A 115,343-nucleotide genomic window follows, 5' to 3' on the forward strand; every position below is an offset into this window, starting at 1 on the left:
AATCAGATCACCACCTTCAGGATAGCAATAAACATGCAGCCGATTCGTTTCAATACGGAAAGGCTGTGTCCAGGTATCGGTGCCCATCGAGTTGGTAAATCGGAATGACAGTGTTCCTTGACCCTGAGTTACTTTTTCAGGCAAGGTGAATACGAAACGCACTTTACCGAACGCATCGGTCTTTCCTGTGTTTCGATCAGCAGATTTTTTGCCTTGCAGATTATACTGTTCACCATCAATGGTTATCTGGCTTTCCATGATGGAGTCTTTTAGTGGTTGATTGCCAGTGGTATTGACCTGGCCGGTAACAATCACCTGTTCGCCAGGTGAATAAGAAACCCGATCAAACTGAAATGACTTGTTGTACAGAGGTGGTGCAAAGGAGTTTACCAGGAAGGTGGTAACTTGTGGCGGAAAGCGATCATTCTTTTCAGTCAAGATAAGTTGCGATTCACCAAGAGGCATATTTTCAGGCAGAACGAATGATCCACTGGCAACGCCCTGCAAGGGTTTGCCCTGGAAATCACGAACTAACTGCTGCTGATTCGAATCGAACAACTGAGCAGTCTTGTTCCAAGTTGAAAGCACTTTCTGATCTGGCCCGATGAGTTTTACCAGAAACTGCAACTGTTCCCGACAAGCAGCAAAGTTTGTCTTGTCGAGGGCGACGGCACGGAAGAAGAGTTCCTCGCCTGGTTGATACAACGGCTTATCGAGACACAGATGGGCAGCGTATTCCGCCTTCAGTATCTCCAGCGGGTGCGTGATCTTCTGCAAGCTGTTGAGAGGCTGAGTATCCTGAAGAACTTCGTTGCTGATCACTTTGCCGGCATACTGCTGGTAAGCGAGTGAGGGAACCGAAAAATTCAACTTGTTGGAAGCAGCACTTTGACGATTCTGATATTGATAGTTCTGTGCAGACTGTCCGCTTTCGGTGCCGCGCATGCCAAGTTGAAGTGATGACATTGGGGCTGGCTGGCCGTTGAGAAGATTGTTCAAAACAACCACTGGGGCATCGGTATTGGCTTGAACCGAAGTAGGGACCAATACCTGTTGATAAGCAGTCTTGGCCATTAAATCTTGTTGCGTTTTGCTTTCCAGATTTGCCAGATTCTTGCTGAGTTCCGCAATGTTTTTTTCTTGATCCTTGATTTGCTGTATCAGAAGGAGGCTTTTGTCGGCCACAGGCATGGGTCGGTTGAGTTCATCGAATCGCTCACGAGCCATGGCTAGCGCCTGACCCTTGGTTGCCTGGCCCCACCAATAGACTCCGCCCATACCGACGAGCAACGCAAATACCAGGCTGGCAATGGATACATACCAGGCTGTAGCCTGGGATCGAGTGCGCAGAGTTACTGGTTTTGATATTTCGACTTTTGGTGCTGCAAACTGGATGGCGGTTTCAAAACGACTTGCCTGTGCCAGCATCTTCTGCTGTTGTAGAACCTTCTGGTAAGACTGTTCGCAACTGGCGCACTGAGCCATGTGCTTTTGGATTGCAACAGCCATCTCAGGTCCATCGAGCAGCCCGTAGACGTACTCGAAAAGCCGTTCTTGACAGCCTTGGCACGTCGTCATGATAATCCTCCCGTGCAGTCTTCCAGCACCTTTCGCAATTTAAGCAGTGCAGTTCGCATTTGTGTTTTGACAGTTCCCACTGGCACGTTTCTGATCTCGGCAATTTGTTCGTAAGTTAATTCACCATTCTGCCTGAGCAGAAAAATCTCCTGCTCTTCCTGACGCAGCGTTTTGATGGCATGGCGAAGACGCTCTACCTGTTCATGCTGTTCCATGCGTTCCAGCGATGAGTTGGCAGGAGCGGCGTACATGTCTTCCTCACCCATGGGTTTGGCTTTTCGCCGCCATGCACTGCGTCGCATGTCCGTTGCAGTGTTCATGGCAACACGGAATATGAAAGCTCGCAGATTCTGCACCTGGCCAAGTTCTGCCAGGTTACGCCAACACTTCATGAAGGCTTCCTGGGCGGCATCATGGGCATCTTCCTGGTTGCCCAGAAGATACACCAGGGTTCCTACCAATTCGCCTCGAGCTTCGTTGAAGGCGCGAACCAGTGCATCCCCCATGCTGCATTCCGGCGGCGCCGGATCAGGCGTGGTGGCAGTCTGAACCAACCCCAGATCTGCCTGCATGGCTGATACACTCATATCCGTCTAACAGAAAAGACGACAAACTACTTCGCATAGTTTGATCGAGGATGTAACTATTTGCAAGTCTTGGAGATGAGATAATTGACAGGATTGTTAGAATCCCGGGATTCTTAATACTGGAAAATCTTCTCCTTCTTTGAGGCCGTCATCGAAATAGTTCCAGACAGCCAGGCCATCTTCTGAACTTGGCTCAAGCAGAAAACTAGCCAAATTGCCCAGTGGATGGCTGGTTCGCACCAGAATGGAGCCTGCTGGTATTTTTCTTGTATCTTTTCGAGCAGGTTCCACTTCGAGTGTAACCAGCCGATGTTTCTGATACTCGCTCTGGCTTTTGGTGACTTTGGTGACACGGTAGACTTCAACTGGTAATTCCTTCTCGGTCGAGGTAGTTTCAAAGGCGATGCCATGCCGTTTTAGGTTATCGACAACATTGCCGTAACTGGCCGGAATGCAATAAGCAGCGGGGCGGGCTACTTTGACCGTTGCTTCCACGCCGCCTACATAACTGACGGTATACTCAGCAGGTAAAGTGGTTCGAACCCGTTTGCCATTCTCCTCTTTTTCTGCAAAGCCCAAAACCGTGTAGCGACCAGGCATGGGTATCAGCTTGGCCCGAAGAGCAACCTCTTGAGTGGCTTCTGCTTGCCGTTTGGCTGCTTCTGAAAGTGTTTTTATGATCTCCTGGTGATGAGCAGCAGCGTAATCGACAATGACATTCACAAAATCCTTGCTGGCCAAAACTCGGTCACGGTAGGAAGCATAGGAGTAAGATTCGCTCAAAATGCCGATACGCTGGCGGAGAGCACAATACTGTACGCTGAAGCGAGGTTGATGGCCGTAGGTTTCCCAAACGGTTTTGTCTCGATTGAAGTTGCCATAGAAGAAGCCTTTCCATCCACCTTTTTTGTCGAGCCTTTCGTTCAGTTCGGGAATCATCTTCTCGTTGGCCAGCTTGATGATGGCTGCATCACATGCAGGATGCTTGCTGGTATCATGCGTGATCGTATGCCGGTGTTGGGAACCGTTCGTAGTATGCAAATCAATAATGATGTGGGGATTCCAGGTATCGAACAGCTTTACCAGACTGCTGATTTCGGGTGAATCGAGCTTGACGAAATCACGATTGAGATCGAGTCCATTGGCGTTAGCTCGGATACCCATTCCTTGAGCAGGGCCCTGCTGGCCGGGTCGATTGGTCAACTTGAATCGGTCGTTGCCATCAGCGTTCAGGTTGGGGTAAACGAGGAAGATGACGTTTTTCAAAGCTGGATGATGTTCTGCCAGGCCAATTTCCCGGGCCAGCATCAGTACGCCTTCTTTGCCATCGCATTCTCCAGCATGAATGTTGGCGAATGCCATCACGATGACCTTCCCCGATTTCACTGCTACTTCTGGAGAGGAAAGGGGTGGGTCGGCAATCACCAGCAAAGGCAACTTTTTGCCTTCTACCGTGGTGCCTGAATCGACCAGCAACTTGATGTTGGGTGAAGCTTTTGCAAGCCGTTCGCATAAACCAATAACTTCATCGTGCTTGGAGGTGGCTTCGAAATTGGAAGATTCGGCAACGGTCAGCAGTTCCCTTGGAATATCGATTGCTGAAGCGAACGAGCCGATAAACACAAACGAGATGAGAAGCGAATAAACCTTCATGTGTGAGGCCTTGTGCATAAGTTGATTACTTGGCTTTTGTACGAAGTTCCAGAGTGGCTCTCCAGTGATAAGATGAACTCGCCCCGTTCACAGTCACGGAAGATGAAACAGCATGATGAAGACGAATTCAACATTATTAATCCTCGACCTGGATGGTACTATCGTCAACAGTCTGGACTTTATCATCAAGTGCTTTCAGGATGCGGTTGCCCCATTGTTAAAACAGATGCCAACAGGCAAGTCTATAGTTGCATCGTTTGGGCCGAGTGAAAATGAGTGCATTGCCAGAGTTCTGAGAGCATCTGAAAAGGAGAATACGACACTCAATCCAATTGCTGAGCAGGATATAGAGTCTGCAGCGAAACGATTCCACTCCCAGTATCGGCAAGGAGTTGAAAACGGAGCCGTTCATCTGTTTAAGGGGATGAAAGAAGTCATGGAAGATGCTCAACAGCGTGATTGGCCAATGGCTATCTTTACCGGAAAGGGTAGGGCATCAGCCATCGAGACATTGGAGCAGTTCGATCTGCTCAATGCATTTGGCATCATTACGACCAGCGAAGATGTGCCCGCTAGTAAGCCTGCGCCAGATGGAATCATTCAAACCATGAAGCAAATGAATGCTCAGCCATCGCAAACGATCATGGTGGGAGATCATCCTGCAGATATCCAGGCAGCCCACTGTGCCGGCGTAACGAGCATTGCCGCACTGTGGGGAGCATTTGATAAAAGCGCTACGCTTGCAGCCAGGCCGGATCACGCCTTGGAAACGCCAAACGACTTGCGTTTGTTTCTGCAACAGTGGAAGATGGGCTGAATCATCAGGAGAGAATCATGCCTGATACGTTCATGGCAGTGTTTAAGGTCGATGTCACCTGTCCGCTGGAACATCCGTTATGTGGTGGCTGGATCAAACCAGCCAGCAAAATTGGCACACCGCTTTACTGCATCGGTTGTGTGCTGCAAGGCCCCGAAGCGCCGGTGGTATTGGCCTGTCTCGATTGGACAGGAGTATTGAACCAGGCACATGTCGATTTTACGAAGGTAATTGCCAAGGCTGCTCACACCACTCCGGAGCGGGTTGCATTGCACTGTGTCCATCAGCACAATGCTCCATTTGTCGATACCGTGGCCCAGCAATGGGTCGCTGAGCAGAAAAACCTGCCAGCGAGTGTCGATGTCAAATGGTTCGAACAGATTCAGCAAAAGGTTGCCAAGACAATCGAAGAAAGTTTGACCAGACTGCAGAAGGTGACTCACATTCAGCATGGCAGCGCCAAAGTGACAAAAGTAGCGAGCAACCGTCGGCTCATTGGACCGGATGGAAAGATCAGTGGCTGGCGTGCGAGTTCCTGCAAGGATGAAAAGTTACGCGATGCACCGGAGGGAGAGATTGACCCCTGGCTGCGAACTGTCAGCTTCTGGAACGAAGATTCCAAGCTGATTTCGATTCATTATTATGCCGTCCATCCGATGAGCTACTATGGCGATGGCGTGGTGAATGCAGACTTTGTCGGGCTGGCACGGGAAAAATGTGCTGAAGATGAAGGGGTGCCACACCTCTATTTCACGGGTTGTTCAGGAAATATTGCAGCTGGCAAGTACAACGATGGCCAGCCTGAGCGACGAGCAGAACTGGCAGAGCGCATACACAAAACCATGGTCGAATCAGATCATGAGCTGAATCGTGAAGTGTTGACTCACTGGGAATGGCGAAGCAAACCGGTTCATTTGCCGCCTCGTGCTGACTTGAACGAAGCGGACATTCGCAAGGTGATCGAGAATGCTAAGGAATCAAACGCCAACCGTATCCGTGCTGCGATGCAGTTGTCCTATCTGAAACAACACCAGGCACGGGTTCCGATTTTTCTGAACGGAATGCTGATCAATCGGCACATTCGGTTGATTCATCTGCCTGGCGAGTGCTTTATCGAGTACCAGATTTATGCAAGGTATCAACTCGCGGAAGCGATCATCTGCTGTGCAGCCTACGGTGATGGTGGGCCTTGGTATATTCCCACTGCAGCAGCATATCCACAGGGTGGATATGAAGTGACTGCAAGCTGGGTATCGCCTGAAAGTGAAGTGATACTGCAGGAAGGGATTAAGCATTTTTTGAGGAGGTGATGTTTCTTCAATCGAAGATAGCTATCTACCTGTCACTGTTTCACGATTACGTGAAGCAGTTACACGGCACATAGCTGATGGATAGCAATGCCACCCAGCCTATGGGCGGTGGCCAGTTGCCGCACGTCCACAGCCGGGAGGAAGAAGGCTTCTACGTTCTCGAAGACGAGATCACCGTCAACGGCGAGCGAGTCGTCGCCACTGCGAGGACGTTCGCCAGCATGCCGGTCGGGACGCTGCACAGCTTCAGTAACGAGAGCGACAGCCCGGCCAAGATCCTGATTTCGGTTGTCCCTGCCGGCCTGAAACACATTTTCTTCGAGGTCGGGGTACCGCTGGCCGAGGGAGCGACGACTGCCTTACCGTCAACGCATGATGATATCGAGCAGTTGCGGGCGGTTGCCCCGAGCTACGGGGGCCAGATCAGAGTGCCGGGACACACCTGAGCCGGAACGCCCTCTACGGCCTTTAATGAGGAACGGCATTTTTCTGTCGGGCGTGGATCGCCCGCAACTCCCGCTGGTGCCGAACCGCCCAGTCCGCCAGTGCCCCGATGGGCTGGAGAATACTCTTGCCCACCGCCGTCAGCCGGTATTCTGTCTTCGGCGGCACGACGGCGTACACCTTCCGACTCACCAGCCCGCCCCGTTCGAGGTTGCGGAGCGTCTGGGTCAGCATCTTCTTGCTCACGCCGGGGATCTGCCGCTGGAGGTCACTATACCGCTTCACCCCATCCCCGATGACGAACAGTACGCTCGAAGTCCAGCGGTCGCCCACCAGATCGAACATCATCCACAGCGGACAATCTTCATCGAGAACACAGAGTGGGGTGTGCTCTTCATCGGGCATCGCTCAGTCTCCAAATGATATCTAGGGCACCAAAAGGTGCCTACTTGATCAATATAATCCTACGGCTAGGATGTGCTTAGTGGAAGGGCCATCGCCCGTCGTCCGACAGAAATCCGGGGAAAGGTAATGTCAACTGAAGCGTTCACCGCAGAAAACTCGGCCTTGCTGCTGATCGACCACCAGACCGGCACGATGAAGCTCATCAAGAACCTGCCGCTGGAGGTGGCGAAGCGGAACACCTTAGCCCTTGCGAAGACGGCCAAGATACTCAAGATTCCGGTCGTGCTTACGAGTTCACAGGAGGAGAACTTGCAAGGCCCGCTCCTGCCGGAACTAGCGGACTTGCTGCCCGAAGCGTTCGCCTCACGGGTCCGGCGGGCCGGGATCGTCAACGCATGGGCCGACCCGAACTTCAAGGCGGCGGTCGAGCGGACGGGCCGCAAGCACCTCATCATGGCCGGGGTGACGACCGACGTGTGCCTGCTGGCTGGGGCCGGGATGCTGACCGGGGCGACCGTCGCCCCGTCGCCGGTCGGTGCCGACGAGCCGAAGCCGAAAACCTCGAAGCCGAAGGTCGTAGCGGACGGCGAAGGCGAAAAGGTGTGGGCGTTGGGGGTCAAGGTGACGGTCAAGGTAAAAGCCGAGGACACCGGCGGGGCGTACTCGGTCTTCGAGGACGTGATTCCGCCCGGTGGCGGCCCGCCGCCGCACACTCATTCCAAGGAAGACGAGACGATCTACGTCGTGGAGGGCGAACTGGTGGCTTTCCTCGACGGCAAGAAGTACGAAGTAAAGGCCGGGGCGTGGGTTCACATGCCTCGGGGAGTTGAGCACTACTTCAAGAACGTCAGCGACAAGCCGACGAGAATGATCCTGACCTACACGCCTGGTGGCTTCGAGAAGTGGTTTCTGGAGGTGGGGACGCCGGTGAAGGATGGCGACTCGGGACCGCCGCTTTCCACCGCGGAGGACATCAAGAAGGCGGTTAATTCGGCAGCAAAGTACGGCGTCGAGTTCCGCAAGAAATAAACGTTTTGTGAGGGTTGAGTGGTACTGCTTTAGGTACTATGTCCGGTCCGAACAGTACTACACAAGCAGTGCCATGGCGCAAAGTTGTTGGATAGGCAGTGCCACCCGGACAGTTTCGCATCAAAACGAAGATAGCCGACCACGCACATGGTCGGCTATCTCGGGGAACAAGGAGGCAGTCTTGGGGGAGAGACTGCTGACAGGACTAATGAAGCGTTAGAGGGGGAGCTAACCTTCGTTCCTGCCTTGGGTGCCACTTGCTTTCGGGTTGTGCATCGTGTTGCAATGTTCTCATCGGCACTTGATTCCTGTCGCAGTGTAACAACTCATCAAATATTTGAATGTGTACCGTCAATGGGCTGTCTCATCGGCATGGTCGATACGGTTGGTCTACCCGGATAACTTGAACATGGCTTTTTGATGCTTTTCCTGTGTTTCGTTGCTAGATTAGAGGAATAGTGGATGGAGTGACGTAACAAACGTTCTTTTGCCAACAGGCAGCGACATGGCTTCAGAGAGCGATAAAATCCTGGTGCAGGACATCCGAAAAGGCGATGCGGAAGCCTGGCAACGACTGATTGATCGATACGAAGGTCGATTGCTGGCATTTGCCAGGCGCAGACTCAGTGATCGTTCGCAGGCTGAGGATATAGTTCAGGAAACGTTTGTGGGATTCTTGAACAGTTTGCCCAATTTTGATGAACAACGCGATTTGCAGACTTATCTCTTTACGATTGCTGCGCACAAATTAACAGATTACCTGCGAAAGCTGGGCAGGCATCCGCTGCAACATATCCCGGATGGGCAGGAATTCTTTGAAGGAAAGACCGATCATCGTCCTCGTGTTTCCAGCATGGCACGTAGCAGGGAGCGAGTGGCTCTTGAGGAGATTGCGTTAACCGAAGCATTGAATGAAATGCTTCTCGATTGGCGCAAGCAGGGAGATTTCTTGAGGATAAAAGTGCTGGAACTGCTTTTTGTTGCAGGCTGGAGCAATAAAGACGTTGCAGAATTCCTGGACATCAAAGACCAGCAGGTTGCCAACATTCGCTTCGCTGCAGTGAGAAAAATTACCGAAAAGATTCAAGAAGCCGGTCTGCCCATCGAAGTGTTCCCCGGATTGAAGCAAGAGCAGGAACAGGTGTAATCATGGCAAACCAATCAGTGCAGAAAATAACTCTGGAAGATTTGCATGGTTTCCTTGATGAAGCATTGTCCGAGGAAATGTCATCCAAAGTGGAAAAGGCCCTTCGCGAATCGATGCCGTTACGCAATGCGCTCATGCGTTTGATGGAAGACCGTGAACGGGGTGAACACAGCCTGGGCGCCATCTGGCGACGACAGAGGCTTACCTGTCCGACACGGGAAGACTTGGGCAATCTGGTGATGGGTATTCTGGACAGCGATTACACCGACTACATCCACTTTCACATCAAAAGCATTGGCTGTGGATATTGCCAATCCAATCTTGCTGATCTGCAGGAACTGAGCAAGGAATCCAAAACGCACGTGAAACTGCGCAGGCAGAAGATGTTTGCATCGAGTGCTGGTTTGCTGCCTGGCAAAAAGCGATAGATCGTGCGCAAGAATAAACCCTCGTCACCCTGACGAGGGTTTTGTTGATGCAGGGTTTTTCTATTCAACAATCTGATTGATTTTCACAGCAGTATAGTGCTGACGATGGCCTTTGTTGCGGCGATAGCGTTTGCGGCGTTTGAACTTGACCACGCGAAGTTTCTCAGAAGTATGGTCGATGATTTCCCCAACGATCTTGGCGCCGGTCACATAAGGACGGCCAATCTTGGTGCCTGCATTGCTTTGTACCAGCAGGACATGGTCAAAAATCACTTCTTGTCCCGGTTCAGCACCATCGCGGAAATCGACTTGAACCATTTCGCCTTCGCTGACCCGGTATTGGTGAGAACCGTTCTCAAACACAGCGTACATTGCAGAATCTCAAAGGTAAAAACAGGCAAAAACCAGAAAGAATAATTTACTATTAAGCTTGAGATTGGCTAGGGGAAGCATGGATTAGTCTGCCAAAAGCCTCACCTACAGGCTGTTTTTGATGCATTTCAGCAGCAAAGTTGCCACATCTATGCCTGTGGCCTGTGTAAAGCCTTTCCATCCTGGAACGCCGTTGATTTCGAGCAGATAACTCGAATGAGTGCATTGGAAATGCAGAATATCCACTCCCGCAATAATGGTTCCGACACACGAAGTGGCTTGCAGTGCAAGAGATTCATCTTCCGGGGATAAAGTTACAACATCTGGTTTGGCTCCGCGTGCTAGGTTAGTCCGCCAATCATATGCATGGCTTCGCCTGATAGCACCTAGAATCTGTCCATCGAGTACCAGAACACGCAGATCGTAGCCGCCATGCTCTATGTACTGTTGGAGGTACATGACAGCACCCATTTGATGAAGCATGGAGAAAGCCCGCCAGGCTGCATCTTCATCAGTGACTCGAAAGATGCCTTTGCCCTCGGAGCCGAACAGGGGCTTGATGACAATATCTTTTCCTAACTCCTGAAATGCCTTCATGGCTGAATCGATGGTTTGACAGCAGATGGTCTTCGGCACTGGCAGCCCAGCAGACTGCAGTCGGGCCGTGGTTGCGTATTTATCGATGCAGGCTTCAAACGAGGCAGGGGAGTTGATGATTCGCTGGCCAGATCGTTTAGCGTGGTAAAGCAGTGACAGGCGAAACAGCGTCTGTTCAAAACTGCCAGCAGGGAAACTGCGGATGAGCAAAGCATCATAGCTGTGCAAGTTATCATTCGAACCAAGCTGGCTGATATCAAGCCAGGTTGCCTTGATGTCGAGTTCAGCTGCAGCACGTAATAAATCCTGCACATGCCAGCCGGGTTGTCCAGATAAAATGCCAATGCGCATGGGCAACGTGATTCCTACAGGAAACGGCGAACAGAATAGGGGGCTGGATCGACATGTGGCTGTTCCTGGAGGATCATCTCCGTGACCAGTTTGCCTGTACCTGTAGCCAGGCTGAGGCCGAGCATGCTGTGGCCTGTTGCTAGGATGACATTCTGAAAGGCAGGCAGCGGACCGATGATGGGCACGCTATCGTATGTCATTGGTCTCCAGCCCCACCATTGTTCCAGAACGGTTTCACCCGTGGGGTTCTGCAGGTAATGACTGGCACCTTGTCGTAACAGTTCCACTCGGCGTGGATTCATGCTGGCATCATAGCCTGCAAATTCCATGATGGAGCCTAGACGTAAGCCATCACTGAAGGGTGTTACTGCTACGCGATGTTCTTCAAAGATCAATGGAATTTCCGGGCAGATGGCAGGGCGAGACATGGTCAAGGAATATCCTTTACCCGGCTGAATGGGAACTTTGCACTGGAGCATTTCATTAAGCATTGGTGTCCAGGCCCCGGTAGCGACTACAACATGTGTTCCCTCAAGTTCACCATGATCTGTCTTGACCCCACGGACGGTGTTCCCCTCAGAGAGCAAGCCGGTCAACTTGCGGTGTTCAAGAACGTCCACCTTATTTTGCAGCAGCCAATGCTTCCAGGCTTGCATGAGCTTGTCTGGCCTGAGGTGTGCATCATTTTCGTAATGCCAGCCGCCGGCTAAGCCTGGCTTCAGCGCAGGTTCCAGTCGCTGAACTTCATCGCCATCGTAGCGCTTTGCTGAAACATGGAATTCTTTGCTCAGCAGATCATTGATTTCCTCGTAGTGTTCATGTGCTTTTTTGGTCTGAAATGCAAAAAGAATGCCTTTGGTCTGCCAGTTGGCGTCAAATGTTTCCTGTGCAAATAGGTCGGCATAGAGTTTTCTGGACGATTGCAGCAATGCGTGGATGGCTGTTGCAGACTTCATCATCTGCTTGGCATTGCACCGTCTGGCAAACTGTAGCAGCCAGCCCCAAAGGGCAAAGTTGACAGCTGGGCGAACGCTGAATGGCGAATCCGGGGCGAGCATGGCTTTCATAGTCGATTTGACTGCCCCCGGTACTGCCAGCGGCAAAACATGGCTGGGGCAGACGTAGCCGCAATTGCCGTGTGAGGCGCCGCAAGCAAAGGTGCCCTGGTCGATCAGGGTGACTTTACAGCCTGCTTTGGTCAAAAAATAGGCAGTGGTTGCCCCTATGACACCACTACCAATAATGAGAATATGCATCATAGTATTGTATGTAATGAGCTGAAAATTCAGGGGATTTGTCTCACGCAAGAAATATCGCCAAATTGCTTGACGAAGTCACTAATGCCCCTAAATTGATAGTCGAAACAAAACTCTGAACGAGATATTCTCGCAGGGCGAGTGGAACTCACTCGCCCTCTGATTTTCGATGGATTTTGCACATGAAATGCTATCTGGCCAAGCCAGCCGACTTGAACAAGAAATGGCATCACATCAATGCCGAGAACCAGGTTGTTGGTCGCCTGGCAGTTAAAATTGCCCGCATACTTTGTGGCAAGCACCGTCCAGAATACACGCCGCATGTCGATACAGGCGATTTTGTCGTGGTGACGAACTGCGAAAAAGTCGTGCTGACTGGCAATAAGTTGGATCAGAAGGTCTACCAGCACTTCACCGGCTATCCCGGTGGTCGCAAGGTACGACCTGTACGCGAAATCCTTGAGAAGAAGCCAGAACTGGTGCTTCGCGAAGCAGTGAGACGCATGCTTCCCAAGACCAATCTGGCTAGAAACATGCTAACCAAACTGAAAATATACTCAGGTCCCAAGCATCCGCATCAGGCGCAGGAACCTGTTGATCTTAAACCCGAAGCAACCTGGTAACTCCAGGAATTTTGAAGGATCTGGATTAGTATGGCGACGATTCCCAATAACTTCGTCTGGTCGACAGGTCGACGCAAAACATCGGTAGCCCGTGTCCGCATCACCGATGGTAAAGGCAAATTCACGGTCAATGATCGTGCTATCGATGATTTCTTCCGTATTCCCAAAGACCGCAGCCGTGCTGAACTGCCACTGCGTGTTGCTGAAATGTTTAAAAAGCTCGACGTTCACTGCAATGTACACGGTGGTGGAACTACCGGACAGGCAGGAGCGATTGCACAGGGTCTGGCTCGTGCCATTACCAAGATGAAGAAACCAACCGAAGGTGATGCTGAGGCAACACCTCCGGCTGAAGGTGAAGCATCACCTGAAAAATTGCCAGTGAGCCGAAGGCTCCGCAAAGCTGGCCTCTTGACCCGCGATGCCCGTATGAAGGAACGTAAGAAGTATGGCCGCAAGGGTGCTCGCCGCAGCTTCCAGTTCTCCAAGCGATAAGCCACCACCATTGGATTTGCACCTTACAGCCACGAGTAACACTCGTGGCTGTTGCTTTTCGACTCACATTAACCGACTCCTGAATAATCAGCTGTATTCCATAGTCTGACAGAAGAAGTTCAAGAAGTGTAACGAAACATGTCATTGCCGAAAGTAGCTATCGTTGGTCGCCCGAATGTGGGCAAATCCTCGCTGTTTAACTGGCTTGCGGGCATCAGAATCAGCATCGTGGAGCCTACGCCCGGCGTTACCCGCGACCGCTTGTGTACGCCCATTGAACTCGATGAGAACTGTTGGGTGGAACTGATCGATACAGGTGGCATGGGGGTAATAGATCGTGATAACCTGACCGAAGATGTCGAAAAGCAGATTGCAGTAGCCATCCGGGAAGCTGCCATCATCTTGTTTGTGACAGATGCAAGGGATGGCATCATGCCGCTGGATGAACTGGTTGCCAAGAAACTGCGGCTTGTGAATAAGCCGGTATTGATGGTTGTCAACAAATGCGATGTGGACAAGTACGAAAGCAACGCACAGGAATTCAGAAGTTTTGGTTACGAACCATTCATCATGGTCAGTGCACACCAGGGCAGGGGAAGGTCAGACCTGCTTGAAGCCATCAAGGAAGCGTTGCCCAAAGATTGGGATGACCTGGCGGCGCCTACTGAAGCAGAACTGAAAATAGCTATCGTTGGTCGCAGGAATGTTGGCAAAAGCACGTTTATCAATGCGCTGGCCAATGAAGAGCGGGTTATTGTCAGTGAAGTCGCTGGTACCACACGCGACAGTATTGATGTCCGTTTTGAACGTGATGGCAAATCGTTTGTCGCCATTGATACCGCGGGCGTTCGCCGGAAATCAAGCGTGGCAGACAGCATTGAATTCTACAGCCTGGCACGCGCGGAGCGGTCCATTCGCCGTGCTGATGTGGTACTCTTGTTCTTCGATGCTGAAAACACTACCAGCGTGGTAGACAAGCAACTGGTGGCTTACATTGCTGAGAATCACAAGCCTGCCATCTTTGTGGTTAACAAATGGGACCTTCTCAAGAAGCAGGGTAAGCTCACAGGTGAGTGGGGAGAATATCTGCGTAAGACATTCCCGGCACTGGAACATGTGCCGATTGCTTTTACCACAGCGATGCACCAGAAGAATGTGCAGATGGTGCTGAACCTGGCCCAATCATTATTCAAGCAGGCACAAACACGTGTCAGCACAGCGAAACTAAATGACGTGTTGCGACGGGCCATCGAACGCAGACCACCCTCCATGCGGCACGGCAAGATTCCAAAATTGTATTACGCGACGCAGACAGATATCTGTCCGCCAACGATAATTTTGTTCACCAATGTACATGATGTGTTTGCTGAGCCTTATCAGCGGTATCTACTCAAATGCATGCGTGATGAATTGCCGTTCACCGAGGTTCCCATCCGATTTATGTGGCGAGTGAAAGGCGATAATGCACTCCCCGATGTCAGTGAGGACCTTCCCGCCAAGCCTCGCCGAATTCACAGTCCTCCACAAAAGAAGGTTAAAGCCCCCAATAAGGTGCGTTCATTGAAGAAACTGGAAACCGAGGAGGAAATGAAGAAAAAGGCGGTTAGGCGATCCAGTAAGCCTGCTAAATGGAAACAGGAAGAAAAGCGAGAAGACATTTGGCGTGATATTTAACGATTGCAGACAGCCAGCAACTTCCCTCTTGCACTTTGTCTCTATTTTCGCTATTTCCCTCAAACTCGCTGAGAATATGCGCTGACCTTGCAGGCAACAGCATGGTTGGCTCGGTTAGCCTTTGCTGTTGCAGGCACTGCAGAGTTGACCTTCTTACGCTCGGCGAGAATACTTCAGGTGGTAGTTAGTAATTTCGAGGTTCTCGTGCGTACCTGGTGGCTTTACATAACATTGGCTGGTGCAACTACCATCATGGGATGTGGGCTTTTTCCCAAGAACGACTCTGCATCATCGCAGGGAATGTCTGGCACCAGGCCGCCACCACCCAGTGACAACAGTAATGTAACAAGCCGGCAGGCAGTGATTGCGGGGCAAGTCGTTGACACGTTCAACCAACGGCGGGGTGGCATCAATCTGACTTTACAACCGGTGGATGGTGGCGAATCGATCAATGCCATCTCCAACGATCAAGGCTATTTCACAGTCAGCAGCCTGGTATCAGGCAAGCGGTATCGCATCCAGGCGAAATCTCAGAATGGTGGTGTTGTCAGCACCGGTAGTACTGAAGCTACTGCTCCCAATGTTGTGGTTTTGGTGAAGCTGAACGATTCGAGAACTGAGACTGATGCTAAAGCAACCGGCATGAGTGGTTCTGTTGGAGGTAAGCACAGCAGCATTGCTGGTGCAGATGATAATCAAAACTGGTCGAGGGGGAACCCAGCTGCAACGGGGCAGGGAGATCGACTTGGTGCAGCGCCTGAATTGAAACAGCCTCCGAAGAACACTCCTTCTTCAACGCTGAGTCCACGCTTGGGTAATCCTGTTACGACTGAACCAACCAGTCCTGCATCGTCAACTCCTGTCAAACAGGAATACATTACGCAGGAATCAAAAGTAACTCCGCCGATCATGAACATTCGCGGGCCGGGCAACAGCATACCTGGTGAGCCGAGAAGCAAATCAGAATTTGGAAGCGTGAACTACTTTGACTTCCCGTTCTACGATCTGGATGGCAAACCAACAGCGCTTTCTCGGTACCGAGGCAGTTTGACCCTGGTCGAATTGTGGAATACCGATTGCATTCCCTGTATTGATGCCATGCCGGAATTGATGAAAATTCAACGAGCTTATAGTAGCAAAGGCTTGGTGGTGGTGGGTATTGCTGTCGATGAAAAAGGTAAAATGGAAGATGCTGCAGCAAAAATTCGATGGCGCACAGGTCAAAAGGGAGTCGATTATCCCTTGTTGATGGAACAGCCTGGACAGCCTGCCATGCAGGTTTTCAAATGCGAGCAATATCCCACGCTGATATTGTTTGACGAAAACGGTCGCGAATTGTGGAGGCGGGCAGGTTTCAATCCTGACACCAAGCTTGCATTAGAGCAGGAATTAAAAAGGCATCTCCGCTAACGGTAAATTGCTTTCACACTTCAGCATTCTTGAATAGAGTAAAGCTGTTGCTTTATCTGCTGGAGTCTAGTTATGAATCGTCGTGATTTCCTGGCTGCTACCTCTGCATCTCTACTTGGCGCGAAAATAGCTAGTGCGGCTCCTGTCGAAAATGAACGGGAAAAGCTGTTGTATGTGGTTGCTCTATATGCTGGAACTAAAATCAATGCCCCCGATTACCTGGCAACCATAGACGCCGACCCCGCTTCTCCCACTTATGCAAAGATCATTCATCGTTTGCCGATGCCCAACGTGGGAGATGAACTGCATCATTTTGGATGGTCAGCCTGCGGATCGTGCGATGATCCTGCAGCGCGTCACAAGTACATGATTGTTCCAGGTTTCCAATCAAGCCGGATTCATGTTCTGGATATGGCCAACCCCCGCGAGCCAAAAATACATAAAGTGATTGAGCCGGAAGAGGTAAAGAAGAAAGCAAACCTCTCGGCACCACATACGATTCATTGCCTGGCTGATGGTCACATCATGATTTCCATGCTGGGCGATGCCGATGGAAATGGGCCTGGCGGCTTCCTGTTGATGAGCAAGAATTTCGAAGTGCTGGGCCGCTGGGAAACTGACAGCACCGGCATGAAATACAACTATGACTTCTGGTATCAGCCTCGACATAATGTCATGGTCAGCAGTGAATGGTCGGCACCCAATACCTTTAAGCCGGGTTTCAAGTTGGAGGATGTTCCTGCAGGAAAGTATGGCCAGCAGATTCACTTCTGGGATTGGAAGGCCAGGAAGATCATTCAGACGATCAATCTGGGTAATGAAGGATTGATTCCACTCGAAGTGAGATTCCATCATAATCCAGATAGCGCACAAGGGTACGTCGGTGCAGCATTATCCAGCACCATGTGGCACTGGAACAAAACCGCTGAGGGCAAATGGAAGGCGGACAAGGTGATTGTCGTGGAACCAGCCAAGGATGTGCCTGGCTGGAGCTTCCCTGTGCCAGGCCTGATTACCGATTTGCTGATCTCGCTGGATGATCGCTTCCTCTATTTTTCCAATTGGTTGCACGGCGATATACGACAGTATGATATTTCCGATCCCGCCAAGCCTAAACTCGTCGGTCAGGTCTGGCTGGGTGGTGTGATTGGGAAAACGCCTGCGATTCCAGGCATTGGTGGTGGCCCGCAGATGATTCAGCTCAGCAAGGATGGCAAGAGATTGTATGTCACCAATTCACTGTTCAGCTCCTGGGATAACATGTTTTATCCCAAGATGGCAAGCGAAGGCTCTTGGCTCATCCAAGTCGACTGCAACACTGAGGCTGGCGGCTTAAAAGTGAATGAAAAGTTCGTGATTGATTTTGGCAAAGAGCCACAAGGTCCTGCACGGGCTCATGAAATGCGTTATCCGGGTGGTGATTGTACTTCTGACATCTCTGCTTAATACTACAAACATCAACAAACCCCTGATCGCCTCATGGACATCAGGGGTTTTTCTATTTATGCCAACGACAATTCAATGCGACGGGTAGGTGTAGATATAAGTGAGACAGGCGGAATAGTATCGCCTGTTACTGTAACCTGCTCAGCAGTCATAACAGAACCGAACAATGTCCAGGGCGTGGCTTCGTCAACTTGCACTGAAACAGTCTGCCCAATCAGCCGAGGGTGTCCATCAAACACCACGATATGATCGGTCATGGTTCGACCAGTCAATTGGGTCATCTCGGAATATGCAGCTTGTCCCTGCTCCTTGAGTGCAGCCTTGCTAGGGCCTTCAACCAGGACTTGCACTTTGGTTCCTAATTGTCGCTGATGATCAGCAGCGCTGATTTCAGCCTGGACAGCTAACAACTCATTATTGCGACGCTTTTTGATCTCTTCTGGAATATCGTCTTCAAACAGTTCATCAGCCTTAGTGCCTCGACGCGGGCTGTATTTGAAGATGTAGCTGTTCTTGAATTTAGCAAATCGGATCAATTCGCCACACGTTAGAAACTGCTCTTCAGTCTCGCCACAGAAGCCGACAATAAAGTCGCTGCTGATGGCGACATCGGGGATGGCTTCCCGGCAGCGAAGTACCATGTCCTTGTAAAATTCAACGGAATACAGTCTTTTCATTTTCTTCAGCATGATATTGTCGCCATGCTGTGCCGGTACATGCAGATACTTGCAGGCTTTGGGTAGATCACGAACCGCCTGGATGAGGTCATCGGTCATGTCTTTGGGGAAGCTGGTGACAAACTTGATACGCTCGATGCCTGCGATTTCCTGAATCTGGTACATGAGGTCAGAAAGTCTGACTTTTCTGCCGTCACCGTGAGTATATCGGTAGCTGTTGACCGTTTGACCCAGGAGAGTCACTTCTTTGCAACCTTCGCTGGCCAGTTGTCTAACTTCAGCCAGGATGTGGTCAGGGTGTCGTCCCTGTTCAGGACCACGGACGCTAGGCACTATGCAATACGTGCAGAACTTGTCACATCCCAACTGTATACGGACATATGCCTGAAATGGCGTCGGCCGCATGGTGGGATCGCGATTGGGATCATAGCTTTCAAAGCTTTGAGTAACTTCGAGTTTGCCTGCAGCAGTCCTGCCTAAGGAAAAGGCATATTGCTTTTTGCGTGTTTTGTGCACTTCTTGAATCAATTCAGGAACACGCGCCAACTGTCCTGGGCCACACACGATATCAACATACGGTGCCCGTTTCGTGACAATGGCCTGATCTTTCTGGGCCATGCACCCCAAAACGCCAATGATTTTTTCCGGATGAGCTTCCTTGTGACCTTTGAGCGTACCGAGGGCAGAATAGATCTTCTCTTCCGCGTGTTCACGGACTGAGCAGGTATTAAACAGAATGACATCAGCAGAACGTGGATCGGAAGTGAGTTCATACCCTTGTCGTCGCAGGCTGCCCACGACAAGCTCACTGTCCAGCACATTCATCTGACAGCCAACGGTATCGATAAAGAGTTTCGGCATAAGGTGTATTGTATGATGGATTAGTTCATTTCCGGCAGATCAGTATCAGCGAAAAGGACCTATTTTTTCTGATCTACAGTCTTTTCCATAATGATGATGTGTTGTCGGGGTAGAATACGCAGTGTCCCTTTATGTTTCAAAGGGAAAGGCTCCATTTCGATTAATACCTGCCGTTCGGTCATCTTGTGCAGCGGCTTGATAGGCACCCAGGCATCTTCGCCACGATATTCGACAAAGACAATTTTGCCACCGGGCTTTAATGCTTTGACCATAGCCTCAATCATCTCATATGGATAATTGAACTCATGATAGACATCGACCATGAGAATCAGGTCAATTGCAGCAGCGGGGAGTTTCGGATCTTTTTCTGTGCCTAACACCGTTTCAACGTTCGTGATCTTGAGTTGCTTAGCTCGTTTATCAAGAACTTCACACATTTCGGGCTGGATATCGACAGCATAAACTTTGCCTGTATTTCCAACCTGTTTGGACAATCGAAAAGTGAAATAACCTGAACCGGCACCGAGATCGCAGACTACCATGCCCGGTTTGAGGTTTAGCGCTTTCATCAATTTAGTAGGTGCTTCTTCCTGCTCGCGTTCAGGCCGTTCCAACCAACCGATACCGAGATGTCCCATTACCTGGGCAATCTCCCGGTTCATGTAGAATTTGCCGATGCCATCAGGGTCATGGTTTTGCTTGAATTCGTATCGTGGTTTTTCGGTTTTAGCTGTTCCTTGAGGCTGCTCGGCAGTAGCACAGCAGAAAAGAATGAAGGAAATAAGGATGCTCATGCTGTGTCCTTATAAAGGTATCAGTCGCCCTGAAACAGGGAATTTCTATCTTTTAGCATATAAAACGACACATTTCACGGTCATTCGAGGTATCGAATGTGTTAACTAAACATTCGTTTTGTGAAGGAGTTTCCATGCACTGGTTGAACCCTCGAAGCTGGGGATACACCCTGGCAATATGCTTGTTGATGGTCAGTTTGCAGCCTGCTCATGCTCAGTTGGTTTCCGTTTCCGTTGCAGGGGTAGACACCCTGATGGATACCGTGAAATACGGGCTGAAAATGGCAGGCAAGGAAGACATGGCTCAGCAGATCGATAGTCTGCTTGATGCATTTCTGCAAAACGAAGGCTTTAAGGGACTGAACACTAAACGAGGCATGGGGCTTTACCTGAACAAGTTCCCATCTAATCCTACACAGCCTTCTTTTGTTGCTTATGTTCCCATCAGCAATGTTGATGAGTTTCTAGCGCTCTTGGGGAAATTGAATGTTACACCCAGCAAGGAAGAAAATGGCGTCCGCAGCATTCAATTGCCAACCGGCCAAAGCCTCTATCTGAAATTCAAGAGTGATTATGCATTTATCAGCCTGGATGAGGATGAACTGAAAAATACATCTGAGCCAGCTCGATTAACCAGTTCCGTGCCTGCCAATGCCTTGATTCATGTACACGTGAAGTTGAATGAAATACCACAGGAACTGAAAGACAAATTCCTCATTGAGGTAGCCAAGGGAATCGAAAAGGAAAAAAACAAAAAAGCAGGTGAAAGCGATGTTGAGTATCAGGCACGTCTCGTCGCGATGAATATGCCAAAGCAAGCCATTGAGCAACTGGTCAATGGCGCGGAAACATTTTCATTTTCAGCATCTCTCGATACCACCAAGCATGTCTTCATGATCGATTCGATTCTGAAAGCCAAAGATGGTTCTCCCCTGCATCAGGAAATGCAGGCGATGAACCAATCCAAGAGCAGATTCACCAGCCTGCTGGCATCAGCTCCTGTTTCGTTCGTCTACCATGGCGTGTTGAATGAAACGGTACGCAAGGACTTCGACAAATTGCTCGATAACCTGGTAACCAAAGCCATCCAGGAAGAAAAAAGTGTAGTGAAAAAAGCTATTGCTGAAAAAGTGTACCAGGTCATTGAACCAACATTGAAATCAAAGAACTACGAGTTTGCATTCAGTATGAAAAGCCATGGCGAATCAGAACCCATGACCGGGCTGGCTGCACTACGAGTCAAAAACGGCAAGCAGATTGAGGAATTGATCAAGGGATTGATTGTGGAAATGAAAGAAAAGGAAAAGCAAGCCATCAAGCTGGATGTTGAAAAAGTAGATGGCGTCAATCTGCATGTGGTAACAATCCCGACTGATGATAAAGGTGCCAAGGAGATGACAGAGGTATTCGGTGAAGGAAAGCTGACCCTGGCATTCCATGATGAAGCAATACTCCTGGGTATTGGCAAGCAGAGCACCGAAGAAGTTAAGCGATTGCTTGGTTCATTCAACCAGGCTGGTGCAACTAATCCTGCTTCCATGGAATTCAACCTGCATGCCAGGGCCTTCGCACGGTTCATCAAGGAAATGCCAGTACGCAAGGCATTTGAATCAGCGTTCACCACGCCGGATAGTGATCTGATCAAGTCATCGATTTCTGGTGGTGATCAATTACGTTTTCAATTGCAGGTCAGCACTCACTTCATTAAGCTGGCAGAAGCAATGAACAAAGGACGTGACGAGTAACAGGTGAAGCAAAATGGCAGGCTCCTGGTTAACTCCAGGAGTCTGTTTCGTTTAAGCAGCCAGTTTATCTGAACTCGTTGATTGCTTTTCGAACAACAAGCCTTCGTAGGGTGGTAAATCGGTGGCGCCCAGGAATTGGCTGTTGCCTTCCCAGTCGTGTGCGGAGATATTTGCCAGGATTGAATGAGCTACAGTTACTGCAGCCAGGCCATCTTCACCGGTAACTTTAGGCTCCTCGCCAGTGCGTACACAATGGATGAAATCAGACAATTCTGCGGTTAATTGATCCAGTTTGGATTCATCCGTAACGTATGTTTGCAGGTAGTCGCTGAACATCGTTTCCTTGAATCGCTGCATGCTTTGTGGATCAAGATTGCGAACATCTGGCACGCCATGGCGGAAAGACATGGTAGGTTGAACCAGAGTGCAGTTCTTTTTGCCGAAATCAATTCCTGCAAACCCTTCCGATCCGAAAAGCATCATGGAGCGGACTGCGTGAGTATGCACACGGCTGGCGGTGAGAGTTGCTACTGTACCGTTAGCAAAATGAATCCGAGCATTGGCAATGTCCTCATGCTGACCCACGACACTGACACCAATGGCATCAACAGATACGACAGGAGATCGCACTAACGAAAGAACCAAATCGAGATCGTGGATCATCAGATCCATGACGACACCCACATCCAGGCCTCGGCCTGAAAATGGGGCCAGCCGGTGGGCTTCGATATATTTGGGTCGCAGGCATGATTGTTCAACAGTGGTAAACCCAGGATTGAACCGTTCAATATGTCCCACTTGAAGCAAGGTATTGGCTCGCTTAGCGGCATTGACGATCAGCTTGGCTTCCGGAATCGTGCCAGCCAGCGGTTTCTCCACCATGCAGGGAATGCCTGCAGCGAGTAGTTCAACTGCGGTACTGCAATGGAAGCGTGTTGGCGTGACTATGGAAACTGCATCAACCTGGCCTTTAAGCTCTTTGACACTGGTAAACACTTTGCACTGGTATTTTTCAGCGATGCTGGCGGCTTGTGTTACATTAGGCTCAACAATACCAACAAGGGTAACATTCGACATGCCAGCCAGGATACGAGCATGGTGCTGACCAAGGCTTCCCACTCCTGCTACCGCCACTCGAATTGGTTTCATGGTGCAATCCTTTGTCAACGCTTCCATGGTTGACTGTTGGGACGTAGACGATCTCTTCATGCAACCCGCAGCAGTGGCCGCATGGAAACCGTCGGTGTTGCCTGTGGCATGGCCAGTTCCTGGGTCAGTCGGCGTACCATCACAGCATTGAGTGCATGGCCAGATTTGTAACCGACAATGTGCCCTTCCAGATCACCGGCGAAGAGGGCCATGTCGCCGAGAATATCTAATGCCTTATGTCGGGCTGGTTCATTGGCATATCGAACGATGTTGCCACCAATGGGGCCACGTTCGCCATAAACCAGCAGATCGGCAGCAGTGGTGTTCACACCGATGCCCAGTTGCTGCATAGTGGAGGCTTCTGCGGTCGTCAGGAACGTTCGGCACATGGCCAGTTCATTAACAAATCGATCAGATGTAATTCGTTGGGTATGTCGATGACAGCCGATAGGGCTTTGATGGCCGTAATCGAGTATGTAGCTGATAGTCAGCCCAGGTTCGTTACTGGGGTGAAGCGTCAGTGTAGCACGACCATCAGTAACCGTAATAGGTTCGGATACACCGTAGATGGGTTGCCTCTCACGCTGGATGTGAATTCCACCTTCTTCTGTGAGTGCTTCAACAAAACAGAGAGATGATCCATCCAGTCCCGGAGGTTCAGCAGCAGTTAATTCAACAATACAGTTATCTATCTTCAGACCAGACAGGGCAGCCATCACATGTTCAATGAGTTCAACCTGGGCAGGAGCATGGCCGATAATAGTACGACGGTTTGCACCAGTGACATACTCGATCTTGGCTGGCACAATGGGTGCGTCGCGAAGATCAATGCGCTGAAAAAGAATGCCAGTACCAGGTCGGCCAGGTCGAAACCGGACGCGAGACCATTGCCCGGTGATATAGCCAAAACCTTCAACAACAACAGGTTGTTCAATCGTTCGCTGCCAACGCCAGCCTACCTGATGCAACATGCCTGTAACTCCCCTAGGCAAACACCCGTCCGGCAACGTGGCCAGACGGGTGCCTTCTCTTCGGCAGTGATCGGCCAAAAGTACCTTCCGACTTTACTTCTGAGCACCACCAGCAGCGGGAGTTACACCACCGGCTGGTACTGTGCCACCCGTCTGGGTGACAGGAGCAGGGTACTTTTGCGAAAGATAATTCACGACACGATAGGTGATGTCGTAACGATCACGATCGTAATACATCGGGAAAATGGGGTTGGCTGCCATGCGACGTACGATATTCGCAGGCTTGTTGTACTCTTCCTTGTTCCAATCTTCAGTGTAGCGCCACACAATGTCAAAGCCGTGTGCTTTGGCTACTTCCTGTACTGCACCATAAAACTCGATATAAATCTTGGCTACTTCTTCATCGAAGTATTTGCCAAGAGTCTTCTTGGCATCGGCAGCGATGGTATCCACTTCCATCTTGATTCCGCGCAACTCCAGTTCGATAGCGTCTTTACGCTTCTGATCGGTGCTGGCGGTGTATTCTTTCTGCAGGGCGTCAGCACGTTCCTGCTTCTTTTTCACCAAACCCATGAATTCTTCGTCTTTTTTCTTCAGCTCATCCTGAAGTGCCTTGTATCGTGGATAAAGCTTCAATGTTTCCTGCATATTAACGAAACCGACACGCACTGGTGTAACGGGAGCAGGTTGTGCAGTATTGTTTTGTGCCAGGGTATAGGCAGGTGTCAAGCCGAGCAGTGCCAGGCCACAGGCCAAGACAAACATACGTCTCACGTTCAATCCTCCCTGAATCCCACTGGCCAGTCACATCAGGAAAAAACCTGACGATGAAGGAAAATACAGGATCCTCATGATCCAGCACTACCCCCGACACCGACCCGCGGTGCATTGTTTCGGCTGGTAGCTATACCCCAGTTGGCAAAAGGGGTCAAGTCGAGTCGTACAGGCTGGAAAATCAAGGCCAATTGAATAGTTTTCTCATATTTCATGAGAATCAAAGCACTTTGAATCTATTGACGTTTTAACTGGTCAACTTCACAATGCTTAAGAACAACATTTCTATCAAACCTTCGACTATGAAGCAGCGTAGAAAACAAAGGACAGGAAGGCATTGAACTCGTGAAGCATTCCCGTCCTATTCTGGATACTTCACCCGACGATAGCGATGAGGCTCTGTTAGCTCGTTTCTGTCAGGGTGAGACTTCTGCATACGGAGAACTGCTCAAACGATTTCAGCGGGAAATCTATGCTTACCTGCGACGCTACCTGGGGCAGGATGCACTGGCTGAGGATGTATTTCAAAATACCTTCATTCAGGTGTATCAGAAAGCCAGGCAGTTTGAGGCAGGTCGCAAAGTAAGACCTTGGCTCTATGCCATTGCAACGCACCAAGCTATTGACATGCTTCGCCGAATCAATCGGCGATCGGCTCTCAGTCTGGAGCAGATGGCATCTAGTTCGGAAGGTGATAATCAGACTTGGGCGGATACTCTGGTATCTGCTGAAACTGACCCCTACGCTGGATTGGAATTAGCCGAGCAAAGGATGCGAGTAACGCAGGCGCTTGAGCAGTTGCCGGAACATTTGAAGCTTACCGTAATCCTGGCTTATTACCAGGGGCTGAAGTACCGGGTTATTGCAGACATCATGAAGATTCCCGTGGGCACCGTGAAATCGCGATTGCATGCCGCCATGAGCAAACTTCATGATGCTCTATTGGTAGTGGAATCACCTGCTTGATCCATTCGAGGCTTTCCAACACTATGAAACCTGACTTGACTGGGTATGTCTTGAAAACGCTGGACGCACCGGAATTGCGTGAAGTGGAAGAATATCTCGAATCCCATCCTGCAGCACGCCAGGAACTCATGCGTTTAAAACCATTACTGGCAGCAATGGATACCCTGGAAGTACCTGAGCCGCCCGCTGACCTGATGTACCGCACACTACGTGCAGTGGCCAGTGAAAGCACACAGAACACCGCTCCGAATGAGGCTTCTACGAAAACGATTACTCTTGGATCAGCCAGACTGCCTAAGCTGGAACCCTGGAAGGTTACAGAATACGAACATAGTGCATCTCACTGGCGCAAGGCCGATGCATGGGCGCTGATTGCAGTAGTGATGCTGATCTGCTTGGCGATCCCACCGGTCATCCAATACGTTCGCGACCGGGCCATGCAGATTGAATGCAGTGATAATCTTCGGCAGATATATGCTTCCTTCAGAGGTTATGCGGAAAATAAAGGTTCAATTCCCTCTCTAAAGATTTCGGGGCCAACTTCGCATGCTGGTGCCTTTGCATCGATCTTGCGCGAGGCCGGGATGTGGGGGGAAGGCTTGAGACTGGATTGCACTTCGAAGCAAGCCGTGCTACCACAAACGCTGGTTGAACTGCAAGAGCATGGTGATGATGAGTTGGCATACTGGAAGAAAGTAGGGGGTACCTATGCTTTCCACATGGGTTACCTTCAGAACCAGGCAGGGCAATTGCAAATTCAACCAGTTCGATTGGGGGATGGAGACAATATCCCCATTCTAGCAGATCGTGCGCCTCGTTGTGGAGAGTGCAGCAGTTGGACCATTGCCAACAGCCCCAACCATGGAAATCGGGGGCAGAACGTGCTGACACTGGGCGGACAAGTAGTATTCCAAAAGACTCGAAATGCCCTCAATGGTGAAGACAACGATATTTATCGTAATAAGAGGAATCAGGAGAATGCAGGGTTGGATGCCAAGGATTACGTTCTCGGGCCTTCGGAAGCCAGACCTTATCTGCCAGTTACTCCTGTTAACGGCGATTGATTAATTCATGACACAACTGGTCATAGGTACTCGAAACAAGAAAAAGATTCTTGAAATAAAGCCACTGCTTGCTGATCTGCCATTGGAGTTAGTTCCAGTTGCTGATCTCAACAATGTGCCGGAAATTGCTGAGGAAGGTAGAACCTTTCTTGCGAATGCGTCCTTGAAGGCGAGAGGAGTCGCAACTGCCGCCCATGCATGGACATTAGCCGAAGACAGTGGCCTGGTAGTACCTGCTCTGAACAATGAACCTGGTGTCGATTCAGCCATCTATGCAGGTGTTCATGGGGACGATGCCGCTAACAATGCCAAGCTGCTCAGCAAAATTGCTGCCATCCCAGAGTCTGAACGACAGGCCTATTACATTTGTGTAGCGGTTTTGTGTGATCCACAAGGCGAAATCAGGGCAGTAACAGAAGCGAGATGCCACGGTGTTATTGTTGAATCTGCATCAGGAAGTCAGGGATTTGGCTATGATCCATTATTTTTGATTCCTGAGTATCACAAGACATTTGGTGAACTTGCTCCCATTGTGAAGTCTGCATTAAGTCATCGTGCCAAAGCCATGAACAGTATGAGATCTGCAATCATTCAGCACCTTTGCCGTTAGTATCTGGGAATAACCAGCAGTGATACCTCCAGAAGGCGTAAATGCGGATCGAGTGATGCCAGCTTCAACATCATAATCTGACGGTATCAAGATGAGGAATGTCATTCTTAAAGTTGACGATACGATTCTACACGGTTCAGAAAAGTATTCAGCATAAACTGCCAGTCGCAAAGTTGGCGACATGGTGCAGAAAATTCTGAAATGCAATGAAAAAGAGATGCAGGTATCGCTGAAAACAAGTATGAAGAAGAATAATCGCTGGCAAATTAAACGATCGGCTGAACATTCAACCCGTTTGTTTACACGACCTGTTCGAGTATTTTTAGTTGGCAGACAATCAAGCAGTAAAACCGATGTAGCTTGCTACATCGGTTTGTTTTTAAGCAGAGTTGATATCAAACTAACGCACGGACTTGCCCATTTTTTCAAGGAACTCGGCGTTAGTTTTGGTTTTCTGTAGTTTATCGACCAGCATCATCATGGCATCAACCGATTTCATGCTGGCAACGGTTCGTCTGAGCATGGTTACCTGCTTGTACATTTCAGCAGGAAGAATTCGTTCTTCCTTGCGTGTACCAGAGGCGGCAATGTCGAAAGCAGGGAAGATGCGTCGCTCGGCCAACTTGCGGTCGAGAACCACTTCCATGTTGCCTGTGCCTTTGAACTCCTGGAAGATCACATCATCCTGTTTGGAGCCTGTTTCAATCAAGGCAGTTCCCATGATAGTCAGTGAGCCACCTTCTTCAAAAGCCCTGGCAGAACCAAACAGGCGTTTGGGTATTTCCAGAGCTTTGATGTCAACGCCGCCGGTCATCGTGCGGCCTGAATTACTTTCCTTGTTGTAGGCACGAGCCAGTCGAGTCAGGCTGTCGAGCAGAACGAAAACGTCCTTGCCTTGTGTCGCCAGGAATTTGGCTCGGTTGAGGGCAGTTTCAGCCATCCGAATGTGCTGAATAGTTTCCCGGTCAGAACTGCTGGCACAGACTTCGCCACGAATCGAGCGACTCATATCGGTCACTTCTTCAGGGCGTTCGTCTACCAGAACCACCATGATGTGCATTTCAGGGAAGTTGGTGGCAACTGCCTGGGCAATATGCTGCAACAGAATGGTTTTGCCCGAGCGTGGCGGGGCTACAATCAAACCACGCTGGCCTTTGCCAATCGGGGCGAGCATATCCAGTATGCGCGTCGTAATAGGTTCGGTATTGGTTTCCAGTCGAATCCACTGTTCAGGATCGATAGGTGTCAGCGTTTCAAAGTCCCGATGTTGAATGGGAGCAGCCGGCTGGCCTTCAATCTTTTCTATGCTTCGAAGACGTGGGCCCATGGAGCCTGGTGGACCGGGTTCCAGCGTGCCTTCGATCAGCACACCGGCAGGTAGATGGAATCGCTCAACCAGATGATTGCCCACATAGGGGTCTCCCATTTGAGCCATCATGTGGCGCTTGAGTTGGCGGAGAAAGCCGTAACCCTTGGGGTGCAGTTCCAGGATGCCGGTAAAAGTTGTTAGCGGAACAACGGATGGTGTAGCAGGAGCAAGTAGCTGCTCTTCTCCGGGGACGTCTACTCCTGGCATAGGTGGAGCGGCAAGGTCTGCAGCAGAGCGGGGGATGTTGCCCGGGTTCTGATGATAGCGGCGCTGATTGTGTCCCTGGTGGCCGTATCGACCGTTGCCACCCTGGCCCTGGCCGTAGCCGCCCTGTTGCTGGTAGCGACCACCGCCGCCCTGGCGACGTTGTCCCTGACCGTAGCCCTGGCCACCCTGACCACCTTGGCCACGACCGTGTCCATACCCTTGACCACCTTGTCCTCGGCGTCCGTAATGACCACCGCCACCGCCGCCTTGGCGTGGGGGGTAACCATCAGACCTTTCGGTATGGTGTGCTGGCCTCATGTGTTCCGTCCGGTAATGTAGTGAGTTCATAATCCCCAAACAAATTTGGTGCTTCGCGCTGCATGACTTTCAGAACTGCAATGGCGAGCTTGCGTATCTCGACATCAGCATGCCTGCTCCCGCGCATTTCGATGAAATGCCGTAAGGCTCGGGTGTTGGCAGTCACGAAGATCTTGGTTTCGGTTGCATTCGGTAGCACAGATCGTGCCGCCTGTCGTGCTAATTTGCGACGAAGTGTTTTATCAGGTTCGCTGGCAAATCGTGCTGTCAGCTTCTCAGCCAGTTCCACATACGCTGCATGTGTTGTTTTAATCGTCTTAACCCAGAGTTCATGCAACTCCGGATCGTTGGCAATACAGTCGGGTTCAACGTATTCTGCGATGGATTCATCGACATAGCGCTGGCTCAATTGTGAATAAGCCCAGCCTGCACGGTGGCGGATCAGTTCATGCGTAACCGCACGATTAATGCCTGTGAAGATAAAATTCCATGTACCATGCTCCAGGACAGAACCATGCCCCACCTCAAGGATGTGTTTCAAGTATGCCTGGTTTCCACCTGGTCGTGGCTTGGCAAAGCTCATGTAGCAGACACGGCCAGCAACTTCGCAGAGTTTTTCACCAGCGATGCTGGAATCAGTGCTCCAGGTATTCACCTCATGGTCTGCCAGGAATCGTTCCATCTCATCCGACGAAATCGATTGCCTGCCAACGAGGTATACGACTGGATCACGAATTATGCGAAAAGAATCAGTACTCAGATAACACCTGCATCAAATACATTGCAACCTTTTGCACATAAAGTAATCAATCAGGTTGCAACAAAAAACTAAGACTTGCGATTAATACAATCGCAGGATAAGAATCTGCTGTTTGAGCAAGATTCAATCGATTCAAATCAACTCATCGTTCTCTTTCAAGCAATACGCAACTGCATACCGCTAACGGTTAATTCAGTCGCAGAATGTAGAGCAAAGGGACTCAAGAACCATTGTTTCCAGTTAGTCGCAAGGGTTGGTACTCCTTGCATGTGGAAATGATGCTGCAGTTACTGTAAGCAGGCTTACTGTCAACATCCTTTACCCGTGTGACAAACAAATACCCTTTTCAATTCATTTGTCGTTTCAGCTTGGTAAGTGTGGCTAGTTCGACAAATCTAAGGGGCAGGCAACTACACGGGAACTGGTCATGAAAGCAATATTCATATGACCTATGTGAACAGTAAGGTTCAAAGCCTGTTCCGTCAAGAGATGTTCCTGGAAGTTTGGTGAAAATCATCTGAATTATTTCGATACTTCTTCCAGGTTCGATCAAACTACCTTGATTTTACAGGTTTCAATCACGTTCCTTAAATAGCCTGCACGGTTCCAACCTGCTGTCATCGGTTGCGTTTCACCAGCCTGACTCGTGGCTTTGACCATAAAGGTATGATCGCCGGTATTGGAAGCTTGCCAATCGAGGCTCCAACGACGGAAGGAGTAGCTACCCAGATCAGGCCCTAAAGTTGCTGATTTCCATGATTTGCCACCGTCATCAGAGACATCGACTTGTTTGATTCCAGACCCACCGTCAAACGCAATGCCTTCCAACTTGACTGACTGCCCTTTCTTAATTTCATTGAGATTGGCAGGCATGACAAAAAATGAACGAACCACCATTTTGTGAATGGGTATGGTTTCCTTGGCCAGGTCACCCGGTTTATCAACCAGGCCAGCCTTGGGGATGCGATAAGCCTTCTGCATCCAGTACCCATCATAAGGCTTATAAAGGACTTTGATTTCTCCCAGGCATTTCACCCAGTATGTCGCAAACCAGCCTGGAACAATTAGGCGTAGTGGGAAGCCATTCAATGCAGGCAAGGGGCTGTTATTCATGTCATAGGCAAGAATCACGTGATCTTTGTTAGCTTCGGTAAGAGGAATCGATTTGATGTAATCGGGTACGGTTTCCGGTCCACCTTTGTCCAATCCTGCGAAAGATACCTCAACTGCATTCGCTTTGATTCCCGCCAATTTGAGTACTTCCGACAGCTTAGCTCCAGTCCATTTGGCGTTTCCCATGGCACCATTAATCCACTGGGCGCCAGGAATGCGTGGTTCAAATAACCCGCGGGAATTGCCAGAACACTGATTCACCGCGACAACACTGTGAGATGGCAGTTTGCGAATTTCTGCCAGAGATAACTCAAGTGGCTTATCGACATGTCCATTTACTTTCAATTTCCATGACTGTTCGTTGATCGTTGGAATAGTCTGCAGATGCCAACGAACATAGAACGCATTGTTCGGTGTGATATCGTGCTTGAAGTATTCCCAAGGAGTTTCCAGGCAAGGCGGCCTGTCGTTAATGGCCCGCATGGGTACTTTGCCTGGGAATTGCAGCATTTGATCGTAAGGTGCATCTACTCTGGTCCGGGTGTTGCTGGGTGAGACAGCAGCCTGCTTTTGAGCACAGCCAGCCAGGAATGCAATTCCACCCATGGATGAAGTAACGAGCCAATCGCGTCGGGTAACAGATTGCGGAGAGGAGGGTTCCATGCTGATGCAGGCTCCAGATCTTCGGAGTGTTCTTACCAGTATGTTGTCTCATCTCTGCAAGAAATTTCAACACCGCATTTCAACAAAATGCATTTGAACCTTGCTGCGCAAAACAAAATGCCGAGGTAAGAACCTCGGCAGTAATCCAGTACGAGGTCAGTGCCTGCTTAATAGACGAATGGAAGCAGCGAGTAAGTCTTCTTCAGATAAACACGATATGGTTCGCCCAGTGCACGTTTCAAAACGCGTTCTTCGTGTCGGATGCGACGAAGCATGATGTACGTGCTTGGAACCATGATGATCATCAGGCTGATAAGATTCTGGTAAGCGAGTGCCAGTGCGAGAAATTCCAGAAGAAGGCCAGTGTATGATGGGTGCCGGAGCAGCATGTAAGGGCCTGTATTGATCACTTTATGGTTGGAATGAACTGCAACATTGACAGTGAAAAAGCGGCCCAGGCAATGAATGGCCCACCAGCGCAAACTGATGCCTGCAATCAACACTCCAAATACAGCTATCACACCATTGCGGCTGAGTGGAAATGCCAGAGTTTCCATCTGTTCACGCAGGAATGGAAAAGGGCTGGCGACGAACAGGCTAAGAAGAATCGTGATCCAGATGGATGACAGCGTAGACCGGTCAGCTCGTTTGACAGTATTCATCTGTGTGAATTTCGTGATCAACAACGAGCCTTCGCGCAGAAGCACAAAAAAGCCGACGATGCAAGGCAGAACTGCGGGATGACTAGTGTCGATATTCATGGGTGCTTCCCTGCAATGATGTGAACCGGAAACTCAACATTCGAAGGGAAGGCCAAGAATGGTTCATTAACGGTTATCGGTTCACATCACAGAATTGATAACTCAAAGCAGAAAACTCGAGATACGATGGAAAACCTGTTTGCCTTGCTATCCGTTTCATCGTTAAGAATGATTTAATCAGTCGTTGTTGAATGGTTTTGAAGCATCACCCTTGTGAGAGCGGATGAAATCCAATAACGATCATGGACTGAATTGCAACAATCGCCTACAATCGAAAAAGTCCGTAAATAAGCCAGTTATTATGTATTTTTGGAAGCAGGGGAGCGTGTGTGCCGCTGGTGCGGGCCCTGGTCTTCAAAACCAGAGGGTGTCTTGAAGAAAGTCATCGGTGGGTTCGATTCCCATACGCTCCCGCCAGAAATCACTTGACCCGCTTAAAGATGTGGTTATCTGTCGATATAACTAACTGAAAGAAGGCCGGAAAGCCTTGAATTTCTTAGTCTCTATCTCTCGTACGAGGAGTACCAGAATGAAGCGAGCATTTGGTGCCTCGCTGATAACCTTGGCAGTGTATGCCACGATAGTTATCGCAGGCGATGTGAAGTCAGGCCCTCAGCCAGGCAAGGGGGTATCTTCGTTCTTCCCACTGAATATTTCCAACGTTGATACGCCTGCCAAGAATGGCAAGGAAAGCTGTTTTGTCTGACAGCTGGGTGGCAAACCCGTCGCACTCGTCTTCGCACGCGAGACGAACGATGCCGTGGCCGGTCTGGCCCGGAAGTTGGATGCGGAAGTTGCAAAAGCAGGTAAAGGTAAGTTGAATGCCGTGGTAATCTTCACTTCAGATGAAGATGACATGAAAGATAAGATCGAGAAGTTCAAGACGGACAACAAACTGAAGAATATCCATCTGGGGTTGGATGGCAGTAAGGGACCTGAAGGCTATAACCTTTCCAAAGATGCTTCAGTAACAGCCCTGCTTTATGTAAAGCGAAAAGTCCAGAAGAATCATGCCTTTGAGAAGTTCGCCACATCCGACATTGACGCGGTTGTGAAAGATTTCAGCAATCTGAACGCTGCACCTGAAAAGAAATAACCTTTCTTTTCCTTAATAGCCCCATTGCACACCACTGAGAAATCTCAGTGGTGTCAGTGTTTGATGATTGTATATCCATGATTGCCTGTTAAGATGTAGCCATCCGGTTCCCCAATTCTTCGGGAGGAGAGCAACAGATGAGAAACAACCTGCCAGGAACAGCCTTGGTGTTGTTCTTGGGCTGGGCAACTGCAATCGCCTGGGCGGATGATCCGCCCCAAAAGGATCCGCCCGCTCAAGACAGCAAGGCTGCTCAATCCCCAGCTGCGGCATTTACTGCAGCCAAAAAAGCTCATGAAGAAGCCAGCAAAGCCATGGATAAGGTAGTTACTGAGCTGCAGAAAAAAAAAGAACGCCTGTCATTACAGAACAAAGAGCTGAATGACGTGTACCAGGCCCGTAACAAGGCATCACAGGAATTACTCAAATCAGCTGAGGTACTGGCCAAGGCAGAACCAACCACACCATTGGGATTTGAAGCAATCCTGGCCATTATTAACAATGGCCCACCCATGTTAAAACCTGACATTATTAAAGTGCTGGTAGAACACCATGCCACGAATCCCAAGATTGGCGATATCGTTATTCGATTGAGCAGAGCACCAGCGTCAAAAGATATGGAGGCATTGCTGAATGCCATCATAGAAAAAAATCCCAACCGCGACGCCAAAGGCAATGCAACCTTTACGCTAGCCAGCATGAAGATGCGCAACAATCCGCAGGAAGCGGAAAAGCTGTTCGAAAAAGTCGTGAGTGATTACAAGGATGTGAAATACTTTCGGGGTACTCTTGGCGAGCGAGCCGAGGCAAATCTCTTCGAAGTGCGTCATCTGCAGATAGGTAAGGAAGTTCCTGAAATTGAAGGCGTAGACACCGACGGTAACAAGTTCAAACTGAGCGATTACCGTGGCAAGGTGGTCATGCTCGATTTCTGGGGGCATTGGTGAGGCCCTTGCGTAGCCATGTTCCCACACGAGCGGTCGCTCGTGAAGCGGATGGAAGGCAAGCCTTTTGCCTTGATTGGAGTGAACAGCGATACTGACAAGGAATTCCTCAAAAAGGAAAACGAACGGCAGCAGATTACCTGGCGTTCTTTCTGGTGTGGGGAAAAAGGAACCAGTGGTGAAATTCCCAGCAAGTGGAATGTTACCGGCTGGCCTACCTTGTACTACATCGATCACAAGGGAATCATCAGGCAGAAGAATCTGCGTAGCGAAAAGCAGATTGATGAATTCCTCGATAAGCTGGTAGCCGAGGCCGAGAAAGATGCCAAAGGCGAAAGCAAGTGATCGAAAGCGGTAGATAAGCAATCATTGCAGGTTACCGGTTATCTCCGGTAACCTGTTTGTGTTGGTAGTCAGATGAAGGAATGTTGCCATGAAGATTGTGCCTTCTGTATTGGCTATCTGCCTGATTGTCCTGATCAGTTGGACAATTGCTGAATCACCGGATCAATTACCACTCGAGGTGGTAACGCCAACTCCCATCGCAGCTGAAGGCATTGGAAAAGGCAAATTGATCATTCAGGGTGGAGGTTCTACTCCCCAAGCACTGACAGATTTGTTTCTGAAGTGGTCAGGTGGAGAGAATACCAAGCTGGTCATTATCCCCACCGCCAGTGCAGTCGCCGAGAAGCCGACAGGATGGATGGAGCGATGGAAGGATCTGAACATCAACGATATTACCATGCTGCACACTCGCAATCGCAGCCGGGCCAACGAAGTAGCGTTTGTCGAGCCGCTGCGCCGAGCAACTGCAGTCTGGATCAGTGGTGGCGACCAGCGCCGCTTGTCGGAAACCTACTCCGGAACACTGGTAGAGAAGGAACTGAAGGCATTGTTAAACCGGGGTGGGGTGATTTGGGGAACGTCCGCCGGTGCAGTCATCATGAGCAAACTGATGATTGCAGGGGGCACCGCACAGCAAGCAGAATTGGCCAGTGGCATGGATTTGCTGCCAGGTGTGGTCATCGACCAGCATTTCATAGCGAGAAAACGTGAGCCACGATTATTGGGTGTGTTGAAGAGGTATCCTTCGCATGTGGGAATCGGGATTGATGAAGCAACTGCTCTGGTAGTGCAGGGGAGAGCGCTGAGTGTGCTGGGCAATTCAACCGCCACTTTTTTGGTTTCTGGGAATACGGAACGCCCGTTGAAACGAACTGTTCTGAAGAATCAGGATGTCAGTGATTTAACCACATGGCGGCGAATCGTATTCCAGCGTCAGGAACCAGCCAGGATTCATCCTGTCGTGAAGAAGCCAGACGTACCATCTGGTTCATTGGTGATAGTTGGTGGAGGCGGCATGCCCGTCGATATCGTGGAACGATTCATCCAGCTTGCTGGGGGTAAGGATAAGACTTTTGTCGTGTTACCTATATCCATGCCTGATCCCATTCCGGCTGGTTCGGGACAGTTTCTGAAACGGGCTGGAGTTAAGGATGTGCACATTCTGCCGGGACGCAGCAGGGATGCTGTCAATGATCCCAAAGCACTGGCTTTACTCGATGAAGCCCATGCAGTCTGGTTCGATGGAGGCAGGCAGTGGCGTTTTGTGGATGCCTATGAAGGTACACCATTCCTGGACAAACTTCATGGCGTACTGAAACGGGGTGGCGTGATTGGTGGCAGTTCTGCTGGTGCTACCATTCAAGGCGAATATCTTTGCCGAGGCAATCCACTCGGGCCACAGGACATGATGTGCGAGGGATATGAAAAGGGGTTCGCATTTCTTCCGGGAGTTGGCATCGATCAACATTTCACGCAACGCAACCGCTTCAAAGATATGTTTCAATTCAAGAAGACTTATCCGCAATACTTGGGCATCGGTATTGATGAAGGGACAGCACTCGTTGTTCAAGGCCACAAGGCAGAGATTATCGGTCGAAATCGAGTCTGCTTCTATCCGCATATACCTCAAGACGATAAGGACTTCATTTCAGTACGTTCCGGAGAATCGTTTGACTTGCAATCCGGGCAGAAGATAACGCAACCATAATGAAAAAACCTCAACAGGTTTTAACGCCTGTTGAGGCTGGGCGATTCCGGAAATGCAGATTACTTACCGGTGGGAGCGTTGATGGCTTCGCTGGGTCCCGTCGGGGTAATGACAATCTGTGCTCTCTGTCGCAATTGAGGTACCATCACTAACTTCAGTCGCTCGCCATACACTTCCTTGACCTGTTCCTTCTGATCAGCAAATTTCACATCCTGCCCGGCTTTGCGTTCAACGCACAGAATGACGTGGTAGCCAAACTGTGTTTCAATTACTTCACTGATGGTGCCCGGTTCCAGTGAAAAAGCGGTGGCGGAAAAACCTTCGACCATCACGCCGATGCGAGGGAAGAAGCCCAGATCGCCGCCATTCTTCTTGGATGGGCATTCGGAAACTCTGGTGGCCACTTCAGCAAAAGCATTTTCCGTAGCGTCAATTGTCGCTTTCGATTTAGTGACAGTATCAGCATTAGAATCGATCTTGGCTGCCAATTCATTGGCCCGTTTTACGATTTCAGCTTTGTATTCTTTCAGCTTGGCTGCAGCAGCCTGCTTTTCGGTTGCAGGTGCATCAGCTTTTACTGCCAACAGAATATGTCGGCCATGCACTTCGGTGCCATCGAACATCACTTTGTTGCCATTGAAGAATTGTTCCAGCTTAGCATCGTCAGCCTGTGCTTTGACAAAGTTCTCCCAGCGAAGGTCTGCGGTAAGCATGGTGCGAAGCTCAACTTCTGTGACCCCCAGCTTTTCCAGAAGCTGCTTCAAGTCCATCTGCCCTTCTTTTTTGGCTTCTTCCTGCATTTTCTGGAAACGAGCTTCGATTTCAGTGGGGCTTGCTTCCACTTTGGTGGCACGCAAATATTGATCAATCAACGTCATATCGATGAGATTGTTCAATATCGAAGCACGCAGCTTGGATGCATCCTGCGGGGCAGCGAATTTGAGTTCTCGCTGAAGTGCTGCCTCGGTAATGATCTCGCCATTGACGGTTGCTGCTGTACCTGTGGTCGATGCCTGGATGATGGGTGGCGGATTGCTGCCAGTATCCTGTGCCAGCAGCCAGGTCGGAACCCAGCCGACAATGCCTAGTGTCATAATGGTGAATGTACGTAACCCGAACATGATTCTGCCTCCTTGCGAACGCTCGAATCTATAGCAGATATGCAATGTTAGGGAAAGCCGAAGTGATTCCGGTAATCTAGCGGACTTCCAATTTATGAGAACAATTCCACTATTGTTTGAGGACAGCTTCCAGAACTTCATCTCGATCTGCGAAATATCCTTTGACGGTCGGTGTTATCAAGCGATCTGGATTGAGCGTATGTGCATTCTCGTTGGTCATTTTGAAGTACTTAGTTGAATACTGAACGATGCATTGAGAATGGGGCAGGATAAAGCTCTTCACTTCTCCAAAGTGGTTGGGAGAGCCACCGGTAGGTTGTCCAGCCAAGGTGGCTTTGGTGCGAGAATGAAAATGATAGGCATTCATCAATGCAGAAGAGAAAGTAGCAGGCCCAATCAAAACGAAGAGGGATTCCTTGTTATTAATGGGAAGTTTAGCCAGGCTGTTAATGAGCGGTTCCAGCAACGAGGAACTGCCACCACCATTGCGTCGTAAATCAATGATGACCCGGTCTGGTTTCTTGTCATTGATCTGCGTGAGAATATCCTGTGTCCATTTCTTGATGGGGTAGTTAGGGAATTCGGCACATCGGTCATACCAGATGTAAAGATTGTTATCGAGCCAGGTGAAACCATGTTGTGGACGACGTTCCTTCAAGTGGTCAGGCCAGGTTTGCGGTTTGATAGCGTATACCCATTTCGCAGGGCCTTTCGTAATCGGTGCAAGAGTAACTGTTTCTTCCTGATTGTCAGTTGTCAACAGCGTGAAATTAGCTGCTTCAGGTTTTTCCACCAGTCCTGAAAAGTGAAGCGGTTCTGTCATCTGCAAAAGTCGTTTCAACTGATTCTCTGTCTGCGAGGGGTTCTCGCTGGCGATGAGTGTGCTGAGTTTACTGCAGGCATCCTCAACAGGTGTATTGCCTATTCTGAGTAATTTTGACTGCAGAATGCGGGTATAGGCTTGATCCACCGCAAATACATACCAACCATCGGTGAGGTAAATAAAAGCAATAGGGTACTGGGTAAAAGGGATCTTACGCGAAGGATTTACTCGCGAATGGCTGTCGCCAATCTGGCTCATGATCTGCCAGAGTTTCATGACAATCTGCTGATCGGTCAGCCTGGCTGGGTCAATGTCCTGCACTGCACGATCAAACTCTGCTTCTGTCATTTTGGTGAAAGGCTTGATATGCTTGCTCTTCAACTGGCTGCTGAAGGTGGCTAAATCTTCCTTCCAGTGTGCTGCCCGGTCGGGTTGTTGCTGGGTAAATGTCAGAAAAATGGTAAGCAGATACAGGAACATGTTTGTACTCTCATGATGATTTTTCAGTTATCGTTTGATACCCTCTCCATGTCAATGACCGATTCATAGAATGCTTGCACACTGGTGGCTACTGTCTGTTCAAGCAGGAAGTCATGCGAGTTGGGTGCCACGGTTTGCATGAACTTACGCTAACCGTGCCAGCTCACCGCATAGTTATTTTTGCTGACTTACTCAGGCTGCTCAACAAATCTCATTCTCCTTTCTCTCTATGGAGTCATGTCATGATGCGATTGCTGTGTACCGGTTTGATGGTATTGTTCTGTTGCTGTCTGGTTTCTGCAGATGACAAGAAACCTCTCGATGCCAAGCAATTGGAAGGTAAATGGACCTTTGTTTCAGGCATGAAGAACGGCGCTGAAGCTGGCGACGATATGAAGAAGGCCGAGTTTGAAATTGTCAAGGACGTCATGACCCTGAACAACATGGGACAGACTTTCAAATTCAAGTTTACCGTTGATGGCAAGACCAGCCCGGCTTCGATTGATCTGGAAATGACCGAAAGCCCCTTTGGAGCTGGTATGAAAGCCAAGGGTATCGTCAGCTTGGAAGGCGATGAATTCAAACTCTGCTACCACCCGATGGGCGACGATCGTCCCAAGAAATTCGATGGCAAGGAAGCATTCCTGTTTGTGCTCAAGAAAAAGAAGTAATTCGAAACCTTATACGATGGATAGTCTGTTGACTATCCATCGTATGTATTGGAATGGTATCGCTTAATTTACAGTGGGAGCTGGGCATGAAAACAACTGGTTCAATCGTGGCTGGCGTGGTGATCTCACTGGCGATAGCATTCGGATTTGGCATGTGGATGAACAGTCTGATACCACCAGGTGAACCGCGTGCGCAGGCAGTTGAACCCTTTAATGATCCCAATGACCTCACGCCCCGTGAGCCAGTATTGCCAGTGAAGGCATATCGTGATGAGTTTGTATTCAACTGTAATGCTTGTCACTCGCCTCGCTTGACGATGACGCAGCCCGATTTGCCTGAATCGAAATGGAAAGAAGTAGTCAAGAAAATGGTGACAGTCTATGGCGCCAAAATCGATGAACCCTTGCAGGATCAGATCGTTAAATATCTGGTTGCAGTGAAAGGCGTTAAGTAAGAGTTCTCACAAAGTACCCGCACTTTGTAATTCAAGCGGATCGGATACCATGGTTTGGGTGTCTAGAAGATTGATGAGCATTTCGTGCCACGAGTTATGCCCTCAACTCATCGAAATTCGACGTGCAAATACTCTCCTCCATTGCAATGTATAGGTTTGGTCAATTCACAGTTTTTGTGAAATTTTCCTCTCGACACATCTTTTTTTGCTGTTGAAATAGTTGAACGTTTCAAAGGACTGTTTCCATGAACGATCAGCCCCACCCGAATGCCGAGCTGCCACGCACAGAAGCTTTCGTATCGGCATTTGAATCGGCGGGGACCATTGTTGCGGGAAAATACAAGCTGCTCGAACAGGTAGGTGAAGGCGGCATGGGCAGCGTCTGGATGGCTGAGCAGCGTGAACCTGTCAAGCGGCTTGTTGCGATCAAGCTCATCAAGTCCGGCATGGATACGCGATCCGTACTGGCCCGTTTCGAAGCTGAGCGACAGGCGCTGGCGGTCATGGATCATCCCAACGTCGCCCGCATTCTCGACGGCGGGACAACGGAACAAGGCCGACCGTTCTTCGTCATGGAACTCGTCAAGGGGCTTCCCCTCACCGAGTATTGCGACAGCCGGCGACTGAGCGTGCCCGAACGGCTGAAACTCTTTGCCGACATTTGCCAGGCCGTGCAACACGCCCATCAAAAGGGGATCATTCACCGCGACCTGAAGCCGGGAAACATCCTTGTTACCGAACATGATGGGAAGCCTGTGCCCAAGGTCATCGACTTTGGCCTGGCGAAAGCGCTGCACGGCGCCGCGGCGTTGACAGACATGACGCTGCACACCGCTTTCGGCACGATGGTCGGCACGCCTCTCTACATGGCTCCAGAACAGGTCGGCATCAACGCTCTCGACGTCGATACCCGCACCGACATCTATTCGCTCGGCGTGATTCTGTATGAACTGCTGACGGGCACCACGCCTCTGGAACGTCGGCAACTGAAACAAGCTGCCTGGGACGAGATGAAGCGGCTCATTCGCGAATCAGATGCCCCCAGGCCCAGCCAGCGGCTCAGTTCATCCGATGCTTTGCCAAGCGTTGCCGCCAACCGTGGCACGGAACCAAAACGCCTGACCGGTCAGGTTCGCGGCGAACTTGATTGGATCGTGCTGAAGTCGCTGGAGAAGGATCGCAACCGCCGGTATGAAACCGCGAACGGTTTCGCCATGGATGTGCAGCGGCATCTGGCGGGAGAACCGGTACTGGCCGTTCCGCCCAGCACGGGCTATCGGCTGAAGAAGTTCCTTCGTCGTTATCGCTGGCCGGTGCTTGCTGCCGGTGCGCTGGCTGTCACGTTGCTTGCCGGTATCGCAGGAACGACGATTGGCCTGCTGGAGGCGAAGAAGCAGGAAGAACTTGCGAAAGCGGAAACTAAGGCGAAGGATGAAGCACTCAAGTCTGAAAATGCTGCGAAAAACCAGGCGGAAGCCCGACGAATCGAAGCGGAAACGAATCTTGACTATGCCATGAAGGGCAACGAAATCCTCGGTTCGGTGTTCGCCCATCTCAATCCGGAAGTGAACTACGAAACGGTTGCCGAGTTGAGAATTGCCTTGAAAACGTACTTGCTGGATGCCGCGAAGAAACTGGACGAATCCGGCATCAATGATCCTCTCGCGCTGGCTGAGATGCAAAACACGCTCGGTGTGTCGTTTCTGGGATTGGGTGAGGCGGAAATAGCTATCTCGTTATTTCGACGATCAATGGAAGTGCGAAAGGCGAATCTCGGCCCTGATCATCCCATTACCCTCACCACCATGAACAATCTGGCACAAGGATATCGGGATGTCGGAAAACTTGATCTCGCACTGCCAACCTGCGAAGAAATACTGAGGTTAAGAAAAGTGAAACTCGGTCCCGATCACCCCGATACCTTCCATACTATGCTCTTTATGGCAGTAGTTTACGGAGCAGCAGGAAAACATGATCTAGCACTGCCGCTCTACGAGGAAACACTAAAGCTACATAAAGCGAAACATGGGCCAGATCACCCCGCTACCTTCAATATCATGAGCTATCTGGCAGGGGGTTACCAAGCAGCTGGAAAACTTGATCTCGCTCTACCAATCTTTGAGGAAATACTGAAGCTAAGAAAAGCGAATCTTGGGAATGATCATATCGACATCGCTCACGGCATGAACAATCTAGCAGGGGTATATCGAGCAGTCGGAAAACTTGATCTCGCTCTGCCTCTCTACGAAGATTCACTGAAGCTAATGAAAGCGAAACTCGGTCCGACTCATCACTATACCCTCACCACTATGAACAATCTTGCAGCGGGCTATTTGACTGCCGGAAAAAATGATCTTGCTCAACCACTCTACGAAGAAACGCTAAAGTTAAGGAAAACGAAACTTGGTGATGATCACCTTGACACTCTGTGGGCTACACTTCATCTTGCAGAATGCTACGAGACAGTCGGAAAGATGACTGACGCGGTGGTGTTGTTTGAGAACACGATGAAATCAGGTATGTCGAAACATGGCGCAGAGCATGTCATAACCTCTTCATCGCGGAGCAAACTTGCATGGACAACACGCAAGTCTGACTGCCCACCGCCGACACCTCAGACCATTCTTCTTTGCGAGCAAAACCGTGACGCTATCGGAAAGAAGCTCGGTCTGGAGCACTCACTTTATCTTGCTACATTGCATGACTTGGCCTTTGTATACGAAGCAGCCAAGCGTTATGACGATGCCTTGCCGCTTTGGGAGCACATGCTGAAAGTTCATTTGAAATCGAAGGACGCCAAGCTCACCGATGCCATTTACACTCTGCAATATCTGACGGCTGCCTGCGAAAAGGCTGGTAAGAAGGAGATTGCTGCTAAGTGGCAAGCAGAATTCGATGCGATAAAGAAACAATAATCGTGTTCTGAACCACCGTTCGAGTACTGCGAATTCACTGAAGTAAAGCCCGGTGATGCCAAGAATACCGATGGCGTATGAGTAATCATCATTCCATCGTTTTCAGTTCATCATCCGTTAATTCACGAATGAAATTGCAGCCTAGGTTAAAGTCGCCTTCGGGATTCAAGTGTCGATAGACAATGCATGCCAGGATATCGAAGAGCTTCTTTCCGTTATCTCCCACCAACTGCAGATCGAGCAGGGTGCCTGGTTTCAGTGATTCCTTCGCACGCAGACCAATACCCATGGGTGAAACATTGATCACCTCGCCAGCAAGGAGTGGCGCATTGGCAGTATTCAAATCGCGGTAATGCACCTGGGCTTTGATAGGAATTCGCGGATGCTGTCGTTGATCTGACTTCACGGGAGCCATGGAGAGCCGGCGGCGTACGCCCAGTTCCACCAGATCATCTTCATCCAGCTCGGTACAAAACTGGCAGCCTGTTGTCCAAAGCCCATCTTTCTGCTGTTGAGCATGCATGACACATGCCAGCACAGTAGTTACCGGCCCCAGTTCGGCATTGGGAAGATCAATGCGAATCGTATTACCTTCCTGATAACGATGGCGGAGGTTGAACCGCATGCCCAGTTCCGAAACTTCCACAATTTGAGCAGTGAACCGTGCAGTTTCACCCTCGGTAGCTTCAACCAGGGCTGTTAACTGAGTTTGAAGTCGGGGCTGTTTGCGACGTTCCTGTGAAGGGGGAACCGGCGATGAACTCGAATGGGCCATGAACGGAAACCTGTTGCTGAATCAAAATAACATTACACTGTAGCATAATTTCCATGCCATCTGCTGAAATTTCAATGCAAATCAAAGGCGTAAAATCATCATTTTAACCCATATAAAGGCGAAAACCTGCTGCGGAGGTAGTTAATTAATGCATGGTGTGATAATGGCTTGCCTGTGATGTTCAGGCACAGTTCACTGGCAGAGTAGCGTTGGCCATGTCGATGAATCTTTTCCACCAGCCAGTTTTTCATTGGCCTAAACTGATTTTTTTCAATCTGTTGATACAGTTCAGGCATGTCTTTCTCGGCCTGCACCAGGAACTGGGCTGCATATAAATTGCCCAGTGTGTAAGTAGGGAAATAGCCAATCAAGCCTGCGCTCCAATGGACATCCTGCAGGCAGCCCATGCTGTCGCTCGGAACAGTCAATCCGAACATCGTCTTGAAGCGATCATTCCAAGTGGCAGGCAAATCCTGCACTTTCAAGTCGCCGGTCAGCAGCGCCTGTTCCAGTTCAAACCGCAAGATGATGTGCAGATTATAGGTCGCCTCATCCGCTTCAATGCGGATGAAGGAAGGGCGGACATCATTGATGGCGGCATAGAACTGTTCCAGCGTGACATCTTTCAGGGTGGATTGGAAAGTGTTCTGGACTTTGCTCCAGTTGGCATTCCAGAAAGGCAGACTGCGGCCTACAAAATTCTCCCACCAGCGCGATTGGCTTTCATGAATACCCAGCGAGCAGGCGGTGCCCAGCGCTGTGCCGAAGTGCTCCGCAGGCAGATTCTGTTCGTAAATGCCATGCCCGGTTTCGTGCAAGGTGCCGAAGAATGCTTCGTTGAAAGCATGTTCATTGAAGCGAGTGGTAATGCGAACGTCCCCTGGTCCAATACCGGAACAGAATGGATGTACAGTCACATCGAGGCGACCGGCCTGGCGATCAAAGCCTAATTGTTCAGCAATCTGTTCAGACAATTCCCGCTGTTTCTCGACAGGGTAACTCCGTTCCAGGATTTCGGACGGTGCCTGAATGCCACTGCTGGCGATGGCAGCAATGAGTGGAACGAGTTGTTCCTGAAGTTGCTGAAAGAGTTGCTTTAGATCACTGGTGCGTGCGCCAGGTTCGAACTCATCGACCAGAGCATCATAAGGGTGATCTGCATAGCCAACTGTCTGGGCTTCTTCCCTTTTAAGATGGATAATGGTTTCCAGATATGGCTTGAAGCTGGCAAAATCATTCTGATGTTTTGCCGGTTCCCAGGCATTCTGGCCGGCTGAAGTTGCTTTCGCGAGTGCTACCACCAGGTCGGTAGGCATTTTGATGGCACGATCATACAGTCGGCGAATGCCTTTGACGTTGGCACGTTCTGCGTCGTTCAGGTTCTCAGCTTCTGCCTGCTCAAGTAAATCACCAGTCTGCTTGTTGATCAATTGCTCGTGACACAGCTTGGCAATGAGTGCCAGTTGATCGCCCCGAAACGCTTGCCCTTTAGGTGGAAGGTAAGTACGCTCATCCCAACCCAGTAAACTGCCTGCTGATGCCAGGGTGGCTCGTTCACGTTCTCGCTGACAGAGCTTTTGATATGCAGTCATATTCAACTCGCTAGATGAATTCAGTTCCGGGTGGAATGGTTCTGTTTCGATCAATCGACTGGATCGCTTTGTCTACTCTTTTTAGTACTGCAAATGGGTGATATTGCCATAAGTCGTTTATTTTTAATAACATCGGCCACCTGCAGCGCCCCGTGCGCGCGGTGTGTACAGTAGTGAACAAATTCGTTGTTCTTCAACCCTATACTCCACTTCAAAGATAATCAATTGGTATGTTCAAATGCAATGATCAATAATTTTTGAGACTATCTGAGACAGTTATCAGCAACCAAGCCCGTTGACATTTCCTTCGGTATTCGCTTCTTCATTGTGTAAACTACGACTGAACTTGTGGAGCTTGAGGCATGGTGATTCGCTGTTTGGTTGTGCTGTTGTTGATATTGGTGCCTGACGTCTTGTTGGCACAGACCAAGTCAGTGAACATCGTCTTCATACTGGCAGATGACCTGGGTATCAACGATTTACATTGCTATGGCCGAAAGGAACACGCTACGCCGAACCTGGATAAGCTGGCTGCAGAGGGTATGCGATTCACCAGTGCTTATGCGGCACAGTCGGTCTGTTCGCCTACGCGGGCCGCGATCCTGACTGGCTACACACCGGCTAGATTGAACATTACTACCTTCCTTCCCGGTCGAGGCGACGCTTCATCGCAGATGTTACTCCATCCCGTTATCAACCAGCAAATTCCCAATTCATACAAAACGCTGGCAAACACCCTGAAAGGCATCGGTTACACTTCCGCCTGCATCGGCAAATGGCACCTTGTCCGCAATCCTGTTGAACAAGGCTTCGACGTCTACTATCCCGGCCAGGCGACGACAACGCCATCGAATAACGAGGGTGGCAAAGGTGAGTTTGATTTAACACAAGCTGCTGAGCACTTTCTCGAACAGCATCAGGCGAAACCTTTTTTTCTTTACATGTGCCACAACAATCCTCACATACCGTTGGGAGCGCAGCCTGATCGGGTCAAGAAGTTTGCAGATACATTCAATCCGACGTATGCAGCCATGATTGAAACACTGGATGAAAGCATTGGTCGCATCATGGAGAAGCTGGATGCACTGGGACTCAGCAAGAACACCATCGTTATCTTTACTTCCGATAATGGCGGCTTGCATGTACTGGAAGGTGGGCAGACGCCAACGCACAACACGCCGTTCCGGGCTGGCAAAGGATTTCTCTATGAAGGGGGCATTCGCGTGCCTTTGATTGTTCGCTGGCCTGGGATGGTGAAGGCAGGCAGTGTCAGCGATGTGCCGGTGATCAGCACTGATTGGACTCCGACGCTGATGGAGATAGTTGGCGAACCTGATGTAAAAAGAGTTCTTGATGGCATCAACTTATATGAACTGCTCACCCAGAACAAAGCACCGGCAGCCCGTCCACTCTATTGGCATCAGCCTCACTACATGAATCAAGGCAGCCGACCTTGTGGAGCGATTCGCGAAGGCAATTGGAAACTGATCGAGCACTACGAGAATGGTCAACTGGAGCTCTTCAATCTGGAAATGGACATTGGTGAGACAACCGATGTGAGCGACAAGGAGCCAGGCCGGGTTGCAGAGATGCGAGGCAAACTTGAGAAGTGGCGGCGCGAGGTGGGAGCACAGCCGAATCTACCCAATCCCGACTTCAACCACTCTGCCTGGAGGCAACTCTATGAAGTGACTGATGTCAGCTTGTTGAAACCAGCAGCCAAATCGGGCGAGACCAGCAGGCAACTCGAAAGCTGGCGGCAGGCCTTGAACGCTGCTCTGAAAAAAGATGCGATCAAGGGAGCTGGCGTCGTCATGCTTCACCCGAAAGATGCGATCATTCATGGCGAGAAACTGCGACATGAGCCGGAGCCTCACAAGGACACGATTGGTTACTGGGCGAATATGAACGATTGGGTGGAATGGAAGACTAGTATTGGTAAACCTGGCGTATTCGCTGTTGAACTGTTGCAGGCAGCAGGCAAGGGCAGTGGCGGAGCAATGATCGAAGTTCAAATAAACGGCCATACGCTGACACACACCGTGAAAGAGACGGGACATTTTCAGCGGTTTGTACCCATCACGATAGGCACAGTAAAGCTGGATGCTGGAAGTCACGTTCTGACGATACGAGCGAAGACCAAGCCCGGCTTCGGCGTAATGGACTTGCGGCGAGTAACGCTCAAGGGCATGAAAGAGAAGCAATAGCCTTTCTTGTGCATAGCGTTGTTTACCCAGATGAGAACACTTGCAATTTGTGGGCATGGGGCAGAGCTATACACAAAACCCAGCCCATTAGCCAAAAACAATGCAAGCAAACCACCCCATTGCATCCCCGCGCCTATCGTTTACACTAATCCCATCTTACACCACCAACCAGAATGATCATGACCAAACTCATCTCGCTTGCTGCACTACTTTTGCTCGCCACCGCCAGCTATGCCCAGAACCTCAAGCTCCTCTACCTGGGTGATAACGGGCATCATCAGCCTCGAGTGCGGTTTCACCAGTTGGCACCGGTGATGAAGGCGCGGGGCATTGAACTGGTCTACACAGATCAGATGAAAGACCTGAACCCAGCGACACTCAAGGAGTATGCCGGGCTGGTGGTCTATGCGAACATTGATGCGATCAGCAAGGAACAGGCGGAGGCTTTGCTGTCGTATGTTGCTGAGGGTAAGGGTTTCATTCCACTTCACTGTGCCAGCTACTGCTTCCGCAACAACGATGAGATTGTCAAACTGATCGGTGCTCAGTTCAAGTCACATGGCACTGGCACATTCCGTACTGTTCAGGCCAAGGTTGATCATCCTATCCTCCAAGGTTTCACTTCGTTTGAGAGTTGGGATGAGACGTATGTGCATAGCAAGCATAACGAGGCCAACCGCACGGTGCTGGAGTATCGACCCCTCACCCCTAACCCCTCTCCCCGGGGGGGAGAGGGGAACCAGATGGAACCTTGGACGTGGGTGCGGACGCATGGCAAGGGTCGTGTTTTCTACACAGCATGGGGGCATGATGAACGCACCTGGGGCCATCCTGGGTTTCACAACCTTGTCGAACGAGGCATCCGCTGGGCTTGTGGCAGCAATGACCTTTCCAATGTCATCAGCTATGCTGATGCTCCGAAGATGACAGCCAAGCGAACCGATGTTGCTCCCTTTGAATATGTCCCGGCCAAGGTGCCTTTCTATCCGCCGAGCAAGACGTGGGGCGTGACGACCGAGCCGTTGCCGAAGATGCAGAAGCCGCTGTCACCCGAAGAATCGCTTAAGCATTACGTTCATCCCGTTGGCTTCGAGATGAAGCTCTTCGCCAGTGAGCCGCTGATTCAGGGCAAGCCGATCTGCATGAATTGGGACGAGCAAGGTCGGCTCTGGCTTGCCGAGACCATTGATTACCCCAATGAGAAGAAACCCGAAGGGCAGGGTCGCGACCGCCTTGTTATTTTTGAAGATACCGATGGCGATGGCGTTGCGGACAAACGCACGGTCTTTGTTGAAGGCCTCAGCATTCCCACCAGCATTGCTTTCGCACACGGGGGTGTCATCGTGCATCAGGCTCCGCACACGCTCTTCTTCAAGAACAACAACGACAAAGCGGGACCGAAGCAGATTCTCTTCACCGGCTGGGGCGTGCAGGATACGCACGCCGGGCCAAGCAATTTGCAGTATGGCCTGGATGGCTGGTTCTACGGCTCTGTTGGCTACAGCGGCTTTCGCGGCGAAGTGAACGGGGAACAACTCCGCTTCGGCCAGGGCTATTATCGCTTCAAACTCGATCCGGTTCCCCTCTCCGGAGGGACAGGGGCTAGGGGTGATGGGGAAGCTATGGTGAAATGCACCAAACTCGAATTCCTCGCCAGCACCAACAACAACACCTGGGGCCTGGGTTTCAGCGAGGAAGGGATCCTCTTTGGCTCTACCGCTAACGGCAACCCCAGCGTCTGCATGCCCATCCCCAATCGCTATTACGAGAAGGTCAAGGGCTGGTCAGCGAGCGTGTTGCCTTCAATTTCGGGCGATGCAGCCATGCACCCGATCACCGATCAAGTTCGACAGGTCGATTACCACGGCAGGTTTACCGCAGCAGCAGGGCATGCTTTGTACACGGCCCGGTTTTACCCGAAAGAATACTGGAACCGCACCGCGTTTGTGTGCGAACCGACCGGGCACCTGGTGGCGTGTTTTGAACTGACGCCCGATGGGGCCAGCTTCCGCAGCCGCAATGCCTGGAACCTGGTGGCCAGCGACGACGAGTGGGCTTCGCCAATTATGGCCGAGGTTGGCCCCGATAGCTGTGTGTGGATTCTCGACTGGTACAACTACATCGTCCAGCACAACCCAACTCCCGCCGGCTTCAAGACAGGCAAAGGGGCTGCGTATGAAACGGAACTCCGCGACAAGAAGCATGGCCGAGTTTACCGATTAGTTCCCAAGGACAAGCCGCTACCTGCGAAAGTAAATTTGAAGGGAGCGAAGCCGGAGATGTTGGTGGAGACGTTGAAGAATGAGAATTTCTTTTGGAGACGGCAGGCTCAGCGCTTGTTGGTGGAAAACGACACTTTACAAAACCGAGAAGCTGTTCTTAAATTAAGCCATCAGAAGGATCTTGACTCCATTGCAGCAAGGCATGTATTCGCGGTCATGGGTATCCTAATTAAAGGGCCTGCAGAACATCCCAGCATTAAAGGCAATGATGCGATGAATGCTGTTGCCAATATTCTTGGTTTTATCGACAAGTGCGAACGCCCTGATTTCTTCAAGGGAATAGCTGGACTTCAAGCCATCCAATACATGCAAAGGTTTGAACTGATTCAACAACCTGTCGTTCGAGATGCCATAACTATCTTGGCTGCTCAGGAAAGCAATTCGTTTTTGTCGTTACTTTGTGTCGATTCCGACCAACCATCCCCTGCATCTTCAAAAATAATATCAATCGTTGCTACCCACTACGCACGTTCTAGCGAATTCTCCAAACTAAAAGATATCATTAAATTCCTCCATTCGGCTGACCGATCTGTCTCCATCCCGATTATTCAAGCCTGGGCTGCCAACTGGCCCAACAAGCCTTTACAGCTTGACGAAGAAGGCAAGCAATATCTCACCACCCTCATCACCAAAGCCCCCAATGAAGTCCGCAGCCAGGTCATCAAACTCGGCATGATCTGGGATGCTGAAGTTACTGAGAAGTATGCACAGCAGATGAAGGGGGAGTTGTTTGAACAATTGGCGGATGCCAAAGTAACTGACGAGAATCGGCTGACCATCGCTCGCGATTTGATTGCGCTCATGCCCAGCGATGACAGTGTGGTGGAGAAGATTGTCGCAAGCATCACGCCACGCATGTCCAGTCAGACAGCTGTCACTATGATCAAGTCGCTGGAAAACAGTCTGTCGGCAAAGCTGAGTACCATTCTTCTAGGCCGGATGAAAGAGTTTACGCCCACCACACGAACGGAAGCGATCAGGCTGCTGCTTGGCCGTGCAGCATTTACGAAAGCCCTGCTGGCAGCTATCGAGAAGAATGACATACCACTGACAGAACTGAGCCTGGATCAGCGGCAATCGCTGCTGTTGCACCCCGATGAGGCTATTGCCAGCCAGGCCAAGGCACTTCTCGCCCGTGGTGGCGGCTTGCCCAGTGCTGATCGACAGAAAGTCATTGATAGCTGGCTGCCTCTGACCAAGAAGATTGGCGATGCCCCCAAGGGCAAGCTCATCTTCACCCAGCATTGTGCCAAATGCCATCAGTATGCCGGGGAAGGCAAGCACATAGGCCCCGATCTCACCGGCATGGCTGTCCATCCCAAAGAAGAACTCGTGATCCACATTCTCGATCCGCATCGATCGGTCGAAGGCAACTATCGCAGCTACACGGTAGTGCTGAACGATGGCAAGGTGCTCAATGGCATGATGGCTGCGGAGAGCAAGACCAGCGTTGAGATTATCGATACCGAAGGCAAGACCACTGCCATCCAGCGGGATGATATTGATCAACTGGTTGTCACCAACAAGTCGCTGATGCCTGAAGGCTTCGAAAAGCAGATGAACGAAGCTGAGTTCACGAACCTGATGGAGTTCCTGACCCAGAAGGGCAAGTACGTTCCGCTGCCTCTCGACAAGGTAGCGACTATCACCACGGCCAAGGGAATGTTCTTTGGCGACGAAGGTACCTTTGAACGGCTGATTTTCCCGGATTGGAAGCCCAAGACCTTTAACAGTGTGCCGTTCCTGTTGATTGATCCGCAGGAAGGGAAGATCAACAACGCCGTGCTGCTCTACGGCCCGCAGGGGCAGAAGGCGCCGAAGATGCCCCGGACGGTTTCCATCCCGTGTGCTGCCCCGGTGAAAACATTGCACTTCCTCAGTGGTATCAGCGGTTGGGGCTACCCTGCCACCAATCGGCAAAGCACTTCGATGATAGTTCGTCTGAAGTATGCCGACGGACAGACTGAAGATCATCCGCTTCGGAATGGTGTTCACTTTGCCGACTATGCCGGCAAGACCGATGTGCCTGAATCGAAGTTTGCTTTTGATCTTCAGGGACGACAGTTGCGCTATCTGTCGGTGTCGCCGAAACGCAGCGAGCCACTGGCGAGCGTGGAATTGGTGAAAGGCAACGACCCGACAGCGCCAGTGGTGATGGCGATTACGGCGGAGCTGAGATAAGTCTGTGGGACACGATTATATCGTGTCATGACTATCGGTTGTCGTAAGCACTGTCACGATACAATTGTGACCCACGAAAGAGTGAGACATGATTATATCGTGTCATAATTATCGGTTGTAGTTTGCATTGTCACGATACAATCGTGACCCACGGAAGGTGGGATACGATTTCATCGTGTCATGGAATTTCGCTGTCGCAAGTGTTGTCACGATACAATCGTGACCCACGGGACACTTTTACTTTTGGTTAAATATTGGGCATCCAAATGGAATATTGAGACGCGTTCGAATGCAGGCAGAAGAGAAAGGCCATTGGTCAGGCTGTGATGCCAAGCCTGCTTTGACAGGATTGGCTTCGATGTAGTGAATTATCCTCTCTAACTCGTCTTCATCACGTACCCAATGGTCATAAGACTCTTTCTGCCAGAATGTGCCTTCTCTCTGAAGGAGTATGTTGCACTCACGTGCAGTGTAACGATTGATGGAGTGTTGAATGCGCTCACGGGGTGTGCGTTCGTTATCGTGAGTCAATGTAGCAATCCAATCATCACGAGGAGTAAAAAGCCAATGCATATGACTTGGCATGATTACATAAGCCAGCAAGTCGTATCGTTCACCGGCATGGAACTGCAATGCGTTGACAATCAATTGGGCCAGGGCAGGGTTTTCGAGGTCGCGACGGGCAGGTGTAGAATCCAGCCACTGTTCCATGTCCTTGAAATCCCACTTCCAGTGAAGGAGTTGCCAGTCCCTGGCACTTAGATGAGCAGGTTTTGCACGACGTTTTCTTTCCATTCGAGCTTGCTGAAGTGAGAGCAATCCCTGAGCAGGGATACTTCCATCCAGACAGGTTGTCAGGAAATAGGTAGCATTCGGAACGTCCCAGTGTGGCAGGTTGCGTCGTCGGATGCGTTCCTGGTTCATGAGGCAGTCTCGCGAGAGTTTCTATCATTCGTGGGAAACGATTTTCTCGTGTCATGATTATTGGTTGTAGTAAGTGCTCTCACGATACAATCGTGACCCACAGGAGTGTGGGATACGATTATATCGTGTCATGATTTTCAGTAGTTGCAAGCGCTGTCACGATACAATCGTGACCCACGGATCAAGTCCTGAATTTCGTCGAAGGTGGGCGGCGGGCGAATTGTTCTAGTTCGTCGCCTATCATGCGGAAGGTATCGATGCCGACGAAACGCTGGCTGATGGCGTGGGCATTCTTATGCAGGATGCGTTCATCGTAGATTTTGTTGAGCGCCTTCGCCAGGTTTTTGCCGGTGAGCCTGGCTCCGGGAATGGTGACACTGACACCGAGCGCCTCGCCTCGTGCAGCATTGTCGAACTGGTCGTGGGCTAGCGGAGTAATCACCTGTGGCACGCCCCAGCGCAAGCCCTGCGACATGGTGCCGATCCCACCATGATGAATCAGCGTGGCGGCATAGGGGAGTATCTGCGAGAGAGACAGAAACGGACAGTGCAGAATCGTTTCTGGTAAGGGTTGTGGAATCTGCTCTGCAAAGGGAGTCAGCAGGATCGCACGGCAGGGCAGTTGCTGACAGGCTTCCACCGCAGCCTGGAACAGTTTGGCACCCACCCGCATGGCGCTGCCGAAGGTGACGACGATGGGTGGTGGGCCGGATTGAATGAACTCCAGCACTTCCAGGGGCAGGCCATCCGGATTGGCATTATCGTAAAAGGGGAAGTCCATTAATTTGATGCTGGCTGGCCAATCGGCTGCTGGTGGCGCGAACCAGGATGGGAAGAGTCCCAGTGTCAGTTCCCGGCTGTGAATCCAGTCGCGGAAGTAGTTCTTCACTTTGGGCAGTACGAGTTCCTTGCGGTATGCACCAACGACCTTGTTCATGGTGGGGGTGATGAACATTTTGTCAGCAAGCCAGTAGAATCCACGCACCCAGGAACGGGGCCACCAGGCTGGGATCGCCATGGTGGGCAGGTGGGGAGGACGATCCACGCTGAGAATGACTGTCGGGGAAAGATGCACACTGGCCATTTTCAGGCCGTGCGTTTCCCTGGCGATGCGGGCGCCGAAGGCCAGGGTGCCTGCAACTACCACGATGTTTGGATTGCGGTTGAATTGTTCAATGATGTATTGATGCTGCTCTTCCACCATGCGGGCCATGAGTGGATGGCCGACCACGGCATTAAAGCTCTTGACGGGATGCCAGAGATCCGGGTTCTCCATCGTGTTCAGGTATTCCTGTTTGTTCCAGAACTCATCCATGATCAGGTCAGCACTTTCGACGGCTGACCTGAAATAGCCATTGCAGAGCAGACGGACATGGTGGCCACGGTCTTTAAGATGTCTGCCCAGACCGATGAAGGGGAAGGTGTCTCCAGCGCTGCCGAAAGGTAGGAGCAGGAACTCAGCCATGGGTCAGGCCGACTGTATAGAATGTGGATGGAGTAGCGAACATACCATACCGTATGAATGACGAGAAGAAAAATACGAAGATATGTTACGAAAGTAACAATTCATTGATGGCAAGGAAGAGTGCATGCTTCCCATAGGATCGGATGATTCAGACCTGAGGCAGCCACCCTGGCTGACTTACAGCCTGATTGGGCTGAATGTCATTGTCTTTGTGCTGCTCCAGGGTATGGGGACCAATGAAGCATTTACCTATTCGTATTCGCTGGTTCCTTACGAGTTTCTGAGCGGGCATGATCTGGTGACCCAGGGAGATTACCTGTGGGATACGGTCAAACGTGAACCAGTAGCAGAAATTCCACATGGCATCATTCGGCTGCGGCCTTCGCCGGAACCAGTTTACATCACGTTGCTTACCAGTCTGTTCATGCATGGTTCATTCATGCATTTGCTGGGAAACATGCTGTTTTTATGGATATTTGGCAAGCATCTCGAAGATGCCTTGGGGAGTTTCCGATTCCTGGCGTTTTACCTGGTTGCAGGTGTTTCCGCGTCGCTGATCCACATACTTTTCAACCAGGAATTTCCTGAGTGCATCATCCCTACGCTCGGTGCATCGGGGGCGATCTCGGGAGTGCTGGCTGGTTATGTCATGTTGTTCCCGCACAAGTTGATCGCGGTGATTGTCTGGTTTTTTGCGGTGGAACTGCCTGCCTGGGTGTTTATCGGTGTCTGGTTCGGGTTTCAAATCCTAAACGGACTGGCAAATCCAAACGGTGGTGGCGTGGCGTATGGAGCCCATATTGGTGGCTTTGTCGTAGGGCTGGCACTCATCGTGCCATTCAGCACCGGACGTGAATTGGAAGAAAGTTATTGGAGATATCATTAGATTTTTCGTGCTTCCTCTCAAAAGGACGTTATTCTAAGCTAGGTTTGATTGGTGCCTTTCCGCCACGCAACAGTTGCTGCCTATGAGTTCCACATTGTATCCTGCTTTGCAATCGATCCTCGTGGCCCTACTAGCTGCATTTGGGCTGATCACGGTAGGCCGCTGGCTGAAGACCGATGAGTACAAGATGTGGACGTGGGGCTGGCTGGTCTTTGCCGGCGGCATTGCAGTGCTTTGCCTGGCCCCGGTTTTCCCTGAGATAGATGAACGTATCATCCTGATGCTGCAGACGGCATCTGTTGTAGTTTTCAGCGTCCAACTGGCACGTGGCACCTTGCTTGCCATCAAGGCAGAGGATGTCCGGTTGTATCGCATTCGCCGGGCCATTATTTCGCTGATGATTCTGCTGACCGTTTTGACGCTGCTGATGGCCATCTGGCGCTGGCCTTTTGTGGTCAGGCATACCTTGTGGGATGAACATTATCTGTGGAACGGACACTGGATCATCAGTTTTTCGGTACTGTGCAGTTGGATGGTTTTACGCAATCAGCCCCGATGGTACCTGCGGAAGTCGAACGTTCTATTTGTCTCAGCGTTGGGCCTCTTGGCGGTGTTGGAGATATTCATCATCGGATTGATCCTGGCATACGATGATGTGGTGCCGGCGACTGTACAGGAATTGTTGCGAATTCTAACTCTGGCAGAGCCGATTGTGCTACTGCTGGTAGCTTTGGCGATGCACACCATGATTCTGGATGGTCTCATTCACCAGTTGGAACGTACGCTGGTGCATGTGTCCAAGAATTCAGCCAGGCTGAAACAGATGGCAGAGCGCGATCCGTTGACTGCGGTGCTCAATCGCCATGCCTTCTACTCGATGGTGGGTTCCAAGCGGGATGATGACAGCAGACCTCTGGGTGGGAGCGTAGCGGTGCTGGATATTGATAATCTTAAACCACTGAACGATAAGCATGGCCATCAGGCTGGCGATGCAGCCATTCGAGCGGTCGCCAAGGCAATCCGCAGTGTAGTGCGGGCGGAGGATTTGCTGTTCCGGTGGGGTGGCGATGAATTCATGGTGATCCTGCCTCATGTCACGATAGAAGAATCCCGCTGGCGTTTTGAGAAACTCAACATGCTGCTGGCGAAAACGACTATTCCAGGGATTGATCATCCGATTGATATTACTCTGTCAATTGGCATCTCGCCGTTTTCATCGACCAACAGTCTGGAGAAAGCCATCGAAGAAGCTGATGAACGGATGTATGCCCGCAAGAGCGAAAGAAAACGGGAACGCGCCAAGACAGCCGCGAGTTAAGATTGAAACTCATTTCGCGAGATAGGAACGAACTGCACCTTGTCTCCCACTGCCAATCTGAAATAGTTTTCTGCCAGATCAACCAGTTTGAGATTAGTTCTGCCGATTAGCGCCCAACCGCCTGGTGTGGCTTGTGGATAGATGGCGGATTGTTTCCCCACTATGGCGACGCTGCCCGGTGGCACACGCAGTCGGGGTGTTTCACGGCGGCTGATGCCATGCAGCGGTTCAGGTAGCCAGCCCAAGTAGGGAAAACCCGGCGAGAAACCGATGGCATAGACCGTGAAAGTTGTCTGGCTATGCAGTTGGATGACTTCACTAGTCGTTAGCTTCAACTTTCGGGCGACGGCTTCCAAGTCTTCGCCTAACTCGTAACAGCAGTGAATGGTATGCTGGGTGACTGCAGACTTCACTTTGCTGAACTTGAGTTGCTGCAATTGGCTGATGCAGTCCTGCATTGACCAGATGAACGGATCGAAATGAACAGCCAATTCGTGATAAGCGAGTACGACATCCTGCACGGCAGGCCAGTTTTGCTGGCGTATGGTTTGGTACAGTGCCTGGGCAGAATCGATACCGTGGCAGGTGACAAGAACTGCCTGGTCGCCCAGGTGCTGGATTTGCTCAATTCCAGTTGTTTTTCTGCCTCTAGCCATAAGTGTGGAAGATAACAGGCTATTGAGTTGGCAACGACCCCGTGAACCTTTAATATATCCATATGATGGCAGTCGCTATCGGTTTATGACAGTTTCAAGGTTTACGGAACCGGGTTACTACATGAGGATTGCAATCGCAGGTGATCATCGAGGCTTTGAACTCAAAAAGCGGTTGATCGCCATGCTGGAAAAATTGGGGCATACGGTTGAACACCTCGGTTGTCATGGCCCAGAAGCTTGTGATTACCCTGATTTGGCTATTGCCGTTGGTGAATCGGTTGGAATGGGGCAGGCAGATCGAGGTATTTTGATCTGCGGCACAGGCATCGGCATGTGCATGACCGCCAACAAAGTGGTGGGTGTCCGTGCTGCCAACTGTCACGATATCATCACCGCTGAGTTATGCCGTCGGCACAACGATGCCAATGTTTTGTGTCTTTCAGGCGATTTACTCGGTGAAGACCTGGTGGAACGTCTGGTAAAGACCTGGTTGACGACCGATTTTGAAGGCAACTCCCGACATTCACGCCGGGTTGACAAGATCGTTCAATACGAAAACAGCCATATCTCCCGTTGAGCAACTTTCGAACACACGATGCTACTGCAGTGGCAAGGATGAGTGATGAGCAACTCTCAGAAGAATGTTGTTACCCCATTGAAAAAAGAACCGGTACAACTGTTTGGCACATCCATTCCCGGCAAAGTGATTGCGAAGGAAAAACCGCCAACACCTGCACCGCCGCCGGTAGCAACTCCAGTAAAGGTGGCTGAACCGGTTGCGCCACCACCAGCCATTGCGGAAACGCCGAAGCCGGTTGTGGCTGCCAAGCCTTCGGTGAGTGCCAAGCCTATCAGGGTGGTTGATAATACCATTCGCAAGTTTGCCGATCTCAACCGTCGGCAGCAGATACTCGACGATGAAGTGGAAGCTGAACTGGCTCAGGCTCTGGGCGAGATGTCAGCCGATGGCCTGTATGCTGCGGATTCTGTTTCCACACGCACTTCCGGGCCTGGTGGCAACAAGAAAGGCAAAGTGCTCAGCATTCATGGCGACGATGTTTTTGTCGACATCGGTGGTCGCAGCCAGGGTGTGGTGCCTTTTGAAAGTTTCGCCACCGAACCCAAAGTGGGCGATGAAATTGAAGTAGTGATCAAAGGCTTTGATGGTGCCAACGGTTGTATGCTGCTGGCATTGCCTGGTGCCGCGGAGCGCGTAGTCGATTGGTCCAGCGTGGCACGAGGTATGATTGTGGAAGCTCGCGTGACGGGAACCAATAAAGGTGGCCTAAGCGTTGAAGTGAATCAGATTCGAGGCTTTCTCCCGATCAGCCAGTTGGAAATGTTCCGTGTGGATGACACCACGCCTTATGTCAATCAGCGTTTGCGTTGCATGGTCACCGAGGTAGACCCTGCCGAAAAGAACCTGGTGGTGAGCCGGAGGGCCTTGCTGGAGCAGGAACGTGCCGAGGCACAGCAAAAGCTGTGGGAAGAACTGGCCGAGGGCCAGAAACGAACCGCGATTGTTGGCAACATCAAGGAGTTCGGTGCATTTGTCGATCTGGGTGGCTGCGATGCCCTGTTGCCCACGCCGGAAATGAGCTGGCAGCGGGTGGATGATCCTGCGAAGTTTGTCACGCCCGGTCAGCGACTGGAAGTGAAAGTCATTCGGCTCGACAAGGAACGCCGCAAGGTGACGGTGAGCCTGCGGGAATGCATGAGCAGTCCATGGGATGAAATGGAGAACAACTTCCCGGTAGGTAGCATTGTGAACGGCAAAGTGGTCAAGATCATGGACTTCGGTGCTTTCGTAGAATTGGCGCCGGGCATTGAAGGACTGCTGCATATTTCCGAACTCGCCAGCAAGCGTGTTTATCGCGTGACGGATGCAGTCAAGCAGGATCAGCACGTGGAAGTGAAGGTTATCAAGTATGATCCGGCAACCAGGAGACTCAGCCTCTCTCTAAAAGCTGTGCAGAAAGAGCGTGAGGATGCCGCCCAGGCAACAGCAGAAGAGAGTGCAGCCCAGTCGGAAGCCGAAGCAGATGCAGCACCACGCAAGCCCATTCATCGCCGGACTGATCTCAAGGGCGGGCTGAAGTAACATTTTTCCGGGATGCATCACGATGCAGGAATCGGTCAAGGCAGGGTATCTGATCTTCGACATCGAGACCATTCCCGATGGACAACTAATTGCTGAAACAAAGTACCCCGATCTGAAGTTGACGGCACACGAGGCCATCGTTCGAGCCCAGGATGAGGCTCGAGCCAGTTCATCGTCCGGTTCTGATTTTCTGCCATTAACCTTCCATGTTCCGGTGGCCATTTGCGTTCTGAAAGTGGGAGTTGATTATCGACTGCAATCGCTCGGTTGCCTGGATGAGCCTCTCTATCGTCCGGAAGTGATGGTGGCACAATTCTGGAAAGGGGCCACCCATTACAATGCAAAACTGGTCAGTTTCAACGGCAGGCAGTTTGATATCCCCGTTCTGGAACTCGCAGCGTTTCGCTATGGCCTGCAAATTCCCTGGCACTTCAAAGGGGATAATTCAAACAGAGGCTTCAAGGATAAAGGTCCACGAAACCGCTATAGCGAACTGCATCTCGATCTGATGGAGTTTTTCTCCAATTACAATGCTTACCGCATGACAGGTGGGCTGAACCTGCTGTCTAAGCTCATTGGCATTCCCGGCAAGTTTGAAATGAATGGTTCGAGTGTTTACTCGATGATACTCACCGGCAACCATGCCGCAGTGAATGAATACTGTTCCTTTGATGTGCTGGATACCTATTTTGTATTTCTCCGGTCAATGGTCCTGACAGGCAGTCTGACTCTGAGTGAAGAGCAGCAACTTCGCACCGAGGCACATGCCTGGTTGCACACTGAATCAGAAAAGCAGCAGCATTTGAAACGGTATCTCGAACGCTGGCCAGTGCCTGATAATCATGCAATACTAGCGACGCATGCCTGAGAGTTTGATAAATAACCGTGGCAGGGTTATTCGGTGCTCCGAATGACCCTGCTAGATGTGCAAAAACACCGTATTCTTGCAGGGTCATGCATGACTACATGCATAACCCTGCCACAACAAACAAATTCTTTGACAGGTTCCTCAGTACATTTCCATCGAGTGATGCATGTCTACTCCATCTGATCAACTGGCACACTGGCTTGCTCAGGAGAAGGAGCAGCGCGAACGGTTACAGAATGGAGTTGGGCCGGGTGTCAATCATCGCGATCAGGTGATCGGTATGAATGGCATGCAGATCATGCAGGCAATTCTTTCCGGCAAGCTGCACTATCCGCCGATTGCCCAGACGCTTGACTTTATGCTGATGGAAGTGAGCGACGGTCATGCCGTGTTTCAGGGCACGCCTGGCGTGGCACATTTGAACCCGATGGGCACGGTGCATGGCGGCTGGTTTGCCACTCTGCTCGATTCAGCAGTAGCCTGTGCGATTCAGACGATGATTCCGGCGGGCAGAGCATACACTACTACCGAACTGAGCATGAATATCGTCCGGGCGCTGACACCCAAAGTGCAGCGAGTTCGGGCAGAAGGCAACGTTTTACACTGTGGCAGACAACTGGCAACCGCAGAGGGAAAACTCTATGGGCCGGATGGTGTGCTGTATGCACATGCGACTACGACTTGTTTTATCTTCGAAATTCCATCCTGAAAATGAAATCGTTTCTCAAGCAGTTCTCATTGCTTTGAATTGTGCAGATTACCCGTTCTGACAGGGATCAGAAGTTCTTTCCGACACCCCCTTGCGTTGCACTTGTTGTGCCGTCTATAATAGCCTCACACCGCTTGATGATCCCACCTAGAACCTACAGGAAGGAAAGTGCAGTGAACTATCTGCGACGTGCTATTTTAGCTTTCACCGTAATGATGACACTGGCTCTGTGCGTTGGTGTGCAGGCTGATTCCAAGCTGGATATTTCCAACTGGAAAGAGATTCTGCCAGATGCTGTTTATACCAGGTTGGTGGAGGAATCAGGCAAAAAGCTGACCAGTTATACTGCCAGTGCTTCGCAGTTCAATCAGAATGGCAAGCGCATCCAGGCTGAAGCGACGAACGTGATTGTTTATGCGGAGATTGCACAACGTGCGGGGCAGGCCAATGCCGGCGCACTTCGCAAAGTCGCTGAGGATTTGCTCGAAGCAGCCAAGGCCAAGAAGGGTGATGAGTGCAAGGCACTTGCAGCCAAGGTTAACGAATACAAATCGCTATCAGGCAGCAAGTCGGCTGACCTTGATCTGGCCAAGGCGACCAGCCTGGCTGTCATTATGGATGTCTCTGTCAAGGATGTTGATCGCAACCTGACACAATACAAACGGCTGACTTCAGCTTCATTCGGTGCCAAGGGTAAGGCAGAAGAAATTGAAAACGCGATGTACAAGCTGGCAGCGCTGAGCGTCGCTACCACCGCCCATGTGCCTACGGCTGATCTGCCCAAGGGAAAGACAGCGAAAGATTGGCTCGCATCTGCTGAAGAGATGCGAAAACATGCCCTGGCTGCTGCCGGAGCCGCCAAAGGTAAAAAGCTGACTGAACTCAAGAAGGCGGTGAACGATCTCAATGCTGCCTGTGCGAAATGTCATGAAGACTTCCGCGTTGAAACGAATTAGTTTCCGGCAGCGTGGTTTGAGGATAGAGTCTGTAGCATGCTAAAAACAGCGGGATGGACCTGCTGTTCGCCCACACTTCCGGGAGAAGGTCATGATGCCCAACTCCGCGGTGACCACTGTGCCACCCGATTCACCTGATCTGGCAATCACGTCAGATCAATTGTGCCGAGCTTTGTCTCATTCAGGAGTTCCGGCCTTGCGGCTGGTAACGGTTCTGGAGCAGGAGGATATGGTTATCCTCTCCGGCAGGTTGCCTAGTTTTTACTTGAAGCAACTGGCACAGGAAACGGTCATACCCCATCTGGGGGATCGTCACCTTGAAAACCGCATCACGGTTGTTCAGCATTAAGTCGGCTTGTCGCTGGCTGATGCTGATGGCGTTTATCCTGTCCATCTGCCTGGTGGATGTGGCAGTGCTTGGCGCTGGCATGAACATGCTGGGCTGGTCTCAGTGGGATTATGAAGCACTGAAAAGCCTGTTGTACGCAGGCGTCATCCTTTTTATTCTGTCCCTGGTTGGACAGTTCCTGTTTCGCTCTTCTTCGCATCCGGAATGAACATCATGCCAATTTGGATTCTGCTATTGAGTTTAACCGTTTCGAACTTGGCTGAAACCGATTATCCGAACCGCCAGTTGCTGATCGAGCCAGGACAGCTTGCCAAAGAGATTAACAACAATGGCTGGCGTATACTCGATGTTCGCAGTGCACAGGCCCATGCTGCAGGGCATGTACCGCAGGCCATGCGGGTGGATGGCAGCGAGTGGGCCAAGGCATTTCAGGATGGCAAAGATGCTTCAGGCTGGAGCAAACGACTGAGTGAACTGGGGCTGACTCGCGATAGCAAAGTGGTGGTCTATGATGATGCATCCAACAAAGATGCAGCCCGGGTCTGGTGGATTCTGAAATTCTGGGGTGTGCGAGACGTTCGATTGCTGCATGGCATGTGGAACGGTTGGAAATCCGGTGGGTACGAACAGTCGAAGCTGATCATGCATGCAATCCCCACTGATTTTGAAGTACAGCGTCAGGAAGGCAGGTTGGCGACAAAACAGCAGATACTGCAATACCTGCAGGATAAATCTGCCGGTATCATCGATGCCAGAACCGAAGCTGAATTTACTGGTAAGAACAAGCTGAACAACAAGTTTGGCGGTTGCATTCCCGGTGCGAAGCATCTCGACTGGGCTGACCTGGTAGAAAGCAAAACGCAGCGGTTCAAAAGCGCGGATGAATTGAAGTCATTGTTTGCAAGCCATCAGATTGATTTGAACAAGCCACAGGTGGCACATTGTCAGAGTGGTGGCAGGTCATCGGTCATGAACTTTGCCATGGAATTGATGGGCGCCAAGGCAGTCAGAAACTATCATGCCAGTTGGGGTGAATGGGGCAACAGCGATGATGTACCGATTGATTTGAAAGCGAATAAATAATTTGTTAGTGGAATGGTGAATTTCTGTGAACGATAGTGGTTGAAACAGCAGCTATCTCACCTCGACGTAATAGTCGTACTCTGGCACAATGCCGACTTTCCTGGTCACAGGCAGTTATTGTGTCATGTCAAGCAAAGCTCGCTTCTTCGAGTGGTTTATCCAGGGAACGATTCTGGTAAGTATACTGGTACACCTGGTTGATCTGCAACTGGTACGCGACCAGGACAAGGGGACTCTGGTATCAGTATTAAACATTATTGATATCGTAGTAGTCATTATTTTCTCAATCGAGTATCTGGTACGCTGGTACTACGCACCTGATCGATGGCGTTATCCGTTTACGTTCATGGCTATGATCGACTTGCTGGTCATTCTACCATTTTACCTGAGTTTTCTACTTGATGTGCGTTCGCTACGTGTCATCCGTATGGCGCGGGCGTTGCAGTTGCTGAAGTTCTACCGTTACAGCCAGTCGATGCAGTCGTTCGTAGCCACCATCCGCAAAGTGGGGATACAACTCGAAGTCATGGGATTTGTGCTGGCTTTTGTGGTATTAGTCAGTTCGACAGCGCTGTATGAAGCTGAGCGTGATGTTCAGCCTGACAAGATCAGGCATATGGGTGATGCACTTTGGTGGTGCGTGGTAACTCTGGCGACAGTAGGTTATGGCGACATCAGCCCGGTAACGACGCTGGGACGAACGATTGCTACTCTGACGATGATTGTTGGCCTGGGTATTTTTGGTACGTTCATCTCAATCATCGGCAGTGCCTTCATCTCCGCCATGCAGGATGAAGAACATCGATCGCTGACGTTAACCCTGCCTGTCTATCGCAGGCTGAAACAATGCATGAAGGAATGTGATGAACCAGTAGATATTGAGCACTTGAAGCACCATGCCGAACAAGCTGTAATGGAATACATTGCTAGAAAAAGGAATGATGACCTGCGCGAATGAAATCAATCCGCATCGGTTAGCAAGTGTCCGAGTTTTTCTTTTTTGGTCTGAAGATATCGCTGATTGTAATCGGTGGCTGGTACTTGAATGGGAACCCGTTCGACGATCTTGAGGCCAAAGCCTTCCACGCCGACGACTTTCTTGGGGTTATTGGTCAGCAGGCGGATATTGCGAATGCCCAGGTCTGCCAGGATTTGTGCGCCGATGCCATAGTGTCGTAAATCGGCAGCGAAGCCGAGGGCACGGTTAGCTTCAACCGTATCAAGGCCCTTTTCCTGTTGCAGGGAATAGGCCTTCAGCTTGTTAAGTAAGCCAATGCCTCGTCCTTCCTGACGCATATAGAGCAGAACGCCTTGACCTTCGCGGGCAATCTGGGCCAGGGCATGTTTCAATTGTGGGCCACAGTCGCAAAGCTGGCTGCCGAGTATATCACCTGTCAGGCATTCGCTGTGAATGCGCACCAGCACCGGATCATCCTGCACAGGCACCTGGCCCGTGGTGGGGTCTATGACACCAAGATTTCCAGCACAGATAGCCAAGTGTGGTTCGGGATCGACAACGCTGCTGTAAGCAAACAAACGGAATGGGCCAAATTCAGTGGGCAGATCAACGGTCAGTTCCCGTTTGACCAGTTTCTCGCGAGTGCGGCGGTATTCGATCAGTGCTGCAATGGTCGTCATCTTCAGTTGATGCGTCTTGCAATATTCGATGAGGTCAGGGACGCGGGCCATGCGTCCATCAGCAGTCAGAATTTCACAGATTACCGCAGCTTCCTGAAACCCGGCCAGGCGGGCCAGATCCGTGCTGCCTTCGGTATGTCCGGCACGCACCAGTACACCACCTGGAGCAGCGCGTAAGCCATCAACGTGACCAGGCTTGGCCAAGTCGGCAGGCGTGGTGCGTGGGTCCATCGCTACTTGGATAGAACGAGCTCGATCAAACGCACTGGTGCCGGTGGTAACACCAGTCTTGGCGTCAAACTTGACGGTGAATGCAGTGCCGGTGCGAGTCGTGTTGATGGTGGTTTGCGGCTCCAGCCCCAGGCGATCGCAGATGGCAGGCGACATCGACAGGCAGACAATGCCTCGTCCCTGGGTGAGCATGAAATTGATTGCCTCGGGCGTGACCTTTTCTGCGAGGAGAACGAGGTCACCTTCGTTTTCGCGGTGCTCATCATCAACGAGGACGATCATGCGACCGGCTTTAAGTTCCGCCAGGGCTTCTTCAATACTGCAAAAGGGGCTCGACATGACAAACCTGAAAAAGAAGGGTGCCAGCTATCATTCTATGAGTGCGTCCGGCCTGTTATCAGAACGGAAATCGAAAAGTAGAGAGACGTGCAATTTCTGTGATATTAAATACTCAACATCCGGTGATCGTGCCACACTTCGATGTGTACTCACGTCGAAGTGTGCTGCTATTGCTTGCGTGTCTCTCTGATTAAATGTGATGCCACTTTGTTCTTCGCAACCACACCCCGACTGAGTACAGTCGGAGTATGGTACTGATTCCGAGTGCAATTGCCTTTGGCTTATTCAACGGTTGCCAGATTGGAGAAAATCACCCGGCCGGTGTTACGTTTGAGAGGATCAACTACTTCGAGGCTGATCTTGGGATGAATTTCCGCCTGTTCCGTGGAAAGCTGATCGCCAGTAGTATCGGGGGCTTTGCCAGTCAGTTGCAGGGCAAACTTTCCGCCGCCAGCAGGCACCGTAAAGCGGAGGATGCTCTGATACAGGCTGCCTCGCTTGCTGTGTTCCACACGGTCTGCTAGAACCGGTGAACGGGCGATGACTTCATAGGCATCTGCAGGAAGCTGCTTACCCGCGCCATCTCGTTCCTTGAGTACTTTGATGCTGAAATCGGCTTGCGGTTTGCGATAAATGTCTCCACTGTCGCCGGTAGCAGCATGCACTTCAAACCAGTTCAGGGTGACTTGCACGACCGTGTTTTCGGGAAGTATGGTAACTGCAGAGGAGGCTGCACCGAAAGGTTTCCAGGCAAGCTGAGCCAGATCGTGCCGAGCAGCTGATTTCGATGCAGTAAATTCCATGACCTGATCGCCATTGTTGTCGCGGAACAGACCAGTCCAGACCTGGCCTGGGCGGTTGAGTGTTGCCTGGTACCACTTGGCGCCACGCAGAACATCGTGGGTCAGGAAGCGAAGCCTTGGAGCTTGGCCGGGCAGGTCAGCGTAGCCATCGGTCCATTGCATGGTAACGCAGACGGTCTTAGCGCCTTTCAGGCTGGCCATATCGTGAATGAATTGCTCGAAGCGGATGCCACGCTGGAAGTGGGCTTTGTCAAGAGCATCAAGCGCTTCCTGTCGTTTCTGATATTCGAGTCGCTTGGCTTTGGTGGCATCGTCCAGTGTGAAATCATTCAGTATTCGGTTGCGCATGACACGCAGTTCCAGTTTTTCATTTTCGATGCGAGTGGTTTCCTCAGCCCATTCTTCCTTGCGGTTCAAAAGGGCTGGTGTCAGCCAGGGTTTGCCTAAGACCGATTCACCCAATTGCTGAAGCTGGAACGGAGAACCAGCATCGATTCGTACCAGAACGACTTCATCGTGAGGATTCTGCTTCAGGAATTCTTTTGCCAGGAGTGTGCTTTGGCCAGGTGCATCGCCTTCTGGCAGAGGTGCAGGCTTCAGATCTGGATTGAGTTCAGCGGTTGCGTCAATTAACCTGGTGTTTTTGGGGAATCCTTCACCGATCCATTTTTCAAACTGTCGGAAATCATCACCAATGATCACGGCACGTTTTGCGGGTTTAGGCAGCGTGGCAGGAATGTGTGCAACTGGCAGGGTACCCAGTTCCTGGCCAATGGCTGCGAACTCAACCGCGCCGAGTTGTGAGGCAGGGAAGGGGCGGGCGATTTGAGGCAATCGCACGGTTGAGATATTGTCCTGCTTAGCCAGTTCGGTGATGCGTGATGGAGGAGCCAGGCCGGTGACAATTGGCCCCAGGCTGCCTTCGGTGATGAACATGGTTTCAGAGCGGAGCAGTTGCAGGCGGAAGTCGTTGTCCAGTTGTGGGCTACGCAGCACCAGTTCCAGATGCATGAACTTGTCCAGGTCGCCATCTGGAACCTTGGTCAGGTAACCTTTCAAGTCAGGGCTGATCTTGTCGAGATATTCTTTGCCAGCAGGTGCTGCGGTCGGTTGTGCAATATCGGGTACAGGGGGTGATGTTTCTGCAATGACAATAGCCAATCGTACAAGTGGTGTCTTGCCAGCGACTGCACTGGCAGCTTTCAGGGAAGTAGGTAGAGTCACTTCCAAGTTGGAGTTAAGCAGGGCATCGAGGGCAGCAACGGGAAGTCGGCCGAGCATCCTGGTATGCTGTTGATGGTCAGCGCCTTCGTTTTCGATGAAGCCGAGCGGCTTAAGTTGCTCGCGGGCAAGCTGGTAGAGTTCTCGCTGTCTGTCGGATCCGGTGATATTCAGAATCAGGCGAACCAGGACTGTCTGCTGTGCATCGGCAGGAAGTTGATATCCTTCTGGAAGCAGAACAGCTACTCGCAGAAACCGTTCGAGTCGCAGAGTGGAGATGCCTGATGCAGGGATAGTGCCTGAGAGCATTTCACCAAAGAGTTCTGCACGGGGTAATCCGGGAGCAGCTTTGAACCCTGCTTGTTCAAGTCTTGCCAGCATCTGCTTGTAGTAGGCATAACGCTGCTGAAGTTCGGCATCGATTTTGTAACGGAGGCGAACGAGGTACTTTGTGGTGGATCCAGCAGTTTCGGGAGGCTGGGCGCTCAGGGTAATCCCAGTCATGCACAACAGACTGACGCAGAATAACAACCAGCGCATAGCGTGCGTACCCCTCTATGAGACTGCGGCAGAGACCCTTCCCCTATTGTTCCATGCAGAACGGGAATATGAAAGATAAGGTAAGAGAGATAATCCACGCGAGTGCAACATCAGACGGTAGGGTCGATCTCTCTAAGCCTGACTTGCATAATCGTTAAGGTCGTTATAGCTATCAGAGTCTTCCTGGTGTGAACCTGACACATCTTATTCAGCTTGTATTCCCCTCAAGTCGATGATATCTGACCGCCCGTGTCGAGAAAGGCAAGGAGGGAGCCATGGCACAGTCTACATTTCGTCGCACGTGTACGCTTGAAACTTTAGAAGATCGTCATCTGCTGGCAGTAACAACATCACTGATTAACGGTGGAACTACACTGCGAATCGTCAGTGATGCCTCCTCGGATATCGTTCGCATTATTCAAAGCGATACCGATGATAGCATCAAAGTGAGCTGGCAGCCTGTCAGCAGCGGTATGCTCGACGACTTTGATTATGCCCAGGACTTCATGAGTTCCAAGATCAGCAAGATCATCGTTCAGATGGGCGCTGGCGATGATCAGCTTTATTACCAGTTTGACAGTCTGGAAATGTATTCTCCCAAGACTTTGCAGGTCGATCTGGGTGCAGGTGCCGACTACGCCTTCTTTGATTTTGGTGGCAACTTGATGGTGCCATATGGTGGTCCGGGTAACGATGCGCCATCGCCGGATGGCAACGAAATTCCAATGTATGACTGGCCGATGCCCATGCCTGCGGAACTCAAGCAGAACCTGACGATTGATGTCAAAGGTGGTTCGGGCAATGATGTCATTGATGCAGTGTTTGGCAATGTGTATGCCAACCTGAACTACCGGGCTCGTGGCGAAGCGGGACAGGACAGGTTAACGGCAGACATTGCCGGTTCTGTTTCTTCAACTGCCCGTGTTCTGATTGATCTGGATGGTGGAATAGCCCAGGACACGCTATGGACTAGCCTGGGTCAGGGTACTGTGGAAACGGGTGGACGCATAACTGTGAATCAGCGAGGCGGTCAGGGAAATGACAGCCTCTCTGCAGTAGGCTATGGTGCAGTTCACGGCGCTGTGTTTTTGAATCAGTGGGGAGGCACGGGTGGTGATACTATCAGTTCCATGATGGAACTCGACGACTTGAGCAGTGGCCGCGTGATTGCCCGAGCCTATGGCCAGGCTGGTAGTGATGATGTAACCATGCGACTGAAGCAAGGTGAGACACAGTTGATGCAGGAGCCGCCATACAATGAGCCAGCCGTAGCCGTCACAGCTAGTCTGTTTGGCACGATCCATGGTGGTGCAGGTGGCAATGTGGCCCGCATTACTCCTAACATTCGGGTCATGTTCGCCCGTACGCTGGAGAGCAGTTGGTTCAGTGGATTCCCGATGCCACCAGGCTAATGTGTCTGAAACGCAGAGATAAACGACGCTGACCTTGTTATAATGACATGACTTGTTTTGAACGGGTCATGTCATGCGCCGTTTTAGCCGTATTTATCTTCACACGATGATGGGTGCCCTGGGGGGCTGGTTCGGCTGGATGCTGTTCAGCGAATGGTGTTCACCGTCTTGGTCGTGGCATGTTCTGGCATTGACTGGCGGCTTGCTGATTGGTGCGTGCATTGGTTTAGGGTTGGCCGTGGTGGAAGCACTGGCTGATCGATCGCTGGTGCGTTTGGTGCGTCGTGGTGCGGTTGGTATTGTCCTGGGCGGATTGGGCGGAGCCATCGGCTGCTGGCTGGGTGAGTGGATCAATTACATCATCGTTTCAAATACTGGTGCGGGGAGCACCTTGGCCATCGCAGGTAGCGTGTTGGCACGTATGCTGGGCTGGGCCTTTTTTGGCTGTACGGTGGGCATGAGCGAAGGCATTGCCTTGATGTCACGCAGGAAAATCATTTATGGCGTTATCGGTGGATCTTTAGGTGGGGCGCTGGGCGGATTGTTCTTCGGCATTTTGCTGGCGACGTATCAACCCGGCGAAACGAGTTACATCTGGGGACAGGCATTGGGTCTGGTGCTCTTGGGCGCCTTGATTGGCATGTTACGGTCGCTGGTCGAAGAAGTGATGAAACCTGCGGCACTTCGGGTATTGCAAGGCTGGCATGAAGGGCGAGAGTATGCCATTGTCAATGAACGAACCGTGCTGGGTCGAGATGAAGCTGTGGATATTCTGTTGCTTCGTGATATGGCAGTGATGAAACGCCATGCATTACTACGGCGCGATGGCCAGCGTTACTGGCTGCAACGACTTGATGGGCCATCGCAGGATACGAGGGTGAATGATCAGCTCGTCAATGACCAACTGGAACTACAAAACGGCGACAGGATTCAACTTGGTGCTACGGTAGTAAGATTTCAGCAAAAAAGTGCAAAATAATTCGACGCGCCGCCTTCATTCCAACCAACAGGAGGTAGGAGTCACGCATGACACTGACTGCTCTATCTCCTGAGGCTCGGGTAGCGGGCAATTTCACCAGGGAACAGGCAACTGATGCCATCCTGTTGCGAAGGTTTATTCACCGCCATGATGAAGAAGCATTCGCAGAGATTGTTCGTAAGCATGGGCCGATGGTATTGCGAACTGCTCAGCGCATGCTGGGTCGTGATGCCGATGATGTTTTTCAGGCGGCATTTATGGTGCTGGTGCGGCGGGCAACTGCCATCCAGCCTCCTGAGATGCTGGGCCCCTGGCTTCATGGAGTGGCGTGCCGTTGTGCCCTGCAGGTTCGCAAACAGCGGGCCAGGCAAGGTCAGCGGGAACAACCTTTGACGGAGGCTCAACCGGTGATGACCGAACCGGTCGAATCGCACGATTGGCTGCCTTACCTCGATGAGGAAGTCCAGAAGCTGCCCGAAATCTATCGCCGTCCCGTTGTCTTGTGTGAGCTGGAAGGGCGAAGCAGAAGGGAAGCCGCTGAACTGCTTGGAATTGCAGAGGGTACTCTTTCGAGTCGATTAGCCACCGCTCGTCAAAGACTGGCTCGTCGGCTCGGTCATCGTGGGCTATTCAGTGTGACGGTGCTTGGCTCCTGGTTGGCGCTGGAAAGCTCAGCAAGCGCCAGTCTGCCTGAATCGCTGGTGGAGACTACCACCAGGATCGGCATGCATCTGCTTGAGCATCCTGCAACGGCCCTCTCTCCGGCTGTTGCCACTCTTTCTGATGGAGCCATGAAGTCCATGTTTTATTCCAAATGCAAACTGGTTGCCCTGGTGGCAGTCAGCATCAGTTGCCTGGGTTACGGCTGCTGGTTTCTGGGCGATGTCGGCGCTGCTGAACCGGGTGCGCTTGCCTTAATGCAGGATGATCAAAAGCCAACTCGCAGCGGCCAGAGTTCCGCGAATAGCAAGCCGGGCAGTGTAAACACCACCAACCGTGGAGCACAAGCCGGACAAAACAGTACTGCAACTGCAAACAGCCGCCCGGGCCAGAACACCACCAATACTACCACAACGAGTGCTGATAATCAGAAGCCTGCACGCCCCGGCAAAGGCAGCCGAAATGATAACACGAACACTGTTACGATAACTGGTTCCGGCAAAATCACTACGGAAACCCGTGAGGTATCCGGCTTCCGTGAAGTTGTTCTTCTCAACGCAGGCAGCATAACCCTCAAGCAAACTGGGAAGGAATCGCTCACGCTGACCACTGATGATAACCTGCACGAACACCTGCTCACCGTCGTCGATGATGGTCGACTCACGCTCAGGAATGCCAAGGAGAAAGTGCAACTCAAACCCAGCAAGAAGATTGACTACGTTATCGAAGTGAAAGACTTGACTGCCATTACAATTGATGGTTCGGGAAGCGTTACCGCAAGTGAAATTGAGGGCAAATCACTGAAGATCGGCATTGCCGGTTCGGGCAGCGTTTCACTGAGTGGCACTGCAAACTCTGTTAACTTCACGGTTAATGGTTCGGGATCCGTGCAGTCTGCTGATCTGGAAGCCAAGCAGGCCACCATCAACATCCCTGGTTCAGCCAGCGTCGTGGTGAATGCCAGCGAATCGCTGAATGTCAAAATCAGCGGCTCCGGTTCTATCAAGTACGTGGGTGAGCCGAAGATCACCAAAACCATTCATGGAACCGGCGTCGTCAATAAGTATGTACCGAAGCCATAATGAAATCGATGGGATGAATAAGAAGAGCACCTGTTCTGCATCAGTTCGGAACAGGTGTTTTGCATTTCTACTTCAGTTTGTTCAAGATGAAGAAAATGTCGTTGTTGAATTCTGACGCATTGTCTGATATGGTCGTTTGAAATATTGGAGTTCCCAAATGGGATATGACTGTACGCTGCATGTTGTCGATGAAAAGATGATTCGAGACCAATTCATTCCTAAGCTGCTGAAGAAGCAACGTGGCAAATCTCAGTTTGATCAAGAAAATGAATCTGCGGAATGGTGGAATATTGTTCAGCAGCAACTCTCGGAATTGACTCTAGCGAATTCAGAGGGAATGCCTCAAGCTGTTGCCAGGGATGTCTGTAATCTCGCGGTTATGTTTTCTGCTGCTGAACTTCCTTACCATTATGAGCGTGGTTTCTGTTTGTCACTCTGGCCGGGTCAACCAGATGATGACCTTCGCGCCCAAGTGCCCAGGAAGTTCATCGGCAACCCCGAAGACTTGTTTTCCAGTCTTGTCAAAGAGTATCCGCAACTCCATGGGCAATTTCCGCAGGAAATCATGTCGAATGGCTGCACGGGTGTGTATGTGGCAGCCGAACATGTACCCGAACTATTGAAGTGGGTGGAACGAAAAGTGGCTCGCTATCCCAAGCCGAGCAGAAGGCTCTTTCGCGGACTGGTATTGGTTCTCAAGGAAGCAGCGTCACGAAAACTGGCGTATTGGGAAGCAACTGATCTCTCTGTTCGGGCAAAGACTATCATGCCGCCAGGCGATCAGAGAAAAACAGGGTTGGAAGAGTTTCGAATTCCCAAATACTTTGCCCATGACTTTAAGCACCGTCGGGGCAATCTGCTGGTGTTCAGCAGCATCGTTTATGAACATGGTGATCCGGCAACTTCATTTGTGAATTTCGAGAGTTGGCCGCCACGAATCGAGTTGTTGCATGAATATGCTGTGGAAGTCGATTCATCACGACAAGGGAAATGGCTGATGGTAGCTAAGGATGAGAATGCTGATTCATATCTTGGCAGAGAAGTGAGGCTGCGTGATCATCCGCTTTCCAACGACTATTCTGTGTTGAGAATAGATGAGTTAAATCCAGAACTGCTGTGTGGGTGGGCTGGATTTATTGGCGAGTTGGTGGTTGCTCGCCGAGAAAGTGATAATAAACATAAGCCAACTGGTTTTCCGCTCGTTCAATCCAGCAAAGTCTTGCGGTACAACGAAAGCGCTCGCATTTTGAATCCAGAGATTCACAAGTATTCTGTGGGAGTTGTACGATTAAATGACGGTTCAGACATTCTCATTTGGGGTTTGAAGGGGTACCAATGGAGAGATGGTGCATTTGATCCTGTCTATTCTTTAGTTGATTATTGTCGTTCGGATTTCTCCTTCATTCCTTCAGGTCAATCAGGCTTCTTCATAGTTCAGAATGGACAGCTATGCGAGTTTCAGAGAAGCGAGAAGCGCAAGCAACATATGAATCGATTTACGAACATCATGTTCCTCACACCTGGTCCCCAAAACAGCATCATTCTAAAAGAAGGTTACAACAAGCTGGGTGACCTTGGGAAACTCTATTTCCCTGGCCGGGACTATTACCAACGCCTGGAGCCGGAACTGTTTGATGATGAAGACCCTGATGCTATTTATTCTTTGCATTGGATTGAATCATGTGACCGGTTTATCGCAGCTACACCAAAAAGATTCTGGGCGATACCTACTGCCAGGGTGCTTCATTTACCACGATATAGCGCCAGCACTGGTAGAAAGTTGCGTGATTAAGGTGTGTTTTAAACCAATACCCAAATTCTACTTTAATCCGCTCAAATACTCCACCAGATCCCGCAGTTCTCTTGCTGAGAGGTGCTTCATCGTATCCTCTGGCATGGCTGATTTGCCTGTCTTGCGTTCTTCGATGTCAGCTTTCTTCAGCACCACGGTTTTTGCTTCCGGTGTGATGATCGTGACGGTCTTGTCATCTTCTTTCTTCACCACCCCCTGATGTACCACGCCATCGGCCATCAGAATAATGCTCAACTCGAAACCTTTGGCGATGGTCTTGTTCGGGTCAACGAGCGATTCCAGCAGATACTCGCGGTTTTTCTCTTTGCCGATGAGTGACAGTTCCGGGCCGACTTCGCCGCCGTCTTTGCCAACTTTGTGACAACGCAGGCAGGCAGCAGCGGTTTTTTCAAAGAAAACCTTGCGGCCTTCATCTGCACTTCCGCCGGTGAGAGCGGGGCGATGTTCCGCATAGGGCCCTTGCTGGCCCAGACGATCAATCCCCTGTTTCCACAGGCTTTTCCATTGGGCATGATGGCGTTGTTGTACCGCTTCTGAAAGTTCAAGGTGTGTTTCAGGGACACTTTTGCCTTCGGCAAACGCACGCAGCCAGTGCTCGAGTATTGCATCAGCAGCCTGGGTTTTTAGTTTAACCAGTTGCGTGATGGCTTCCTGTTTTTCACGCACGCCGCCCTGGTCGTACATGCGTTCGAGAATGCCAACAGCCTGATCTGGATGCAGATTGACCATAGTGGTTCGAGCAGCCTGGCGCAGATTTGGTTCGTTGCTGGTTATCCAGCTCTCTGCCACTTTTTCGACGCCTGCAGTTCCGAGCGACACTGCGCACTGTAATGCAGCGAGCCGCAGTTCAGTGTTGTTAGCATTGTTCTGGGCTAGGGAAAGAACCTCATTTCCCAGCGTTTTCAATCGCAGCTTTTCAACGGTTCGAACAGCTTCGGTCAACACGGCTGGCTTTACTTTGAGCCAGTTTGGAAATGCTGCAGCAACTGCCTGTTGTGCTGGCTGTTCGCTGCGTGGGGCTATCGGCCTCCACAGGCCGACTACCCAGTCACGGCCGCTCGGCTTGGCCCAGTTCGCCAGCATTTTCAATGCTTCCTGACGCAAGGTGGTATTGCGGGTTTCATCTCTGATGAACCCGGCCAGCTTGTTGGCAGCGGCCTCATCGCCCTTCAGATACTGGGCATGCAGCAGACGCAACTGCACAGGAATCTTGTATTCAGAGCGAATCGGCAGACTGGCAAGTGAGTTCTTTCCCGCTGCAAGGCCGGGCTCATCGTGCAGTGCCCGAATTGCTTCTGCCTGTACGGCCAAATCACTATCGCTCAAGAAGCGCACGAGTTGCTTTTCCTCGAGCAATTTGCGAGCAGCCACCACACCTGCCAGGCGAACAGGTGACGATTCGGTTGTAAGGTTGTTCCAGAGAGCGGGGTATTTCTTGACAAGTGATGTCAGTGCCATCGTGGCTGCATGCCGAAGCCAGGGGTCCTTTTCTGCCTTGCCGAGCAGTTCACAGATCGATGGGTAAACGGTTTCGACGGGATGAGTAGCCAGGCATTGTGCCGTTTGAGCTTTCACCTGATCGTTAGTGTGTCGCAGGAGCTTTACATATTCGTCCACATCAAGTGAAAAAGGAGGTTTGGCTTCAGTAAGCACTTTCAGAACTGCCAGCGTGATGCGCGGGTTATCACCGAACAACCATTCTTTGAGTGCGGTAGATGCCGATAAGGATGATGTTTGCCTGAGCAGTTGTCCGAGTGTCCAGATGGCAAATACTTTCCCGGTTTCATTGTTTGCCTTCTGGATGAGAGACACCGTGGCGTCAATCGCCTGCAGTTTCTCCTGGCGCAGTATCAATGCTGATTGTGCTTCCATCCGCACCCTGCGGTCGAAATGCGTTAACAAAGGCACCAGTTCTGCAACGTTTTTTTTGCTCCAATCGCTGGCCAGCAATTCCTTGATGGTCTTTGCTTGGGCGCTGTTGACATAGTTCGGATTGACAATGCGATGGATGCGGCCTTTGCCGGTCTTGCCCCAGCCTTCGACCCAATCGAGGATGTACAGCCCGCCATCGGGGCCGAAGTCCACATCGGTGGCCAATACACCCCAGGCAAACAACTCGCTATCGATAACAGAGAATCCAGCGCCTTTTGGTTTCACTGCAAAGCTGCGAATGCCACTGGAAGTTGGCGAGCCACGGAAATCGCACATAAAGAAATGGTTCTGATACTTATCCGGCAACCCGGTGCCGGGGTAATAAACCAGCCCGGATGGCCCATCGCCCAGGTTGATGAGTGGTGGCACGATGAAAGCTGGCTGATCGTTCCGTGCCGGGTGCCACATGAATTCCGAATTCCACGGCCCGCGTGAATAGGGTTGTTCCAGATACTGCCAGCCGATATGCCAGCCACAATCTGCTCCGTAGGGGAGGTAGACAAACCGGGCTCTGTCGCCTGAATCGGAATTGTTATCGCCGGTGAAAAGGTTGCCATCGTCATCGAATGCAAGTTCCTGCGGATTGCGTAGTCCCTTTGCGAAGAGTTCCAGATCGCTGCCATCGGCATTGCATCGGAAGACTGCTCCGGTATGAGGCACTTCGATCTTGTTGCCTTCTTTGGTGACGATGTTCGCTCCGCGGTCGCCAATGCTGAAGTAAATCTTGCCATCGACCGGGCTGACTGCCAAGCCGTGCAGATCGTGACCGATGAAAGAAGTATGTACACCGTAGCCAGTTGATAAGCTCTTCTGCACATCGGCATGGTGTTTGTTCTTGGTATCCCGCAGCAGCCATAGATCGGGAATGCAGGTGAAGTAGATGTTGCTCTGATGTGCCAAAACGCCGGAACCGAGTCCATCGACAGCTTTGCGATAATTGTCTGAGAAGACATATGCCTGATCTGGCTTGCCTGTGCCCTTGCTGTCGATCAGCTTGCGAACCTGGTCGCGCTCTTTTTCATAGGTGGAATACGTGTCCTTGAGGTGTTTGCGATACTTCGCATCACGTTCTGCGACGGTGGTCAGCGCCAGTTCATCATCGAGCCAGTACATGTGGCTGCGGTTATCGGTGACGCCTGCATGAATGCGATAGGTTTCAGCGACGTAGATGTTCCCCTTGGAATCAAAGCAGAAAGCGACAGGGTTGGCGAGCAGTGGTTCAGCAGCGTAGAGTTCAGCCTTCAGCCCGCTCGGCAGCTTAATGCGGGATGTTGACAGCTTCGCATCGCGGCTTGGTTCTCCTGCAGTGACAACCATCTTCTTGTCTTCGGGTGGTTCTGCAGCTTGGGCCTGTATCAACACCATCGCAGAAAGAACTGTCATGTAGAGCAGTTGCTGTTTCATCATCACTCCGGGCGTGAACCCATTCAAACTCGATACTTCAAGGTAGAGGAGTATCCTACAAGCGGTATGTGAAGTCAAACAGAAGTACTGATTTACCCTGACCGTTATTTGAGGTAGGATTGCAGTATGCTCCCACCACCTCCCCGACTGGATACTCTTGTTGAATCAGATCATGCCACCAATCCCACGATGGTGAAGGTGCGTGAGATTGAAACGGTGCCCAGTAATGGAATGCCCGACATTCCTGGTTACGAAGTGATTTCGGAACTGGGCAAGGGCGGCATGGGCCGGGTATACCAGGCCCGCCATCTGGGGCTTAACCGGATGGATGCCATCAAGATGGTGATTGGTAATTCCAATCCGCGGACGTTGACACGGTTTGCTGACGAAGCACGTGCCATTGCCAAGCTGAAGCATGCCAACATTGCCCAGGTGTACGACACGGGTGAAGTGAAGGGTCAGCCTTACTACGCCATGGAATTGGTGGAAGCAGGCACCCTGACGCAAAAACTTGATGGCGAGCCGATTGATGCGAAACAGGCAGCCCGGCTGGTGATGACCTTGGCTCGAGCGGTGGATTATTTCAACCAGCAGGGAATCATTCATCGAGATTTGAAACCCAGTAATATCCTGATGACTAAACAGGGCGAGCCCAAGATTGCAGACTTCGGCCTGGTCAAGAACCTCGAAGGCGACTCGCAGCAGACACAGACGGGCGATGTCGTAGGTTCGCCGAGTTACATGTCGCCTGAACAGGCTTCGGGCATGGTGAAGAGCATTGGCCCATCGACCGACATCTATTCATTGGGAGCTATTCTGTACCAGTGTTTAACGGGCCGTCCACCGTTTCAAACTTCCGATCCGATGCAGACTCTGATGGCGGTTATCTCCAACGATCCCGTCCCGGTACGTCAACTCATACCCGGTACACCACGAGATATCAACACCATCTGCATGAAGTGCCTGGAGAAACAGCCTGGCAAACGATATGCGACCGCAGGTGCTTTAGCTGGTGACCTGCAGCGGTTTCTGAATGGTGAAACCATCCTGGCGCGACCGGCCGGAGTTATCGAGAAGAGTTGGAAGTGGTGCCGCCGCCGACCTGCCTGGGCTACCGTCATTGCGCTGGGATTGTTAACGCTAATTGGCAGTGCGTTGGGTTATTTACAGCTTCGGTATGCCTACCAGCAATTAGACGAGGCCAAGCGTGAATCGGATCTGCAATCAGCGGCTACACGGGCGGTGCTGGATCGCATGATTGTTCACTATTCGGAAGATCTGGCTGGCATTCCGCAAACGGAAAAAATTCGACAGCAGGGGCTGGAAGATGCCCGCAACATGTATGAAAGGCTGCTGCGCAACAAGCCCAACGATGAGATAGCCCGTGCCCAGTATGTAGAATCCTGCATGCAACTGGCTTCGATTGAACGATCACTGGGTGCCTACACTCGAGCCGAAGAGGCATATCAGAAGGCCATGGTGGTGCTTGATCAACTGATTCGTGAATCGTCGAGCCAAGACCATCTGGGGCGCTATCTCGATGTGTTACAGTCTCGTGCCAGCCTATGCCACGATCAGGGGCAACAAGAGGCTGGTAACCAGCAGTTGCAACTGGCAGAACCATTTTTCAAGCGGCTGGAAGGCGAGGCACTAACCGCCAATCTGGCCAAGAGCCTTGGCAGTTATTATGGAACACTCGGACAGAATCACCGCATGGCACAGCGTTTCAGCGATGCGGAATCAGCTTATCGCAAGGCGATTGAATATCAGCAGAAGGCTGTACAGTTGGCTGATGAGACTGATACGAAAAGCCGGTCTGGTTTAGCAGTAGCCCACAACAGCCTGGGGACGATTCTGTTGATACAGAGCAAATTCCAGCCAGCCGCTGAGGAATTCCAGAAGGCATTGAATCTGCTGCCTCGCGATTCGCAACCCAACAAAATCTACTTGCGGGCCATGATCAATTCCAACCAGGCGATTGTGTATGATTCACTCAAAAACTTCAGCGAAGCAGATAAGGCGTATGCGAACGCATCTGCTGTGTTCCAGCAACTGATGAATGACTATCCTATGATGCCTGAATACCGGTTTCGCTGGTGCAAGAGCAGAGTCAATCTGATTCGCAGTATGCTGCCTCGAGAATATGTCAAGGCACCGGGCATCATTGCCGAGGTTGAACCAGTTCTGAAAAAGCTGGTGGAGGATTATCCCCAGCAGAAGGTGTATCGAGATGAAGTCAAGATACTGGACAACTGTAAGGAAATTTTCAAATACTTGCAGAAGGAAGCTGCGGAGAAATAAACTTGAGTGAAACTCGCATTGAAGCCATTCATACCCAGTGGAGCCTGGTGCGGCGGGCTCATGTGCAGGGCAAGCCGGAAGAAGCCGATGCGGCTCGCCAGTTGCTCGTCATGCGCTATGCAACGGCAGTGCGTAAATATCTGGGAGGCATCCTTCGAGATACTGAGCAGGCGGATGAGTTGGCTCAGGATGTAGTCGTTCGGATGCTACGAGGCGACTTTGCCGGGGCTGATCCTGATCGGGGCAGGTTTCGCGACCTGCTTAAGACTGCGACACGGAACCTGGCCCGCAAACATTGGGAAAAGGCTAATGTCAGGCGAACGGTCGATGCCGAACTGAACTTTGTTCCGGCGGAATCATCTGAGGATGCCGATTGGCAACGGGCCTGGCAGATGGCGCTACTGGAACATGTCTGGGGCAGGCTGCAGGAAGACGAGCAGAGTGAAAAGGGTGTGCCTGCCTACACAGTACTGCATCTGCGAACACAATTCCCGGATGAGAGTTCGGAACAACTCGCCCAGCGGCTGGGGGACAAACTGCAGACCAGCATCAAGCCCGATGCCTGGAGGCAGATGCTCCGCCGATCAAGGGTCAAGTTTGCCGAGCTACTGGTGGATGAAGTGCGCATGGGATTGAATGATCCATCCGCCCAGGCAGTGGAAGAGGAACTGGCAGCGATGGGGCTCCTGGAATATGTCGCCGGGGTGGTGGAGATTGAGTAGATTATTAGGTGGGGGTATCAATGGTCGGGCTCTTTCACACCTCGGCTGAGTACAACTGAAGTGTGTTACAAACACCGCTTTGTTTCAGCAAAGATAGCCCGGTAACCAATTCATACATTGTGAAGCAATCGCTTAGTTAAAACAAAAATGATGATGAATTACAACGACAAGAAACATCCATGCCCACATCCAGGCAGGAAACCAAAGTACGTTATGAAAGGGAACCGGAAACGGAATGATATTGATCACCGCTGCAACTGCATAAAGAACTTTCTTCTTTCTGTTTCTGCTGCGAAAACTTGCAATAACGAGTAGTACTTCCAGGACGAATGCACCTATCCACGCCATCCAAATTAAACCATTGTTAGACATCAGTTGTTTCTTGTGGCTTGGGGTATCTCAGGGTTTCTATGGCCTGTATTCTAATCTCTACTTTAGGCTCTGGTACAGCAAAAAAAGATAATGGTATTTTCGGGAGTTGATTGCGATGAGTACCCAGGAACAGGATATCGCGATGCCAGCTACTTCCGAGGTGATGCCGCCTATGGAAGAATCCGAGTCGGCTGGGCCTGTAACTGGCGGTGAAAGGTACCGGAGCATCGATGCACTGCGGGGTGTCGCGGTGCTGGGCATTCTGCTGATGAACATCCCGGTGTTTGGGTTGCCTGAAGCATACCAGATGAATCCATCGATTCCTGAGCAGGCTAGCGTGATCAATGTGCCTTACTGGTTTGTTGGGCTGGTGTTGTTGGAAGGGAAGATGCGTGGGCTGTTCTCGATGCTGTTCGGTGCAGGATGTGTGCTGATTACTTCGAGGGCGGATCAACGCCGATCGGGTATGGAAAGTGGCGACATCTATTATCGACGCACGGTCCTGCTGATGCTGATCGGCTTACTGCATGGTTATCTCCTGTGGGAAGGTGATATTCTCTTCTGGTATGGTGCTATGGGGCTTCTGCTGTATCCGTTTCGACGGGTATCGGGAATTGTTCTGGTGATGATCGGATTGATGCTGGCGTCCATCTTCATTGCACAAGGATACTACCGTCAACATGTCCTGCATACGATGCAAGTGGAAGCGGAACAGGCGGAAGAAGCGGCCCAGCGTGGCGAAACCTTGACTGAAGAACAGACAGCGGCCCGGCAAGCGTGGCAGGCTCGTCAGAAACGACTCAAGCCACCAACAGAGAAGGAGATCGAGAAGCAGATCAAACCATACCAGGGAGACTGGTGGAGCATTTTCAAGTTCCGTGCCAGGCGGGTTTTATCCATCCAGTCGATTGTCCTGTACGAAACAGGCCTGCCTGATGTACTGGCGTTTATGATACTGGGCATGGGCTTTTACAAGTTGGGATTCTTCACTGCAACGCGGACCACGCGGTTCTATGCGACACTGGCCGTGCTCGGGTTTGGCATAGGTATTCCTCTCTCTGCTTACATGGGCAAACTTATGATAGACAGTAATTACATACGGTCTGAAAACATCATTCTGAATCACATGACTTACGGGATTGATCGACTGAGCGTGGCGCTGGGGTACACCGGGCTGCTGATGGTGATGATCCGAAGCGGCTGGCTTACGTGGCTGACTAACCGTCTGGCAGCAGTGGGACAGATGGCTCTCACGAATTACCTGATGCAATCGGCCATTTGCACGACGATTTTCTATGGGTATGGTTTCGGACTGTTTGGCAAGCTATACCTGTATCAGTTGGGGTTCGTAGTACTTGGCGTGTGGATTCTTCAGTTGCTGTTGAGCCCGTTGTGGTTACGATTTTTCCGGTTCGGACCGGTAGAGTGGCTATGGCGGTCGCTGACCTACTTGAAGTGGCAGCCGATGTTGCGGGAGAAGGCGACAGTGTTGAAAGATGAATACAGCCGAAGTGTGGTTCAAGAATCTTGAATTCACCACGAATAAGTCAACGTCACGAATCCTTCAATTCCCCCTTGCCTGGCTCCATTTCCTGGCGAAGGAGGCGCGCTTCCCACCTGGATACTCACGCTGAGGCCTTGTTTTGGTCGCGTACCAATGCCCTGGACTGCTCCGATGGCGTTGGCAACGGTACCAGCGTAAGAAGTGAAACGATCCGCAACACTGCGAACATCCTTGATATCGGTGAGGCCGAACGATTGTTCGATGATGCCGGCGACCATATCTCCCGCTGCGCCAAATACTGCACCAACCTTAGTGCTGTCAAGGACGGGTGTATCTTTGGGATAACTGAGTGAGATCGACCAACCAGACCTGGATAAGGAATTGCGCAGGGTAAAGTTGCCTCCGGTCATGACAGTCGACAGTGTGCCTGTCCAACTCAGATTGAGCGAAGTAGACGGCGATCTTCCGCTCGAATTCGCAGTCAGGCCTTTGACGCTGATGGTAACCTTGCCGGTAGGGTTGTCGACGATGGGGACGCCATCCATGACGAGGCCTTTGACACGTGCAAAGGACTTTGTCACAGCGTCGATGATTTCCCTGGCCCGGCTGTCCGGGGAAAGCATGGGCGAATCGGCTGCCAGGTAAACCTTGTGGCTCAGGAAAAAGCCCAGCACCACGCTGCGGAGGTCGCTGTCTGAGAGTTGCCTGGCCAGCGGAATCCATTGTCTCACTTCCAGCATCGCCTTGTCGACGGTCATGTGCTGCAGGAGTTGCTGAGCGAGAAGACGATCCAGATATCGTGTCACTTGTAGGTTGATCTCTTGTGGTGCAGCCATCGATAATTCCTCCTGCAATCTTGTCCTGAGTGAAAGCACACATGCTTGTATTGATCTAACGAATAACCATGCGAGGCACGACAACGACTTTCGGCTTCGTTGGTGACTTGAAAATCAATGGATAGGATTCCACATAAATGCTGCTGCCATAGGGGCCCTGATTCTTTCCCGTGGCATGGTAATTGCGCCAATCGACGATATGCATGATGCTATTCTTGACACCACCCCACGGATGATTTTCGAGTTGCACCCAAGTGACGTCGCGGCGTTTTCCGAACAGGATAGCATGACACAAGGGACCAGCAACCTGATACTGAGTTCCATCCGATTGATGGGAGGATGGGCGGTCAACAGCAGTCCGTAATGCACGCCAGGCGTGATAGCGTTCATGCCCATCAACGAGTTCGACGTGTGCCCCCGACATCACATCTCCGAAGAATGACTGAGCTGGCCTGTCGTGCATGATGCTGGCCAGGATGGTGATTTCATCGGGATTGGCCCGATCAACGAGATTCAGTAATTTTTCATATCCCCACCTGATTTGAGGTAGGCCCTGATCAACCAGATGATGAGTGCTTTGTCATTCATGCTGAGGCTCCGCGTCTGCCTCTTTATGCGTCGTGTTCCGTCAAAACACGTCAGGGTTAGCAAAAAATTCTAACCATGGGTGCAGCCGAAGCCTGGTTTAAGCTTGGTGATTTCGAAGCATCATTGGATAAATCCTTATTCCGATTGACAATGTACGCAGTAAAGCCAATGCTTTTGACAGAGCTATGCTGTTTTCACTGGGGAGTAGCCAATGTCTACGAATGAACCCAATGCGTCGCCTTCTTCCAACAACGTGGTCAACACGGGGAAGAAAATTGTTGATCGGTTGTCCCTGGCAGGGAAACTGATGTGCGGAGCTACTATCCTTGCGATACTTTCTGCCTTCCTCAGCCTGTTTACGGTCAGCGTGAATGTGGAAAATCCAGTCATGAAAATGGCTGCAGTACATAACAGCGGCAGTTCCATGGTAATACAAGACTGGAGAGGGGTGGTGGCAGTCCTGTGCTGCGTGGGTTGTGGAGTTATGACATGGATGTTGCTGAGTGGAACGGCACCAGCTCAGGCCAGGAACTTCACCATTGCCATGCTGGCTGCGGGGGGCGTAGCGTTACTGATGTGTATTCTGATCTGGGTTGATATCAACCGTGCGTCTTCCGCCTTTACCGGACTGGGAGCTGAAATGAGAGCTGGTGCAGGAATTGGTGCCTATTTGATACTTTTAGCCAGTCTGGTTTGTCTTGCAGGTTCGGTATTACATGCTCGGGATAAGAATCTGTTTTAAGCTTTACTGCTTGTGCACGATAATCCATTTTTCCCTGCAGGCCATGCTTTGGAGTATGGCCTGTTGTACTGTCCCGTCCCCCCCTTTCTCCTATACTAACAGTCGTTTTATCTTCATTCCCCATGATGGGTTTTATATGAGCGGCTCGACGTTTGCATCCCGGTGGAACTTGGATGTCATCGACGAACAATATCAGCGTTGGCAACGAGGCGCCCAGTCGGTGGATAGTCACTGGCAGGCGTTTTTTGAAGGGTTTCAATTGGCCAATGGCAGGCCGGCAGCAACAGGGGCAGCTCCCGTTGGTTCAGCCGGTCTTTTTGATTTAGTGGATGCTTACCGCTGCTGGGGGCATCTCTCAGCACATCTGAATCCGCTTGATCCACCACCTGAAACACATCGCTTCCTGGAACTGGCCCAGTTCGGTTACAGCGAAGCTGATTTTGATCAGTACCTTGAAAACATTCCGTTCCTGGGTTTGCTAAAAGGCACTCTTGGTGAGCTGGTCGCAGCATTGAAAGAGACCTACTGCGGAACGCTGGGTGTGGAATACATGCACATTCAGGACCCGGAAATCCGCCGCTGGTTCCAGGACAAGATGGAGCCTCGCCGCAACCGGCCCAACATGCAGCAGGAACAGCAGCTTCGCATCCTCCGCAAGCTCTATTACGCCGAAATCTTTGAACGCTTCCTGGCAACCACTTACCCAGGCAAGAAACGGTTTGGCCTGGAAGGTTCCGATACGATGATTCCCGTGCTCGATGCCATCATCGAGAAGTCGAGCGACATGGGCGGCGATGAAATTGTCATTGGTATGCCACACCGTGGCCGGTTGAATGTTCTTTGCAACATCCTCCGGATGCCTTACCACGGCATGTTCGCTGAGTTTGAAGATATCGTCAACAGCGGCGCTGTAGCTGAAGATGGCGATGTGAAGTACCACCTGGGTTACTCGTACGACCATGAAACGACCAAGGGGAACAAGATACATCTGACACTGACGCCTAACCCCAGTCACTTGGAAGCAGTGAACCCGGTAGTGGAAGGACGTGTACGAGCCAAGCAGCGATTAAAAGGTGATTCAGAACGCAAACGAGTCATCCCCATGCTGATTCATGGTGATGCAGCCTTTGCCGGGCAGGGCATCGTCACCGAAACCCTGGCCATGAGCCAATTGCAGGGGTTTAAGACGGGTGGAACGATTCACTTGATCGTCAATAATCAGGTTGGGTTTACCACACATCCACGGGATGGTCGTTCTACCACGTACTGCACCGATGTAGGCAAAATGATTGAAGCTCCGGTGCTGCATGTGAATGCGGAAGACCCGGAAGCGTGTGTCTATGCTGCAGAACTTGCGGTTGAATTCCGGCAGCGGTTCGCCAAGGACGTGATGATTGATCTGATTGGCTATCGTAAAAACGGTCACAATGAAACGGATGATCCGACTTACACCTTGCCAGTGATGTATGCGAAGATCAAGGAACACAAACCGATCGCCCATCTTTATGGCGATCAACTGGCCAAGAGTGGCGACTTGTCGAAGCGAACCGTTGCGGAGACTGAAAAGGAATTCAACGAGAAACTGAACGAAGACAAACTGGCCTTGCAGAACACCCCCCCAACGACGCGCTACATGCCTGGCTTCGGTGGCCGTTGGGAGAATCTGAAACCCAAGGACATGTTCACCGAGGTGGCGACGGCGGTAAGCCATGAAGTCTTTGCTGAGGTGGCCAGGTGCTTGAACACTATTCCTGAAGGCTTTCAGCCTCACCGTCTTCTGGGCAAGCAGATTCACGAACGAGCCGAGCAATTTGCCCAGAAGCAGCCCATCTACTGGGGTTTTGCAGAAATGCTGGCGTACGGCACGCTGCTCAAAGAAGGCCATCGGGTACGTATCACCGGGCAGGATGTCCGCCGGGGTACTTTCACCCATCGTCATGCAGTCTGGTGTGATGCCCGCAACAATGAAACATATCTGCCCCTGAACAACATGGAGCCAAACCAGGCTGCGACGATGAGCGTGTACGACAGTTTGCTTTCTGAAGCTGCAGTCGTCGGCTTTGAATATGGCTTCTCGCTGGATGATCCCACTACGCTGGTAGTGTGGGAGGCACAGTTCGGCGACTTCGTCAACGGCGCTCAGATCATCCTCGATCAGTTTGTCACATCAAGCGAAAGCAAATGGCGGCGGGCCAGCGGTCTGGTACTGCTATTGCCACACGGCATGGAAGGTCAGGGGCCGGAGCATTCCAGCGCCCGGCTGGAACGCTTCCTGCAATGTTGTGCCGATAACAATATCCAGGTGTGTCAGCCGACAACACCTGCACAGCACTTCCATATGCTGCGTCGGCAGATGAAACGGGGCTTCCGCAAACCGCTCGTCGTGATGACACCCAAGTCATTACTGCGTTTATCAGCTGCCACCTCGCCGCACGAAGAATTTACGGAAGGCGGGTTCAGGGAAGTGATTGATGATACCAAGGTGAATGCTGCCGAGGTTAAGCGAGTTCTGATCTGTTCAGGTAAAGTCTACTACGACCTGATCAAGGCACGCGAAGATGCCAACCGAAGTGATATCGCGATTATTCGGCTTGAGCAACTCTATCCGTTCCATGATGCCCTGGTGCAGAAGGTGCTGGGCCGTTATCAGCCTGAACAGTTTGTGTGGGTGCAGGAAGAGGCGCTCAACAATGGCGCCTGGTTCTTTGTGGAACCACGCCTTCGCGATCTGGGAATCAATGTGGTTTGCTGCAGCCGCGACGCCAGCGCCAGCCCATCGGTAGGTTCCGAGAAGGTTCATCTGAAGGAACAGAAGGAACTGGTCGATACCGCCATCGAAGGCAAGGTGCCTCACCTGGTGAAAGCATCGCAACTGGTGTTCAGCAAGCCGAAGTAACACACGAGACACAACTTACAATGATGTGGCAGGGTTGTGCATGTACCCATGCACGACCCTGAAGGCTACGAAATGGTTGCACAATCTGCAGGGTCATTCGGAGTACCGAATAACCCTGCCACAGCTTCATAGAATATCCCTGAGACAAAATTCTGGAGAAGTTTCATCATGCCTGTTGAGATCAAAGTTCCTCCCGCTGGCGAATCAGTTACGGAAGCTCTGGTTTCCAAGTGGCTGAAAGCTGACGGAGATTATGTGCAGGCAGATGAGAATATTGTTGAACTGGAAACCGATAAAGCGGTGATGGAACTGCCAACCACGCGTGCCGGGCAGCTCAAGATTATTACCCAGCAGGGCAATAAGGTACCTATTGGAACCGTGCTGGCCACGGTGGATGAAAAGGCAGCAGCGCCGGCCAAGGCGGCACCAGCGAAAACTGCTGCTCCAGTGCCAGTAGCAACCCCCACCAGGGAAACGGTTGTTGTTCGCGAACCAGTTCTTTCCCCTGCTGCCAAGGTTCATGCTGAAGAAAAGGGAGTTGATCCCAAGGGCATCAAGGGTACAGGCCGTGATGGCAGAATCATCAAGGAAGATGTGCTGACAGCCAGCGTGAAACCGGTCGCCAGCACGCAGATTGTCACCGCCAGCGTGCAGGTGCCTGCCGTACAGGGTAGTGGCGTGCGGGAAACCCGACAGAAAATGTCGATGATCCGCAGCCGCATTGCCCAAAGGCTGGTTGAATCGAAACAGACCACTGCCCAACTGACCACGTTCAACGAAGTGGATATGTCGGGCATCATGGCATTGCGCAACAAGTTCAAAGATAAGTTCAAGGAAAAGTACGGCGTGGGTTTGGGGTTCATGTCGTTCTTTGTCAAAGCCGTCATCGAAGGGCTCAAAGCATTTCCGCTGGTCAACGCCCGCATCGATGGCGAAGACATTGTCATCCAGAACTTTTACGATATCGGCATTGCAGTCAGCACCGAGCGGGGACTGATGGTTCCCGTGGTACGGAATTGCGATCAGCTCAGCTTCGCCCAGATTGAACAACATATTGGCGAGATGGCAGTCAAAGCCCGTGATGGTAAGATTGCCGTCAGCGACCTGCAGGGTGGCACGTTCACTATTACCAATGGCGGCATCTTCGGTTCGCTGATGTCCACACCGATCTTGAACCCGCCTCAGTCGGGCATCCTCGGCATGCATGGCATCAAGGATAGGCCGGTGGTGGTGGACGGTCAGATTGTGATCCGTCCGATGATGTATCTCGCTTTCACCTACGATCATCGGATTATCGATGGCCGGGAATCAGTGCAGTTCCTGGTGCGGGTCAAGGAGTGTCTGGAAGACCCGCAGCGGTTGATGCTGGAGGTGTAAGCATTTAGCCCCCGGCACTTTATGCCGGGGGCGGGTTCTTGCGAAGAAGATAAAGTACTCTTGCTGTAAATCAATTAATCAGCCTGCCATTGATTGAATTCCGTCGAGATTGATGTCGAGTTGTCGCGCGGTCCCGCCCCCGGCTTAAAGAGCCGGGGGCTAAATGGAGCCTTCCGCATGCGTTACTTGATTCTGTTGTTGTTTCTGGTTAATCAGGGTTTTGCCCAGGATTCGCCGCGTAAATCGACGAACCTCAACAACGAGTGGACATTTCATCGCGATGGTTCCAAAGAAATCAAGACCGTCACGTTGCCCACACACTGGGAAACGCATGAGGGGCTGAAGTTTGATGGCATTGGCTGGTATGAGAAGACTATTGAGTTGCCTGAACTGCCGAAGGGACGAAGATTGCTTCTGCACTTTGATGCGGTGGCGACGCAGGCGACGGTCTATTGGAATGATGTAAAGCTGGGGGAGCACTTGGGAGCGTGGACGCCGTTTCGGTTTGATGTGACGGAGCATCTGTCCCCCTCTCCCCCCCGGGGAGAAGGGTTAGGGGTGAGGGGTTCTGACTCGAAGCGCAAGCACACGATCAGGGTGCGTGTCGATGAAAAAGTGGGTCACAACACGCAGGGGTTTTTGCCGATCATTGCTCCGCACTTCGGGGGGATATGGCAGGGGGTGAAATTGATTGAGACCGCGGAATATCGATTTGATGATTCCTCATTCAGAAGTTTGATTGACGAGAAGGAGGAAACATTTCATTTTGCTTTAGATATTCTTGGCGCCCCTGCATGGGATCAAGAGAAGCCAAGAATGGGGCCGCAGTCCATTCGATTAATGTGGCGAAAGGCAGGTGGATCATGGCTAGATCTTAATCTTGAATCCAGCGGTGGGAAGGTAGCAAAGCATGGTTTTAACATCAATTACAGTCAGAAGTTGTCGGTTGATCCGCAGGCCTGGGTATCATCTGGGCCTTCATATGAGAAGCATAGTTTCAGTTGCGAATTCAAAATGGAACAGTTCAAGCAATGGAGTGCAAGTGATCCTTCAGTTTACGAGTTCAAAATCATTCTGAATTCTCAAGGCTCAGTTCAAATACAGGATGAGTTTCAGTTCACCTATGGCTTCCGCACCATCACTACCAAAGGCGACCAGTTCCTTCTCAACGGCCAACCGCTCTCTATTCGCGGCGTGCTGAACTGGGGTTACTATCCTCCCACGCTAGCACCGACGCCTACCGAGGAACAATGGCGATCTGACCTCAAGCTCATCAAGAGTTGGGGTTTCAATTTGATGAAGTGCTGTCTGTGGGTGCCGCCGAAGAGGCTCTTGGAGATTGCGGATGAAGAAGGGGTGCTCATCTGGCTCGAGTATCCAACCTGGCATCCGAAGTTGGTGCCACAGTATCAGGCGGAACTGATGCAGGAGTACAAGGAGTTTCATGAACTGGATCGGAACCATCCGTCGGTGATCCTGCGCAGCTTGACGTGCGAGACGGGGCCGGGAGCGGATATCAAGGTAATCCAAGCCTTGTACGATCAATGCAAGAAGATGTGCGGCGGGCTGGTGGTTGATGATTCAAGCTGGATCGAGTGGAACCGCGTCTTCGATTTCTACGACGACCATCCCTATGGCAACAACCACACCTGGGTGGCAACGCTGGACCGGCTCAAGAAGTATATTGCCACTTCAAAGTATGGTGTGAAGCCACTGTGTCTGGGCGAGGCGATTGCCGCCGATACGTGGGTGCCGACCAAGCCGATGCTGGAGGCGATTGCCAAAGCGAAGGCAGACCCGAAGCAGGCGTGGAGCATTGATGAGCGAGGCTATCCATTCTGGGTGCCTGGGTTCTTTGATGCAAATCGGAAGTGGTTGGAACGGATGGGGAGGGTTTGTGGGGGGGAGGTGGATGAAGAAAAATTGTACCAGGATTCATTGAGATATGCCAGGCTGATGCGGAAGTATCAGATGGAAACCTATCGGCGCGAGGTGCCGAATGGGGGGTATGTGGTGAGCGTGCTGCGGGACTTTCCACTCGCAAGCATGGGATTGATGGATTATCTGGGGCGGCCAAAATGGAAGCAGCAAGAATGGAGGTGGCATGTGACTGGAATGCCCTCTAACATCGAGGATGCTCGTATGCGAATGTTGTTTGCGAAGGTAGGGGCTGCGCACACTCCAGACAAAATACGAAGGGTGTCCAAACTTGATGAAACAATATTGGATTATTTAAACGAAGGCGGCAACGTGTTTCTTGAAGCAAATGGTCAATCTGGCAGTTTTCCTACTAGTTCGCATTGGTTTTTAAGGGGAGGTCCATTTGTTAATCCGCATCATCCTGTCTATCAACGACTGCAGAGTCCTTCGTTTTTTGCCGAATACCAGCATTTTGAACTGGCATCAGATGTTATCCCCAACATCCAGTATTTGACGGAGATCGACCCCATCGTTATGCTCTGGGACAACCACGATATTAAAGAAGTCAAAACACATGGGTTGATATTTGAAACAGCGGTTGGCCGAGGTAGGCTCATGGTCTGTGCGATTAACCTTGAGGATAATTCTGTACTAGCGAAAAGGTTTTTGAGGAATCGACTTTATGCCCATCTCATGGATGGTCCGCCGCCTCGCAATGCCCTCAAGCCAGAAACGATTGCACGCATGCGGGCCAAGTTGAATGAGAAGAAGCTCGATCTCGTCACCAAGTCCTGGCAGTTCATGCCTGATGGCAGGAACGAAGGGCTGAAGCTGGGCTGGGAGAAGGCTGGTTTTGATGATGCAGCGTGGAAGCAGATTAAGATTGGTCAGCATTGGGAAGGGCAGGGGCATAACGCTCTGGATGGCTGGGCGTGGTATCGGCTGACGGTGGATGTGCCTAAGGATTGGGCTGGAGTGCCGATCTATTTGAATAGTGAAGGTGTTGATGATGCCTACGAAATCTATGTCAACGGAACCAGGATTGGTTCAGCTGGAGATATTCCCAACAAGAAAACTGCCTTTGAAGATCGCACGGCTCATGCCATACCGCCGGGGGTACTTAAGCATGGCGAGAAGAATGTAATCGCAGTACGAGTTTATGACTGGTACGGAGCAGGCGGTATTCATAGGCCGATGTCTTTGGGCAATGTGCCCATCGGTGGTATAGATATTTTAAAGTAATTTTCTTAACGCGCCTTGGCGTCTTGGCGGTTAGTATTCTAAATTAAACCGCCAAGTCGCCAAGAAGACGCCAAGAGTACAAAGCAATGGACTTACATGCTTCGCTCGGTCATAAAGAGCAAAGAAACGGGATGAATATCTTGAAGTAATTTTCTTGGCGTTCCTTGGCGTCTTGGCGGTTAGTATTCTAAATTAAACCGCCAAGTCGCCAAGAAGACGCCAAGAGTACAAAGCAATGGACTTACATTCTTCGCTCGGTCATAAAGAGCAAAGAAACGGGATGAATGTCTTGAAGTGATTTTCTTGGCGTTCCTTGGCGTCTTGGCGGCTAATATTCTGAAGTAAACCGCCAAGAGAACAAAGTCATGAACCGAGAACCTTCGCCTGAACATGATGAAATAGCACGGCAGGTGATAGGGGCAGCGATTGAAGTACACAAAGAGTTGGGACCTGGTTTTCTGGAATCAGTTTATGAGCATGCCATGGAGGCAGAATTTGAATTGCGGGGAATGATCTTCAGGCGACAGCATGTCATCGGTGTTGAGTACAAGGGATTACCAGTTGGCGAAGGAAAACTGGATTTTCTGGTTCAGGATGCTGTAGTCGTGGAATTGAAAGCGGTTGAGGCTCTGGCTCCTGTGCATACGGCTCAAGTTATTTCTTACCTGAAGGCGACGAAACTGCAACTCGGATTGCTGATCAACTCCAATGTTCCGTTGCTCAAGGCAGGGATCAAGCGAATTGTTTTAACTGGCTGATGAATTAATGGAAAGATATTTTCAGGTTAATGAATAATTCTGAACTATGCTTAGACTACATCCCACATCAAGGTTTTAATTGCATGCCTAAGTTAGTTCTTACCTGCTTGCTGTTCTTCACTCTTGCACTTCCTGCTCTCGCGCAAGCTGAGAGGCAGCAGATTACTGGTTCTTCGTTCCTGATTTCGCCACAGGGTCATCTGCTGACCTGTTCGCATGTGCTCTTTGGCGCTTCGAGCGTGACGGTCATATACCAGGGCAAAGAGGTCAATGCTCAAGTAATGGAGGATGACAAAGTCAGAGATATTGCCCTGTTGAAACTGGATGAGAAACCGCAGCATAGCCTGCCACTGTACACTGGTGAACTGGAGCAGGGGGTGGAGGCGCGTGCCTTTGGCTATCCGCTGGCCAGGCTCCTTGGTTCAGACATCAAAGTTACACGGGGCAGCGTTTCGGGATTCATGAAACTGAAAAACAGCCAGATCATCCAGATGGATACCCTTGTCAATTCAGGGAACAGTGGTGGGCAGCTGGTCAATCAATCTGGTGCAGTGATCGGACTGGTCTTTGCCAAGCTGAATCCGGTAGTTGGCCAATCCGGTTTTGGCATGCATGCGATCGAACTCAAGCGTCTGTTGGACAAGCATGCGGTGCCTTATGAAAAAGTCCAGAACATGGGTGCGGCTCTGGAAGGCCCGGCACTGGTCAAACAGGTGAAGCCCTCAGTGCTGCCTGTTTTAAACAGGCACGTCACTGTTGCAGAACGCGAGCAACCCAAGCCGGCTCGCCCATTGCCACTGATTGATCGTTACCGCAAGATACAAACCAATACGGATGGCTTTCTGGATGGCGAATCGACTGCCAGGAATTATCCCGGTCAGTCGCATCCCTTTCTGCATGAGGCATTCCGGGAAGTGCAGCCTGAAGGTTCAGTGCTCATTGGCTTCAGCATCAGTACGAACAACCACACGCGAGGCATTGAAGCGATTTGCGGTCTGCAGCCGATCTACCGCAGGAATGGACAGGAAGTTTATGGGAAGACGTATGGCTCAACGCTGATCAAAAGCCATCATCTGGTGGCCCGCGAGGGGTATGCCGTTGCTGCGATCAAATACAAGATCGGCCTGCAATTGGATTGCATGCAACTGGTGTATCAGAAAATCGAGAACAATCGCCTGGTCGAACAGGATGCTTATGAGTCTGTTGTGGCTGGGACCAAAGATCTTACGCCAAATCATACACTCAGTACCAACGGGTTGATTCCTGTTGGCATTCATGGTTTTCTCAAGAGAGATCGCAGTACTTTCGGCCTTGGGCTGGTAATGAAATCAGCGAAATAGTTATGGTTATGCTGGCTTTTTGCCCAAAGCTCTCCAAAGGAAGTAGACCGGGATGCCAGCGAGGACGATGATCAGTCCGGGCCAGGTCATTTTGGGTTTGACGAGCAGCAGATCGACCATCACTGCAGCACAGAGCACGACATAGAGGGCAGGCAGCACGGGGTAGCCAAAGGCTTTTACCGGGCGTTCAAGATGGGGTTGCTTTCTCCGTAGAACAAATAATCCAACAACGGTCAGCACATAGAAGATCAGCACTGCGAAGATGACATAGTCGAGCAGTTCGTTGTAGGTGCCTGAAAAGAGCAGCAGAATTGACCAGAAACCCTGTACGACAAGAGCAACTGCAGGAACGCCTCGTTTGTTGAGTGTGCCGACCGAACTGAAGAACAGCCCTTCCTTGGCCATGACATAGTAGAGGCGGGCGCCCATGAGTGTCATGCCGTTGACGCAGCCGAACGTGGAAATCATGATGGCAACAGCCATGATGGCAGCGCCCCAGCCTGGGGAAAAGAGTTCCATGACGGCAGTGCCTACCCTGCCATCGCGGGCATTGTCGATGCCTCGTTCGCGAGCAGCCTGGCTGATGTTCTGGTTGGCCGATTCACGCAGGCTGACCGCCTGTTCCACTTTGCCTTGATCGAAAAGAACCTTGGCCTCCCGTTCTTTCTGGGCTGCCGCTGCCTCCAGCTTCTGGGCTGTATCAGCCCTGCCTTTGACAGGAAGCGACTCCAGAAAAGCGACGTTGGCAACGATATAGAGCAGAACTACTGCACCAGTGCCCATCGCCAGGCTCAAGGGCAGGTTGCGTCGGGGGTTCTGGATTTCACCTGCAGCAAAGGTGACATTGTTCCAGGCATCGGAGGAGAAAAGTGCACCGACCATCGCCCCGCCGAAGACCATGAAAGCAATAGCCATGGGATTCAAGCCACCAAAGAGTTCCTGCGTCTGATTGAACTTGGGAGTCGAGAACATGCCCGTCCATGGTTCTTCCCAGTTCATCTGGCGAATATCAATGCGCGAAACAACAAACAGGCCGATGGCAATCAGCATGATGAGTGCGAGAGTTTTGGCGACCGTCATGACGTTTTGAACAATTTTCCCTTCCTGTACACCCCGGCAATTGAGCCAGGTCAGGAACGCGATGACCGCCAAGGCTACCATCTGTCCGCCGGTGATGATGAAATGTTTCATTTCAAAGAAGGGTTCAGCCATCCAGGGCAGTTTGAGTTTGATGTCAACATGAGTGGCGACATAGAGTACGGTGGCATGTACCTGATCTTTAGCCCAACCCAGGTCGGGAAAGAAACCTGCCAGGTGAGGCACCTTGTCTACGAGATCACCAGCGATGCCATGATCGGTTCCCAGGGCAGGGAAGAAGACGCCGAGGAACTTGGCGAATGCCATGGCGACGGCGGCTATAGAACCGGTTTGAATGACGAGGAAACAGGTCCAGCCATAGAGGAATCCCCACATCGGGCTGTAGGCTTCCTTGAGGAAGATGTACTGACCACCGGCGTGTGGATACATGCCGGCGAGTTCAGCGTAGCTGAGTGCTCCGAGGACAGTCATGATGCCTGAAAGTACCCAGACAGCCATCAGCCAGCCCGAAGAACCGACGTGTTCCGCGATTTCCTGCGAGGTGATGAAGATGCCTGAGCCGATCATGGTTCCCATGATGAGCATGGTGGCATCGAAGAGATTCAGTCGTTGCTGAAAACCAGTGGAATTGGATGGAGGAGCGGAAGCAGTCGAAGCGCTCATGCAGTAGTCCTTACAAAACAAACGTGCTGGATCATACCAATCCAGCACGTTAAATGCTATGAACAAATCGGGCAAAGAGCCTACCCTTGCTGTCCAGATGCCATTCTTGCCCGCAGCTTGCTGTGCTGTTTACCATAGAGGAAGTAGATGATCAGTCCGAGACCGAGCCAGATGATAAGCCGCCACCAGTTATCGGCAGGCAGGGAAAACATCATGGTGAGGCAGAGGATGATTCCGGTGGCAGGAATTACAGGTACCATCGGACAACGGAAAGGTCTTTCTGCATTGGGATTGATCCTTCGCATGACGAGCACTGCAGCACAGACCACCACGAAGGCAAACAAGGTACCAATGTTGGTCAGATGGAGCAGGGCATCAATCGGGAGCAGCCCTGCAGCCAGGGCGACCAGTGTGCCAATGAGAATGGTACTCTTCCAGGGCGTCTGGAACTTGGGATGAATGCTGGCAAAGAATTTAGTTGGCATGAGTCCATCACGGGCCATGGCAAGGAAGACGCGTGGAGCGCTGAGCATCATCACCAGAAGCACCGAGGTGATTCCAGCAACGCCTGCGATAGAGATAATAACCTCGGCCCAACCCAGACCAATCTGCTTGAATGCCGATGAAACACCAGCATCCTTGTCGATCAGGTTGTATTTGACCATGCCGGTGAGCACAGCAACTACGCCAATGTAGAGTATGGTGCAGATGAGCAGAGAGCCGATGATGCCGAAGGGGATATCTCTCTTGGGGTTCTTGGCTTCTTCTGCCTGTGTGGAGACCGCATCAAAGCCGATGTAGGCAAAGAAAATAATAGCAGCACCGGCAATCATTCCGACGGGCTGGCCTCCTGCATTCGTCTGTCCATGTACGGGTATGCCAAAGAAGCTTAAACCAGTCCAGCCATAGGGGGCAAACGGGAAGTAATTATCCGGGTTGATGTAAAAGACGCCAACGCAGATGACAAAGACGACTGCAAATACTTTGATAGCTACCATAAGTGCATTGAAGAATGCACTTTCCTGAATGCCTTTCACCAGAATGATGGTGACGATGACGGCAATCATGACCGCAGGCATGTTGATGATGGCATTTTGCCGATTGGTAATTTTCGATTCGAAAGCCTGATCGCCTGCCAGCGCCAGTGTGTAAGGTTTTCCAGGGGCATTGGCTTTGTTATCTGCATTGATCCAAACTGCGATTTTGTGCTGATCACGGGTTTTCAGATCAGCGAATTTTGCTCTGTCAGCTTCGGGCAGCTTTTCACGAATGGCATCAGTGAGTGCCTGGTACGAAACCACTTTCTGCTGAACGACCATGTTGTCGTACTTGCCGACGGTATTAGGCAGCAGCATGCCATCGTCGTAGACATATGGGCCGCCTGTAAAGATAAATGGCAGAGACAATCCTAACTTGCCAATCACGCTTTGAAAATATCCTGACCATCCGTTGGCAACCGTTGCGGCGCCGACGGCATATTCGAGAACAAGATCCCAGCCGATAATCCAGGCGAAGAGTTCACCCAGGGTGGTATAGGCATAGGTGTAGGCACTGCCTGCTACAGGTGCCATGGATGCGAATTCAGCATAACATAAGGCGGCCATCACGCAGGCGAACCCTGCCAGCATGTAAGAAACCATCAGTGCTGGACCAGCGATTTCATGTGCCGCCTTGCCTGTTGCAACGAAGATACCGGCACCAATCACAGCACCTACACCCAGTGCCACCAGAGTCCATGGGCCAAGCACTCGTTTTAAGCGATGCTCCCCACCTGACTCTTCCTTGAGAACCTGCTCAAGTGATTTCGTCGCGAATAGCTGATTCGGCATAGCAGCCCGTGCTCCTGTTAGCGCAATAATTCACACTTCCAATAGTGTTCCTTTTATTGAAGGACTTGAACCGTTGGAAGGTCAAGATAGAACTACCTTTCGTATCAGACACTTATAGCCTGTGTCAAGCATCAACATTTGAGAATTGTCAGTTGGTAAACCTGGTACCTCGTGCAGCCTATATCCATGTTCCCTTTTGTGCCCACCATTGTGGCTACTGTGATTTTGCGGTGGTTGCTGGTCGTGATGACCTGATGGATGCCTATTTACAGGCACTTCAGCGTGAAATGGGGCCGGAACAGGAAGAGATAGATACTCTGTTTCTGGGTGGTGGAACGCCCTCACACCTGCCCATGCCACAACTGAAAAAATTATTAGATATTCTTCGGGAACGGTTCACCTTAAACCCAGATCATGAATTCAGCATCGAGGTGAACCCTGATAGCCTGACCGATGAAAAACTGCATCTGCTGCAGGAATATGGTGTGAACCGGATGAGCATAGGCGCTCAATCGTTCCATACCCGCACGCTGGCGGTACTGGAACGGCGGCATATATCCGAAGAAGTGCCTCGCGTGGTGGAACTGGCTCGCAGCTTCATGCATTCCATCTCACTTGATTTAATGTTTGGTGCACCGGGGCAGACACTGTTTCAATGGCAGATGGATCTGGAGCGGGCGTTGGCACTGCCCATCAATCACCTTTCCACTTATGGTCTGACCTATGAAAAAGGAACCAGGCTGTGGAAGAGTGTTCGCGAAGGTTTGATTTTACCTTTGACCGAAGAAGATGAACGGCGGATGTACGACCTGGCAATGGATTGGCTGTATGAAGCAGGCTGGGAGCATTACGAGATATCGTCGTTTGCCACGGTGGGGCATCGCTGCAGACACAACCAGGCATACTGGATCAATTTACCCTTTTACGGTTTCGGCCTGGGGGCAGCACGGCATCTGAACTTCATTCGTGAAGTGAACACGCGAAGTATCGACGGTTACATCAAGAAGTGCATGGCGGGTGATTCGCCCACGCAGCAGCGGGAAGCCCACACGCCGGAAAGTTATGCTCGCGAGACAGCAACGCTGAATCTGCGCCGCAAAGAGGGTATTATCCGACGGATGTTTCGCGATCAGACGGAAATAGACATTGATGACATTGCCCACGATGTCATCAGGCGGTTTGTGATGCAGGGGTTATTGGAAGACGATGGTTCCTCGGTGCGGTTGACCAAGGAAGGTAAGTTTTTGGCCGATACGGTGTGCAGTGCGTTTGTATCGGCGATATAAAAAGAAAGTTATCAGCAATCAGCAAACGGCAATTTGCGTTCTCAGACGCCCTTCGGTACCACCGTAATTCCTGCATCGGTGAGGATGTAGCCTTTTTCGCGATCGGCATCGGCATTGTAGCCTATGCTGGTTTTTTCGGGGATGTTAACGCCTTTTTCGATAATCGTGCGACGAATCTGGCAATGTCTGCCAATCGTTACACCGGAAAAAAGTATGGAATCTTCCACCCAACTGTAGCTGTTGATTCTGACATTGGGTGACAGAATGCTGCGAAAGACATGACTTCCCGAAATGATGCTGCCCAGCCCGACTAAACTGTCGATGGCTTCACCACGGCGGGCGTTGGGGCCTAACGCGTGTTCGCCATGCACAAATTTCGGTGGTGGTAACTGAGGTAGCCAGGTGCGGATGGGCCAGTCGCGGTCGTAGAGATTCAAGACTGGATCGGTCGCGATCAGATCCATGTTGGCATCGTAATAGGCTTCCAAAGTGCCTACATCCCGCCAGTATGCCTGGGCTTTGCGGTTTTTGTCGACAAAGGGAAACGCAAACAGACGGTTGGTCTCCACCAGCCTGGGTAACAGGTCTTTGCCGAAGTCGTGGGAAGAATCCTTGCGGGTAGCATCGGCACAGAGCCAGTCGTAGAGGAGTTCTGCCTTGAAGACATAGATGCCCATGGATGCCAGACAGCGGGCCGGGTCATCGGGCATGGGTGCAGCCTGTTCAGGCTTTTCTTCGAAGGCGAGAATACGGTTCTCACTATTTACCTGCATCACTCCAAATTGTGAGCATTCGCCGATGGGAACAGGCAGGCAAGCGACTGTGACATCAGCCTGTCGTTCCCGGTGGGCTTCGATCATGGTGCGATAGTCCATCTTGTAGATATGGTCGCCACCCAGCACCAGGATGAGTTCAGGCTGTTCCTGTTCGATACTATAAATGTTCTGGTACAGGGCATCAGCGGTGCCTCGATACCATTGATCGTTCATACGCTGTTCGGGGGGCAGCACATCAATGTATTCGCCCAGTGGTCGGCTGAGAAAGTTCCAACCCCGCTGGATGTGGCGTTCCAGGCTACGGGCTTTGTACTGTGTGAGAATAAGAATGTGGCGTAAGTTTGAATTAATGCAGTTTGAAAGGGTGAAATCAATGATGCGGTATTGTCCACCGAAGGGAACAGCGGGTTTGGCACGGTCACGCGTCAGCGGTTCGAGCCGGGTTCCTTTGCCACCTGCCAGGAGTATCGTGAGTACACTCAAGGGAAAAGATTCTGTGTGAAGTCAATACCCTACCCACATTACCCATCGTGAGAAAGAATGCAATCTTCAATTTCCAATTAACTCCAGACGTTTTTGCAACCTAGAATGTGGGTAGCAGCGAAGAATGAACAGGTGATCCCATCTGCAACGTATACTGAAGCAGAGGATTTGAAGGAACATCCAATGCCCGGAAGACTAACCATTGCGTTCATTCTGTTTCTTTTCGTTGGCATGTCGCTTTGGCAATGGATGAGGAATTTTGGTTCTGCCGTGGGCGATGGTCCGCAACTGAAGCCTTCGCTCGAATTAGCGGCCCAGGATGGCACCACTAACTGGCAACTCCTGTATAATCGCAGCAGGTTGGGTGATGCTCAGACCACGGTGCTGAAATCATCTTCAGGAGTTTACATTCTCAAGCAGAATGTATTGCTCGATGGCGACCTGGAAGCCTTTATGGGGCCTCTGTCTGCCTTTGCCAAGTTGTCAGGCATCAAGTTGAATGATTACCGTGCCATGATTCGAACTGAGCTGGAACTGACCTATCTTGGTACGATGAAGAAGCTGACATTGAGTTTTGTTGCCAACCCACGACCTGTTCTGACGGCAGAGGCAGCACAGAAAACATTGAAGAACGCAGTCCTCCCTGAAACAGAAAAATCCAAGGACAAAGAGGAGCAGAACTATCTGCTAAGGCTCAACCTTGTTGCAGATGTGCAGGAGCACGATCATCTGAACTTTCGAGGAGAGTTCGCCTTTGCGACCATGAAGTTTCCGATTCGAGATGTTAGTGTGAAGTATCGCAATAAAGAATCGTTTCTGAGCAATATTGCTCCAACCGACTGCATGGCAGGAATCAGATTAGGGCAACGCTGGCAAACGCCTATCATTGATCCGACCCAGATGATGATGAGCGCCTTAGCCACTTCGAAAGCGAATGAACTGAGCAGTGGCGCCTTCAATACCGATGAACTGGTAAAAACCAAGATTGCAGAGATGAACGTACTGGAGGAGTTGAAGGACCTGCAATGGGATGGGAAAAATGTGCCGTGTTATCTGGTACAATCAATGGATAAAGGGACAAAAATGCAAATCTGGGTGAATGCCACCAATTATCGTGTTCTGAAACAATCCATTGAATCAGATCGATACCAGATGGAAATGGTCCGCGAACCGAAGAAAGAGGAATAGCAGGGATTGAGCGTTCATTACATAACACTTTCACATCAAGAACCAACACATGATTGAACTGATCAACGTCTCCAAATCATATGGCAATAAAGAGGCGGTCAAGAACATTTCGCTCAACGTTCAGCGGGGTGAACTTTTTACGTTTCTGGGGCCTAATGGTGCAGGCAAAACCACCACCATCAAGATGCTCTGTGGCCTTCTCAAGCCGACCACCGGCATTTTGAAGGTGGGAGGATACGACATCCAGGCGGAAGGTGATAAGGCACGCCAGATACTCAGTTATGTACCCGACTTGCCGTATCTGTACGAGAAGCTGACAGGCCGGGAGTTCATGCAGTTCATCATCACGATGTATGGTATGGATCCGGATGCAGGCCGCCGACGCATGGAGGAAATGATCGATCTGTTTGAATTGGAATCTTTCGTCGATGATTTGAGCGAGAGTTATTCCCACGGCATGAGGCAGCGAACAGTTTTTGCATCAGCCTTATTGCATCAGCCGGAAGTGCTCATTGTCGATGAACCGATGGTAGGCCTTGATCCTAAAAACCAGCGACTGGTGAAAGACCTGTTACGCGACCAGGTGAAAAAGGGCGTAACGGTGTTCATGTCGATTCACACGCTGGATATTGCCCAGGAACTGGCAACACGCATTGCCATCATCAATCATGGTCGGATAGTGGGCGAGGGCACGCTCGATGAGTTACGCCATAAGGCTGAGCATGGCGGGCAACTCGAGGATGTGTTCCTCAAGCTGACCGAGGCAACTGATGCAGAGGCGGTGGCAGCATGAGTTCCGCCAGCTTGAACTTTACCAATGCCAGTCCGGGAAGCGTGGTTCCACATCAGAGGGCACTCTTTCGCAATCTGATGCAGCGTCTGTTCATCAACGGCATGAAGTTGATGGCGGAGAAGCAACGATTGCGACTCGTCTTGATTATTGTGCTTGGAACCGTCATCTGGGGCGGGCTGCTTTACCTGTTTATCGAAGGGTTTCAGTTTTTGCGGGGGTTTGATTTCAGCGGGAATGTCAGTCTGGGTATTACTGAATTGATCTTCGGGCTATTTTTCGTGTCCGTCACCGCACTGACATTATTTTCCACAGGTTTGATGATCTATGGCAACCTGTTTTCCAGCCCGGAAACGGCGTTTCTGCTGGCATCACCGGCCCATGCCGACCAGGTCTTTGCGCATAAGTATCGTGAAACGCTGATGTTCACCGGCTGGTCGTTCTTCCTGCTAGGTACGCCGATGATGATTGCGTTTGGCATCCTGTACGGAGCATCGTGGGTCTATTATGCTGTCATGCCGTTTTATCTTGTCGGGTTTCTGCTGTTACCTTCAGCAATCGGTGCCCTGGGCTGTCTGCTGATTGTCACGTTCCTGACCAAGAACCGCCGTGCAGTACTGATTGCGGTAGTGGGTGTCGTACTGGTCGTGGCCATTACCTGGCTTATTTCCGCACTGCAGGGAATGCAGCGTGATAGGGTTTCGCCGCAATGGATTGAAAAGCTGATTCAGCATATTCAGCCTACTCGCAATTCGCCTCCTGCCAGTTGGATGACGGAAGGGCTGGTTGCCCTGGTGCGCGTGAAGGGAAACGTAGCATTGCTGTGGAAGTCTGCCTGGGGAGACCGCGAAGAAATAGCACCGCTGATTGATGCACTCTATTACCTCGGTTTAGTCTGGGCCTATGGGCTGATGGCAATTCTGGTAGTTACGGTGCTGGCAACACGCTGGTATCGCCATGCTTATGATCTGGTAATGAGTGAAACCGGCGGGCGAAGAAAGTACCGTAGTTCATGGACCGATCACATCGTTTCCGTGCTCTTGTCGTGGAGTGATGTTCGCACACGCACCTTTGTTCTGAAAGACTGGCGAATGTTCCGGCGTGATGTATCCCAGTGGGCCCAGGTGGTGATCCTCGGTGGCATCATGCTGCTTTACTGCATCAGTATTCCCCGGCTGCCTCACGGGCAGTATGGCGAGCGGGAAAGAGCTTTGATTGGTTTGTTGAATGTTGCAGTAACTGGTTTGATGATGGCAACATTTACCAGCCGTTTCGTGTTTCCACTGATGAGCATGGAAGGTCGCAACTTCTGGATATTGAGTTTGCTGCCCATCGAACGGGAAAGATTGCTGACGAGCAAGCTGGCTTATGCAGCGACGTTTACGACACTGATCAGTGTGACGCTGGTGTTCCTGAGTGAGATCATGCTCCGGCTGCCTTGGCCCATTGTACTGACGCATCTGCTGGGAATGGCGACTCTGACTATCGGGTTGTCTGCACTTGCAGTGGGGCTGGGCGCTTATCTGGTGAACTTGAAGGAAACCAACCCTTCGAAAATAGCGACCGGTTTTGGTGGGACTATTAATCTTCTCTGCAGTCTTGGGTATGCGATATTAGTAGTGCTGATGACATCCTTGGCGGGAGTCATTTACTACAGTGGCTCGATGCTGGCAGAGCATCAACTGGTTGATTTCAACAAGTTTGTGCCCTGGCTGGTGGTCACTTTACTGGGTTTGGTAATACTGGGTGGCATTGCGATTGCAGTTCCCATGCGATTGGGCCGCCGGGCATTCCGTACGATGGAATTTTAAGTAAACCCACAAATGTATCTATTGGGTGATTTGGCACGGTTAGCGTGGGTACACGCAAACCGTGGCACCCGACTCGCATGATTTTTTTTATGGGCACTCTTTTCATCAGGTTAATGCTTGCTGCTCATCAGCACGGCTAGCTGGTTGCCAAAGCATGGCCAGGAACAAGGCTGCCATGCCCAGGCAGGAGGGCACTACGCCACGAGGCCAGGTAAATACCATGATGAAGCAGGAAATGGAAAGAATCAGAAACACACTGAGTGACAGCAGGCGACCCCAATAAATGCTTTGAGGGGAATATCCTTGGTTGGATGCAAAGACACCCAGGAAGCCCAAGCCAGTTGAAACAATGGCAAATGCAGGAATAAGAACGGGGAAATAGCCCACGTCGTGTTCCTCCCTGAACGGTGTGCGGGTCATCAGAACGGCAGGGAGATACCAAAGAGGGCGGAACTGTGGAAGGTCAGATGTCGGCATTGGTGCACGGAAACTTGAGAAGTTTCCAATTCAAATTGAATTGACAGGAAACACCACAGAATTCAGTTGCATTAAAGAGTTGCTTTATCATTCAATCAAAAGTGGATGTAACATCGATTTATCATCTTAACAATAATTTGAGATGAAATGCTGAAAGTTCTTGAGTATTATGGGCAACAGTAGTCGGCGATAATCCAAGTCGAGAATGTTGATGCTGGATGATAAAGGACGTTTCTCCATGATAAGCAACTCTCGCGATGAAAAATGTGAAATGAAACAGACTCTTATGGAAAAACAAGCCACTGAAATATCACAGATTACCACAACGCTGGATAACGCTGATCTTGAACCTCAAAGTAATGAAAGAATACAAGGCAAATTTGGGCGTTATGAAATAGTTCGAATCATCGGCAAGGGAGGGATGGGGGAAGTGTACTTGGCGCATGACACAGTGCTAGATCGCCAGGTGGCAATCAAGTTTCCAAAATTTCGTGGAACGGATATCGCCGCTCAGCGTGAACGATTCCGTCGTGAAGCCCGCGCAGCTGCAGCCCTGCGCCATTCTGGGTTATGTCCCGTGTATGACGTAGGTGAAGAGCAAGGACTCGATTTTCTGACGATGGCTTATGTGGAAGGTCCAACTCTGGCTGAATTGGTCAAAAGGAAGGGACCGTTGCCACCCCATGAAGCAGCGATTGCAATTCATCAAGTAGCCTCTGCAATGGCCTTTGCACATGAACATGGTTTTGTTCATCGCGACCTCAAGCCAACGAACATCGTGATGGAAACGGAAACGCAATCAGCGATCGTATTGGATTTTGGGCTGGCTAAGCGGATTTCGGGAGACAAACTGCCCGAAGAAAAACCGGTGGAAGAACCGATTACGAACGAAGGTGCAATCCTCGGAACTCCGGCTTATATGCCCCTTGAGCAATATACAGGAGATGTGGCACGCATCGGTCCTAGTGCAGATATTTACAGCCTGGGACTTATCCTCTTTGAATTGCTGACTGGAAAACGTGCGTTTCGAGACAACCATGAAATGTTGCAATCAGCCGTTCGTGATGAAAAACTTCCATCACTCTTAACATTGCAGCCTGCTATTGATCCTGGACTCGAAGCAGTTTATGCACGAGCAAGTGCCAGGCTGCCGGAAGATCGTTATTCTAGTATGGCTGAGTTTGCGACAGCACTGGAACCTTTTTGTCAACACAAGGTGTCTTCACGATCGCGATGGAAGATTGCATCGTTACTTTTGGGCACGGTGGCTGCTGCTGTACTTATTGGCATTATTATTTTCACATTTACTACCAGCGAGGGTTCGGTTCGTGTCGAAATCAGCGATGCCAAAGCCCCAGTAGAAATCAAACTAGATGGACAAATCATCCAACTGAACCTGGATGGCAAACCATTGAAAGTAAAACCTGGCAGACATCAGTTTACAGTCAGTGGTAGCGGTTTTGAGACGACCACGACCGAATTTACAGCTAAAGCCGGAGAGCAGGCTACTGTCAAGCTTACCGTGCAGCCTCTTCCCGTTGCCAGAAATGACTTACCAGCTGAATCCAAAGAGAGCATGAAAGAAGTGGCACGCTTAACGATCCTGCTGGAGGAGGCACAACAACGAAATGACAAGCCAGGTGTCCTCCGTTATGCAAGTGAGTTGCTGTTGAATGATCCAAAGAATGAAGATGCCCTGCTTATTCGAGGCCAGTATCGTTTTGAAAGAAAAGAATGGGATAAAGCCCTGATAGATTTCAATCAATGCCTGGAGGTGAATCCTAAGAATGCCAAGGCCTTATATCAACGAAGCATGACAAAATATCAAACAGGGCAGACAAAAGAGGCATTAGCAGGCCTTGATGCTGTTCTTCAAATTACTCCTGATTTTCATGAAGCAGTTCTCCAGAAGAGCTGGTTTCTAGGGTCAATTGGTCTTCATGAAAATGCACTCGCGCTGTGCAACCAGGCGATTGCCAAAAATCCAGAATCAGCAGAAGCCTTCTGGAAACGTGCCAGTATTCAATTTGCCCGAGGAGAGTACCCATCAGCCCAAGAGGATATGAAGGCCGCTATCGGGCTAGATGCCAGATTTCGTAATCAGTTTCCTGAGACCCTGCCTGATCCACCTGATTGGACACCCGGGGATACCACAGCACCAGAACTGAAAGAAATAAATCGCTGGTCCATCTCAAACAATCACTTCCATCACCACGTGCAGATCAAGCCAGATGGGACTCGAATGGCGATTGGTACCAATGGTGGTCATCTGTTTGTCCTGGATTTCCAAAAAGGCAATATTGTTTATGATCAGAGAAGATTATCGAAAATTAAAGCGACATTCAGAAGTGATAATCAGTTGATCTATTCGATCGAAAAAGCCACCCTGGAAACGGATAAGACCATACAAGCAGGTGTCTATCAGTTGGATTTGCAGACGGGCGAATCAGAGAGACTGTTTGACTGTTCAACCAATGGATATCCACACGCTTTAGCACTCAGCGATGATGAAAAAATGCTCGTGGTGGCTGGTTTTACGATCAAGCCTCACCTCTGGGATTTCTCATCACGCAAACTGGTTCGTACTCTGGATGATGCCGAGGGGGTTATAGAGGGTGCTGCCTTTTCCCGGGATGGTCGATATGTATTCACTGCTGCTTGGGATGACCTTCAAAAGCCTGTACGGATGTGGGATGTTTCCACTGGAAAGGAAGTCAGACATTTCAGCGGGCATGTTGGTGGTAGTATTCATCTGGCAATTTCCAAAAAACGAGATCGAATATTGACATGTAGCGTACGTGATAGAACTGCGCGTCTGTGGGATGTTGATTCTGGAAAAGAACTCAAGAGATTATGTCATCCCACCGGTCTCGTCCGTGTCGCTCTTTCACAAGATGGACGTTACGCATTAACGATCAGTGGTTGGCGACACAATCCAGATGGGTCGATCCATGCGCTTGAAATTAATAACCCATTTCCCAAAATATGGCCTAACCAACACGATAATATACTGCGTCTTTGGGATGTTGAAACTGGCCGAGTGATCGGACGATTCAAGGGTGGAAGTGCAGAGATGTATTCCATGGCCTTTACTCCCGATAGCAGTCAGGCAGTCGTTGGTTTTGATCGATCAATAATCTATCTGGATATTGCAAGCGCGGTTAAGCAAGCTGCGGGAAACACATTGAAGTGAGATGTCATCAGGTGAGGTTCAGATGATTTTGTTCACAAGTGAATTTGTAAATACTGCAGAACGTTCGGACGTTGATCATCTAATATTTTGAACTCCTTCAGAAGTTATTAATAATAATAACGTTTCGCTCAATGATTGGTGATCCCAGTTGGAATACGTTCAGCGTATGACCATACCATGGCTATAGAAATCAGGTAAATAACACGTCTTGAAACGTCATGAAAATGCATTTACCTCATCACCCGCTGCCGAATAATTGCCAGATGATGTTCTACATGGCCAGCAATAATATTGGCTAAAGCTGATACTGTCATGGAGTTGTTGTCGACCGTTCCGCGATTGATAAACTGCTCAGTTCGCAATCTCGAAAACAGCATGATGTTCGCCAGCCGCAAACTGATCCATTCGTACAGAAGAGTGGGGATGGATACATTCTGGTACTGCATGCCTTCGACCAGGATGTCCTGATCGAAGCCGGGCAGAGGAGTGGTGTCTCCAGCAGCGATGCGGGCAGCACGGTAGCCAAAGACACGTTCTCCATCGCCCAGGTGGCCCAGAACCTGCCTGAGGTTCCACTTCCAGGGCGAGGTCACTTCCAGCGATGCTGATTCGCTCATGTTTCCGAAAAGTTGTTGCATCTGATCAATCTGGCTGACGAGCATGGAACCAGCCTGGCCGGAAGGAACCAGTTTGATGTAGCGAAGAAAATATTCGTTGCAGTCACCTGCTGCTGGATAGGGGATAGCAATCTGTGGCAGAGAATCCAGAGTGAATGCAAACGGTTTCATGATGTCGGCTCCCATTACCTTGCCAATGAAAAAGCCCCAGCAATTACTGCAAGGGGCAAGGTCAATTACTTCTTGGGATAAGGAGGAACCTTGGGTATCTCTTTGCCCTTGGTTTTGATTTCCTCGAGCATGAGTTCGATGGCCCGATCGAGTTGTGCATCCTTGCCTGTATATTCCTCAGCAGGGTCATTATCGACCACGATGTCAGGATCAACGCCATACCCTTCCATGATCCATTCCTTGCCTTCGCGATCGTACCGGCTGAACTCAGGACGATTAAGTGTGCCACCATCCAGGAGAGGCAGCGTACCTCGGATGCCAACAACGCCGCCCCAACTTCGCTTGCCGATGAGCTTGCCCATGCCGTAAGTCTTGAAACGGTAGGGGAAGATATCGCCATCGCTGGCGGAGAACTCATTGAGCAACATGCACTTCGGGCCAACGTGCATACCACCTGGATCGGTGTTGGGAGTACCATTGCGGGTGATGCCGACCATGACCAGTTCTCGGCGAAGGCGTTCGGTGATCATGGGGGAGACATTGCCGCCGCCGTTGCCTCGATCATCAATGATCAGAGCTTTCTTGTTCAACTGCGGATAATACTGCCTGGTGAACTGGTTCAGGCCATTCTGCAGCATGTCGGGGATGTGCAGGTAACCAACCTGGCCACCCGTTTTCTCTTCCACATACTTGCGGTTGCGTTCTACCCAGGCGTGATAACGGATTTCGCTTTCATCGCTGAGTGGCGTCACAATCACTTCGCGGGCGCCTTCTTCCTTTGGTTCCTTGTTGATCTTCAGCACCGTCGGGCGACCTGCGGTACCCATCAGGGCGATGTTGGGGTTCACCAGATCTTTGACTGCATAGCCATTGATGCTGAGGATGTAATCCCCTTCCTTGATGTTGGAGTTGTTTTCGGTAAGTGGTGAACGAAGGCGGCTAGACCAGTTGGCGCCGGGAACCATTTTGCCGATTTGCAGCGTGCCAGCCTTGGCATCCTGTTTCAGTTCAGCTCCAAGGAGGCCCATCGGTATCTTGTTAACCGCAGGCAGTTCGCCACCACCCACATAGGCATGGCCACAGTTCAACTCACTGATCATTTCGCCGATGATATAAGTCAGATCAGCACGATGCTGAACATGTGCGACCAGCGGTTCATATTTCTTCTTCATGGCTACCCAATCGACGCCATGGAGATTGGGATCGTAGAAGAAATCGCGCATCTGTCGCCAGCATTCGTTGAACATCTGTTTCCATTCAGCCTGACGGTCGAGCCGTACTTCCAGCCCATCGAGCTTGAGTGTTTCTCCACCAGGAGGGATGGGGCCTTTGGGCAGATCAATGATGCTGTAGCTGCCTGGGCCACGGGAGATCAACATCTTCTTGCCATCCGCACTGATTTCATAGCCATTGATCTGGCCGAGCGCTGTTTCCTTGGGAGCGGGTGCTGACAGATCGAAGACATGGAGTTGACCAGCGCGCGTGTAGTAGACGCTACTGCCTACCGATTGCATGTTGCCGTAGTTGCCGGGAGCAATGGGTAAGCCCAGTGTGCGTTCGATGATTCCATCGAGTTCGATCTTGGTGATTTCCGGCTTTTTCTCTTCGGGCTTCTTGTCCTCAGCCTTTTTCTCTTCAGGCTTCTTGTCCTCAGCTTTCTTTTCTTCCTTGATGGTGACTTCATCGCTCTTGGGAGCAAAAGGTGAAACAGTTGCCTTGGCTAATGTGGTGAAGTAAATGCGATTGGTATTGGTATAGATGTGGTTGAATTCGGTCTGACCGTACGTGGGGTTGAAATCGCGAGCGGAGACGAAAAAGAGATACTTGCCATCACCGCTGAAGCAAGGGCCTGCTGAATTGTAGAAGGCTTCCGTGACAGGCGTCGATTTGCCATCAGCCAGGCTGCAGAGGTAAACCCTGCTGAATGCTCGAACTTCGGGGAAGGTGTAGGCAATCCAGTTGGAATCAGGCGACCAGACGAAATCATGCATCTCAAAGGAGTCGGCTTTGACGACCTGCTTTACCTGCTTGCTCGCAATATCCACATACTGGATTCGCTGTTGTCGATCAGACCAGGCGATCTTCTTGCTGTCGGGTGACCAGAGCAGTTCATATTTGTAAACGTTGCCGCCGGTGGTGATGGCAACAGGTGCACCACCTGCCTGAGGGAAGAGGACGATTTCATCTTCACCACTGGCATCGGAAACTGCAGCAATCCACTTGCCATCGGGCGACCACTTGGCATTGCGTTCATGCACTCCAGGAGTGTTAGTCAGGTTTCGTGTAGGACCATTCTGAGCAGGAACGGTGAAGAGATCGCCACGTGCGCCGAGCAGCGCACGTTTGCCATCGGGGCTGATTTCAAACTGGATCACGTTGTTCTTGACCGAAATCAGGCCGCCACGACCGCTGCTGAAATCTTCATTGAGTTGTACCGGAATCTTGTCCAGCTTTTCGGTTTTCAGATCGAACTTGTAGAGATGGCCACCGTTTTCAAAGACAACAGCATTATCACCCAGGCTGGGGAACTTGATGTCGTAATCGGTGAACTGGGTTAACTGTTTGGTCTCCTTGGTCTTCGGATCAACGCGGTACAAATTGACTTTCTTGTTGGCGTCACGATCCGAGATGAAATAGACCCCAGTGCTGTGGAACATGGGGAAGGTATCGAGAGCGCCGTTATTGGTCAGGTTCTCGATTTTCTTGGTGCCAATGTCGTAGAGCCAGACATCGTCTGCCATGCCGCCACGGTAGCGTTTCCAGGTACGGAATTCACGGAAGATGCGGTTGTAGACAAATTGCTTGCCATCGGGTGAGAAGCTACCGAAGCCGCCACGGGGCAGGGGCATGGGTTCAGGCAAATGACCATCGACATCTACCAGAAACAGTTCGCCAATGAAATCGTTGAAGCTCTTCATGCGGCTGCGGAACAGGATTCGTTTGCCATCGGGATGCCAGGCCATCACGATGTTATTGGGGCCCATGCGGTCGGAGACTTCATCGCGACCCAGCGTGGCAGTGTAGGTTAATCGCTTGGGAACGCCACCCGCGGCAGACATGACATAGACTTCGGTGTTGCCATCGTACTGGCCTGTGAAGGCGATCCACTTGCCATCGGGCGAGAAGTGGGGGAACATCTCAAAACCATCGTGGCTGGTGAGCCTTCGGGCAGTTCCACCGCTGGCTGGCACGCTGTAAAGGTTGCCTGCGTAGGTGAAAGCAACAGTATCCCCATGTATGGTGGGGAATCGAAGCAAACGGGCTTCCTGCGCCTGTGCCGATGAAAAACTCAACGCGAATGCCATCAGAACCAGAAATGAACGCAACACGCAAAACTCCCGACAGGTTAGGCGATTGACATACTTCTGTCAGGATAAGACGATGAGTCCAGTGCTGGCAACGGGGAAATGGTACAGTTTGCGAGAATGAGAGATTGGGGAGAAGCACCGCGTGAAATTGATCGATTGTCAGGCTGTTTATACACATTTATACACGGGTATACACGAAACCGTGTATATAAGGAATCGAATGCTGAAAAACAGCCTGAAACAAACCAAGCCGGGTTATTGCCCGGCTTGGTTTGAGTAATTTGGTATGCTTATTTGCTGACATGCCCCTGGACAGGCAGTTCGACAGTCGAGTTATCAAGATCAGTAAGAATTTTGATCTTCTTAACCAGTTCGCCTGCTTCGGCATTGCCTGAGTAGGTGATTTTGAGCACATGGGCCACCTTGGCTTCGTCTGTTTTGGTTTGATCAATGCTCAAAGTATTGTCGAGGCCTTCGACGCCTGTGATTTTGAAGGGCTTGGCACCACGGATCACGATTTTCTTTTCAACCGTGCTGGTTCCGAGTTTGCCCAGGTTCAGCGTTTGTGGCGTTACAGCCAGTGAACCCTGAATTTCCACGCTCATGGGAATGCGAATGCGCGGGGTGGTTGGGTCGTTAGTCACCAAACCAATGCTGGCATGCCAGAAACCGGCAGGGGTGTCTTCACGCAGGCGAACCGTCAGTCGATAACTGTTAGGCTGAGTGCCATTCGGGTCAATTCTGGTCTGCAGGTAGCCATTTTCATTTTCGATACCGGTGATGCGCCAGCCTGAGAAGGCACGGTGTTCCACTACGACGGATTGTGAGGGAGCAGCACCGAGTTTGACTTTGCCAAACTGGATGGAATCAGGACTGAGAGTAATGTCATCGCGGCTGACGGTTTTCAACATCAGCCTGGTTTCGGCAGCGTAGGGGCGATCAAAAGCGACATAAATGGTGAAATCGCGAGTGCCGCTGTACAGAATGGTGTTCACTTCCACCATGACGGAGGATGATTCGCCGGGGGCGATTTCTTCTTTGACAGCGCGGGCTGTCGCACAGTGGCAGGAAGTGCGTGTGTTCGAGATGTGAACCGATTGCTGGGTGTTGTTGGTGAACTTGAAATGATGGACGAGTTTGGTGCCACGAGGCACGCCACCTACGTCTTTGACCGATTCTTCAAAGCTGAGAACAAGGTTATCGGCGGCGAAAAGATACGATGGCGCCAGCAGCGCGAACAGCAGGGTAAAACGAGAACGGAACATGCCGACCTCTGATGGCACAGAGACTCAAACCCCCACCAATCAGTGAACGACAGCGTGTGTGCGTCAGCACGGAGCGTCCAGCTTACATTAAGCTCGACTGATCGGCGATGCACTAATTTTTCCACCACCCAGCAGAATAGTCAAAAAAGAGCACCTACACCAGACATAAACGACAGACTTTTTCGGAAGGGTCATAGCGTAGCGGTAAACTGATCATCCTGGGTAAGCTTTTCCGGATGCAAGCTGATTAGCAGATTCACCAAGGGCACGGGCGAGTACCAGCACGCGAACGCTGCCTGCACCCGCCTGTAATAGTGCCCTGGCACAGGCATCAGCCGTGCTGCCGGTAGTCATTACATCATCAATGAGCAGAACATGTTGACCACGGAAACGAATGGGAATACTTGCTTTCATCGCTTGCATCAGGTTTTTGCGGCGCTGGGATGGAGTGACTGAAGCCTGCAGGGGAGTTCGACTGGTTCGCCAGAGCCACCAGGTTCGTAACGGTTTTTGCAAGACGCGGGATACGGCCGATGCCATCACTTCGGCCTGGTTGTAACCACGCCAGAAACGACGCGACCAGTGCAATGGGACGGGAACAATAGCGTCAACCGGCCACTGGTTCAGTTGTGGCTGAAACTGTTTAGCCAGCATCGTTGCACTGTGGAAAGCCAGGGATTCGTTCGCTTGGTGTTTCAGTTGCAGTATGAGGGATCGCAAAGGTTGCTGGTAGCCACCCCAGGCCAGTGCTGCGGCAAATGTATAGTCTTCGTCCTGGCAGTGTGGACAATTGACCGCGTTGGCTGGCATGGTCGGAAAAGGAGCCGCACAGCGTGGGCATTGCGACTGCAGCAAATGGTTACATTGTATCCGGCAGGATTCGCAGAAAGGCTCGCGATCTTCAGGAGCATGGTGTTTATCGCACAGATGGCAGCAAGGCGGATAGACTAGATCACCCAAACCCTGCGACAGCGATACAATCCAGGGTTGATGCAGAATCAAGTCAATTGGCCTTTCAGATTTCCTGGTCGCCGCCGATGGAGGTATGTCCCTTGTGATGATGCTTCTTGCCATAGGTGCGGTCAAGCATCGTTTCCATTTTTTCTGCAGCAGCACTGACAGCTTCGATCACGGTACCAGCCAGGTGCGTTACAGCAACGGGAGTCCGCCCAGCAGGTCGTGCTTCCAGTACGCATTTCTTATCATCGCCACGATCTTTGTGGCTGTTTTCATCATGCACAAAGACATCGACCCGGGTCAGGTGTTCCGTGAACCGGCTCAAGGTATGAGTGACAATGGAGGTTATCTGTTCATTCTGTTCGCTATCGCCCTGGCTGTTTTTGTCCAAGTGAATCTGTATCTGCATATTGTTCTCCTTGTAAGTGTTTCGTTTTCCGCATTACAAAGGTTCATGGCACAAGTTGGACTATCATGGGGAAGCAGATGTCAATTTATCCTTAAGAAAATCTGCAATGGTTCGGTATTTTCCTTGCGCACCCGGATACATCAAGTGCGCTTCCACTCCCAGAGCATCACAGCGTTTTTTCAGTTCCAGACCATGATTGACATGATGGACCATCCAGTTGCGGGCTGCCATTTTATCTTCAGGCACTGGTGCATCAGGCGACATGGAATAGCCCATGAAGATGGTAGGATCGTCTTTACTGATCAGTTTCAGTGCTGCAACTTTGTTGACCTTGATGGATAACTCATCGTCTGTGCGGGCATCGAACATATTTCAGATGTTGTGAGTCGGGTTGCTGGCGTTGGGAATGTGCTTGCTCCACCAGTCCAAATCCATGGTGACCTGTCCTCCATTGGTGGCGACACAGCACAAGCGAGTCGATTCCCGTTTGAGTGGATCGGAACTTCTCGCATCAGCCTGGTCATCATGAAATGCCAGATACATGACGAGTTGTGCGCCTGCAGAGCCACCAAACCCGCCAACCCTGGTTTTGTCGATATTCCATTCCGAATGTTTGGACCGAAGAAACTGAATAGCCTGCACGCAATCTTCGAATGCACCAGGCAACGGTGCATGTTGAAGCAAACGATAATTCACTGCTGCAACGGAAACACCTGACCGTAACAGTTCATTCAGTGTGTTGTCGTTCAGCGAACGCTTATCGCCATTCACGAAACCGCCACCATGAATGAAGATAGCAAGCGGGGCTGGTTTTTCTTTAACGGAAGGCGTTTGCCAGAAGTCGAGAACGTTCCGCTCGTGGCTTCCATAGCGAACATCGGCATGGGTTGGTTCCGGTCTGTTTCTGGTGGGAACGAGCGGTGTGGCTTTCTTTTTTTCTTGTGCCAAGAGTGGTTTGTACCAGGTCAGAAACAGCAGTATCAGGATGCAACCGTAACACGCCAGGTTCTGCATACATCTCCTCCGAAGGTCTTTT

Annotated in this window: 93 protein-coding genes and 1 tRNA gene (1 of these 94 only partly in view); 55 read left to right on the forward strand and 39 right to left on the reverse strand. The window is 51.0% G+C overall.

Annotated elements, in window-relative coordinates; genetic code table 11:
- The 3 genes from JNJ77_02310 to JNJ77_02320 form a co-directional block, all read right to left on the reverse strand.
- Window positions 1-1,578: the start of a hypothetical protein gene (locus JNJ77_02310; GenBank protein ID MBL8821392.1), read on the reverse strand. It extends 2,694 nt beyond the left edge of the window; the window shows 1,578 of its 4,272 coding nt (coding positions 1-1,578); its start codon is at window positions 1,576-1,578; its stop codon lies beyond the left edge, outside the window.
- The gene (locus JNJ77_02315) at window positions 1,575-2,165 is read right to left on the reverse strand and encodes an RNA polymerase sigma factor (GenBank protein MBL8821393.1); all 591 of its coding nucleotides are present in this window, start codon (window positions 2,163-2,165) and stop codon (window positions 1,575-1,577) included. The genes JNJ77_02310 and JNJ77_02315 overlap by 4 nt, the downstream gene beginning before the upstream one ends.
- A 96-nt stretch (window positions 2,166-2,261) precedes the next feature.
- A complete protein-coding gene (locus JNJ77_02320) occupies window positions 2,262-3,818 on the reverse strand; it encodes a M14 family metallopeptidase (GenBank protein MBL8821394.1) in 1,557 nt (518 codons plus the stop codon).
- Between the two features lie 112 nt (window positions 3,819-3,930).
- Between JNJ77_02320 and JNJ77_02325 the strand changes: the two genes are divergently transcribed.
- From JNJ77_02325 to JNJ77_02335, 3 genes are all read left to right on the forward strand, one after another.
- Window positions 3,931-4,635 (forward strand): HAD family hydrolase, encoded by a 705-nt coding sequence (locus tag JNJ77_02325; GenBank protein ID MBL8821395.1) that lies wholly within the window; start codon window positions 3,931-3,933, stop codon window positions 4,633-4,635.
- 17 nt (window positions 4,636-4,652) lie between these two features.
- A complete protein-coding gene (locus JNJ77_02330) occupies window positions 4,653-5,945 on the forward strand; it encodes a hypothetical protein (protein MBL8821396.1) in 1,293 nt (430 codons plus the stop codon).
- A gap of 77 nt (window positions 5,946-6,022) precedes the next feature.
- Window positions 6,023-6,391 carry a cupin domain-containing protein gene (locus JNJ77_02335; protein MBL8821397.1) on the forward strand — a complete coding sequence of 123 codons (369 nt, stop codon included), beginning with the start codon at window positions 6,023-6,025 and terminating at the stop codon, window positions 6,389-6,391.
- Window positions 6,392-6,413: 22 nt separating this feature from the next.
- Here JNJ77_02335 and JNJ77_02340 read toward each other — a convergent pair whose 3' ends face one another.
- A complete protein-coding gene (locus JNJ77_02340; protein ID MBL8821398.1) occupies window positions 6,414-6,794 on the reverse strand; it encodes a helix-turn-helix transcriptional regulator in 381 nt (126 codons plus the stop codon).
- Between the two features lie 126 nt (window positions 6,795-6,920).
- Between JNJ77_02340 and JNJ77_02345 the strand changes: the two genes are divergently transcribed.
- The 3 genes from JNJ77_02345 (at window position 6,921) to JNJ77_02355 (ending at window position 9,398) form a co-directional block, all read left to right on the forward strand.
- Window positions 6,921-7,823 carry an isochorismatase family protein gene (locus JNJ77_02345; protein MBL8821399.1) on the forward strand — a complete coding sequence of 301 codons (903 nt, stop codon included), beginning with the start codon at window positions 6,921-6,923 and terminating at the stop codon, window positions 7,821-7,823.
- Between the two features lie 505 nt (window positions 7,824-8,328).
- Window positions 8,329-8,970 carry a sigma-70 family RNA polymerase sigma factor gene (locus JNJ77_02350; GenBank protein ID MBL8821400.1) on the forward strand — a complete coding sequence of 214 codons (642 nt, stop codon included), beginning with the start codon at window positions 8,329-8,331 and terminating at the stop codon, window positions 8,968-8,970.
- Window positions 8,971-8,972: 2 nt separating this feature from the next.
- Window positions 8,973-9,398: a hypothetical protein gene (locus tag JNJ77_02355; GenBank protein ID MBL8821401.1), complete on the forward strand. Its 426-nt coding sequence runs from the start codon at window positions 8,973-8,975 to the stop codon at window positions 9,396-9,398.
- Between the two features lie 60 nt (window positions 9,399-9,458).
- Here the strand turns inward: JNJ77_02355 and rplU are convergent, their stop codons facing one another.
- The 3 genes from rplU to JNJ77_02370 all read right to left on the reverse strand — a co-directional run bounded on the left by rplU (window position 9,459) and on the right by JNJ77_02370 (window position 11,977).
- Window positions 9,459-9,770: a 50S ribosomal protein L21 gene (gene rplU / locus JNJ77_02360; GenBank protein ID MBL8821402.1), complete on the reverse strand. Its 312-nt coding sequence runs from the start codon at window positions 9,768-9,770 to the stop codon at window positions 9,459-9,461.
- 105 nt (window positions 9,771-9,875) lie between these two features.
- On the reverse strand, window positions 9,876-10,718 hold the full coding sequence (locus JNJ77_02365) for a RimK family alpha-L-glutamate ligase (protein MBL8821403.1): 843 nt from the start codon (window positions 10,716-10,718) through the stop codon (window positions 9,876-9,878).
- Between the two features lie 14 nt (window positions 10,719-10,732).
- On the reverse strand, window positions 10,733-11,977 hold the full coding sequence (locus tag JNJ77_02370; GenBank protein MBL8821404.1) for an FAD-dependent oxidoreductase: 1,245 nt from the start codon (window positions 11,975-11,977) through the stop codon (window positions 10,733-10,735).
- A 179-nt stretch (window positions 11,978-12,156) separates the two neighbouring features.
- Between JNJ77_02370 and rplM the strand changes: the two genes are divergently transcribed.
- From rplM to JNJ77_02395, 5 genes are all read left to right on the forward strand, one after another.
- Window positions 12,157-12,597 carry a 50S ribosomal protein L13 gene (gene rplM / locus JNJ77_02375; GenBank protein ID MBL8821405.1) on the forward strand — a complete coding sequence of 147 codons (441 nt, stop codon included), beginning with the start codon at window positions 12,157-12,159 and terminating at the stop codon, window positions 12,595-12,597.
- Window positions 12,598-12,627: 30 nt separating this feature from the next.
- Entirely contained in the window at window positions 12,628-13,092 is a 465-nt protein-coding gene (rpsI, locus tag JNJ77_02380; GenBank protein MBL8821406.1) for a 30S ribosomal protein S9, read from the forward strand.
- 138 nt (window positions 13,093-13,230) lie between these two features.
- Entirely contained in the window at window positions 13,231-14,766 is a 1,536-nt protein-coding gene (der, locus tag JNJ77_02385) for a ribosome biogenesis GTPase Der (protein ID MBL8821407.1), read from the forward strand.
- 204 nt (window positions 14,767-14,970) lie between these two features.
- Window positions 14,971-16,176 carry a redoxin family protein gene (locus JNJ77_02390; GenBank protein MBL8821408.1) on the forward strand — a complete coding sequence of 402 codons (1,206 nt, stop codon included), beginning with the start codon at window positions 14,971-14,973 and terminating at the stop codon, window positions 16,174-16,176.
- Window positions 16,177-16,248: 72 nt separating this feature from the next.
- A complete protein-coding gene (locus tag JNJ77_02395; GenBank protein MBL8821409.1) occupies window positions 16,249-17,622 on the forward strand; it encodes a selenium-binding family protein in 1,374 nt (457 codons plus the stop codon).
- A 56-nt stretch (window positions 17,623-17,678) separates the two neighbouring features.
- Here the strand turns inward: JNJ77_02395 and miaB are convergent, their stop codons facing one another.
- Entirely contained in the window at window positions 17,679-19,160 is a 1,482-nt protein-coding gene (miaB, locus tag JNJ77_02400) for a tRNA (N6-isopentenyl adenosine(37)-C2)-methylthiotransferase MiaB (protein ID MBL8821410.1), read from the reverse strand.
- A gap of 59 nt (window positions 19,161-19,219) precedes the next feature.
- A complete protein-coding gene (locus JNJ77_02405; protein MBL8821411.1) occupies window positions 19,220-19,954 on the reverse strand; it encodes a class I SAM-dependent methyltransferase in 735 nt (244 codons plus the stop codon).
- 134 nt (window positions 19,955-20,088) lie between these two features.
- Between JNJ77_02405 and JNJ77_02410 the strand changes: the two genes are divergently transcribed.
- A complete protein-coding gene (locus tag JNJ77_02410) occupies window positions 20,089-21,699 on the forward strand; it encodes a hypothetical protein (GenBank protein ID MBL8821412.1) in 1,611 nt (536 codons plus the stop codon).
- 51 nt (window positions 21,700-21,750) lie between these two features.
- Here JNJ77_02410 and JNJ77_02415 read toward each other — a convergent pair whose 3' ends face one another.
- The 3 genes from JNJ77_02415 to JNJ77_02425 form a co-directional block, all read right to left on the reverse strand.
- On the reverse strand, window positions 21,751-22,848 hold the full coding sequence (locus tag JNJ77_02415) for a Gfo/Idh/MocA family oxidoreductase (GenBank protein ID MBL8821413.1): 1,098 nt from the start codon (window positions 22,846-22,848) through the stop codon (window positions 21,751-21,753).
- 56 nt (window positions 22,849-22,904) lie between these two features.
- Entirely contained in the window at window positions 22,905-23,819 is a 915-nt protein-coding gene (locus JNJ77_02420; protein ID MBL8821414.1) for a UDP-3-O-acyl-N-acetylglucosamine deacetylase, read from the reverse strand.
- A gap of 93 nt (window positions 23,820-23,912) precedes the next feature.
- Window positions 23,913-24,593, reverse strand: a complete 681-nt coding sequence (locus JNJ77_02425) for an OmpH family outer membrane protein (protein ID MBL8821415.1) — start codon at window positions 24,591-24,593, stop codon at window positions 23,913-23,915.
- A 363-nt stretch (window positions 24,594-24,956) separates the two neighbouring features.
- Here JNJ77_02425 and JNJ77_02430 point away from each other — a divergent pair, with 363 nt between their 5' ends.
- From JNJ77_02430 to rdgB, 3 genes are read left to right on the forward strand one after another with little or no spacing between them, the layout of a single operon-like run.
- Entirely contained in the window at window positions 24,957-25,559 is a 603-nt protein-coding gene (locus JNJ77_02430; GenBank protein ID MBL8821416.1) for a sigma-70 family RNA polymerase sigma factor, read from the forward strand.
- Window positions 25,560-25,582: 23 nt separating this feature from the next.
- Entirely contained in the window at window positions 25,583-26,623 is a 1,041-nt protein-coding gene (locus JNJ77_02435; GenBank protein ID MBL8821417.1) for a hypothetical protein, read from the forward strand.
- 7 nt (window positions 26,624-26,630) lie between these two features.
- On the forward strand, window positions 26,631-27,233 hold the full coding sequence (rdgB, locus tag JNJ77_02440; protein MBL8821418.1) for an RdgB/HAM1 family non-canonical purine NTP pyrophosphatase: 603 nt from the start codon (window positions 26,631-26,633) through the stop codon (window positions 27,231-27,233).
- A 400-nt stretch (window positions 27,234-27,633) separates the two neighbouring features.
- Here the strand turns inward: rdgB and rho are convergent, their stop codons facing one another.
- From rho to JNJ77_02460, 4 genes are all read right to left on the reverse strand, one after another.
- A complete protein-coding gene (gene rho, locus JNJ77_02445) occupies window positions 27,634-29,127 on the reverse strand; it encodes a transcription termination factor Rho (protein ID MBL8821419.1) in 1,494 nt (497 codons plus the stop codon).
- The gene (gene thyX, locus JNJ77_02450; GenBank protein ID MBL8821420.1) at window positions 29,096-29,809 is read right to left on the reverse strand and encodes an FAD-dependent thymidylate synthase; all 714 of its coding nucleotides are present in this window, start codon (window positions 29,807-29,809) and stop codon (window positions 29,096-29,098) included. The genes rho and thyX overlap by 32 nt, the downstream gene beginning before the upstream one ends.
- A 627-nt stretch (window positions 29,810-30,436) precedes the next feature.
- Entirely contained in the window at window positions 30,437-31,663 is a 1,227-nt protein-coding gene (locus JNJ77_02455; GenBank protein ID MBL8821421.1) for a molybdopterin-dependent oxidoreductase, read from the reverse strand.
- Between the two features lie 167 nt (window positions 31,664-31,830).
- Window positions 31,831-32,424 carry an isoprenylcysteine carboxylmethyltransferase family protein gene (locus JNJ77_02460; protein ID MBL8821422.1) on the reverse strand — a complete coding sequence of 198 codons (594 nt, stop codon included), beginning with the start codon at window positions 32,422-32,424 and terminating at the stop codon, window positions 31,831-31,833.
- A gap of 319 nt (window positions 32,425-32,743) precedes the next feature.
- Here JNJ77_02460 and JNJ77_02465 point away from each other — a divergent pair.
- The 6 genes from JNJ77_02465 to JNJ77_02490 all read left to right on the forward strand — a co-directional run bounded on the left by JNJ77_02465 (window position 32,744) and on the right by JNJ77_02490 (window position 36,517).
- Window positions 32,744-32,841: transfer RNA gene (locus JNJ77_02465), tRNA-Sec, on the forward strand.
- Between the two features lie 112 nt (window positions 32,842-32,953).
- Window positions 32,954-33,130, forward strand: a complete 177-nt coding sequence (locus JNJ77_02470; protein MBL8821423.1) for a hypothetical protein — start codon at window positions 32,954-32,956, stop codon at window positions 33,128-33,130.
- A gap of 54 nt (window positions 33,131-33,184) precedes the next feature.
- Window positions 33,185-33,520: a hypothetical protein gene (locus JNJ77_02475; protein ID MBL8821424.1), complete on the forward strand. Its 336-nt coding sequence runs from the start codon at window positions 33,185-33,187 to the stop codon at window positions 33,518-33,520.
- A gap of 137 nt (window positions 33,521-33,657) precedes the next feature.
- A complete protein-coding gene (locus JNJ77_02480) occupies window positions 33,658-34,467 on the forward strand; it encodes a redoxin domain-containing protein (GenBank protein MBL8821425.1) in 810 nt (269 codons plus the stop codon).
- A gap of 39 nt (window positions 34,468-34,506) precedes the next feature.
- Entirely contained in the window at window positions 34,507-34,809 is a 303-nt protein-coding gene (locus JNJ77_02485; protein ID MBL8821426.1) for a hypothetical protein, read from the forward strand.
- A gap of 88 nt (window positions 34,810-34,897) precedes the next feature.
- On the forward strand, window positions 34,898-36,517 hold the full coding sequence (locus JNJ77_02490; GenBank protein MBL8821427.1) for a cyanophycinase: 1,620 nt from the start codon (window positions 34,898-34,900) through the stop codon (window positions 36,515-36,517).
- A gap of 59 nt (window positions 36,518-36,576) precedes the next feature.
- Here the strand turns inward: JNJ77_02490 and JNJ77_02495 are convergent, their stop codons facing one another.
- Window positions 36,577-37,638 carry a peptidylprolyl isomerase gene (locus tag JNJ77_02495; GenBank protein ID MBL8821428.1) on the reverse strand — a complete coding sequence of 354 codons (1,062 nt, stop codon included), beginning with the start codon at window positions 37,636-37,638 and terminating at the stop codon, window positions 36,577-36,579.
- Window positions 37,639-37,747: 109 nt separating this feature from the next.
- Window positions 37,748-38,941, reverse strand: coding sequence for a hypothetical protein (locus JNJ77_02500; protein MBL8821429.1), 1,194 nt, complete (start codon window positions 38,939-38,941; stop codon window positions 37,748-37,750).
- Between the two features lie 242 nt (window positions 38,942-39,183).
- Here JNJ77_02500 and JNJ77_02505 point away from each other — a divergent pair, with 242 nt between their 5' ends.
- From JNJ77_02505 to JNJ77_02515, 3 genes are all read left to right on the forward strand, one after another.
- Complete coding sequence (locus JNJ77_02505) at window positions 39,184-39,612, forward strand: TIGR03067 domain-containing protein (protein ID MBL8821430.1); 429 nt, start codon at window positions 39,184-39,186, stop codon at window positions 39,610-39,612.
- Between the two features lie 86 nt (window positions 39,613-39,698).
- Window positions 39,699-40,067: a hypothetical protein gene (locus JNJ77_02510; protein ID MBL8821431.1), complete on the forward strand. Its 369-nt coding sequence runs from the start codon at window positions 39,699-39,701 to the stop codon at window positions 40,065-40,067.
- 245 nt (window positions 40,068-40,312) lie between these two features.
- Window positions 40,313-42,982 (forward strand): serine/threonine protein kinase, encoded by a 2,670-nt coding sequence (locus tag JNJ77_02515; GenBank protein ID MBL8821432.1) that lies wholly within the window; start codon window positions 40,313-40,315, stop codon window positions 42,980-42,982.
- An 88-nt stretch (window positions 42,983-43,070) separates the two neighbouring features.
- Here the strand turns inward: JNJ77_02515 and JNJ77_02520 are convergent, their stop codons facing one another.
- Together JNJ77_02520 and JNJ77_02525 are read right to left on the reverse strand one after the other, a co-directional pair.
- Window positions 43,071-43,757, reverse strand: a complete 687-nt coding sequence (locus tag JNJ77_02520; GenBank protein MBL8821433.1) for a PilZ domain-containing protein — start codon at window positions 43,755-43,757, stop codon at window positions 43,071-43,073.
- A gap of 98 nt (window positions 43,758-43,855) precedes the next feature.
- Window positions 43,856-45,349: a carboxypeptidase M32 gene (locus JNJ77_02525; GenBank protein ID MBL8821434.1), complete on the reverse strand. Its 1,494-nt coding sequence runs from the start codon at window positions 45,347-45,349 to the stop codon at window positions 43,856-43,858.
- A gap of 362 nt (window positions 45,350-45,711) precedes the next feature.
- Between JNJ77_02525 and JNJ77_02530 the strand changes: the two genes are divergently transcribed.
- Window positions 45,712-47,556 (forward strand): sulfatase-like hydrolase/transferase, encoded by a 1,845-nt coding sequence (locus JNJ77_02530; GenBank protein ID MBL8821435.1) that lies wholly within the window; start codon window positions 45,712-45,714, stop codon window positions 47,554-47,556.
- Window positions 47,557-47,735: 179 nt separating this feature from the next.
- Entirely contained in the window at window positions 47,736-52,019 is a 4,284-nt protein-coding gene (locus tag JNJ77_02535) for a ThuA domain-containing protein (GenBank protein MBL8821436.1), read from the forward strand.
- A 237-nt stretch (window positions 52,020-52,256) separates the two neighbouring features.
- On the opposite strand, the gene JNJ77_02540 is transcribed toward JNJ77_02535, so the two are convergent.
- Together JNJ77_02540 and JNJ77_02545 are read right to left on the reverse strand one after the other, a co-directional pair.
- Window positions 52,257-52,943: a transposase gene (locus JNJ77_02540; protein MBL8821437.1), complete on the reverse strand. Its 687-nt coding sequence runs from the start codon at window positions 52,941-52,943 to the stop codon at window positions 52,257-52,259.
- A gap of 181 nt (window positions 52,944-53,124) precedes the next feature.
- Window positions 53,125-54,408 (reverse strand): glycosyltransferase, encoded by a 1,284-nt coding sequence (locus JNJ77_02545; protein ID MBL8821438.1) that lies wholly within the window; start codon window positions 54,406-54,408, stop codon window positions 53,125-53,127.
- A gap of 124 nt (window positions 54,409-54,532) precedes the next feature.
- On the opposite strand from JNJ77_02545, the gene JNJ77_02550 reads away from it, so the two are divergent.
- Together JNJ77_02550 and JNJ77_02555 are read left to right on the forward strand one after the other, a co-directional pair.
- Window positions 54,533-55,294, forward strand: coding sequence for a rhomboid family intramembrane serine protease (locus JNJ77_02550; GenBank protein MBL8821439.1), 762 nt, complete (start codon window positions 54,533-54,535; stop codon window positions 55,292-55,294).
- Between the two features lie 82 nt (window positions 55,295-55,376).
- Window positions 55,377-56,612, forward strand: coding sequence for a GGDEF domain-containing protein (locus tag JNJ77_02555; protein MBL8821440.1), 1,236 nt, complete (start codon window positions 55,377-55,379; stop codon window positions 56,610-56,612).
- On the opposite strand, the gene JNJ77_02560 is transcribed toward JNJ77_02555, so the two are convergent.
- On the reverse strand, window positions 56,609-57,268 hold the full coding sequence (locus JNJ77_02560; protein MBL8821441.1) for an allophanate hydrolase subunit 1: 660 nt from the start codon (window positions 57,266-57,268) through the stop codon (window positions 56,609-56,611). The two genes, JNJ77_02555 and JNJ77_02560, sit on opposite strands and share 4 nt — an antisense overlap.
- A gap of 121 nt (window positions 57,269-57,389) precedes the next feature.
- Between JNJ77_02560 and rpiB the strand changes: the two genes are divergently transcribed.
- The 9 genes from rpiB (at window position 57,390) to JNJ77_02605 (ending at window position 64,292) form a co-directional block, all read left to right on the forward strand.
- Window positions 57,390-57,845 (forward strand): ribose 5-phosphate isomerase B, encoded by a 456-nt coding sequence (gene rpiB, locus JNJ77_02565; protein MBL8821442.1) that lies wholly within the window; start codon window positions 57,390-57,392, stop codon window positions 57,843-57,845.
- A gap of 45 nt (window positions 57,846-57,890) precedes the next feature.
- Window positions 57,891-59,369 carry a S1 RNA-binding domain-containing protein gene (locus tag JNJ77_02570; GenBank protein ID MBL8821443.1) on the forward strand — a complete coding sequence of 493 codons (1,479 nt, stop codon included), beginning with the start codon at window positions 57,891-57,893 and terminating at the stop codon, window positions 59,367-59,369.
- Between the two features lie 22 nt (window positions 59,370-59,391).
- Complete coding sequence (locus JNJ77_02575; GenBank protein MBL8821444.1) at window positions 59,392-60,237, forward strand: 3'-5' exonuclease; 846 nt, start codon at window positions 59,392-59,394, stop codon at window positions 60,235-60,237.
- A 166-nt stretch (window positions 60,238-60,403) separates the two neighbouring features.
- Complete coding sequence (locus JNJ77_02580; protein ID MBL8821445.1) at window positions 60,404-60,946, forward strand: PaaI family thioesterase; 543 nt, start codon at window positions 60,404-60,406, stop codon at window positions 60,944-60,946.
- Window positions 60,947-61,119: 173 nt separating this feature from the next.
- The gene (locus JNJ77_02585) at window positions 61,120-61,902 is read left to right on the forward strand and encodes a cytochrome c (protein ID MBL8821446.1); all 783 of its coding nucleotides are present in this window, start codon (window positions 61,120-61,122) and stop codon (window positions 61,900-61,902) included.
- A gap of 91 nt (window positions 61,903-61,993) precedes the next feature.
- Window positions 61,994-62,251, forward strand: a complete 258-nt coding sequence (locus JNJ77_02590) for a BON domain-containing protein (GenBank protein MBL8821447.1) — start codon at window positions 61,994-61,996, stop codon at window positions 62,249-62,251.
- Complete coding sequence (locus JNJ77_02595; protein ID MBL8821448.1) at window positions 62,220-62,459, forward strand: hypothetical protein; 240 nt, start codon at window positions 62,220-62,222, stop codon at window positions 62,457-62,459. Before JNJ77_02590 ends, JNJ77_02595 begins: the two co-directional genes overlap by 32 nt.
- Window positions 62,460-62,464: 5 nt before the next feature.
- The gene (locus JNJ77_02600; GenBank protein ID MBL8821449.1) at window positions 62,465-63,334 is read left to right on the forward strand and encodes a sulfurtransferase; all 870 of its coding nucleotides are present in this window, start codon (window positions 62,465-62,467) and stop codon (window positions 63,332-63,334) included.
- Window positions 63,335-63,458: 124 nt separating this feature from the next.
- Window positions 63,459-64,292 (forward strand): ion transporter, encoded by an 834-nt coding sequence (locus tag JNJ77_02605; protein ID MBL8821450.1) that lies wholly within the window; start codon window positions 63,459-63,461, stop codon window positions 64,290-64,292.
- Between the two features lie 2 nt (window positions 64,293-64,294).
- On the opposite strand, the gene JNJ77_02610 is transcribed toward JNJ77_02605, so the two are convergent.
- Window positions 64,295-65,542, reverse strand: coding sequence for a bifunctional 3,4-dihydroxy-2-butanone-4-phosphate synthase/GTP cyclohydrolase II (locus tag JNJ77_02610; GenBank protein ID MBL8821451.1), 1,248 nt, complete (start codon window positions 65,540-65,542; stop codon window positions 64,295-64,297).
- 281 nt (window positions 65,543-65,823) lie between these two features.
- Entirely contained in the window at window positions 65,824-68,106 is a 2,283-nt protein-coding gene (locus tag JNJ77_02615; GenBank protein ID MBL8821452.1) for a hypothetical protein, read from the reverse strand.
- Between the two features lie 275 nt (window positions 68,107-68,381).
- On the opposite strand from JNJ77_02615, the gene JNJ77_02620 reads away from it, so the two are divergent.
- The 4 genes from JNJ77_02620 (at window position 68,382) to JNJ77_02635 (ending at window position 74,031) form a co-directional block, all read left to right on the forward strand.
- Window positions 68,382-69,518 carry a hypothetical protein gene (locus JNJ77_02620; GenBank protein MBL8821453.1) on the forward strand — a complete coding sequence of 379 codons (1,137 nt, stop codon included), beginning with the start codon at window positions 68,382-68,384 and terminating at the stop codon, window positions 69,516-69,518.
- 73 nt (window positions 69,519-69,591) lie between these two features.
- The gene (locus JNJ77_02625; GenBank protein MBL8821454.1) at window positions 69,592-70,497 is read left to right on the forward strand and encodes an FHA domain-containing protein; all 906 of its coding nucleotides are present in this window, start codon (window positions 69,592-69,594) and stop codon (window positions 70,495-70,497) included.
- Between the two features lie 47 nt (window positions 70,498-70,544).
- On the forward strand, window positions 70,545-72,239 hold the full coding sequence (locus JNJ77_02630) for a sigma-70 family RNA polymerase sigma factor (protein ID MBL8821455.1): 1,695 nt from the start codon (window positions 70,545-70,547) through the stop codon (window positions 72,237-72,239).
- 157 nt (window positions 72,240-72,396) lie between these two features.
- Window positions 72,397-74,031, forward strand: coding sequence for a hypothetical protein (locus JNJ77_02635; protein ID MBL8821456.1), 1,635 nt, complete (start codon window positions 72,397-72,399; stop codon window positions 74,029-74,031).
- Between the two features lie 27 nt (window positions 74,032-74,058).
- Here the strand turns inward: JNJ77_02635 and JNJ77_02640 are convergent, their stop codons facing one another.
- Window positions 74,059-77,415 carry a PQQ-dependent sugar dehydrogenase gene (locus JNJ77_02640; protein ID MBL8821457.1) on the reverse strand — a complete coding sequence of 1,119 codons (3,357 nt, stop codon included), beginning with the start codon at window positions 77,413-77,415 and terminating at the stop codon, window positions 74,059-74,061.
- Window positions 77,416-77,514: 99 nt separating this feature from the next.
- Between JNJ77_02640 and JNJ77_02645 the strand changes: the two genes are divergently transcribed.
- From JNJ77_02645 to JNJ77_02655, 3 genes are all read left to right on the forward strand, one after another.
- Window positions 77,515-79,689, forward strand: coding sequence for a protein kinase (locus JNJ77_02645; GenBank protein ID MBL8821458.1), 2,175 nt, complete (start codon window positions 77,515-77,517; stop codon window positions 79,687-79,689).
- 2 nt (window positions 79,690-79,691) lie between these two features.
- The gene (locus JNJ77_02650; GenBank protein ID MBL8821459.1) at window positions 79,692-80,411 is read left to right on the forward strand and encodes a sigma-70 family RNA polymerase sigma factor; all 720 of its coding nucleotides are present in this window, start codon (window positions 79,692-79,694) and stop codon (window positions 80,409-80,411) included.
- A 760-nt stretch (window positions 80,412-81,171) separates the two neighbouring features.
- On the forward strand, window positions 81,172-82,314 hold the full coding sequence (locus JNJ77_02655) for a DUF418 domain-containing protein (GenBank protein ID MBL8821460.1): 1,143 nt from the start codon (window positions 81,172-81,174) through the stop codon (window positions 82,312-82,314).
- 2 nt (window positions 82,315-82,316) lie between these two features.
- Here JNJ77_02655 and JNJ77_02660 read toward each other — a convergent pair whose 3' ends face one another.
- Window positions 82,317-83,123, reverse strand: a complete 807-nt coding sequence (locus JNJ77_02660) for a hypothetical protein (GenBank protein ID MBL8821461.1) — start codon at window positions 83,121-83,123, stop codon at window positions 82,317-82,319.
- A 55-nt stretch (window positions 83,124-83,178) separates the two neighbouring features.
- On the reverse strand, window positions 83,179-83,547 hold the full coding sequence (locus tag JNJ77_02665; protein MBL8821462.1) for a hypothetical protein: 369 nt from the start codon (window positions 83,545-83,547) through the stop codon (window positions 83,179-83,181).
- A gap of 375 nt (window positions 83,548-83,922) precedes the next feature.
- Between JNJ77_02665 and JNJ77_02670 the strand changes: the two genes are divergently transcribed.
- The 6 genes from JNJ77_02670 (at window position 83,923) to JNJ77_02695 (ending at window position 93,986) form a co-directional block, all read left to right on the forward strand.
- Window positions 83,923-84,453, forward strand: coding sequence for a hypothetical protein (locus JNJ77_02670; protein ID MBL8821463.1), 531 nt, complete (start codon window positions 83,923-83,925; stop codon window positions 84,451-84,453).
- Window positions 84,454-84,589: 136 nt separating this feature from the next.
- On the forward strand, window positions 84,590-87,349 hold the full coding sequence (locus JNJ77_02675; protein ID MBL8821464.1) for a 2-oxoglutarate dehydrogenase E1 component: 2,760 nt from the start codon (window positions 84,590-84,592) through the stop codon (window positions 87,347-87,349).
- A 168-nt stretch (window positions 87,350-87,517) separates the two neighbouring features.
- Entirely contained in the window at window positions 87,518-88,726 is a 1,209-nt protein-coding gene (gene odhB / locus JNJ77_02680) for a 2-oxoglutarate dehydrogenase complex dihydrolipoyllysine-residue succinyltransferase (GenBank protein ID MBL8821465.1), read from the forward strand.
- 177 nt (window positions 88,727-88,903) lie between these two features.
- On the forward strand, window positions 88,904-91,888 hold the full coding sequence (locus JNJ77_02685; GenBank protein ID MBL8821466.1) for a beta galactosidase jelly roll domain-containing protein: 2,985 nt from the start codon (window positions 88,904-88,906) through the stop codon (window positions 91,886-91,888).
- Window positions 91,889-92,253: 365 nt separating this feature from the next.
- Complete coding sequence (locus JNJ77_02690) at window positions 92,254-92,646, forward strand: GxxExxY protein (protein MBL8821467.1); 393 nt, start codon at window positions 92,254-92,256, stop codon at window positions 92,644-92,646.
- Window positions 92,647-92,729: 83 nt separating this feature from the next.
- A complete protein-coding gene (locus tag JNJ77_02695) occupies window positions 92,730-93,986 on the forward strand; it encodes a trypsin-like peptidase domain-containing protein (protein MBL8821468.1) in 1,257 nt (418 codons plus the stop codon).
- A 6-nt stretch (window positions 93,987-93,992) separates the two neighbouring features.
- Here the strand turns inward: JNJ77_02695 and JNJ77_02700 are convergent, their stop codons facing one another.
- Together JNJ77_02700 and JNJ77_02705 are read right to left on the reverse strand one after the other, a co-directional pair.
- Window positions 93,993-95,747, reverse strand: a complete 1,755-nt coding sequence (locus JNJ77_02700; protein ID MBL8821469.1) for an amino acid permease — start codon at window positions 95,745-95,747, stop codon at window positions 93,993-93,995.
- 80 nt (window positions 95,748-95,827) lie between these two features.
- Window positions 95,828-97,576: an amino acid permease gene (locus JNJ77_02705; protein ID MBL8821470.1), complete on the reverse strand. Its 1,749-nt coding sequence runs from the start codon at window positions 97,574-97,576 to the stop codon at window positions 95,828-95,830.
- A gap of 161 nt (window positions 97,577-97,737) precedes the next feature.
- On the opposite strand from JNJ77_02705, the gene hemW reads away from it, so the two are divergent.
- A complete protein-coding gene (gene hemW, locus JNJ77_02710; protein MBL8821471.1) occupies window positions 97,738-98,862 on the forward strand; it encodes a radical SAM family heme chaperone HemW in 1,125 nt (374 codons plus the stop codon).
- 41 nt (window positions 98,863-98,903) lie between these two features.
- Here hemW and glgC read toward each other — a convergent pair whose 3' ends face one another.
- The gene (gene glgC / locus JNJ77_02715; protein MBL8821472.1) at window positions 98,904-100,121 is read right to left on the reverse strand and encodes a glucose-1-phosphate adenylyltransferase; all 1,218 of its coding nucleotides are present in this window, start codon (window positions 100,119-100,121) and stop codon (window positions 98,904-98,906) included.
- A 105-nt stretch (window positions 100,122-100,226) separates the two neighbouring features.
- Between glgC and JNJ77_02720 the strand changes: the two genes are divergently transcribed.
- From JNJ77_02720 to JNJ77_02730, 3 genes are read left to right on the forward strand one after another with little or no spacing between them, the layout of a single operon-like run.
- Window positions 100,227-101,309 carry a hypothetical protein gene (locus JNJ77_02720; protein MBL8821473.1) on the forward strand — a complete coding sequence of 361 codons (1,083 nt, stop codon included), beginning with the start codon at window positions 100,227-100,229 and terminating at the stop codon, window positions 101,307-101,309.
- A 49-nt stretch (window positions 101,310-101,358) separates the two neighbouring features.
- A complete protein-coding gene (locus JNJ77_02725) occupies window positions 101,359-102,102 on the forward strand; it encodes an ABC transporter ATP-binding protein (GenBank protein ID MBL8821474.1) in 744 nt (247 codons plus the stop codon).
- A complete protein-coding gene (locus JNJ77_02730) occupies window positions 102,099-103,910 on the forward strand; it encodes a hypothetical protein (protein ID MBL8821475.1) in 1,812 nt (603 codons plus the stop codon). Before JNJ77_02725 ends, JNJ77_02730 begins: the two co-directional genes overlap by 4 nt.
- A gap of 105 nt (window positions 103,911-104,015) precedes the next feature.
- On the opposite strand, the gene JNJ77_02735 is transcribed toward JNJ77_02730, so the two are convergent.
- A complete protein-coding gene (locus JNJ77_02735) occupies window positions 104,016-104,297 on the reverse strand; it encodes a hypothetical protein (protein ID MBL8821476.1) in 282 nt (93 codons plus the stop codon).
- Between the two features lie 301 nt (window positions 104,298-104,598).
- Here JNJ77_02735 and JNJ77_02740 point away from each other — a divergent pair, with 301 nt between their 5' ends.
- On the forward strand, window positions 104,599-107,580 hold the full coding sequence (locus tag JNJ77_02740; GenBank protein MBL8821477.1) for a protein kinase: 2,982 nt from the start codon (window positions 104,599-104,601) through the stop codon (window positions 107,578-107,580).
- Window positions 107,581-107,810: 230 nt separating this feature from the next.
- Here JNJ77_02740 and JNJ77_02745 read toward each other — a convergent pair whose 3' ends face one another.
- The 7 genes from JNJ77_02745 to JNJ77_02775 form a co-directional block, all read right to left on the reverse strand.
- Complete coding sequence (locus JNJ77_02745; protein MBL8821478.1) at window positions 107,811-108,368, reverse strand: DinB family protein; 558 nt, start codon at window positions 108,366-108,368, stop codon at window positions 107,811-107,813.
- Between the two features lie 65 nt (window positions 108,369-108,433).
- Window positions 108,434-111,673, reverse strand: a complete 3,240-nt coding sequence (locus JNJ77_02750) for a PD40 domain-containing protein (GenBank protein ID MBL8821479.1) — start codon at window positions 111,671-111,673, stop codon at window positions 108,434-108,436.
- Window positions 111,674-111,966: 293 nt separating this feature from the next.
- Window positions 111,967-112,941 carry a DUF1573 domain-containing protein gene (locus JNJ77_02755; GenBank protein MBL8821480.1) on the reverse strand — a complete coding sequence of 325 codons (975 nt, stop codon included), beginning with the start codon at window positions 112,939-112,941 and terminating at the stop codon, window positions 111,967-111,969.
- A gap of 213 nt (window positions 112,942-113,154) precedes the next feature.
- The gene (locus tag JNJ77_02760; protein MBL8821481.1) at window positions 113,155-113,751 is read right to left on the reverse strand and encodes a ComF family protein; all 597 of its coding nucleotides are present in this window, start codon (window positions 113,749-113,751) and stop codon (window positions 113,155-113,157) included.
- A gap of 205 nt (window positions 113,752-113,956) precedes the next feature.
- Entirely contained in the window at window positions 113,957-114,307 is a 351-nt protein-coding gene (locus JNJ77_02765; protein MBL8821482.1) for a ribosomal subunit interface protein, read from the reverse strand.
- 63 nt (window positions 114,308-114,370) lie between these two features.
- Window positions 114,371-114,676 carry a hypothetical protein gene (locus JNJ77_02770; GenBank protein MBL8821483.1) on the reverse strand — a complete coding sequence of 102 codons (306 nt, stop codon included), beginning with the start codon at window positions 114,674-114,676 and terminating at the stop codon, window positions 114,371-114,373.
- Window positions 114,677-114,679: 3 nt separating this feature from the next.
- Window positions 114,680-115,321, reverse strand: a complete 642-nt coding sequence (locus JNJ77_02775; GenBank protein ID MBL8821484.1) for an alpha/beta hydrolase — start codon at window positions 115,319-115,321, stop codon at window positions 114,680-114,682.
- Between the last annotated feature and the right edge of the window lie 22 nt (window positions 115,322-115,343).

It is taken from the genome of Planctomycetia bacterium (assembly GCA_016795155.1).
Classification (GTDB): domain Bacteria; phylum Planctomycetota; class Planctomycetia; order Gemmatales; family HRBIN36; genus JAEUIE01.

What these genes read in the sequence shown, in the direction of transcription:
- JNJ77_02315 (MBL8821393.1), bottom strand. Translation starts at nt 2,165, where the DNA reads ATGAGTGTATCAGCCATGCAGGCAGATCTGGGGTTGGTTCAGACTGCC.
- JNJ77_02320 (MBL8821394.1), bottom strand. Translation starts at nt 3,818, where the DNA reads ATGAAGGTTTATTCGCTTCTCATCTCGTTTGTGTTTATCGGCTCGTTC.
- JNJ77_02325 (MBL8821395.1), top strand. Translation starts at nt 3,931, where the DNA reads ATGATGAAGACGAATTCAACATTATTAATCCTCGACCTGGATGGTACT.
- JNJ77_02330 (MBL8821396.1), top strand. Translation starts at nt 4,653, where the DNA reads ATGCCTGATACGTTCATGGCAGTGTTTAAGGTCGATGTCACCTGTCCG.
- JNJ77_02335 (MBL8821397.1), top strand. Translation starts at nt 6,023, where the DNA reads ATGGATAGCAATGCCACCCAGCCTATGGGCGGTGGCCAGTTGCCGCAC.
- JNJ77_02340 (MBL8821398.1), bottom strand. Translation starts at nt 6,794, where the DNA reads ATGCCCGATGAAGAGCACACCCCACTCTGTGTTCTCGATGAAGATTGT.
- JNJ77_02345 (MBL8821399.1), top strand. Translation starts at nt 6,921, where the DNA reads ATGTCAACTGAAGCGTTCACCGCAGAAAACTCGGCCTTGCTGCTGATC.
- JNJ77_02350 (MBL8821400.1), top strand. Translation starts at nt 8,329, where the DNA reads ATGGCTTCAGAGAGCGATAAAATCCTGGTGCAGGACATCCGAAAAGGC.
- JNJ77_02355 (MBL8821401.1), top strand. Translation starts at nt 8,973, where the DNA reads ATGGCAAACCAATCAGTGCAGAAAATAACTCTGGAAGATTTGCATGGT.
- rplU (MBL8821402.1), bottom strand. Translation starts at nt 9,770, where the DNA reads ATGTACGCTGTGTTTGAGAACGGTTCTCACCAATACCGGGTCAGCGAA.
- JNJ77_02365 (MBL8821403.1), bottom strand. Translation starts at nt 10,718, where the DNA reads ATGCGCATTGGCATTTTATCTGGACAACCCGGCTGGCATGTGCAGGAT.
- JNJ77_02370 (MBL8821404.1), bottom strand. Translation starts at nt 11,977, where the DNA reads ATGATGCATATTCTCATTATTGGTAGTGGTGTCATAGGGGCAACCACT.
- rplM (MBL8821405.1), top strand. Translation starts at nt 12,157, where the DNA reads ATGAAATGCTATCTGGCCAAGCCAGCCGACTTGAACAAGAAATGGCAT.
- rpsI (MBL8821406.1), top strand. Translation starts at nt 12,628, where the DNA reads ATGGCGACGATTCCCAATAACTTCGTCTGGTCGACAGGTCGACGCAAA.
- der (MBL8821407.1), top strand. Translation starts at nt 13,231, where the DNA reads ATGTCATTGCCGAAAGTAGCTATCGTTGGTCGCCCGAATGTGGGCAAA.
- JNJ77_02395 (MBL8821409.1), top strand. Translation starts at nt 16,249, where the DNA reads ATGAATCGTCGTGATTTCCTGGCTGCTACCTCTGCATCTCTACTTGGC.
- miaB (MBL8821410.1), bottom strand. Translation starts at nt 19,160, where the DNA reads ATGCCGAAACTCTTTATCGATACCGTTGGCTGTCAGATGAATGTGCTG.
- JNJ77_02405 (MBL8821411.1), bottom strand. Translation starts at nt 19,954, where the DNA reads ATGAGCATCCTTATTTCCTTCATTCTTTTCTGCTGTGCTACTGCCGAG.
- JNJ77_02410 (MBL8821412.1), top strand. Translation starts at nt 20,089, where the DNA reads ATGCACTGGTTGAACCCTCGAAGCTGGGGATACACCCTGGCAATATGC.
- JNJ77_02415 (MBL8821413.1), bottom strand. Translation starts at nt 22,848, where the DNA reads ATGAAACCAATTCGAGTGGCGGTAGCAGGAGTGGGAAGCCTTGGTCAG.
- JNJ77_02420 (MBL8821414.1), bottom strand. Translation starts at nt 23,819, where the DNA reads ATGTTGCATCAGGTAGGCTGGCGTTGGCAGCGAACGATTGAACAACCT.
- JNJ77_02435 (MBL8821417.1), top strand. Translation starts at nt 25,583, where the DNA reads ATGAAACCTGACTTGACTGGGTATGTCTTGAAAACGCTGGACGCACCG.
- rdgB (MBL8821418.1), top strand. Translation starts at nt 26,631, where the DNA reads ATGACACAACTGGTCATAGGTACTCGAAACAAGAAAAAGATTCTTGAA.
- rho (MBL8821419.1), bottom strand. Translation starts at nt 29,127, where the DNA reads ATGAGGCCAGCACACCATACCGAAAGGTCTGATGGTTACCCCCCACGC.
- thyX (MBL8821420.1), bottom strand. Translation starts at nt 29,809, where the DNA reads ATGGAACGATTCCTGGCAGACCATGAGGTGAATACCTGGAGCACTGAT.
- JNJ77_02455 (MBL8821421.1), bottom strand. Translation starts at nt 31,663, where the DNA reads ATGGAACCCTCCTCTCCGCAATCTGTTACCCGACGCGATTGGCTCGTT.
- JNJ77_02460 (MBL8821422.1), bottom strand. Translation starts at nt 32,424, where the DNA reads ATGAATATCGACACTAGTCATCCCGCAGTTCTGCCTTGCATCGTCGGC.
- JNJ77_02470 (MBL8821423.1), top strand. Translation starts at nt 32,954, where the DNA reads ATGAAGCGAGCATTTGGTGCCTCGCTGATAACCTTGGCAGTGTATGCC.
- JNJ77_02480 (MBL8821425.1), top strand. Translation starts at nt 33,658, where the DNA reads ATGAGAAACAACCTGCCAGGAACAGCCTTGGTGTTGTTCTTGGGCTGG.
- JNJ77_02490 (MBL8821427.1), top strand. Translation starts at nt 34,898, where the DNA reads ATGAAGATTGTGCCTTCTGTATTGGCTATCTGCCTGATTGTCCTGATC.
- JNJ77_02495 (MBL8821428.1), bottom strand. Translation starts at nt 37,638, where the DNA reads ATGTTCGGGTTACGTACATTCACCATTATGACACTAGGCATTGTCGGC.
- JNJ77_02500 (MBL8821429.1), bottom strand. Translation starts at nt 38,941, where the DNA reads ATGTTCCTGTATCTGCTTACCATTTTTCTGACATTTACCCAGCAACAA.
- JNJ77_02505 (MBL8821430.1), top strand. Translation starts at nt 39,184, where the DNA reads ATGATGCGATTGCTGTGTACCGGTTTGATGGTATTGTTCTGTTGCTGT.
- JNJ77_02510 (MBL8821431.1), top strand. Translation starts at nt 39,699, where the DNA reads ATGAAAACAACTGGTTCAATCGTGGCTGGCGTGGTGATCTCACTGGCG.
- JNJ77_02515 (MBL8821432.1), top strand. Translation starts at nt 40,313, where the DNA reads ATGAACGATCAGCCCCACCCGAATGCCGAGCTGCCACGCACAGAAGCT.
- JNJ77_02520 (MBL8821433.1), bottom strand. Translation starts at nt 43,757, where the DNA reads ATGGCCCATTCGAGTTCATCGCCGGTTCCCCCTTCACAGGAACGTCGC.
- JNJ77_02525 (MBL8821434.1), bottom strand. Translation starts at nt 45,349, where the DNA reads ATGACTGCATATCAAAAGCTCTGTCAGCGAGAACGTGAACGAGCCACC.
- JNJ77_02530 (MBL8821435.1), top strand. Translation starts at nt 45,712, where the DNA reads ATGGTGATTCGCTGTTTGGTTGTGCTGTTGTTGATATTGGTGCCTGAC.
- JNJ77_02535 (MBL8821436.1), top strand. Translation starts at nt 47,736, where the DNA reads ATGACCAAACTCATCTCGCTTGCTGCACTACTTTTGCTCGCCACCGCC.
- JNJ77_02540 (MBL8821437.1), bottom strand. Translation starts at nt 52,943, where the DNA reads ATGAACCAGGAACGCATCCGACGACGCAACCTGCCACACTGGGACGTT.
- JNJ77_02545 (MBL8821438.1), bottom strand. Translation starts at nt 54,408, where the DNA reads ATGGCTGAGTTCCTGCTCCTACCTTTCGGCAGCGCTGGAGACACCTTC.
- JNJ77_02550 (MBL8821439.1), top strand. Translation starts at nt 54,533, where the DNA reads ATGCTTCCCATAGGATCGGATGATTCAGACCTGAGGCAGCCACCCTGG.
- JNJ77_02555 (MBL8821440.1), top strand. Translation starts at nt 55,377, where the DNA reads ATGAGTTCCACATTGTATCCTGCTTTGCAATCGATCCTCGTGGCCCTA.
- JNJ77_02560 (MBL8821441.1), bottom strand. Translation starts at nt 57,268, where the DNA reads ATGGCTAGAGGCAGAAAAACAACTGGAATTGAGCAAATCCAGCACCTG.
- rpiB (MBL8821442.1), top strand. Translation starts at nt 57,390, where the DNA reads ATGAGGATTGCAATCGCAGGTGATCATCGAGGCTTTGAACTCAAAAAG.
- JNJ77_02570 (MBL8821443.1), top strand. Translation starts at nt 57,891, where the DNA reads ATGAGCAACTCTCAGAAGAATGTTGTTACCCCATTGAAAAAAGAACCG.
- JNJ77_02575 (MBL8821444.1), top strand. Translation starts at nt 59,392, where the DNA reads ATGCAGGAATCGGTCAAGGCAGGGTATCTGATCTTCGACATCGAGACC.
- JNJ77_02580 (MBL8821445.1), top strand. Translation starts at nt 60,404, where the DNA reads ATGTCTACTCCATCTGATCAACTGGCACACTGGCTTGCTCAGGAGAAG.
- JNJ77_02590 (MBL8821447.1), top strand. Translation starts at nt 61,994, where the DNA reads ATGATGCCCAACTCCGCGGTGACCACTGTGCCACCCGATTCACCTGAT.
- JNJ77_02600 (MBL8821449.1), top strand. Translation starts at nt 62,465, where the DNA reads ATGCCAATTTGGATTCTGCTATTGAGTTTAACCGTTTCGAACTTGGCT.
- JNJ77_02605 (MBL8821450.1), top strand. Translation starts at nt 63,459, where the DNA reads ATGTCAAGCAAAGCTCGCTTCTTCGAGTGGTTTATCCAGGGAACGATT.
- JNJ77_02610 (MBL8821451.1), bottom strand. Translation starts at nt 65,542, where the DNA reads ATGTCGAGCCCCTTTTGCAGTATTGAAGAAGCCCTGGCGGAACTTAAA.
- JNJ77_02615 (MBL8821452.1), bottom strand. Translation starts at nt 68,106, where the DNA reads ATGCGCTGGTTGTTATTCTGCGTCAGTCTGTTGTGCATGACTGGGATT.
- JNJ77_02620 (MBL8821453.1), top strand. Translation starts at nt 68,382, where the DNA reads ATGGCACAGTCTACATTTCGTCGCACGTGTACGCTTGAAACTTTAGAA.
- JNJ77_02625 (MBL8821454.1), top strand. Translation starts at nt 69,592, where the DNA reads ATGCGCCGTTTTAGCCGTATTTATCTTCACACGATGATGGGTGCCCTG.
- JNJ77_02630 (MBL8821455.1), top strand. Translation starts at nt 70,545, where the DNA reads ATGACACTGACTGCTCTATCTCCTGAGGCTCGGGTAGCGGGCAATTTC.
- JNJ77_02635 (MBL8821456.1), top strand. Translation starts at nt 72,397, where the DNA reads ATGGGATATGACTGTACGCTGCATGTTGTCGATGAAAAGATGATTCGA.
- JNJ77_02645 (MBL8821458.1), top strand. Translation starts at nt 77,515, where the DNA reads ATGCTCCCACCACCTCCCCGACTGGATACTCTTGTTGAATCAGATCAT.
- JNJ77_02655 (MBL8821460.1), top strand. Translation starts at nt 81,172, where the DNA reads ATGCGTGGGCTGTTCTCGATGCTGTTCGGTGCAGGATGTGTGCTGATT.
- JNJ77_02660 (MBL8821461.1), bottom strand. Translation starts at nt 83,123, where the DNA reads ATGGCTGCACCACAAGAGATCAACCTACAAGTGACACGATATCTGGAT.
- JNJ77_02665 (MBL8821462.1), bottom strand. Translation starts at nt 83,547, where the DNA reads ATGTCGGGGGCACACGTCGAACTCGTTGATGGGCATGAACGCTATCAC.
- JNJ77_02670 (MBL8821463.1), top strand. Translation starts at nt 83,923, where the DNA reads ATGTCTACGAATGAACCCAATGCGTCGCCTTCTTCCAACAACGTGGTC.
- JNJ77_02675 (MBL8821464.1), top strand. Translation starts at nt 84,590, where the DNA reads ATGAGCGGCTCGACGTTTGCATCCCGGTGGAACTTGGATGTCATCGAC.
- odhB (MBL8821465.1), top strand. Translation starts at nt 87,518, where the DNA reads ATGCCTGTTGAGATCAAAGTTCCTCCCGCTGGCGAATCAGTTACGGAA.
- JNJ77_02685 (MBL8821466.1), top strand. Translation starts at nt 88,904, where the DNA reads ATGCGTTACTTGATTCTGTTGTTGTTTCTGGTTAATCAGGGTTTTGCC.
- JNJ77_02690 (MBL8821467.1), top strand. Translation starts at nt 92,254, where the DNA reads ATGAACCGAGAACCTTCGCCTGAACATGATGAAATAGCACGGCAGGTG.
- JNJ77_02695 (MBL8821468.1), top strand. Translation starts at nt 92,730, where the DNA reads ATGCCTAAGTTAGTTCTTACCTGCTTGCTGTTCTTCACTCTTGCACTT.
- JNJ77_02700 (MBL8821469.1), bottom strand. Translation starts at nt 95,747, where the DNA reads ATGAGCGCTTCGACTGCTTCCGCTCCTCCATCCAATTCCACTGGTTTT.
- JNJ77_02705 (MBL8821470.1), bottom strand. Translation starts at nt 97,576, where the DNA reads ATGCCGAATCAGCTATTCGCGACGAAATCACTTGAGCAGGTTCTCAAG.
- JNJ77_02720 (MBL8821473.1), top strand. Translation starts at nt 100,227, where the DNA reads ATGTGGGTAGCAGCGAAGAATGAACAGGTGATCCCATCTGCAACGTAT.
- JNJ77_02725 (MBL8821474.1), top strand. Translation starts at nt 101,359, where the DNA reads ATGATTGAACTGATCAACGTCTCCAAATCATATGGCAATAAAGAGGCG.
- JNJ77_02730 (MBL8821475.1), top strand. Translation starts at nt 102,099, where the DNA reads ATGAGTTCCGCCAGCTTGAACTTTACCAATGCCAGTCCGGGAAGCGTG.
- JNJ77_02740 (MBL8821477.1), top strand. Translation starts at nt 104,599, where the DNA reads ATGCTGGATGATAAAGGACGTTTCTCCATGATAAGCAACTCTCGCGAT.
- JNJ77_02745 (MBL8821478.1), bottom strand. Translation starts at nt 108,368, where the DNA reads ATGAAACCGTTTGCATTCACTCTGGATTCTCTGCCACAGATTGCTATC.
- JNJ77_02750 (MBL8821479.1), bottom strand. Translation starts at nt 111,673, where the DNA reads ATGGCATTCGCGTTGAGTTTTTCATCGGCACAGGCGCAGGAAGCCCGT.
- JNJ77_02755 (MBL8821480.1), bottom strand. Translation starts at nt 112,941, where the DNA reads ATGTTCCGTTCTCGTTTTACCCTGCTGTTCGCGCTGCTGGCGCCATCG.
- JNJ77_02760 (MBL8821481.1), bottom strand. Translation starts at nt 113,751, where the DNA reads ATGCCAGCCAACGCGGTCAATTGTCCACACTGCCAGGACGAAGACTAT.
- JNJ77_02765 (MBL8821482.1), bottom strand. Translation starts at nt 114,307, where the DNA reads ATGCAGATACAGATTCACTTGGACAAAAACAGCCAGGGCGATAGCGAA.
- JNJ77_02770 (MBL8821483.1), bottom strand. Translation starts at nt 114,676, where the DNA reads ATGTTCGATGCCCGCACAGACGATGAGTTATCCATCAAGGTCAACAAA.
- JNJ77_02775 (MBL8821484.1), bottom strand. Translation starts at nt 115,321, where the DNA reads ATGCAGAACCTGGCGTGTTACGGTTGCATCCTGATACTGCTGTTTCTG.